The organism is Jeotgalibacillus marinus, assembly GCF_040801915.1.
Lineage (GTDB): Bacteria > Bacillota > Bacilli > Bacillales > Jeotgalibacillaceae > Jeotgalibacillus > Jeotgalibacillus marinus.
Window position 1 is genome coordinate 1 of record NZ_JBFMIA010000009.1, and the last position, 115343, is coordinate 115343.

Genomic DNA, 115343 nt, shown 5'->3' on the forward strand with positions numbered 1-115343 from the left:
AAAAGAAAAGCACCTCCAAATTCTAGACTGTGTCTAAAATTTGGGGTGCAGTTCAGCTCAGGCGGTTGTCTTATTTCTTCTTATCATAAAAAGCTCCACCTATCCCACGCTGCTGTCCATAAGGATCGCTGTAGCTTTGGTTGTGCTTTTTCTTTTTGTTGTTAATCTGGATGTCTTTTTTTACTTCGTCAAATGATTGTTTGATGAAGCGGGTGATGATGTCATTGAATTGGATGATTTGATTGACTACAGTACGCTCTTCATCCGTCTTTGGTGGTGACACTTGATCGATCAACGGCTTTCTTTCTTTATGAAAGTCATTAATACGTTCAATAATGACTTCGCGTTCAACCTTTTTTGCTTCGTTTCGGATAAAAAGGAGCATAGACCGATGTAATGCTAGTAGTTTGTCGAATCTAGACATTACGCTTGTCCACCTTGTGCAAATTGTTTTTGTCGATTCAGTTGCATGGCTTCCTTCCAAGTATCACGGAGCTCTGTCATCATCGTTTCAGCTTCTTCAAGTGCCGAATGATCATTTTTTATATTTGCATCAATGAGTTTACGATTCGTGTAATCGTAAAGTTGCATAAGATTTTTCGATACTTCCACGTTCATATCGAGTTTGACCATAAGTTCATGCACAATCGCTTGAGCACGACCGATTAGACGATTTCTCTCTTCTATATTCTTTTCTCCCATCGCAACTTTCGCTTGTTTCATAAATTTCAAGCTGCCATTATAGAGCATCATCGTTAGTTCAGCTGGGGTCGCGGTAGTTACTGAATTACTTTGATACTTTGCATACGGATTCGCTGCCATCGTGTGAATCGCTCCCTTTTTCATGTTCACGCACAAAAAGGGGACAGTCCCCCTCGGTGCTGATTTGTTACTTCATTGTCTCTTAATTATTGTTGTGGTGCCATACCAAATTGTGCAAGCAGGTAGTTTAGCTGGTCGTTTTGTTGTTGCATGGCTACTTCAAACCCGGTAAATTGCGCCCAATGACGATCTTCTGTCACTTGGAGCCTGCGTTCCCAATCACTAATTTGTTTATCTATGGCATCCAAATTACGTCCCATGGTAAAATCGTTATTTGATCCGAGACCGCTCCCAGCATGCCTTGTTAAAAGTTCCATCGTAGCTGAAACGGTATCATTCAGCTTTTTTTCTATTCCTGGTGCTGCTTCGTCATCACTTGTAAACAATTCATAAACAGATTCCGGATCGTCTTTTAAGGCTTCACGAAGTTTTTCTTCATTAATTTCAAGCTTTCCACCATCCAAGTAGTTTGCGGTAGTTGTTATTCCAATTTGTGCAAGTTGACTGAATGCGCCGTCTGAATTAACTGCGTTATAAAAATCAGTTCTCATCCCTTCAACGACACTACTTAAATATTGATCGTTACGAAGAATACCACTCCTTGCTTCCTCTTCCCACTTTTCAATTTCCTCTTGTGTCATCTCCGCACGTTGTTCATCAGTTAAAGGCTTATAGTCACGATTTACCCCTTCTTGTAACTGACCATTTAATCCAGCAATTAATGCATTATACTCATTCACGAATTGCACAATGGCGTCAAAAGCATCCTCTGTATTATTTGAAGCTTGTATTGTGACAGGGTCAGAAAAAGTGCTTTTTAGTGAAATATCCATCCCTTCAATGGTGAACTCATTTGAAGTCCTTGTTGTTTCCAAACCATTTATCGTAAACTCAGCATTCGTACCACCTTTTTCATTAAGAGAGTCTAATTTAAACGCTTCTGAGAAAAATCCACCAAATTCCATTTCACGGCCATCTTCGTTAAAACTACCTGTTTCAGTACGAGTAACAGAAATCTTCCCAGTCGCTTCATCAAAAAACATACTGACACCACTATCGGATTTATTCACTTCATTTATTACATCCTCCAAAGAAGTGCCTGCGTCAAATTTAAATGTCGTTTCGACCGGTCCTCCTTCTTGGTGTATGGTCATGTTTGCTTCAGCGTACTGATAGCTGTACTGCGCATTCACTTCCGTATTCTCAGGAAGTTCTTCATAGAATGTAATCTTGCCATCATCATCAACAAAGAATTTACCTTCTTCTAGATCGTTTATGTCGTCAACTCTCTTAAACTCTCTCTCATTTGAGTAAGTTCTTTCTCCATCCTCTGAAACCGTGTAATCACGAACAGTTAATGTTTCTAAGCTATCTTCTCCTTGCTGACGCAACTGCAACGTATCCGTTGGTGTACCGTCTGTTCGAAACGTATCATTTTGCATATAATCATAACTTGCATCAATCGTACTTCCTTCACTCAGTTCGTCACCGAAGGTCATTTCACCAGTCGTTGGGTTAATATACACTGCACCTTCCTCTAACTCATCGAGATCCGTCACGACTTCATACTCTGTTTCAGTCCCATTTTTATCCGTTACTACAATTGTCGGTTCTTGTCCCTCAAACTGAATCTCTCCACCTGAAGTCAATTTCTTCAGCTGTGCTGTGGATGTAGCGGATGTAACCTCTATCGTTTCAGAAACACCATCACCATTCCCACAAGAAGTTGATTTCCACGTGATACCTTCCAATGCATCCCGTTGAGAATACAAACTTTTTGTTAGATCGATTCCTGTTCCGATCGGTTCTGAGCTAGAATTAGTCGCTGAGGTCGCCAGCTGACTTACTTTATCAAGAACATACGAAATGTTTCCTACAGAGGCAAGGGCTGTTGCGGTCACTTTTGAAGAATCACTTGATGTAACCGTTTTACTTAGGAATGTACTTTCCATCCGCATAGTTAACAAACTATCACTACGAAAAGTAGAGAGCTGCGTATTTACTGCTCGGTAACTGTCCATTTTCCACTGTAAAACTTGTTTGTCTTGCTTTATTCGATCAAGAGGCATTCTTTCTACTCTCATTAAATTTTGTATAATCGCCTCCGTATCCAAACCAGAAGCTATCCCGCTAAATCGAATGGCATTCATCCATGATCATCCCTTTCTTTTCTACGAACGTTCGCGATGTACTTTATATCGGTTACATAATGTGAATTTTAACCCGCAATGAGCAATCCAATCATGACTATATATCAACTCTCTACTCCAACTATACTTGTTGAAAAAAACAGCCCACCAAAACGGCTGTTACGACCGTAATGGGGGACTGTTCGATTATATTTTTTGATCCACCATAAAACCCATATAATCAACCATTCTCGACACCATATCTAAAAACTCTTCAGAAGGAATTTCCCGAATAATTTCTTCTGTTTGAACGTCAACAACCCGAATCATTAGTCGCTCCGTATCTTCATGTACATTGAATTTTACCGACGTATAATTCACTTCAAAAAGCTTGTTCATGTGATCAACCTGGCGCTGGATTTTCTGTGCCGTTTTCAAATGACTGTCACTCTTCTTTGCTTTGTCAATCTCTTCATTTATTTCCTCTATCACATTTCGTGCTTCGTGTGGTTCTCTCTCCTGTATATTCTTATTTAACTGCTCTTGATTGATCGACACATTCGACGCCACTTGAATCTTCATACCCATCCCCCACTTCTAATCTATTTTCCTTTATATCGGCTTTTATGAGAGATTTTGAATAAATTGAAAAGATAAACTACTTATTATGTATTTAACAATTTCTTTTATATCGATTCAATTTTATCCAAACAAAAAAGAACAACCCCATGGCTGCTCTTAGCATTTACTATCAATTCTAACTCTTTCCATGTTAAAACTAATGTTTAACTTGTAATTTCGCTTGTTCCCACGGGACAACCGATGCCTGCAGCAAATTCACTTCCTCCTGCAACATGACCATCTGTTCATTTAAGCGCTCATTTTCAGGCGAAGACACTTCGTTATCGACTGCATATTGGGCAATCACTCGCATCTTACCCAAACGTACATCAATCTCATCCAAAATCCGTAGCTGTTCCTTACTCCAAGTTAACTGACGCTCTAGCTCTGCACGCTCATCACCCATTTTGACACCCTCTCCAACAAACACTTGCTATGTATAATCCCAACTGCATCTTTCAACTATGTATAAAGAGGCTCCAGTTTCCCAGAGCCTCTTTCATTTGTTTTATTTTAATTATTATCCAAGTAGTTGAAGAACGGATTGTGGTGCTTGGTTTGCTTGTGCAAGCATTGCTTGTGAAGCTTGAGAAAGGATGTTTGCACGCGTCATTTCCATTACTTCTTTCGCCATATCAACGTCACGAATACGAGATTCAGCAGCTGATAGGTTTTCAGACGAGTTGTTCAAGTTAGAGATTGTGTGCTCAAGACGGTTTTGAGTTGCACCTAATTTAGAGCGTTCACCAGAAACTGTGTCAATTGCATTTTGAATAGCAGTAATGGCTGCCGCCGCACCTTCATGAGTAGACACGTCAAGTGCTTGCTCAGTAATATCATTGTTCGTGCCGTCAGTTACTCCACGACCTGAATCTTCAGTTCCTGCTGTAGTAATTCCTAGTGCAGCTGCTCTCATATCGCTAATAAAAAGAGACATGCTTTGATTTTCGTTAGCACCGATTTGGAATTTCAAGCCTTCTGAAGCAGGTGTATTAACGCCTGCAGTAGTTTCATCAACAACTATAGTTTGACCTTGCACATCAAGACCTGTTGCCGATTCAAATCCTGAATTTTGTTCAAAAGTCAGCACATCATTATTATTTGTAATATTATATTTTTCGCTAAGTTCCTCATTAGCTAATATAGCAAGTGCTAAAGCAGCTTCGTCAGTAGTACCTCCAACTATCTCAAATTTTTGTCCATCAATTACAATCTCACCATTATCAGTGAAGTTGACATCACTCAAGTCAATTTTGTATTCCCCAGCAATAGTCTCCCCTGGTTTAACGCCTGCAGTTTCTACATTAGATACTTCTACACCATCTATTCTTACTTCAAGAGCTGCTGCAGATTCAAATCCTGCATTTTGAGTGATAATTAGATTACCATCTTTTACTGAAGCAGTAAATCCTTCAATACCTTCTTCATTTATCGCTGCTGCTAATTCTTTAGCACTAATATCAGTAAGATTAATGTCAATGTTAGTACCTGCAATAGTAAGGTTGTCACCAGCTTCAATACCTTGAGCGATAGCATCTGCGTCAACAGAGATCACGCCTGCAACAGCTGCAGCTTTCTCACCATTCAATAACTTCTGAGTATTAAACTCAGTTGTGTTACCAATACGGTTAATTTCTGATGTAAGGTCGTTAATTTCTTTTTGAATCTCGTTACGGTCAGATTCTGTGTTTGTACCGTTTGCTGCTTGTGTTGCTAGTTCACGCATACGTTGTAGAATGTTTTGTGTTTCGCCAAGTGAACCTTCAGCTGTTTGGATTAGTGAAATACCATCTTGTGAGTTACGTGATGCTTGGTCAAGACCGCGTACTTGCGCGCGCATTTTTTCAGAGATTGCAAGACCCGCTGCATCGTCACCAGCTTTGTTGATGCGCATACCTGAAGATAGTTTCTCCATTGCCTTTTGAGCTGCGCCTTGGTTGATACCCATTTGACGGTGAGTGTTTAATGCTGGAATATTATTATTGATAATCATGTTTGTTTCCTCCTTGAGTGTTGTTAGTCCCACATCCTTGTGGTCTAGGCAAGCAGAAAGGTTGGCGGCCGTCCTCGCTTTCTGTTGCTACACTAGTAATATCGGATCAATCCCTAAACCTTTAATACTATTTACAAAAAAAATAACGAATGTTGCACATTTTACAGTGCAACGTTCGTTATTTGTTAAAGAGTGTCGATAAATCAATCTCTTGGGTGGCAGCAAGGTTGTTTTCTTGTTGAATCGTTTTGTACAATTCTGACCGAAAAATGTCAATGTCAGTCGGTGCTTCGATCCCAAGTTTGATTTGGTCCCCATCCATTTCAAGAATTTTCACTTCGATGTTGTCACCGATCATGATCGATTCATTGAGCTTACGTCGTAGAACGAGCATTACTTTCCCTCCTGTTCGGAGAGTTTCTTTGTTTGAATAAATGATGTTTAGGTGTGTATGGTGAATCAGTTAAGATGAGTTGTTTTGCTTGTTGTTTTTCAATGTTTATCACAACGGGTGCTTGTAGATTCGCTGTTGTGTTTTCGAATGGTGATTGCACGGTCAAGATCGTGAAGATGGCTACTTCGTCTGGCTCAGTAATCGCTAGTTTTCCAACCACTTTATCTGGCAGGTTTACTTCATAGTCAGGTTTAAATTCAAATGGATTCACCAGTATGAACGCCAGTGTTGGTTCTTCTGTTGATTGAAGAACGGTGAAGGCTGCATCTTGTTGTAATGGCAACAGTACAAATGATTTAGCGTCTGGGAATCCAGGGATGCCTTCTTCAAATGTAATCATGCTTTTTTCCTCTAGTTCAATGGTTCCGTGGTATTTTGTTTGCATACTGTTCATCCTTTAAGCATTCAGATTTACATGTTCACCGATGTATTCAAAATCAATCGCTGGCATGACGGCCATATAGCTACTTGCAGACCATTGCGGGATGTCAATTTGTGGATTATGACTTTGTGAATGAATAATCGGGTCGTTTTTTTGGACATCAATGGTTAATTGAGATGGCTGATAGTCAATTTTCACATCAAAAGGTGTTTTCGGTAGGTAGCCAAGTGCAAGTTGTTTCATGGGCCGCCTGCTATTTTGTTTGGCAATGGCCGCAATGGCTCCACCACCATTTTCAATTTCCATCATTTGTCTGCCTTGTTGCGCTCTTTTTTTTACATTACTTGAAAATTGCGCTAGCGCATTTGCCACATAATCATCTGCTCTACGTAATGGACCTTTACGATCCATCGCCGCAAAGGCTTCTGTTTGATCGATCGAAAGTTGACCGGGCTGAACATCCATCGTGAGTTCAGCTTTCGGTTGTTGAATCGAAAGATCAGCTTTCGGCTGCTTCATCGACATTGTCGGTTGATCGTATTGAATGCCCATTTCAGCATTTGTCATGTGATAGCGCAGGGATGATGTGATCATTCGATTCACCTCTTTCTTCACCTACATTTTAACGAAGGTAATCAACCAACGATGTTTGTATGATATTTGAAGTAACAGCAAGCGTTGCGTTTAATACCGTTTCCTCAGAAAGCAAGTCCATAATGACGCGCTCTATATCTACATCTTCGTTATTAGACATCGCATTTATCGCGATCACTTCTTGTTCAACGAGACGTGCATCAATCATTTCTACACGATTGTATTTCGCACCGACTTCAGCTCGTTGTGAAAGGAAGGCATCCATGTGGTTATCTATTTTTTCAATGAATGGAGATATTTCTTCACCTGACTCTCCAGCATTTAATTTATTCGTAAGTGCGTATAGATCGCCAAATAATTCAGCAGTGAACACTTCACCAGCTGCGATATTTACTCCTATTTCAACCCCCTTCATCACTTCAATCGTAACTTCTTCACTGTTTGTTGGGAGGGCTGATTTCTCCATAACGACTACTTCATCTGCAGGTAACGGTTCGCTCGTGTCTGCGTCAACAAATTGATCATCAATCAACACGTAGTTAGAGGTACCATCAGTAAATACCCCCTCCTCTTCATTCCACTCAAACGTTTTGCTGTCGTATACAAATAAATATTCTTCGTTTGGAAGGTCCATGTCTGCTATCGCAATATTGATTTTTTCAAGATCAAATGGTGCATTACTCGTATCTGTCCCATTGAAGATGTACTGGCCATTGACTTGTGTATTGCCAATTGCTCCAACATGTTCGATCAACTGAGTTAGTTCTTTGGCAATCGCTTGAAGTTCATTATCACCAAGTGTTTCATTGGCTGCTTGTATCGTTAGTTCACTAATACGCGTCATCACTTTACCAACTTCATCAAGGGATGAATCTGTGTTGTCCATCCAGCTGTATACTTGCGGTATGTTGCGATCAAGGTATTGACGAATCTCTCCTACCTCTGTACGGTAATTAATCGATTGCATCGCCACAACAGGATCTTGCGAGGGTTTAGTAATTTTTTTACCGGTCGTCAGCTGATTTGTATATGTTTGCATGCGTTGGTAGCTTGAATTCAAGTTGTTTAGCGCGCTACTACTGAGCATAGATTGGGTGACTCTCATTTAATTCCCTCCTTTTTATCGGCCAACGAGGCCCATTCCGTTTATGATTGTATCGAGCATTTCATCAACTGCGGTCATATTCCGTGATGCAGCGTTAAATGCTTGTTGAAATTGGATCAAGTTGACCATTTCTTCATCGAGAGAGACGGAACTGACTGAGGATCTGTTTAGTTGAATGGATTCTAGTACCATAGCGCTGTTACTGCCAAGACGAACGGCTTCAGACGTTTGAACGCCCATCTTCCCGATCATGCCTTGGTAATAGTCCATCACACTTGATTCTTGAGAACCAAAAGTTAACTCCATATCCTTCACATCTGCTAATAAAAGAGCATTGTCTCCATTACCTGCGTAAGCGATACCGTCTTCACCAGGTAAAGCTGCTGCGATTCGATCTGCGTTTATGTCACTTGACAGTTTAATATTTTTTGCGGCATTCGTCGGATCTGAGATTGAATCCAAGTCAAAGAAGTTGATTTCTTCACCTTTTTCACCATTTTTTATATCTTCCAGGTTCCACCCTTGGCTATGCACCTCATTAAATGCATTAGCAAATTCGTATGCAAGCAAATTGAGCTCGCTAATCATCTCAGGGTAAGCCCCTTTCACTTCAACTTCTGTTGCTGTCGCATCTTCTGTGTAGCCAAAGTTATAAATATGACCAAGTAAAGATCCTTTTGATGTGAATTCCTCCATAGTGAATTGTTTTTCAGAAACAAATGTACCTTGTTCGTTCATTCTTCCAACTTCAATATTTGTCACGTAACTCTGTGTGTCATCCATATTCACTTTTATCTGATTTACACGATCCACGCTGCCATTGACCAGAAACGCCATTGATTTATTTTGGTCGTCGAGAAGTTCGATCGTTACTTTTCCTTGTGCTGATGCAGGTGAAAGTCCACCACTGCTCGTGTAGCTGACTTTAATGTTTACGTGTTCCGATAGATCATCAACTAACATGTCACGTTGATCGTACAAGTCATTTGGTAAGTAGCCACTTGCCTCCATTTTGGCAATTTGGCTGTTTAAGTCGTTAATTTGGTTAAGGAGCGAATTTACTTCAACTTCCGTGTTGTTGATTTGAGTACCTATGTTTTTTTTGTTAACGTTTAGTTGGTCATCGAGGTAGTTAAATGTATCTGCTACAGCTTGTCCACGTTCAAGAACAACTCTACGTGCGGCATTGTCATCAGGATTAGTGGCGAGATCTCCTAGTGACGACCAGAATTGGTTCAAAACATTTGACAGTCCATAGTCAGATGGTTCGTTCAGGACTTCTTCCATGCGATGAAGGCCTGTTGCTTGCGAACTCCAATAGCCAAGGTCCGTGCTTTGCTGACGGTATTGACTGTCGAGGAAGCTGTCGCGGTAACGTTGAATCGACCCCACTTCGACTCCTGTTCCTACTTGACCAGCAATGACCGGGCTATTCATAGAAGCAGTTGGAAATGCATTTGTTGCTTGAAAGTCAATCGTTTGGCGTGAATAGCCTAGTGTATTAGCGTTGGCAATGTTATGGCCTGTCGTATAAAGTGCACTTTGCTGTGTGGCAATCGCACGTTTGGCTGTTTCAAGTCCTGAAAAAGTACTCATTGTATTCCCTCCGTTTGTCCGTTACGTACGCGAGTCAAAAATTGATCGATTCGGTCGAGCTTGGTTTGGTGTACCTTGTTTATTGGAATAGTTCATCGTATTTTTTTTCGGCATGATCAGTTCCATTGTCATATTGACGAATTGCAGAGATTGATAGGTGAGCTGTTGATTAAGTTCATTTTTCTGTGAGAGTGCCTTAATCACGATAAGGAGCTCGTCCTTTTTTTGTTGTAGCTTGTCTTTTAGCGATGGGTCTGACACTGCGTCCATACACTGATCAAGTGTGGGTGTGTCGATCGATTGGCCGGCTTTTTGAAAAAGTTGGCACGCTTCTTTTTGACGCTGTTGTTCAACCGTATTGATCGCCGTAATATAGGTTTTTTCTTGTTTGAGAAGTTTCTGCAAGCTGTCTGTATCCCTTTCTTTCAGGGTAACAGCTTTACGTTCTGTAACTGTCAAGAGACCTTCATGTAATTTTACGAGCTTATCGAGTGTTTCGAGCAATTCGTTTGCCATATATCATTCTCCTTTAATGGAAGATTAAAGTCCGCGGAAATGTTTCAATAGATCATTAGCCGTTTGCTTTGGATCAGCTTTATATGTTCCGCTTTCAATATCAACTTTTAACTGATCGATCTTTTCTTGGCGCTCCGCCTGAATGCGGTCGCTACCTTGCATTTCTTTTGCTTGAGAAGAAATCTCTAGCTTATCAGCCATACCCGTTTTTTTCCCCTCGGCTTGATCGATCTTCGCTGATTGACGGTTGTATGGGTTGACATTTGCATTGCTTAATGGATTGATTTTCATACGGATTCACCTGCTTTCCTTTAGTTAAAGGTTGCTCATTGTCTTTTATATCGGCAATTGTCTAAAAAGTTAAAGGTACATGGGAAAATTAAAAAGAAAGTCCCATGCACCTCTATGTTTGTTGTTATTTTTGATTCTTGTCATCTTTGAATGATAAATACGTTTGCTTTTGATGAGCGGCAATCTCTTCTTTGAAGGCACGGTTATTGTTATCACGCTTTAAGTCAGACTTAATGCTTTCAGAACATGTACCGCATAGCTTTCCTTCGGTTACTAACGTTCCGCAGTTGTCACATGGATAACCGAGACCTGGAAATTGAGCAGGTTGCAGACGGCGCTTTCGAACCCATTTATGAAGAAGTGATTTTTTAGCACCTGTTACTTCCTCAATTCGATCGATCGTAGCCGCACGATTTTCACGCTTACGTAGAAACTGATAAACCTTATCAAACAGCTCTTCTTCCTTCATAAAGCAGCTTGGACATACATCTCGCAAACCATTAAAGTTAAAAATGGCATTACACGTTGGGCAATTTCGTACTTGAACCATGGTGTGAAGCCCCCAGTCGTTTTCTTTCATTATATAACAAAGGAATGATGGGTGGAGTGGAGAATTGGTGATTTTTAGGTGAACATTGGATCAGCTTGACCCCCACTATCTGCCTACCGTCACAGATGAAACCTTTGCTGCACCCGCTTGTTTTAATGTGTAAGCCGCGTGTCGGATCGTTGTGCCGGTTGTGTAGAGATCGTCTATGAGTAGAATGGATTTAGTTGCTAGATGGTGGGCTGTTTCGAAGGGGTTTTCTGTGGTATGGCGGTCTCTCTTAGATTTTTTTGCCTGTCTCGTGGTTGTGTCGTCGGTTCTTGTTAAAAGGAGTTCATAGGGGAGGTTTGCTTCGATCAAAAGGGCTTCTGATTGGTTGAAGGAACGATCGCGGAGACGTTGTTCATTTAGTGGAATGGGTGTGAGGATGTCGTAGCTTGGCATTATTTTGATGACTTCGTTCATTTTTTTTGAGAAGCAGCTAGCAATTGCGTAGTCACGGTCGTATTTAAAGCGTTTAATAAGAGCTTTGAGGCTGTCGTTGTAGGAATAGAGTGCGCGATTTTGGTCGAGTGTGGTGCTATAAGTTGGGTGCTTGGACCAAGTGATGCAGTCGTGACAGGCGTAAGATTTTTCAGCAAGTGGGCGCGAGCAAGTAGTGCAGATGCGGTTATGATCGATTGGTCGAAGTGTCGAAGCACATTTTTCGCAAATCGGTTCAGGGATACTTGGCGTGAATAGGTCACGCCAGCTTAATTGAGGAAACATAGGATCGTGGCAAATGATGCAATGACTCATTGGTTGTCCCCCTTTAGCCATCCACCCTTTTTCGCCTCACGATTCATGCGTTGGATGTGCTGCCTAGCTTTTATGATCGCTTTTGTGTGACCAAAATGGAAGAACGTTACGTCTCCTGTAGGGTGGTGTTGGTCTCGCCCCGCTCTCCCTGCGATTTGAACGAGAGCACTTTCTGTGAAGATCGTTTTTTCAGCTGCAAATACTGCCACTTCTACTTTTGAAAAGGTAACTCCTCTTTCTAAAATGGTTGTGGTGAGGAGAAGTTGGATTTCGCTGTTGCGCATTTGTTGGACTTTATGTGTGCGGTCTGGGTCTTGTGCGTGGACAGAAGCTAGTTTAGTAGTAGTGGATTTTGATTGTAAAATCGATTCGATCTTGTGCATGGACTCGATGTCTGGCATGAAGATGAGAATGGGACGTTGGTTTTTAATGCGGGGTTCGAGCCATTTTTGAAAGGAACAGGGTAGACGTTTTCGGTCGAGCGTTTTTTTCCAATTTCCGATCCATTTCGTAGTGGGTTCGGGGAGTGGATGACCGTGGTAGCGTGCGGTGATGTGGATATATTGAAGCTCCCCCTTTTTAACCGATTGCATCATGCCTTTGTTAGGCGTAGCTGTGACGAAAATACGTGTGGAGTCGGGAGTGCGTGCGTTTTCAGCGGCTTGCATTAGCGTGTCATCCGCAGAAAACGGAAAGGCATCTACTTCGTCAATGATCATCACGTCGAACGCATGGCGATATCGATAAAGCTGGTGTGTAGTGGCGATGGTCAGTTGTGCTTCGTCGTTGCGCTGGTCACTGCCACCGTATAGCGCTTCGATTTTGGTGGTGGCAAATGCTTGTTGGAGTCGAGGATAAAGTTCTTTGACGACGTCTCTACGCGGAGTGGCGATACAGATTCGTTGCTGGCTAGTGAGAGCGTAGGCGATTGCTTCGAAAAGCATTTCGGTTTTTCCCGCTCCGCATACAGCATGGACGAGTGTAGAGGTTTTTGTTTGGATCGCTTGAACAAGTTTTTGTGAGGCGTGTTGTTGAGGTTTGGAGAGTATCCCGGTCCAAATTAGAACGGGCTGTGTCGGTATGGAGTAACGTGGTTTTTGTGGTCCCATCCATTTGACGATGGATGAGCAGGACGAGGCTTTGCCCATATTGATACAGTTTCGGCAGTACGTACAAATTTTTTGGCAACGAGCACAGTGGTGTTTGGCGAAAAGTGAGTTTTGAGTGTTGTGACAGCGCATGCATCTAGTGGTGTGTTTTTCGATGATGATGGAGGGCTCATAGATTAGATAGCCATTTTGATGATGGGTGTCAATTACTTGTTGAGGAAATTTAGTGAGGACTTCATCTTGAAGTAGTTGTTTACCAGTTAGAAGAGTTCGGAGTTCGTTTGAGAAGGGTGGACAATTGAGTGATGTAACTACGGTTTGCATGAAGCGCCTCCTTTTAAAGTACATAGGGTATGTTTTGGGGATATAAAATGAGAACGGCTGGGCGCCGCTCTCTTATTATCCATCTAGCTTGTCGGGGCTGAACAAGCCGATTGCGCTACCGCTTCATCCAGTTCCATCGGCTAGCCCCTCGAGGTCATAAGTCTCACTGACTTGATGGCATAAAGCGCCATCCTGCCAGCGCGCCTTATGCTTGTCGGGGCTGAACAAGCCGATTGCGCTATCGCTTCATCCAGCCAAGACCCATGGCACCTTCGCCGAGATGCGTTCCGATGACGGGACCGAAGTGGCTAATGCTGAATGAGACGTTTGGCAATTGCTGCTCGATATCGTGTTTCCATTCGTGCGCATCATCTTCACGGTTGGCATGGATGATGACGGCTTGAAGATGATCATATTTCGCTGCGTCTTCTGTAAGCATGTCAACGATTCGTTTCATCGCTTTTTTACGCGTGCGAATTTTTTCGAAAGGCTCGATTTTTTTATCAACAAAATGCAGAAGTGGCTTAACCTGAAGCAAGCTTCCAATGATGACTTGTGCATTGGAAAGTCGTCCGCCTCGTTGAAGATGATTGAGACTATCCACCATAAAATAGGCGCGCGTTGTTTGCTTTAAGGTATGTAAATGTTCAATGATCGTTTCAGCTGAACAGCCTCGCTGTGCCATCTCAGCTGCTTCAAGCACGAACATTCCTTGAGGCATGCAGGAAATTTCCGAGTCAAATGGATGCACATGGATGGCATCTACCATGTCGCCTGCTTGTACTGCACCAGCAAAAGTGCCGCTAATCTCACTTGAAAGGTGAATCGATACGACGTCGTCATAGTCCGCTGAAAGCTCTTCGTAAAGTGCTGCAAACTGACCTACTGGGGGTTGAGAAGTGGTTGGAAGCTGTTTTTCTGTACGGACTGATTCGTAAAACTCATCCGTTGTAAGGTCCACTTCCTCCTGGTACATCTTCCCGCCCATAATCACACTCAGCGGAATCATTTTTATCGAAAGTTCATCACGTATCTTTTTTGGTATATACGCCGTACTATCCGTCACAATTGCTGTCTTCATCCTATCATTCCTATCTTCACATCTTAATGTCCACGTTTATATATGGATCTACACTCAATATGAAAGGGGGCCATTCCCTCTTAAACCCCTTTACACTATCCAACTTTATTTTAGACCATTGGGGGTGGGAAAGCGATAGTTTTTTGGCGTGTTGCATGCTTTAGATCGTTAAATCGATCAGAACTCTTTAACGCTCTAAAGCGTGATTCACCTCCGTCATAAATGGATTTTGGTGGTTTTATTGTTCGCTGCGTATTCACTGTGATGTCGTGTGTTCGAGTTGTTGTGAGATGCTTGTTATTGTGTATTGTTTCCATAAAAAATAGAGGCTAAGCGGGGAGCAGGGGATCCGCTTAGCTTTTTCAAGAAGAGCGCGATTAGTCATTTTTTCTGCTTATACTCTTTTTACTTCATTACGGTAAATACGATTCCAATATCGATAAAAGTAAACATGTATTTAACAATGTTGTTTTCATTCTTTGCTCTCCTTATGTTTTTTTTGATTTTCATTTGTTCCAACATTAGCGTCCTGTGCCAATCTTGAAGAATACCTTTCGAGCTTAGAAAAAACGGTGCCCAGCCAAGTCTTTGTCATGGATAAGTCTTCAAGCGCTTTTTGCCTTTGGCGCTCTATTTCTACAGGTGCGGGTCCCCCGAGAACGTCTCGAACGTTAACAAAATCGATAGGGTTAGTCGCTTGGTGATATTCTTGATCAGAAAAAGAGATAGAAAGATTATAATCGTCTTTGGCAAATTGATTGATCCTTTCAGCTGATCCTTGCGAGAGGTTTTTATCTTCTTGTAAAAGTTGTTTAACCAACTGGCTGACAATCGCATGTGAAGTCCGAAAAGGAACGTCATGGTTTCGTACTAACAAGTCAGCGATTTCAGTCACAGTGGAAAATCCATTTTTCGCTCGATCACAAAGCAACTCTTCATTAAATGTACAATCTTGAAGAATTTCTGTTAACAATGAAAGTATATCCTCTGTATGTTGTACACCATTATGCAATTTAGGTTGTATGTCATCGCCAATGTCTACGATGTCCCCTAAAGGAACACTGTGTGCTAGTAAGATTGTACTTTGTAATTCTGCCATCGCTTTGCTGATTGAAGCTCTAGTATGTTCTAAGGCTGAAGGGTTTCTTTTTTGTGGCATGATACTTGAGGTCTGAACATGTTTGTCATGAAGGCGGAGTGTATTCACTTCATTTGTCGACATAAACATTAAGTCATAAATGAAACGGGAGAGGGTGCTTAGTGATATGGATAAAACGCTTGCCATTTCGAGCATGAAATCAGAAGCAGAAATCGCGTCATAGGAGTTCGACATGGGTCCATCGAAACCCAATCTTTTACTTATGTCGTGACGATCAATGTTGAATCCAGTTGTAGTCAAAGCGGCCGCTCCCATAGGACAGAGGTTGGTCCGATTATAAAGAGATATTCCTCTTTGAACATCTCTTTGTAGATTGTTTTCTACAGCGAGAAAATAGTGCGCCAGTGTTGTCGGCTGTGCCTGTTGATTGTGAGTGTGGGCAGGTATGACTGTGTTTTTGTGTTCGTTTGCTAGGGTAAGTATAACGAAACGCAAATGATTAATGTTCTCGATCCATTTTGCAATTTTTTCTCTCCAGTACATTCGAAACATGGTTGTATCCATGTCATTTCTACTAAAAGCAATATGCATATTCCCAACAAGTTGATCACCAATATCGCTTGAGAGTTCGTCTTCAAGCATAAAGAATAAATCTTCAAAATTCGTATTGTATTTTTTATTATATCCTCTCTCTAATACCTTATAAGTCGCTTGAAGAATCGTATCTGCTTCTTCCCGTTTTATTATTTTTTGTTTCTTTAACATAAGAACATGAGCCAAATTTATTTCCATTATATATTTGAAAAAATAATCCTTTGTGAAATTATATGTAGGCTCGAGAACCGTATTTATGTATATCTCTGATCTTTTTCCGATCACTTGATGTCCTCCTCGTTTTTGTATTGTGGAGTCATGTTCGCAACTGCCCCTTTTAATATATTGAAAGTGAAATAGTCAAATAAGCTTTTGATATTCCTGCTTATCAATATCGTATTGATTCACTCTGGACCGGAGTTGGTTCAATGCCTATATATCGAAGTTCTTCATATACAGGTGGGGAATTGGTTATGGTGTGACGGAATTTGATGGATCAGAGTTGCAGATAAGTTTTGAGTTTCAAAACGATCCCGAATGGTTTAGGTTAATATATTCATAACCCCTTGGAATAGAATTGGTTGGTTGGTCGTTCGTTCGTAAAGCTTCCTTACTGTTGCAAGATTATTACTGAATAAAACGATCCTCGATTATTTTTCAGGATTTTATAAACATTTAATCGAAACGCTTTAAAACTCAATCGACTCATTTAATTCGTTTTACAAGTAAAGAGGACTCCCATAAAATCAGAGCTCCTCTTCAAAGGTTTTATTGATCATGTATCATCCCAGGATATAAAGTAGTTTTTTTAAAGGAAGTCTATTGTCTGTTCAGTTTCTACGCTTTGTGATGAGGTCTATTTTTAGGATTTGTTCCAGTCTTATGATAGAGACTAGAATGACTCTTCCTTGGTTGTCTTTGACGCTCTTCACTTTATCTACTAGAAAGTCGCTTACATGCGATTATTCAAATATAACATCCCCATGTTCATTCAGTTTTGCTACTAACAAGTGATAGTCATCTGTAAGAACGTGTTTCCTCTTTCCGAACTTTAAAACGGTTCCTTCCTTCGCTTTATTAATTTTGATTTTTTGATCGCTTGATACAGCGATGGTCGTTAACGTTCCACTAGAGGCACCCGTTTCATTAATATCAGCGTCAAGCCTCGCATACACTTCTCCACCTCTTAAAATCCCCCTGATTTTCAGGTAACCACCAGAGTGAATTTTCGAATTCACGCATCCCCGTCCTTCAATTAAGACATTTCCACTACAATTAATATGACTGTTCAATACGTTCAATACGTGTACGTAGGACTCGGACTCAACCGATGTACCACTAACTTCAAGCAGATCCTGCATTTGGTCTAACAAGTTTGAAATGGTTTGGATTGATGCGGTACCATTTGATGACGTCAAGAACAGCTTTGATATAGAATCCGCTGATTTCTGCCAGCGATCATCCTCTAAATGATGGGCATTCTTTTTTACTAGCTCGACATATTTTCTCGCTAAAGGAGTAAAGTCTTTAAACTTTTCCTCTAGCAAAATTCGGATAAGAGGTTGCAGCCCGCCTTGAGCAAAGTTGGTTGATTTATTGGTTAATTGCTTAATAGCACTGAACATTCTCTCTGTATTACTCTGCATCACGCCTAACAGCTGACCAAGCTCGGTTACTAGCATATTGTTCTTGCCAGCAGAGAGATCAGATTTATTGATATTTCCTCTTGATACAATGGCGCCAGATGCTGTGCAGGTAGACATGTTTATATTTTTGGCAGTGTGAATATCTCCTTGTGATTCAATTACCATACCGTTTTCAATTTCTCCAGTGATTTCAATGTCACCTGAAAAATGGATGTTCCCTGAAGCTAAATTCACATCCCCATCATGAAGTAATTTATCCATAATCGATATATTCACAAGCTTACCTTTTTGATCAATTTTCGGTCGACCGAATTCGGTTGCGATCACTTGGTCATCTACAACCTTAATCCCTCTACCTTCTCTTAGGATGAGTGGATAAACTTGTTTTGCAGGCAATTCTGCATAAGTAACAGTATAACCTGATGAACCTTGAACAGGAGGGTGAATAATGGCAATAATATCGTCAATTTCAACAGTTGGGATGGTTTTCGATTCTCTAAAGTTGATTCTTCCAAATTCGTTTTCTTTCAAACCATCTTCTATTTTTGTTTTAACCTTTAATTCAATCCAACCATTTTTCCCTTCTGTAGGAGGGATTCCTGTTACTATTTCAAAAGTCTGTGATTGTCTAGTTCGTAACGCCTTAATGAGTTCGATTTCATTAATATCGTGTTTGATCGATAATTCCTTTAATCGATTGATGACTTTTTCTTGTGATAGAGTGTTTACGATTTCTTTCGTTTCAGTTACGGCTAACTCAATATGTTCTGCCGCTTCCATATCTTTCACTTCACGGGTTATGTGATAACCTGGTTCTACCGTTAAATGAACCGTTAATTCGCGTTTATCTATTTTAAGAGACCATTGAGATTCTTGCACTTGCACTTCATTCTTTACTTTTAGTTGATACGTATCTTCTGGTGAAATAAAAATCTTCTTTTCTATCACGAGTTTTTGATTTCGATAAAGTTCAACTCCCTCTTTTACCGTAACCATTGGAAGTTGGGTAGTTCCTGGAGTGCAGTTTAATTGTCCCTTATTGACCCATACCTTCCCACTTGTATCATCTTTTTTCATATTTACCTCTGAGTGATTAAAGTATTTTTCTTCGTCTACAGTTGGATATTCCGAAGTAAGATTCATCACTTCCGCAAAATAACCATCTGAAGATTTTTCACCTGCTGGAACGGCTTTATCTTCTTTTTTCGTTACTTTAACAACCGCTTTTTTAGAACCTATACCAAAAAACCCTTCTTTTGGGGTTTGAAGCACTTCGATATGAACTTCTTTCTTCGAAGTTTTTAATTCCTCGATTCCAATGTTCATTGCTTCGGTAACATCTTTTCCTTTTGATACAATACTTCGCATCTTATATCACCCTCCTAGTTCGTCATTGGATCATTCAATCTTGAAATATGTTTTTTTTCGTTAATTTTAAAATCACATTGAAAGGTTCATCACTCAAAACTTATATCAAACGTGAAAATGATGGTGGATCCTTGAAGCGAATGTAGCTAAATATCTTTCTATTCACTCTTCATCATCCAAGTAAATCCTTGACCCATCGATTTCTGCATCTGCTTCCTTACCTTTCGAGAAGTTTGCCATTAACAAGATATAAGATATAAGATATTCAATTCCTTTTACTACAAATAATTAATATCAACAAAATTCATCAAAAAGATAAGAAATTACTAATTTGAATGTACCATCCAAAGCAGGGAAAAAGCAATGCCATACTAGTCAAATTTTGCTATAAAAACCTGATTTTTGTCGCATTTAATCGTGACCTCTTCACAAATATTTTTTTAAAAAATTACCATTTCTACAAATCGACAAAACCATTGACAACTTGTATATACAAGTTTATGATTAATAATGTAAATGTAAGCGCTGTCTTCCCCCTGCTGAACTATCTTTTAATCAGTGGGGAAAAGATGAATGAATAGATGAATAGTATTTTTTATCACAGAAAAAAAACGGTTACAGGAGGCTTAAAGATGAGTACTGTGAATAAAGAAGAAGTTCGCCAAATTGTTGAGGCGATTGGTGGGAAGGAAAATATTGATTCTGCCACGCACTGTGTGACGCGGCTACGTTTTGTGTTGCATGACGATAGTAAGATTGATAAGAAAAAGCTTGAATCAATTGATTTGGTTAAGGGTTCATTTGCCAATAGTGGTCAGTACCAAGTCGTTATTGGACAAGGTCTTGTGGATAAAGTGTATAAGGTTTTAGCTGAGGAAACCGGGATTCAAGAGGTTTCCAAAAATGATGTAAAAAATGCTGCTACAAAAAAGATGAACCCTTTACAACGCGCGATTAAGTTGTTAGCTGATATTTTCATCCCAATTTTACCAGCAATTGTTACGGCAGGTTTGTTGCTTGGGTTGAATAATGTGTTAACGGCACCTGGTTTGTTTAGCGATGATCCGCTCGTAGTCATGTTCCCTCAATGGGCTGATTTAGCCGAAGTCATCATTGTAATAGCCAGTGCCGCCTTCGCCTTCTTACCCGCATTGATCGGTTGGTCGGCGGTTAAGCGATTTGGCGGAAACCCACTTATGGGAATTGTGCTTGGGCTAGTACTTGTCCACCCTGCCCTTTTAAGCGCTTATGACTACCCTACTGCGCTTGAAGAAAATCGCGTTCCAACTTGGAGTTTATTGGGATTAAACGTTGAGTCAATTGGTTATCAAGGTCAAGTATTACCTGTACTTTTCGCAGCATATTTATATGCGTTGATTGAAAAATTCTTGAACAAGCGTGTACATGATTCGATTAAATTATTGATTGTTGCACCAGTTTCACTTTTAGTAACAGGTTTCGCCGCTTTTATGGTCATTGGACCGATCACATTTACGGTCGGGACAACGATTACAGACGGCGTCATCTGGATATTTAATAATTTCGGATGGCTCGGCGGCCTCATTTACGGTGGATTTTACGCAGTTCTCGTTATCACTGGTATGCATCACACGTTCTTACCCGTTGATTTACAACTTATTACAGATCAAGGTGGTACATTCTTATGGCCAATCCTTGCGCTATCGAATATTGCACAAGGATCTGCAGCATTTGGGATTTTCGCTTTAACATATCTCTTGAAAAAGAAAGACGACAAACTACGTGGACTTGCAAGTTCTTCTGGAATATCCGCATGGCTTGGCATTACAGAGCCTGCCTTATTCGGAGTTAACTTGCGCTATCGCTTCCCATTTATCTGTGCTCTTATCGGTTCAGCAATTGGCGGCGTGCTACTCGGATCCAATTTCGTCCTAGCAAACTCGATTGGAGTCGGTGGTGTCCCTGGAATCATCTCCATTCAAAGCTCATTCTGGACACTATTCGCCATCGGTATGGCCATCGTAATTGTCGTTCCATTTGTGCTGACATTGTTTTATGGATTGTTGATTAAAAAAGGGAACTTAGACGACTAAAATCAAAAGCGTTCGCTGACGGGGTCAGATCCCGTCAGCGAACGAAAGTATTTATTTTTCGATAAAATAGTAAGAGGTGTTTAGAGATGAGACAGGCTTGGTGGAAGAAGGCTGTTGTGTATCAGATTTATCCGAAGAGTTTTAATGATACGACGGGTAATGGTATTGGAGATTTGAATGGGATTACGCATAAATTGGATTATTTGAAGGAGCTTGGGGTGGATGTCATTTGGTTAACCCCCCCTTACAAGTCGCCTCAAAATGATAATGGCTATGATATTAGCGACTACTTATCAATCCATGAAGAATACGGATCGATGGCTGATTTAGAACGCATGTTGGCCGAGGCTCATACACGCGGCATCCGCATCATTATGGACATCGTCGTGAATCATACATCAACTGAGCATGAATGGTTTGTAGAGTCGCGAAAATCAGCTGACAATCCGTATCGAGACTTTTATATTTGGAAAGATGCAAAGTTAGATGATTCAGAACCGACGAATTGGCAATCTAAATTTGGTGGCAATGCGTGGCAATTGGACGAGTCAACTGGTCAGTACTACCTCCACCTTTTCGATGTCACTCAAGCTGATTTAAATTGGGAAAATGACACCGTTCGTCGCGAAATTTACAACATGATGAACTTTTGGGCAGAAAAAGGGATTGATGGCTTTCGTTTAGATGTGATAAATCTTGTTTCAAAAGATCAAGATTTCCTTGACGATGATGGTTCGGTTGACCCTGGTGACGGTCGCAAATTTTACACTGATGGTCCGAAAGTTCACGACTACATGCATGAAATGAACCGGGAAGTGTTCGCCAAACATGACTTGTTAACGGTTGGTGAAATGTCATCCACAACCATCGACCACTGCATTAAATACTCCAACCCTGCACGTGAGGAACTGAGCATGACATTCAATTTCCACCATTTAAAAGTGGATTATCCTAGCGGTGAAAAATGGTCTGTAGCTGACTTTGATTTTCTTAAATTAAAGGAAATTTTATCGACATGGCAAGTGGAAATGTACGAAGGTGGCGGTTGGAACGCGCTATTCTGGTGTAATCACGATCAGCCTCGAATCGTTTCACGTTATGGAGATGATGGCGAATACCGCATTGAATCAGCGAAAATGCTAGCAACAACCATTCACATGATGCAAGGAACACCGTATATTTACCAAGGTGAAGAAATCGGCATGACCAATCCGAAATTCGTAACAATTGCTGAATATCGTGATGTTGAGTCGCTGAACATTTACACTATTTTGATGGAAAAAGGTTACACAGAAGCTGAAGTGTTGGAGATTTTAAAACACAAATCGCGTGATAATTCGCGGACACCTATGCAGTGGAACTCTGAGAAGGACGCTGGATTCACAACGGGCACACCATGGATTCCTGTTTCCAAAAACTTTGATGAGATCAATGCAGAAGCAGTATTGAAAGATCATGATTCCGTATTTTATTTTTACCAAAAACTCATTGCATTGCGTAAAGAGTACGATGTGATCACAGATGGGAACTATGAATTGATGTTGGCTGATGATCCATCGATATTTGCTTATACGCGTAATACTGTGGACGAATCGTTGCTGGTTTTGAATAATTTTTATGGGAATATTGTGGAGTTTGAATTGCCTAAGGACGTTGTAGCACAATTTGAAGGCTTTTCAATGCGAAATGTGCTGATTCAGAACTATGAAGACGTGAACGGATCTGTTGTAAAGTACACATTGCGACCGTATGAATCGATTGTGTTTCATTTGAAAAACAAGTGAGGTTTTGCGTCCAATCCAAAGAGTGGGATTGGGCGTTTTTCTTGTAATTGTCGAGAAATATATGAGGGGATTGGCGCTAATTGTTGGTTGAGCGTTCCTTGCGACGTGGAGTCGGAGTTCATCGCCGTTACGTGCGGGTTTCATTTATTCACTATCCAGTTTCACCAACTTACTGTTCAAAACTACAATACTTTCCAGACCACATTTCACCTTCACTCAAAAAGACACCTCCTAAGAATCGGAAGGTGTCTACTCCTGAATAGTTAAGAAGGATTCACCATAAAGTGAATCGAAACAATTTTCCATTCACCATCAACTAAATTAAGCACGGTAATTTGTCGACCAGTTTTCGTTACTTCTGCGCCAGTCGCTGGATCAGTCGTGGTCAAAATGAGGTCAGAGTATACTTGTGCCTCTTCCCCCTCGAATTTATTGATTGTTTGGAGCTCTACTTCACGAACGACATCGAATGATTCAAACACTTGATCAAGTTGTTCTCGCTCTTCATCTAAATCAAAATTACCTGTTTTTTCGGAAAGTGTAGCCAAATATCCTTCTATGTCTTTTTCGTTAAACGTCTCGATGTAACTGTTGAATGTGTCAAGAATCGCTTCTTCCGCTTCAGCTGGAACATCTTTAGCTTCTGAAACATTGCCTTGATCATCTAGTTCAAAACCTATTCCCGATTCCCCGTTCTCATCCAACTCTAGACCGTCTGACGAATTGTGGCTGTCGATCCCTTGCCCATTTTGTCCATCTAGTGCGGAACCAGTATTTTCTGCTGAATCATCGTTGCTGCAACCTGCTACGACCAAAGCGAGTAAGCCGGTGCCTAACACAAAGATTATTGATTTTAAATTCATCTCGGACCGTCCTTTCTGCCTTGTTTTTTCAAAATGTGGATATAGTAAAAAATGCTCATGATGTCTGCGATCCCATCACCCATTATGATACAATAATATAGGGTGATCAACATGACAACAACCAACAAATATATGAACATTTTTCATGAACTATCAAACGACATCGAAAAGGGCATCTACGAACCGAACACGCTCCTTCCATCTGAACACGAATTGTGCGATCGCTTTGCCACATCGCGTGAAACAATCAGAAAGGCACTGACATTGTTATCACAAAATGGATTTATCCAAAAAATGCGAGGAAAAGGCTCATTAGTACTCGGTATTAATAAAATGGAGTTCCCGGTATCCGGCATTGTAAGTTTTAAAGAGCTACAAAAATCGCTCGGGCGTGACACCCATACAACGGTCCACAAACTCGAGTTAAACGAAACAAATGACTGGCTATCCTCTCAACTAGAATGTGATCCAGGTTCATTCGTATGGGAAATAGCTCGTGCTCGTACGATTCAAGGTGAACGCGTAATTTTAGATAAAGATTGGATTTTGCAATCACATGTCCCCTCCCTAACTGAGGAAATATGCGCAGACTCCATTTACGCTTACTTCGAAAATAAATTAGGACTCGCAATCTCGTATGCGAAAAAAGAGTTCACGGTTGAGCCAGTAACTGATGAAGATCGCGCGCTGCTTGATTTAGATGGGGATAGCCATATTGTTTTAGTGAAGAATTTCGTCCATTTAGAAGATACAATGTTGTTTCAATATACAGAGTCAAGACATAGACTTGATAAATTTAAGTTCGTGGATTTTGCACGTAGGAAGTGAGGGAACCCCTCAAGAATGCCGAGCGGTCCGTGCTTTCTGCAATTTCATTATTAGAGACTTAAGGATTCTTTGATCAACAACGGATAATGCGATATACTCACACAGTCTAAAATAGGACGTAACGCGTCAACGTCCCATTAATCCAAATCCCTACATTAAAGTGGCTGCCCGATTTGAATAGGTACAAAGGTAACTACCCCACATTCAAATACTGAGCGGAGGGTGGTTACTTCTTTTTTGAAGTGGACTAAACTGGTGATGGCGACCGCTGTATAGCTTGTCGCAATAAATACACCAAATTTTAAAAAGCATATTCATCACATCATACGTCACCATATTCTCTCTCCCCTATCTACTTAGTTTCTTGTTAATTATATCCATTACTACTACGATCAACAGTTCGCTTCTAAGACCTCTACTTCACCGACCACTCAATAAACAAAAAAACCGTCAATTTGACGGTTTTACAACTATTGTAACTCAACCCAACCATTCTTAATCGCTGTGACAACTGCTTGCGTACGATCGTTCACATTCATCTTCTGTAAAATATTGCTTACATGATTCTTTACCGTCTTCTCAGAGATATACAACCCTTCTCCAATTCCACGGTTACTTTTACCATCTGCTAGCATTTGAAGAACTTCACATTCCCGCTTTGTTAGTAAATGAAGGGGTCTGCGGACTTCGATTTGCTGGAAGTTGCCAGTGAATTCTGCTTCTGCTAGGCGACGAAACTCGTTTACTAGATTGACGGTTACTTTTGGATGGATGTACGATCCTCCTCCTGCAACGGTTTTAATTGCGGCAATCAAGGTATCTGCGTCCATTTCTTTTAGCATATAACCAAGAGCACCTGATTTTAGTGCGTGTGAGACGTAATTTTCATCATCATGAATCGACAGAATGATGATTTTTGCGTCCCTGTTTAATTCAATGAGTTTAGCTGTAGCTTCCACACCGTTAACTTCAGGCATGTTGATGTCCATAAGTACTACGTCTGGTTTGTGCTGTTCATATAAGTCAATCACTTGTGCGCCGTCGTTACCTTCAGCAACAACTTCGAATGTTTCTTCAAAATCTAATATGAGTTTAACGCCTTCACGAAATAGTTGATGATCATCAATAATTAAAATTTTTATCATAGTCATTTTCCTCCTTGGTCAATGAAATCCATTATAGCGGCACTTGAATCATAATGATGGTGCCAGATCCTGGTTTTGAATTAACTGACATTTCTGCAGCTAATAATTTTACTCGTTCCCTCATACCAATCAATCCAAAAGATCCCACTTTTTTCTGAGATGCGTCAAAGCCTTTACCGTTATCTTTAATAACAACGACTATTCGATCACGTCGAGATTCAATTTTAACTGTGATCTCCTTTGCATGTGCGTGTTTCAAGGCGTTTTGAACAGATTCTTGGATGAGTCGGAACAGTGATACTTCATATTTTGGGTTCAATCTAAATTCTTCCCCAATTTGAACAAATGATAACTTTGTCCCATTACTATATTCTTCGAATGAGTTTAAATATTTTCTGAGGGTTGGAATTAAACCAAGGTCATCAAGGGCCATTGGACGAAGGTCATAGATGATGCGTCGTACCTCTGAAAGTGTCGATCGGACCATTTTTTTAAGATTACCAATTTCTATACAAGCTTGCTCAGCACCTTTGTCCTTATAAACTCGTTCAATTAAATCGGAACGTATAAGAACATTCGCCATCATCTGAGCTGGTCCGTCATGTATTTCCCGGGAAAGTCTTTTGCGCTCTTCTTCTTGTGCCTCGATAATTTGAATACCAAATTCTTGTTTTTGTTTGGCATCTCGCAAGGCTGCCCCCATTTGTTTTAAATCGCTGTTTAAATATGTTAGGACGACCGATATTTGAGTGACTAAATTTTCTGCACGTTCAATGGTTTCAAGCATACTTTGTAATCGGCGTTCAAGGTCGTCTCTTCGGTCGCGTAGTTGTTTTTCTTCTTGTCGGTTAACAGAAAGCTTCATCTGGAGATCGTGAGCAGTTTCATAAGCTTGCCGGACCTGCTCCTCAGAAAAATCTTTGAAATGATGACTGACTTCAGCTAGTCTTGTGCGTGCAAAGCGAGATCTTCGTTCAAGGTCATCCACTATATAAATAACAGTAGTGATTTTCCCCCTGACCTGACCAAGCTCTTGTACTAGGCTTTCGTACTCTTTTCGTGTTTTCTCACCAATTTCAAAAACTTCCAATTTACTTTGGTCCACTGTCTCGATCATTTTACCCAAAATCATGTCTAGCATTCGGGCATCTAAACTATTTGCGGGCACACCCCAGACTCCTTCCTCTCAACAACATATGTTTACCAAAAATTATACTGTTAAATCTGTAAAAAAGAAAGCTTTGTACAGATTATATTCCTACCTATATATATGTCGATTTTTAAGGTGTATTTTTTTCTTTCTAAAATAGCAATTTTCAGGCCAACCTCACCTATTATATCATCGTCAACTGGCCGCAATATTTAAGTTGCATTACAATTGAATCATATGACATTTCACCTTTGTTTCATGATTGTAAACTTATGTCGAAATGGGCGATTTATTGTTATAATGGTGTAACGAGTACGAGGAACTGATAAGGAGCGTATTTTTTATGTTAAAAAAATACTTTACGGTCGCTGAATATGGCGAAAATGAAATCGTCATCCAAAAGTCGCGTTTTATTGCGTCCGTCAAGCGAGTTGAAACCGAAGAAGCGGCTCAGCAATTCATCCAAGACATCAAAAAACAACATCCATCAGCTAATCATAACTGTTCAGCCTACATGATCGGTGAGCACAATCTCATCCAAAAAGCTAACGATGATGGAGAACCAACAGGTACTGCAGGCCTCCCAATGCTTGAAGTGTTAAAAAAACGCGATTTAAAAGACACAGCCGTTGTAGTTACACGCTACTTTGGAGGAATTAAACTCGGCGGTGGTGGGCTCATTCGTGCTTATGGAAAATCAGCAACTGAAGGCATCAACGCAACAGGTGTTGTCGAACGCAAACTAAGCCGCCTCATGACCACCATCATCGACTACACCTGGCTCGGAAAAATCGAAAATGAAATTCGCACCTCCATTTACCCTTTAAAAGAAATTCACTACCTTACCAACGTCTCGATCGAAACCTACGCAGAAGAAGAACAAATCGACACATTTACCGAATGGATGACAGAGCTTACGAATGGCCAGGCAGTTATTAAAGCTGGAAACCAAGTCTATTTAGAAGAGAAAGTGTAGAATACTGTGTTTCCTTGCAATTTGTAATATTTTTATCATTTTACTGATGGATACTTTAATGTACAATTATAGTTAGACTTTTTAATAATTTAGCACGAAACACACAGCGATGTTTAAAGGAGCAAAAAAATGGAGCGTAAAAATTACCGTAAAATGATAGATCGAAAAAAATTAAAAAAGCGTGTTCTAATCTTTTTAGTCTTACCCCTATTTTTATTGGGAACTTCAACTGTAGTCTATGCCACTTATTTATATAAACAAGCTCAAAGTGCAGTAAATAAATCCTACGATGACCTCAATCGGAATCAATCTGACATCCGAGACCAAATGGTTGATCCCGCTACTGATGATGTATCAATATTGTTTCTTGGAGTCGATTCAAGTGATTCACGAGAATCACAAGGAATGACATCAGACAATAGCCGCACAGATGCAATGGTTTTAGCAACATTAAATAATGAAAAAAAATCTGTTAATTTAGTTAGCATTCCTCGTGACACGTTAACATATATACCTGAAGTGGGGTATGAAGATAAAATTGCCCACGCTCACGCATTTGGTGGCCCACAGGCTTCAATGGAAACGGTAGAAAGCTTATTGGATGTACCTGTAGATTATTATGTACGTATGAATTTTAATGCCTTTATTGATGTTGTTAATTCATTAGATGGGGTAAGCATTGATGTACCTTTTGAATTCTTTGAACAAGATTCTAGTGATAAAAAAGATGCTATTCACCTTCTTCCCGGAATGCAGACTCTAGATGGTGAAGAAGCTTTAGCCTTTGCTCGCACAAGATACTATGATAACGATATTGAACGTGGTAAAAGACAAGTTGAGCTAATTGAAGCTATAATGGATAAATCAACCTCTGCAACCTCTATCAATAAATATAGTAGCGTGATTCAAGCCGTCGGACAAAACCTTAAAACGAACCTTACGTTCGATGAAATGAAGTCATTTATCTCGTACGCGGTGAGTTCAGATCTTTCAGTAGAAAATTTATCTTTTCAAGGAGAAGATACTTCCATTGATGGAATATACTACTATCAACCGGATATAACTGAAATTTGGTCTTTACAAGAAACGTTAAAAAATCATTTAGGATTAAATGACACTGATTCAACAAGTCCATCTACGGATAATGAAAATGATGTGGGTATATCTCAATCGACTCAGAATGATTGGTAACCAATTTTACAACAAAAGAACAACCACTAATGGACAAGTATTGTTAGTCCATCAGTGGTTGTTCTTTTCATTTGATTCAAAGTGATTTCTATACTCGATCAGTTTTAAGGGATCGTATCTCTATGGCAATTATACGTCAAACACTAAGCTAAGCATGTTAGAAAGTGAATTGAATTGATTATCATTGATTAAATCACATTACAATTCATGGAACCCCGATCGATCAGCCCGATTAAATTACTACACCTTTATTTCTTCTCACGCACAAGGTTAAGGATCGGTCGATAGTTTTCACCAAGCAAACCAATACTTTCGACAATAATTTCTAAAGATAATAATACAACAGCAATAACTAATATTCCTCCCCATAATGTGGATTGAGAAAAAATAAATGCTGATAAGCTAAACCATGTAGCAATCCCATAAATAATAATTACCGTTTCACGATGTGTAAATCCAGAATTTAACAAACAATGATGCAAATGAGATTTATCTGGAGCTGATATCGGTTGTTTATTTAATAATCTCCTCACTATTGCAAAAAAAGTATCAGAAATCGGGACACCTAAAATTAAAATTGGAATGACAAAAGAGATAACTGTAATATTTTTAAATCCTAAAAGCGCTAATACCGATATCATAAATCCTAAAAATAAAGCACCAGTATCTCCCATGAAAATTTTAGCAGGGTGAAAATTATAAAACAGAAATCCTAATATACTGGCCACTAAAATAAAACCAAATATAGCAACATATGAATCACCCATAATAATCGCCATTCCTGATATTGTAAATATGGCGATTGTTGATACGCCAGCAGCTAACCCATCAAGCCCATCAATTAAATTGATGGCATTTGTTATTCCAATAATCCATATAAGTGTTAAAGGAAAACTAAAATAACCAAATTCAATTATCCCACCAAATGGTAAGTTAATATACTCAACTTGAACTCCTCCCCATTTAATTACGATAAAAGCAGCAATAAGCTGACCAAACAACTTTTTTGAAGGAGATAATTGAAATCGATCATCTAAAGCTCCAGTTAAGACAATAATCAATGCTCCAATCATGATTGGCCACGTATCGTCACCAGCAGGTTGCATAATTATTATCCCAATGGAAAAACTAATAAATATTGCTAATCCTCCTAAACGAGGCATAATTTTATTATGAATTTTACGAGAATTAGGTGCGTCTGTTGCTCCAACTGCGACCGCAAATTTTTTAGCTAAGGGTGTCAGTAGTAAAGAGCTAATAAAACATAATACAATTACAATTACAAATTCAGTTTTAAAATCCAACATCTAATGGGACCTCCTTAAAAACAGCTTACCCGTTAATCTGTAAAAACATGTATGTTAAATAAATTCTGTTATTTATTAACGATAAGTGGATACCACACTGTACAAGAATAAGCGCCTACCCACATTCTGTAAAAAGGGTTAAAAAAATTTAGCACCATTTCCACCATATATGCCGTATAATTTCCAAATATAAACTCAATCATTGAAAAACATGAGTACATCGATGTCTCACACCAAATGTGCCATCCGTGAACGGGGTTCAGGGAAGCAAAAAGGCAAGTGACATTCGGTATTGGATTTTTTAAGAGCGTGTTTCAGTTGATTGACAGTCGAAGCAATTAGTCGAAACAACGCATTAAGTGGTCAAGAATATACTATTATTATTCAATTCAAACTCCATAATGGCTGGACAAAGTGGATAGGATTAAACTTCATGTTTTATCCTTGTCCATCGAATCATTTTTCCAATAGAAAAAAAGCTATTTAACAACACCTTTATCCATTGAAGGTCTTTTGATATTCAATCGATTAATAAACAGGCGAATGTAAAACATTTATAAAGAATATTGTAGGTCAATTCAGCATATCTGTTTCAAAGTATAGCATACATTAGATTGTTTCCCTTAAAAAAACATGAAATATAGTATGTAGACTTAAATTATCATTACTTAACCTATTCTTATTTCACCAAAAGTTAACCCTTATAGTCTCTTAATATTTGACGTCGCTGGGGGGATTAAAGTTTCATCGGAGAATGAATCAATTACATTTTTAGCAGTTGTACTAGCAATTTTTTGTAGCGAAATAACCTCAGATTTTAACTTATTTACTTCTTGAGAATAATTTAAAAATATATTTTCAATAGAAGAAACAATGTCATTATAATCCCAATTTTTATCTTTAACATTCCCGACTACTTCCTGATTTACAATAGAAGCAAAAGAATCAACTTTTGGATCGTAAGAAATAGCAACAAAAGGTGTAAAGCCTACACTTGCAAAAATCAGAGCATGTAAGCGCATACCTAATAATACATCCGAAGCTTTAATAATTGCCATTTTTTCTTGAATCGAACTATTATGGGGGGCTATAAAAACCTCTTGCTTCATCATTTCTTTTACTCTATTAGAAGTTTTCTGATCACGTTCCCCATGCATTGGTACTAATATTATTATATATCCCTTACCTGATAATTCATCTAATGCTAAAGCAATTTCATCCAGATAAGACAAATCATCTGACCAATCTCTAATTGATACTGTAATCGTCCGCTGACTAAAGTTCTTAGACTCCATCCAATCGCTACGGAAATTCGATGTATCAATTCCAATCACTGGATCTGGAACAATTTGAATGGGCTTAGTTACTCCAATCTTTTCTAACAGTTGTTTAGATTGAGAATCTCTTACGGTTAAAATCTTTGTTGATTGCAGAGTGTTTTTTATAATAAGTTGGTTTATTTTACTTTTAAAAGGACCCATCCCTTGTGCATAGACAAACACAGGTTTATTCAACCATTGTGCGATTTTCATTACTCCAGCATAATAAGGAATGCTCTTCCGTCCTGTTTTATCTTGAAGAAGACTTCCGCCACCACTAATAAGACAATCAGCATTTTTTAAAGCTTTTGTTATCTCTTTTATACTCCACCTTTTTACAGAATCAACATGATAAATTTCTTCCGTTTCTTTAGGGTTTTGTGATAAAACAACAATCTCTACTTGAGGGTCATACTCTTTTAACGAATGGATAATGGCATATAGAATCGCGTCATCACCAACATTGTCAAATCCATAATATCCAGATAACACTATTCTCACTACTGCCACCTCGCTTTTAATCGTTCCACTAAGCCTCTCCCTACCCACTTATACAGATAGACAAGGAAAAGTCCTATTATAAAACCAAAAACAATACTATAGAAGCTCCTTAGCAAAGATATAGATAAAGGTATATGAAAATGGGTGAATGTATTAACCATAGATAAAAATCCTATGACTGCCGGTATAAGGATAAACAAACTAGCTTTAGCACTTGTTTTCGTCACGTAAAGTGCAATAACAAAAAGAGGGAAACCGATTAAAAACTCTTTTGTTCTTGGACGCACATATAGAAATTGTTCTAGTAACTGCCTTGATTGCAGTTCTAAAGAACTTACCGAATCAGTATTTCCTGTTCTAGTGATGTAATAAAAAGCAATGATCGCAACTGATCCAAAAAATAACAAATGCCAATATTTAACCTCTAATTTCAACAAAGCTTTTATATTACCCCATAATGCGTAAATAACAGCAAATGCTATAGGTAATATATACACCAGTTTTACACCTGAGAAAGAATCTATACCTAGAATAAATTGATTTCCATTAAGCAACACAATGATAAACCATATACCTAGAAATGTAATACCAATTGCTTTTAAATACGATGTAAACAAGTAGCCTTTCGAATTCGTGCTTTTATCAATCAAAATCGCAAAAATAGGTGCAATAATAGCAAGTGCAAGTGCGAAAATCTTTAAAATGATACTTTGTTCCAAAACTACATATCCCAATGCAAGTAAAGATGAAAATGAGATTGTTACGAGCGTAAACCAACGTCTGTTAATAATTGTAGATGTTGCTAATCCAAAATACGCTATCGAACCAAGTAGCCCAATTACAAGCTGCCACTTAGAAATTTCAATCTTATTAAAAGGAATCGATTCTCCCATTGTATAAGATGATGCTAACCCTCCATCAATGGTGGTAATTACATCACTTAATTCGGTAATCGCTTCTTTAGGATTATCATTACTCATAGTAATAAATATGGCTCTTATATTCCTTTCTTTAACCGCTCTTATGATGCGTTCGGAACTAATTGAAAGGTTTTCACTTAGTACAGTCAGACTATGTAACCTAATTACATTTAAATCCATTGTATAGGCAGTTTCAATAAACCCTGCCTGTTTTTCGAACTCAATACTTAATAAGGAGAAACCCGCATCATTTAATTTAGTAGCAACACTCTTTACTTTTTTGACTTCAGGATAACCTGGTAATTCTTGATCAGAGAACAATATCTTATTTACATGTTCACTCTTTAGAGATATCAGGTCTGTTATCATTTTATTCAAATGAATCTCTTCGGAAACATTTGATAATATCGGTATAACATTAAACCCTGCATTTAAAATTGATTCTATACCTTTTTCATCATACCCAATAGCTGTAGAAGAAAGTTGTTCTTGTTGACCTGGGATGAATAAATAGTCGACACCAATAATCTCTACAGCACGTATACCTTTAAAGAGTTCACTTACTGTTTCTTCAAGTGGATATTCGTTATTTGCACGAATAAACAATCCCTCTTTGTTAAAAAATTCATCTAAAGGTTCATGTTGATTAACCACAATGTACTCGCGCATACGTGAAGAGCTTATTACCGTAATCTCTCCCCTACGCTCCAATGTTCTCAAGGTATCTGGTTCGACGCTAATCGATTGTATACCTGCCTCCGATAAATCGTTATAAACTTGATCTTGAGTGATAGATGGATCATTTACCATCCATTCATCAATCACATAATTTGGTAGGATAAGCTCATATATTTTGTTAGCCTCTTCAACATGAATTCGTTGATATACAGAAGGCATGGTTAATATTAATGCTAAAAGGAGTATTCCGGTTAAAGCTTTTTTCACGTACTACACCCCCTTACTTATATTAGGACCTGCTATTTTGATAACAAATTAATAAAAGGAATTCGTTTTACTATATCCTTATCAATTACCTTACATAATAAAAGTAAACTGAAATAAATGATCACACCACCAATAATTAAAGCTCCCACATATATTAGTGCAACAGTACGAGACAACTCCTCGACATTAACTACCAAGCTAGGGAACCCAATTAACACTCCCATAATCATCGAAGATACTAAAACAGTTGCTATTTTTTTTGAAAAATAATTAAATTTCGAGTGTTTCCATATGAAATAGGTATTTATAATAAATAACAGTAGGTAAACAATCGCTGTTGAAATGGCTGCCCCTATTAGCCCATATACATTCACCAGGATGATATTTAGGAATAGTTTTGACAAGACTCCACCTATAATGATCCAAGCAGCTAACTTGGCTTTATTCATCCCTTGAAGTATGCCTGTTCCTAATACTGTAAGTGATGTGAATAAGGAACTAAAAGAAATAATCGCTAATACATTACTGCCTTCTAAGTTAGTAAAAAGAGCAAAGTTTATTGGATATGTCAGCGCTACTAAACCTATAGCTGCTGGCCAGGAAATAACATCTGTAAGAAAATAGGTGTTTTCAATTAATTTTATGGTCCCTTTGTGGTCATTTTGTGTCAATTTAGCAGAGATAGATGGAACTAGTGGTAATACAATCGAGGTTGCAAATACAGTTACAATTTGAACTAATGTTAATCCTCTCCCATATATACCATACAAATAGTTAATGTCATCTTGTGTATTTCCAAATGATTTTAAACTTGTAGGAATGGAAATTGAATCAACTAAATTTAATAAAGCCATAGTGATGGCACCTATACTGATTGGAATAGATATTCTGAGTATCAATTTGCTCGTGTTAGCAAATTGTTGTGCATTAAAGGAAGAAGCTGCTTTCACTCGAATATTCGAGCGCATATACAAGATCCTTAAATAGACCAATGAAGCAACAGCACCTAAGGAAGAACCGATCATTATTCCTCCAGCCACGTCTTCATTACTATACAAATGATTAACCATATAAAAAGCAATGACGAGGATGATCCCAACACGCACAAACTGTTCAATTACTTGTGATATCGCAGTAGGTGTCATGATTCCATACCCCTGAAAGAATCCCCTATAAACGGCCATATATGGAGCAATTAGCAACGTGCACGATACGACAACAAGTGCTAGGCGTGTAGATGGTCCGCCAAGAACTTCAGCGACCTGACCAGAAAATGAGTACAATAAAATAAAAAAAGACACACCAAATAGTGTGGCCAAAATCCCGGATGTTAAAAAAATATTCCTGATTTGCTCTGGGTCTTCTTTTGCCCTTGCTTCTGCTATCAGCTTTGAAATCGAGATAGGTATTCCCGCTACGGATAAGGTAAGAGCAACCATATACACAGGATAAACTAACGTAAAAATCCCGAGAACTTCATCGCCTGCTATATTTTGTAGAGGTATTCTAAACATGCTCCCCAATATCTTTGACACTAAAGCAGCCATAGATAGAATTAAGGTACTCATTATGAATTTGTTTTTCATGATTTTTTAAGTACCTTTCGTGAAAGTATAACCATTGCAAATTTCGGCAGAACTAACATCCTTCTCCACCTTGAAGGCTGTTTTACAAGTCGATAAAACCATTCTACATTTAATTTTCGCCAAATTTCAGGTGCTCTATTAACATTTCCTGAAAAAACATCAAAACTTCCACCCACTCCGATAAAAATGCCTTTATCAAAATGATCAAGATGATTACTTATCCATTGCTCCTGTCGCGGAAAGCCAAGTGCTACAAATACCAAATCTGGTTGAGTTTTTTTTATGTTCTGCACTACACTTGGATCCTTCCAATCGAAGAAACCATTTTGATGCCCGGCGACGTTGATTCCTGGATACTTTTTCTTTACCACCTCTACTGTATCTTGTAAAACTCGTTGAGATGCTCCTAGCAAGTATATGCTATAGTTTTTCTTATTGGATACATGAAATAAGTCAATCATAATATCGTATCCACAAACTCTTTCCGGTAGGGGATTACCTATTATTTTTGCTGCTTTCACAATCCCTATTCCATCTGCCGTTATATAATTGGCTTTATGTAAACACTTTTTATATTCATCGCTTTGGTGAGCGTGCATTACAATCTCTGGGTTTGCAGTTACAACAAACGATTTCTCTTGTTTGTCTATATGACTTTGAAGCATCTCAACGAATTGTTTCCTAGTAGTTTTTATAAAAGGAATTTCTAATATGGGAATAAACTTTAATGTCATCATTATTCTCCTCATTACATTAAGGGTAAAATATCTTTTTCATACTATACCATATAAAAAGGACACTGTGCCTCCCACCCTCTCACAGTCCCCCTCTTTTATAAGTGATATTACTTATTCTGCAATTGGAAGACCTTCGATGCTCGTTACAAGTAGACCTTCCCATACCCAAATGCTTCTGGTATTTCTTATGTTCCAGTTGTACTCAGAAGTGTTCATTTGTATTAAAAATCATGGAAATACAATAACTGATCTACTTTCTTCTCTATAGCTCTAATTATCTCGTCAACCAACCATTTTCCGGATAAACCTTCATTAGAGTGCCAATCATTCGTATACACATACACACAAACATCTGAAAGAAATGAAACAAAGGTCGCTCTCTCTAAATACTTCTTCTCAAGCCCTTTAATGCCCTGTTCAGTAGTAAGGTATTTCTCGAAATATTCATCATGATATTTATCTAAATAAGTATCTACTTGGTTTCCAATGTTATTCTTAACTGTTTTAATCGTATTCTCTAGTTCTTGAACATCCTTGAAGGATTCCCACTTTAATAAGCGATGGAGAATAAGTTTTAGTTGTGTGATTAACTCTCTTTGATAGATTACACTTAATAATAATTCTTCTCTATAAAGCTTATATGTATGATAAATAAATTTTTTTCGTTCTACTGAAGAAGTCAGTGATTTTATAACAGATTCATACGTATAATCGTTTGAAATGTAATCGAGCATTAATAATACTTCTTCTTTAGCTATTTCTTTCTTATTTTGAATGTCTCTACTTACATTTCGTCCTTCATTTGATTTTTTGTCTCTTGATAAGAAAAACATCTTCATCACCCACAAATAAAGATTTCATTACAATGATTATATAACATATAACGTCTAAAATAGGTTTTACTCAAAAAAAAATCGCTATATTACCTAAAAGGGTAATATAGCGACAAACCTACATTATATTGACTCATGTGAAAAGTTGCTTTGAAGTTCTGCGCCTTTTTCCCTAAAATCTTTTTGTTCCTTTTTAGACATTGCTTTATATTCTTTTAAAAAAGATTCATATTTAGGCATTACTTCTTCAATTTTACCATATTCCTTTACTTTTCCGAACTCAAGCCATAAAGCCTTTTCACAGAATTGTTTCATTTGACCCACTGAATGACTAATAAAGAATATCGTTTTTCCTTTCTCCTTAAATTCATTCATTTTGTCTAAGCATTTTTCAGCGAACGCTTTATCCCCCACTGATAGTGCCTCATCAATGACTAAAACATCTGGATTGATTGTCACTGATATGGCAAAACCGAGACGAGATTTCATGCCGCTGGAATAACTTTTTACAGGCTGATCAATAAATTTTCCCAAGTCTGCAAAATCAATGATTTCTGGCTCAAGTTCTTTAATTTGATTTCTCGTAAAGCCAAGCATCAAACATTTTAATTCTATATTTTCTCGTCCAGATAAATTATTATTTAAACCCGATTGGACGGCAATGAGTGCTGTCTGTCCCTGCACTTCTACTTCACCATATGTTGGTGGTACAATCCCTGCGATGATATTGGAAAGAGTCGATTTGCCCGATCCATTTACTCCAATAAAACCGATGACATCACCTTTTTCAGCTTCGAAACTTAATCCTCTAAGTGCATAAAATTCTTCACCAAAACTTTTTGGTAATACTAGATCAAGAATTTTTTCAGATTGTTTACTGTAGAGCTTATATCGTTTTGCAACATTTTTTACAATTACTGATTTCTCCATTTTTTCCACACCCTATTTTATAAGTAGTCGATTAAATGATCTCTAAATTTCAAATGCAAAATCGAACCTACCCATAAAAGAATAAAAATTAATGTCCAAAAATAAAGCGTATACTCCCACTGTTCAATAAAATACCAATTATGATTAAAAAATGCAGCCCTATAACCTTCAATTAGATAATATAATGGGTTAATTTTCATTATCGTTTGAACAAATACTGGTGAGTCGAAAGATATCCAAAGAATCGGTGATAAGTAAATAAGCATTTTTAAAATGGATTGAACGATCATTTGAACATCTCGAATAATTGTCGAGAGTGTTGAGGTAATTAAATTAATCGAAAAAACTAACATGACCGTTGCAAATAAAAAATAAGGAAGCTGTAGGTAATAAATAGATATTGGAGATCCAGTCAACTGAAAAATGCATATCGCTATTCCTAACAAGAAAAAATGTGGATATAGCTTAGAAAGTAAAACATAACTAGGTATAGCACTAGTCGGGAAGCTCATTTTAGCAATCATTCTTAGTCGAGTATAAATAGATTTTGACCCATGAAGAAGTGCCGGATTAACAAAAAACCAAAGGATCATACCCGCAAGCAACCAATGAAAAAAGGGCACACCATTAACATCGGCTCTCTTCATAATATAGCCAAAAACAAACCAATAAACAGCCAATTGAATTGCTGGAGTAATTAACTCCCAAGCTAATCCTAAATAACTGTTCTTATTCGTACTTTTTATGTCATATAGAGCAAGCCTTTGTATCAAATAAAAACTGTTCACTTGCTCTTTCATTACTTTTATTATTGCTTTCATTGGTCCCATCCTATCACTAACGTTTGGAAGGTGAACGAGTGAAAAAAACTTCATTTACTGCTCGTTCAGTAGCCTTTCCATTTTCCCAAGCGCAATATTTATCATAATAAAACACTTTCTTCTTACATCTATAGGCTTTTATATAAATCATGGCCATTTACAATCTACACTCTGTCATGAGTTCAGAAATACCTTAAACAAAGTATACAAATGGTTAATTGTAAAATCAAATGCAACACAATAAAATAGAATAGTCATAGGAAACCGTATATTATTACTGTTGTCAAAAGCCATTAATTACAGGTAAGGTTTTAACTAAGACTTAGGCTCATTCTACCACACCCGCACGCTCGTTTAAATCATTCTCTGATTTATCAAGAAAAGGACAACTGATTTACACTCACTCTGATGAGAATATTGTGCGAGTAGAAACCTGGATTCAGTCAGCTATCATGGAAAATTACAAACGATCAGACACCGAAAATTCTCACTTATCCCTAAAGCGGTGCGGTTTCACTAAGTACTGAATTTAATAGAGCAATTTACAAATGTATACAAATATCGAATGCAAATGTATCCCCATCACACACATGACATAATCATCAAAAAATAAGAATGCTTCAAAGAGATTCTTAAAGCATTCGATATCGTTTCTTATCTAATATTTCTTAAAAACCTTTTCCACTACCCGACGAGAAGATTCTCCTGATTCCAAGTAGCAAAACTTTTTGTGAAAATCAGTAAAAGAACTTGGCAGTTTGAAGTTATTCTCCTCCAAGATCTGTATCTCATCAAGAACCTGTTCAGTTGTTCTAACCAATGGTCCCGGTGCACTTTTCTCAAAATCAATATAAAACCCTCTCAGCTTATCACGATAGTTTTCAATATCGTAAACATAAAAAATCATAGGACGTTTTAAATTCGCATAATCAAAGAAAACAGATGAATAATCTGTGATTAATAAGTCCGAAGCAAGATATAATTCACGAATATCCTCGTGATTTGAGAAATCAAATGCGAACCCTTCATAAGCTGTCAGGTCAAGGTTCTCTGCAACTAAATAGTGCATTCTTAAAATAACCACATATGATTCGCCTAATTGTTGTTTCAACAGGTTCAGATCAAGGTCCAGGTCAAATTTATACTTCCCCACACCATAAAATTGATCATCTCTCCAAGTTGGGGCATAAAGGATAACCTTTTTATGTGAAGGAATCCTAAGTCGACTTTTCAGTTTTTCAACCGTTTCTTTGTCATTACAATTATAAAGGTAGTCATTTCTAGGATACCCTGATTCAATCATTTTTTTATCAAATTGAAAAGCACTGCTAAAAATTTCAGATGAGTATTTATTAGGTGACACAAGAAAATCCCAATTCCTAGATTCTTTATGGAACTCTCTTTTATACTCTTCCGTAGTTGTTCCCGGCATAAAAACCTCATCCATGTCAGCAGCTAGTTTCTTAAGTGGTGTACCATGCCATGTTTGTAAATAAATAGTATTTTTAGGTTTTGGTATCCACAGCGGCATACGGCTATTGGTTACCCAGTATTTTGCCCTAGCGGTTAAAAACAGCCATTTACCTGAGAACCTATTTACAACGTCAATATCCTCATCCTCAAAGTTGTGCGAATACTTCCTATCTACACTCCAATACATTTTATACTCGGGATTGTTTTCTTTTAAATATTCATAAATGGCCCTCGGATTACAGCTGTATTGTTTTCCTAAGAAGCTTTCAAACATAATTAGTTTTTTGTTTGATGGAAATAATCCTATTATACTAAAAGCATTTTTATAGAGCGCTTGAGTCACTTTATGACGCTTAAGTTTAAGAAGGAATTTCTTTAACTCACGTATAGATTGGACACCTAATATAGAATTTTTAAGGGATCTATTTAATATTGGTTTTAAATCCATGCTGCGGTCTCCCTCTATGGTTTTCCCCATATTAAAAATGCCCTTGTTTAATATGGCGGATAATCTCGCGTCACACACTACAGGAACAAGAAATATCTTGCTGAACTCCTCAAAAAAATCTCTAAGTTTAAACCGAATAAAAGAAACCTTTTAAAAAAGTTGAAGATAATCTAAAGGAAATAGATACACTTCAACAATTAGTTCTCTATCCATTTTATACTGTCAATAAATCTTTTTTAATTTGAGTTGTAGAAATTCCAATGGTACGGGGTAAATAAACTACTTCACAATAGTCTTTAAGAAAGTCAAACTCACCTTTCCAATCATCACCCATAACAAAAACATCTATATCATGCTTTTGAACATCCTGTATTTTTTGTTCCCATGTATTTTCAGGGATGACCTCATCAACATATCGAATAGCCTCCAAGATCATTTTTCTATTATCAAAGCTATGATAGGCTTTTTTATTTTTTATGGCATTAAATTCATCAGTTGAAATTGCAACTACAACGTAGTCTCCTAATTCTTTCGCTCGTTTTAAAAGATTAATATGTCCCCAATGTAATAGATCAAAGGTTCCGTAAGTTAATATTTTTTTCATATCAGATTCTCTCCTTTGCAGATAGATCTAGTGTTTAGATACTACCCAGTTTTGTTTATCCAAACTTTACAGGCTCTTCGCCATTAAGAATGAATTTTATAGAAAAAGGTGTTTTCTCTTTTTCTATAATCTTAACACCGGACAGGGAAATGAGTTCGGTAGCGAGCGAAGTATGGCTCCAAACGGTTACTCATTTCTTTTTATTTGAACGCAAAATCCAAGTTTCCAGAATTAATAATTCATGGCAACCATGGGTCCGCAATATGAAAGGTGTTTCGATATCTTCAATTGGTAATAACATACTGATCCCCCACCAATTCTACTAGTTTAGAAACAGTAGGGTCATCATTCTAGAGCACATTACAATCTGTTTAAGATACCTTTACTTTTGAATGGTACAGTTAAAGACTACTGTTTCTTGGTATTCTAAAAAATATACCCACTCATTATAATACTTTTAACATAAAATTTCAATTCAAACTTCACTTTGAACCTATTGGAAAATCAGGCAAGCACAGAAACTTCTACCATCATAACACCGTAAAAATAAGCTTTCATGGACATTTTTAAGAGAGCACAGTGCATTTTCAGACCAATACTAAGTATATTGTTATTTAGTATTTTTCTAAATTGTAGTTTTTGTAGTTACTTCGTTAATTACATGCTTGAACCTTTCAGATTTTTGAACTAGATATCCTCAACTACTATGAAAATACTATTATTTTATTATTTGTTATCAATTTTTTCGGACCGTCTGTTACTTCACAACTAACAGACGGAGTAGAGTTTTCCATACTTAGGTTAATATTGAGAACAGTCCTTTTTATTTACTTTTTCTCTTCATTACCATATTTGCCCGCTAATATCTCAATTTCTTCATCAAGTAATTAACAAAGTTTTCAGCAGATTTACCTTTGGAATATTTGTTCCAGGTCTCACTAAATTGATTGATACGATCTGAACTATAGGTATGTTCAATCTCTTTAATTTTTATAATTAGTGACTCTGTATCAACTACCACAGGACCAGGTACTAGTTCTTCATAATTTGTCCAAATACCGCGTTCCTTTTTATATTCATCTAGATCATACGCAAAGAAAATCATAGGTTTTTCCAATAGACAATACTCGAATGGTATAGAAGAATAATCAGTTATAAGCGTATCAGCAACCTGTAAAAGCTCATTAACATCATATGTTCCATCAATCACCAAAAATGAATTGTTTGACTGATCAGGTAAGATAACTGATTGTTTAGTTACAGGGTGACATTTAATAATAAAAAGATACTCATCCCCTAATTCTCTTTGTATAAAGGGAATATCTAAGTTAATTTTATGGTCACTATGATCTCTGAATGTTGGAGCATATAAAATGATTTTTTTATCTATAGATTGAGGATACTTTCGAAAAAAAGATGCACGAATTTCCTCTTTTTCAACTGCTGAATAAAACAAATCCGTTCTTGGTATCCCCGTTCTTAAGAAAACATCCTTCTTTAAACCAAACGCTCTTTTGAAGACGGATGCCATTTCATCAGACCCTACTAAAATCTTGTCAAACCGCCTATACACATGGTGAAATCTCTTAATTGAATTTTTTGAGCGAGTAAATGTGTTATTTGCTTCTAAGCCAAAGCTTTTAATCGCACCAGCAGCATGCCATATTTGTATGCATTCAGCCTTTTCGTTAAAATTTGTTACAGCTAAAAACGGAAAATAATTGTCCACAATGACAATTTTTGATGTAGCTAAGTGGTAGATTCTCTTGAAAAATTGACGCTTATCCTCCAATGAAATTAATTGGATTCTGTTATCTTTAAAGTGTTGTAACCTTTTAAAAGATGCCTTATTACATATTAAAATTACTTGCATGCTATCATTGCGTTTTTGCAATTCTTTTGTAATATAATACGCATTTTGTCTGAAGGTTACATACATAACAATCTTTCTTTGTAAGGGCAAGAAGTTATATACTGTGAATACAAACTTAAATACAAACAAATAAATCGTCTTTATGACATCGTTAATCATGCGTTTGTCCCAATCAGCAAATCTTTTTTAATCATAGTGGTTGAAACGCCATTCGTTCGATCTAAATACACAACTTCACAATATTCTTTAAGGAAATCAAATTCACCTTTCCAGTCATCACCCATTACAAAAATATCAACATCATTTTTTATAACATCTTCAACCTTTTGTTCCCACTTGTTTTCCGGTATTACTTTATCCACATATTGAATCGATTCAAGTATGAATTTACGATTTTCATATGAATGATAAGCTTCCTTATGCTTAAGCTGATTAAACTCATCCGTAGAAAGAGCGACAATTAGTTCATCACCTAAGTCTTTTGCTCTTTTAAGCAAATTGATATGTCCCCAATGTAGTAAATCATATGTGCCATATGTGAGGACAGTTGTAGTCTTCTTCATATTGTTCACCTCATTGACTTTTTTAATAGCTTCGCAACGTTGCCTTTGACTATTATTTACAAGAACTTATATTAAAGTTCATTAATAAAATAGACTGTAAACTTAATATGCCCGTATATACTTTAGACGTTCCAAGGTAGAAATAGTTACTATCCTATTTTTTCCTGGATCTACACAATATTAACCACTACAAATTTCACGTCTATTGATTAACCAAATAGACGATAAAAGATTTCAGATCGTTCATTTTCCCACGCTAACGGGTGGGTTTAATTCAAGAAATATCAACAAAAAAGACTGGAACGACAAGGAGCCAGCCACTTTTTTCTTCACTTGATCAACGTCCATTTCATCAAAGCCCAGGCGATTATTCCTGTAAATAGTTGAGAGCATACTGCGTTTTTTGAGTTTGAAAACAGTATTACAGTAAATTGAATAAGATTTGTCTAAGAGATTATTAATCTGAAAATGAAAAAGAGTCACGTAATTATTATACGTGACTCCGACTGTAAACAAAATAGCTTTTTTCTTCATTTGAATACTGTATCAGCAATTCTTTTTGAGGCAATTCCTTGTTCCCAATTACAGAAACGTTCATAAAATTCGTCATATTTCTCTTTATATTGTTCCTGCACTTTATTGATGTTTTTAATGGAATAAATAATTTCATCATTTGTAAAAACTAATGGCCCCGGAAGTTCTGATTCCATATCGATGTAGAAACCACGTAAAGTATCGCGATATTTTTCTAAATCATAAGTGAAGAACAAGATTGGACGTTTTAAGTTTGCAAAGTCAAAGAATACAGATGAGTAGTCGGTAATAAGCATATCCGAAATTAAATACAGTTCAGCAATATCATCATATTTAGAAACGTTAAAAACAAATCCTTCGTATCCTTCTGTATCAAGCTGATCTGCGATAAAGTAATGGGTACGAAGAAGCACCACATATTCATCGCCTAACTCTCTTTGTAGTCGTTCTAAATCAAAACGCAATGTAAACTTATATTGACCGGGTTTATAAAATTCATCATCTCTCCACGTTGGTGCATATAAGATAACCTTTTTGTCTAAAGGTATATTTAATTGTTTCTTATATTTCTCCATTAATAGCTGTTTGTTAGGGCTATGTAAAATATCGTTTCGGGGATAGCCATATTCAAACATATGCTTTTCAAATTTAAACGCTCGACTAAAAATCTCACTAGAATACGAATTAGCAGAAATTAAGTAGTCCCAGCGTCGAGACTGCATATAAAAATCTGATTTATAATTAGGATTTGCGGAATGAATTTCATTCATGTCAAATACTAATCGTTTTAATGGAGTTCCGTGCCAAGTTTGTAGATAGACGTTTCCTTCTCGCTTATTTAATACTTTGGGAATACGGGAGTTGGATACCCAATATTTTGCGCGAGCCATATAATAATAATAGGCAAATGAAAACCGTTTCACTTGTTTAGCGTCACCTGGAATATTTTTACCAGGCTGCCCGAAAATCCAGATGTATTTAAAATCTTTTTTTTCCTTTACAAGGTATTCGTATATATTTTTAGGACTATCTGAGTAATTTTTCCCTAAAAAACTTTCAAATACAATTGTTTTTTTCTGCATTGGTAACTTTGTTAAAACATGTTTGTATAACGTTTGATATGCTTTTTGACGGCCTTTTAGTGAATGTCTTGCAATCCTCAAAAATTTATGTAACTTAAGAAGTATACTTAACTGTTTTCCATTTTTATTCTTAATGGCTTTAAGTTCTTTTTTTATAAGGTAGTTTCCTCTTATAGAGACTGAATGAGTATCTATAAATTTTACAACGGTTGATAATTCGGCTATTACTTGTTCGCGAATATTTTCTTGTTCAAGAATGGAGAGAAGATAATTATCATAATAAGATGCGAATTGTTTGCAAATAAATTTTAATATTATAGGATTTTCTATAAAATTTACTGATAAATCGTTAAAGCGTACAACGTATTCTCTAACTTTAACAACATCATCACTTTGAGATAAAGACTTTGGAGAATCGGGATCTATTCGCCATTGTTTTTTATACATCCATCCAGTGATAGATGGAACAGATTTCAGGTGTTCTAGAAGAGGTAATAAAAAAGTTAAATCGCTATAAATTTGATATTTTTCATTAAATCTTAAGTTAAACTTTTCAATCAACTCACGTTTAAAAAGTTTATTTAAAACTGATTCATTTTGAAACATAAGGTCAGAGTCAGTATAATTTATACTATGTTCAACCGGTAATGTTAAATTAACCGTTTCTCTTTTTTGGTTAAAAACACCAAAAATAACATCATGATGTTCAATATTGCTGATAAGAAGTTTTAGGGCGCATTGGTCCAATGTATCATCGCTATCTAAGAAATAAATATAGTCTCCAGTAGCGGAATCTAACCCAATATTTCGAGCATATGCAACACCAAAATTTCCTTTTAGGTCAATGCATTTAATACGCTTATCTTGTTTTTCGTATTCTCTAATAATAGATAAACTGTCATCTGTTGATCCATCATTGATTACAACGGCTTCCCAGTTTGAATAAGTTTGATTAATTAAAGAATTGATACTATTTTTTAAATATATTTCTGTATTGTAGACAGGAATAATAACTGATATTTTTTTCACAATTCCACACCTTTTAATATTATATTGAGTCTATATTTTTGACATAAAGAAGTTAAGTTTTGTGCTATTAAATAATTTGAATTTAAACATCTTACAAAATGTTCGTTTGATATGGATCCTATGCTGGAATCACTTTCTAGTCAAGAAGCCAACTTTTATAAATATTCAGCTGTCACAAAGGATATCATACCCACTTTTCCATGTAAAACGATAAATATAGCGATAAACCACTCCATAATGATACGTATATTCACGATATCGTTATGAAAATTTTGTTTTTGTATCTGAAGTAATTCACGGCTTTTCATGTAAAGTATTCGTTTTCACCTACCGTAAACCCAAATGGCAATTTTTTAAATAAAAATACCCCCAAAGCTTGCAGGCTTGGGGGTATCTCATATAACTCAAAAAAATTTCACCTACTCAAAATCTTCGACCAAAACCCTTTTGGCTTAATCTCAATAGGTGGATTCAGGTTCAATGGTTTCCCATTTAAAAGGTTCGCAGCGTTTTCAATCACTTGCAAATCGTGATTGTAGGTAGAATTTAATACCTTTAATGCTCGTTTCATGGCAAAACCTCGATGGTTAATATCATGAGCGTCTGATGCAACAAAATGAGATAACTGGTGTTCTAATAGCTCTATCGAAAATTTTTGAACTTTCTTTCCAAAGTCACCCGCTACGCTAGCAGCAGTTACCTGTGAAAGTGCTCCTTGATTGATAAGGCGGAACAATTTGTCTGGATTCTCCATAATAGATGAATTTCGTTCTGGATGAGCAATGATCGGAACAAGCCCATCTACTAGCATTTCATACACAACGCGTTCAGTATAAGCAGGGACCTGACTTGATGGTAGTTCGACCAATACATAGTTAGTCGTTCCCGCTAGACAAAGTATTTCATCGTTTTGAAAGTCCTCCACAATTTCTCCATAGATGCGCACTTCTTGACCAGGATGAATCTTTATTGGTAATTCCCTTTCAAGAATGATGGAATTTAATTCACCTACATAAGAAAGAACATCTACTTTATCATTAATATACTTTCGATTTCGATGATGTGGAGTTGCAATGATATCTGTAATCCCATCCTCTATCGCTTTCTCGAGCATATCAAGTGTATCGGATTGTTGCTGTGGACCGTCATCAATACCCGCTAGTATATGGCAATGAATATCAATCATACAAGGTCAGCTCCGTTTTCAGCTATTTCCATAGTAATAATACTCATCGTTACTTTGCATTTTCTTATCATTTAAAATTACGCCTAAAATCTTTGCTTTCGCAGTAGTCATGAGATCTTTTGCTTTCAACACTTTGTCTTTATCAGCAATTCGTGAGCGGACGACTAAAATAGTACCATCACATTGATGAGATAAAACTTGTGCATCAGTAACGGCTAATACCGGTGGTGTATCAAAAATGATTAGATCGTATAAATTTTGTGCAGAATCGAAAAAACGCTTCATTACTCGAGATGATAATAACTCAGATGGATTTGGTGGGATAGGTCCCGATGATAGGACATCCAATTTTTCAATATCCGTTTTATTAACTGCTTGCTCTAAAGTGGATTGTCTTGTTAATACACTCGTTAATCCAGTTGTATTTAATATATTAAAGGTAAAGTGCATGGTTGGTTTTCTCATGTCTGCGTCAACCAAGAGAACTCTCTTCCCTTGTTGAGCAAAAACGATTGCCAAGTTTGCTGCAGTTGTGGACTTACCTTCACCTGGACTAGATGAAGTCACTGTGATCGTACGAATATCGTGTTCAATTGCAGAAAATTGTATGTTCGTTCGAATCGTTCTATATTGTTCAGCAGCAACTGATTTTGGGTTGTATTGTACAATTAGATTTCTTTTTTTTCCATCAATATTTTTTTTAGCTTTACCCGCCATATCGCTCGCTCCTTACTTTCATAGTACGTGAACCAGTTAGATTTTTATCAGGAAGATTTGTTATTTGACCAACTACTCCCAAGATAGGTAAATCTAGAACTTTTTCAACATCTTGTTCTGTCTTAATTGTATTGTCTAAGTATTCTAATAGGAAAGCAATCCCTACTCCAACCATTAAACCAACAACTAAAGCGATGGCTATGTTTAGCAGTGGTTGCGGGCTAACAGGTGATTGATCAGACGATATGACTGCAGGTGCTAATACACTCACATTATCTACACCATTCATCAATTCAACTATTTCCTCTTGAAAAACAGCTACTGTTTTATTTGCAATATCAGCAGCAACATAAGGATCGGGGTCTTGAACAGATAAGTTTACGACTTGAGAATCTCGTTCCGCTTGAACTGTGATTATTCCTTTTAACTGAGAGGTTGTATATGTTCCACCTAACTGTTCTGATACTTTATCAAGGATTACTGGACTCTTAATAATGTCGTTATAAGTACTTATTAATTGTAAATTTGCTTGTATATCTGAGACATTTAAGTTTGGCTGATCACTTTGTTCCTGATTTACTAGAAGCTGAGTAGAGGCTTGATACATTGGTGTGATAACATAATAGGAAATGATCGCACTGGCTGAAATCGCGATTAACGTAACTATGATGATCATCAGCATTCTTTTCTTTAATGTACCAAATAACTCTTTTAAGCTTATTGTTTCTTCCATACGGATAGTTCCTCCTGACATAGATGAAAATAACCATTGCATTATACCATAAAGTCTCTAAAGAAAACTTACCTTTTTCAAATTCCGGAATTCTTTTACATCACATCTACCATTTTTTAAAACTATCTTATATAATAAAAATATGCTATACCATGTAACTATTTATATCATTTATAAAGGGAGTTTTATCCTGCATGATTAAAAAATTTTTGATTGTATCATGTCTCATACTTACTGTGTTTATTGTTTTTTCAGGGCAGCGTGCTTGGGTCAACTCTCAAGAAGCGATTCATCAATCATCAACTACTAATGACCTGGACACAGTATCAGAGTCAGATGAAACAAATGATAGCAATCTAGACACAGAAAAAAATGACAGTTTTGTAACGCTTATCGCAAACCAACCAGAGAAAGCACAGAAAATGTGGTTGGAGAATCAACAAAATGATCAACCGGTCGATATAACTTTAGTAGCATCTGAATCCGCCTTATCCTCCAGTCAAAACTGGACAACAATTCTAGAGGAGGAACTAACATCCCTTTATAATGGAGTGAAGTTGAATTTCACTGTTATTCAACATCCAGATGAAGGAACTTCCCAAGATTGGTTTGAAGCCTTTGAAGAAGGAACGTATGATTTTGATGATCAAGAGATTGTGTTATACGAGCTTCCTACGCTAAGGGATAATGGAGTTCTCTCAACGGACGATCAAGTAGTTTACATGAATGGTTTCCTTGAAGAATTTCAATCACTTCTTCCTGAATCGAACCTATTTGTTCTTCCCTCTCAACCCATTTATCAAGCGACTGTTTACCCTGAGCAAGTTAAAGCAGTTAGGGATGCAGTAGAAGATTTTGGTTTTACTTATTTAGACCATTGGACAGAATGGCCTTCGTCAGATAATATGGAATTGGAAGACTATTTAACGGAAGATAAGGACCCTAACAGTCTAGGTCACACAACCTGGGGAACATATCTAGTAAACTATTTTTCAGCTAATTAACCATTTAGGAGAGTGAAAATTCACATGAAAAAAACGATGTTTGCAGTAGCTGCCACAGCTGCCCTTTCAGCATTTGGCTTTGTTTCTGAAGCAGAAGCAAGTTCAAGTTCACACAAAGTAAGTTCAGGTGATTCGTTATGGAAGATTGCGAATAAGTATAATACGACTGTCGATAATTTAAAGACTCTCAATAATCTTTCTTCAGATATGATTTTTCCAAATCAAGTACTTACAGTTTCAGGTAGTTCAACAACACCAACAGCTCCAAGTGAGGGTACATATACTGTAAAATCTGGTGACACGTTAGGTGCAATCGCTCAAAACAACAACATGACATTGTCTAAATTGATGGAATTAAATAATCTATCTGGTCATTTAATTTTTCCAGGACAAAAACTAAAATTAAGTGGAGAGGCTCAGGATACCACACCAGCTCCAAATCCTGCACCTCCAGCTTCTGAACCGAGTAATCCTTCAACAACATACACTGTTCAATCAGGCGATACACTTGGTAAGATTGCACTAAACAACAAAGTGACCGTGGCAAATTTAAAATCTTGGAATAATCTTTCATCAGATCTTATTTATGTTGGTCAATCACTCGTTATTAAGGGTGGAGAGAGTGGAAGTCCTTCTACACCACCTGATAGTCCGTCTACACCACCTGATAATGGTTCTCCAAGTACAAGTGATATTATCGACATCGCTAAAGGTCAACTAGGAGTTCCATATGAATGGGGCGGTTCAACACCCGCTGGATTTGATTGTAGTGGATTTATCTATTATGTATTGAAAGAAGCAGGAGTAGATATTTCGAGAACTAGTGCTTCAGGATACTATGATCGCTCTTTTAATGTAGATACCCCTAAAGTAGGAGATTTAGTATTCTTTGAAAATACGTATAAAGCTGGAATTTCACACGTAGGATTTTACATTGGAAACAACGAATTTATTCATGCGGGTGATAGTGGTGTCCAAATCACTAGTTTAGATAACCCGTATTGGAAATCACACTTTGAAAGCTTTAAGCGTTTATACTAAGTGAATAGTTTAAGAGAGGTTACCAAAATGGTACCTCTCTTTTTGATTATTATGGGGAAATACTCTTCTTCATACCCAATTTACTCTTCATCTTCAAAATCACTTCACTAATTTATTCCTATCTAAGGTATTTAAAAAAACACTTACTCCCCGTTAGAGGATTTTACTCTTCATCATCCTTTTGCAACTCAATTTAACCACTTCCCCATCCTTTGATAAGTGGTTAAATATTTTGGCATAGGAGGCATCAGTGGGCCGCCTCCTCTGTTTTAAATTGTTCAGTTAGTGACATGAACTGTTCACGATCTCCTTCTAAAAGAGCTTTGTCGATTAAACGGTGCAAGTTTTCTTTTTCAAAGTGTAAAACTTCTTGACTACTTTTTTCTGAATTATCACCCGATTTGACATCTTGAACGTGAAACGACGTAATCGACTGAAGGTGGTCCAGTAAATCAGAAATTTGAAGCAATTGAAACAATCGCACCCGAAAAATTTTTGTTCCTCGTTGGAATACAAAAATATCGGTTAGGTTTTCAATTTGCGTCGTTTGGATGTTGATCCTAATCTCGTTGGATTCTACAGGGATAAACTGATACACTTCATTTTCTTTTATGATGGAGAAATATTGATACGCAAATACGAGCTTAAGGTCATTTCCTTCTTGCAGTGTGTAAAAAGGCTTCATCATCTTAATATTCAGCAACACAATCCCCTCCTCCTGATTAAATTTCTAATTAAAAATTCAGTTATTTTAATCTGTTATCATACATTTTATGAAAAAGATAAAGAGAAAATACTTACCAGATTGTATATGGTGTGATTTGCAGCAGCAATCATATGGTATTTAGTTTAAAGTTAATACTTTGCTTTGGTGCCTGTCCCCTTTCTACCGTAAAGTCCATTCATTCTTTATAAAGAAAAAGCCACTTCCCATATGAGGAAAGTGGCTTTTTATGCTCACATATTATTTAGTTAAGAATTTTAACTTTAACTTCTTTGACGCCCCAGCTAAGTGCTGCGTCTTGAGAAGGAACGAATACATCTATTTTGTTGCCTTTGATTGCTCCACCAGTGTCTCCAGCAATTGCTTCTCCGTATCCTTCAACCCAGACGCGAGATCCAAGTGGAATGACGCTTGGGTCTACTGAGATTACTTTTTGGTTCGGGTTATCACGAAGGTCAATACCTGTTGCTGTTATACCTGAACATCCTGCACAGGATGCAGTGTATGCTGTTGCTGAAACCGTAAATTCTTGAGTTGCTTCAGATGATGGTTGTTCGCCACCAGTTCCTTCTACGCCTTCAAGAGATTGTGTAGTTCCTGCATCTTGCACTGGTGCTTCTTCTACTGGCTCAGCTGATGCTTCTTCTACTGACTCAACTGATGCTGAAGATTGTTCAGCTGTTGGTGCTTTTTCACCGCTTACTACTAGTTTATCACCTGGAAAGATAAGATCGCTTGATAAGCCATTATTGTCCATAAGCTCATCCAATGATATATCGTGAGCATGTGAGATTGAGCTTAGCGTATCTCCACTTACAACAGTGTATGTTTCTTCTTTATTGATAATTTTTAATTCTTGATCTGGATATATAATTGTAGATGATAGGTCATTCCAATCCGTAAGATCTTGAACTGTGACATTTGTGGTTTGAGAAATCCCCCACAACGTTTCTCCTTCATCTACTGTGTAAGAAGATGATGCTAATGCTACTTGACCTACCAATCCGGCAGTCAACGCTGCGATTCCAGTTAGTGCAACGATTTGTTTTTTCATAAAATGAAGCCCTCCTTTTCACTAACTAGACATAGCATATCATCTATAAATTTCAAAAGGATGTCATGACCATTAGAGAAGTTTAACAATTAGATTACATGATTACGTGTATCTCACTCGTTGACATATGTCCGTGTGAAAACTATACTTGAGACTACCTTTATAAAGAATGTTTCATAATTTCAGTAAATTACGATATAAATAGAGGAGTTGAATTGCAATGGGGCGAGTTATAAATTTTTCTGCAGGACCTTCTGCTCTGCCACTCGAAGTATTGAAGCGAGCGCAATCTGAACTACTTAACACTCATCAATCTGGAATGTCAATTATGGAAATGAGTCACAGATCAAAATCATTCGAACGAATTTTACATGAAGCAAAAAAACGACTACGCTCATTGATGAACATCCCCGATTCCTACAAAATTCTTTTTTTACAGGGTGGCGCATCGCTACAATTTTCTATGATACCATTAAATTTATTACAAAAAGATAACGAAGCAGCATATTTAATTACTGGTTCTTGGTCGAAAAAAGCATATGCTGAAGCAAAAAAAGTTGGCGATGCAACTATTTTTGCTTCTTCTGAGGATGATGCATTTCGATCAATCCCCGATTTTGCAGAGTCCACACTTTCTAAACGAACATCTTATCTCCATGTAACCAGTAACAATACAATAGAAGGAACTCGGATTTCCGTTTTTCCAAAAACCAATAACAACATCCCCATCGTTACAGATCTTTCGTCAAATATTCTTTCAGAAAAAATCAATGTTACAGATCATGGGGTCATTTATGCTGGAGCTCAGAAAAATTTAGGTCCCTCTGGCGTAACAGTGGTAATTATTCGAGAAGATTTAATTGGTAAGACGGAAGCAACAACATTGCCGACTATGCTTGATTACGCCATACATGCAAAAGCTGATTCCTTATATAATACTCCACCGACCTTTGCCATTTATATGATTAACCTTGTCCTTGAATGGGTTGAATCGATTGGTGGGATCGAGGACATGGAACGACGCAATCGAAAGAAAGCCCAGTTGTTATATGATGCAATCGACTGCTCAAAACTTTTCTCATCGTCCGTTAAAAAAGAAAATCGCTCATTGATGAACGTTCCATTTAAAACAAAAAATGAAGAACTCGATCAAGCGTTTCTTCATTTCGCAGCTTCTCAAAAACTTGTCGAGTTAAAAGGGCATCGATCAGTTGGAGGAATGCGTGCTAGCCTTTACAATGCGATGCCACTTGAAGGTGTTGAGCGACTCACTGACGCCATGACACAATTCGAAAAAAGATCAACCTAGGGGGAACATCTCCATGACATATCAAATTCAAACATACAACCAGATTGCTGAAGCAGGCCTTTCTCTACTTCAAGGTCCCTTTGCTCTCAATACAGCAGAACAACCTGATGCCATTTTACTAAGAAGTCACTCACTTCACGGCCAGCAACTCCCTCAATCCGTTCAAGCCATTGCTAGAGCAGGTGCAGGCACAAACAATATTCCACTGGAAACTTGTTCTCAAAATGGCGTGGTCGTCTTTAATGCCCCTGGCGCCAATGCAAATGCTGTCAAAGAGCTCGTACTTTCTTGTTTAATTGCAAGCGCGCGAAATTTATTTCAAGCGATTCATTGGACGAATTCATTGGCAGGGACAAAAGACGTGGCGGGGCAAGTTGAAGCCAATAAAAAAGCGTTTATTGGGCATGAAATTAGTGGGAAAAAACTTGGGGTAATCGGACTTGGAAACATCGGGTCCGTCGTAGCCAATGATGCACTTGCACTTGATATGGATGTGATAGCGTACGATCCATTTGTGTCAGTTGATGTGGCATGGACGATTTCACGAAATGTACAACGTGTTCATCACTTAGATGAATTGTTATCATCATGTGACTACATCACAATTCATGTTCCTTTATCTGAAAAAACCACTGGTATTATTGATGCTAAAGCGTTTTGTGCCATGAAAAAGGGCATTCAATTCATCAATTTTGCTCGAGGTGAACTTGTTGATGAACAAGCGTTAGCAGAAGCATTAGCGGATGGAACGGTTGGTAAATACATCACCGATTTTCCAAATAACCATGTGTTTGGACTGAAGAATGTTGTCGCGATCCCTCATTTAGGTGCGTCAACTTCTGAATCAGAAGAAAACTGTGCCGTGATGGCTGCTCGTCAGCTAAAAATATTTCTTGAAACAGGCAACATTCGTAATTCCGTCAATTTACCAAACGTCAGCCTACCACTCACATCACCAGGGCGACTTACGATCATGCATCAAAACGTTCCAAACATGGTCGGACAATTCTCAGGTCTCCTAGCCGACCGCAAATTTAACATCGCCGACATGCTCAATCGTAGTCGTAGTGACTGGGCCTATACGTTGATCGACATTGATAACAAGCTATCTAGCGAACAAAAGGACGACATTCTTGCTCGCTTGCATAGCATCCAAGGAGTCGTTAGAGCGCGTCATCTCACGAATGCTTAGTGTTGAGTTGGGGCTTTTTGGGACTAAAAATAAAACAAAAAAGTCATCGCCCTGAGCATGCAGGTGATGACTTTTTTCTGTCGACCTATTCCAATATAATTGCTGCTCCTATCAGTAAATAAAACATGATTCGCTTATTTTTCATTCTGTCCCCCCTCTTAATTTTCAACCTTAAAAAATAGAACTGAAAAAAACCCATAATAGTAATCTATGCAAAACCCTAACACATTATTCCATATACTTCCATGCCCGATGATGGATTTGTAATTAGCATGATGGAAACTTCAGTCTGGAGATTATTCGTACTGTCACCTCGCATAATAAGCAGTACTTTTACCATTTTCAGTTGACAGTGAAATTATTTAGAATTATAATTTCACTGAACGTACGGTGAACTTTTTGGAAGGTAGATGATAGGATGACAAAAAAGAAAATAACTAGCCGAGACCTTCAGGCAGAGGAACGCCGTAGACAACTTCTTCAAGCCTCCAAGGAATTATTCGCTGAACAAGGCTTTCACGCCACGCCAATTCGAAAAATCAACCGCAGCATCGGAATGGCGGACGGGCTGATCTATCATTATTTTCCGAAAGGGAAGCAGCAAATCTTGGAGACAATCGTGGAAGAGGCGTTTACAAGCCGGTTCGAAACCCTTCAACAGCTTTCGGATTCAATTACGAACGATATACCACTTAAACAAACATTAATCACTTTTCTAGAACGTATGTATGAAATGATTATGTCTGACCGCCAGTCAGCCCTCATTATGTTTAGGGAACGCGCGCATTTAAGCGATGATTTTGTTGAGAAGTTAAGCGCTATGATTATGAACCGCTTAGACTGGATGGCTAAGTTTCTCCGTGAGCGTCATGAAGATGGTGAGATAGCAGAATTGGACTTTCAAATTGCTGCAAAACAGATTGTATCCATCAACTTTATGCTTATTATTAGGGAGTTGGCAGGTATTAATATTATTACAGAATCACACGAAGAGTTTGTTGAGAAATCGGTGGATCAGCTTGTGAAATTTTGGTCTATGAAACCAGTTTAAAGCTCTGTAAAAATAAATCCTCCTTAATGGAGGATTTATATAGATCACTATTTTCACCGAACGTTCAATGAAAATTAGGAGGGATCAAATGAATAGCTTTAGATCGATGTTTCGTCAGCCCTTGTTTTACATTTCTATGGTGAGTGTACTTCTGGTAGTTATGGTATTGTCGTTCGCGATGCTTGGATCAACGATTGATCCGAAGGCATGGAGTTACCAACTGGGGAGAACGTGAACTTCGGAGAAAAAATGAAGGAAGCGTTCACTGCTGATACGTTACCTACTGGTGAGGATTCTCCTTTCTTATGGACGGAGGTACAATCTGAGCAACAGGCTAGAGATGCAATGAATAATCAGGAATACTACGCAACGCTAGTAGTGCCTTCCACCTTCAGTTCAAATGTAATGTCGCTTCTAAATACGGATTCAGCACAATCTTCGGTTACGGTTATTCTTAATCAAGGGAAAAATCTCACAGTAGCAACTACGGTAAACACGATCATGGACAAAATGATTGCAGGATTGAATGGACAGCTTCGTGAGCAATTAATCAATTCGGCAGAGGAGCGCGGCATGGAGGCGTTGCCAACAGCACAAGTAAACCTGCTAGCTGAGCCGGTAAACACTGTATTCGAAACTGTAAATGCAGTAGGCGAACGCAGTGCGAACGGCAATGCCCCGGTTGTTTTCACTCAGCTGCTATGGGTAGGAAGTATGGTTGGCGCCCTTACGATCTTCCTCACTGCCCGCAATGTAAAAGAAGGGCAGAAAAGTGGCTGGGGCACAGCTATTGGACAGCTTGTGCTTGGCGCGATAATTGCACTCATTGCCTCTGGCAGCTTGCTATTTACAGGAGTGGAGATTCTAAGTCTTCGTGTTCCTGATATGATGGAAATGTGGGGCTATACAGCGCTTATTAGTTATTGCTTCTTTTTGCTCATGACAGGGATATTAAATTGGACGGGACTTAAAGGTATGCCGCTTCTTGCACTTTTGTTCTTTTTCGGTCCGCCTGCACTTAGTTTACCGGTGGAGTTTTTACCTGATGTATCGAGGTACTGGCTGCTATCATGGGTTCCTCTTCGCTTCGGAGTTGAAATTCTTCGCGATTTATTCTATTTCGGTGAAGGGCTAAACCTAAGGGAACCTCTAAAGGTACTTTCTTTGACCGCTGCAGTTGGTGCAGCTCTTGTACTTTTGTCTGAGCTAAAGCCGGTGAAGGAACCACAAGGGAAAAAAGATAAGGCTACTACTTAACCTTATAAAACTCTAGTAAATAGGCTCACGCCATCGACAAGTTAAGCAGAACCCAAATCTATAAAAACGCTATTCTTTCTTTAATAGACTGAAAGGATAGCGTTTTTATATATAAGAATCCATTTCAAACGATCTTAAACTTTTTGTTCACCTTCCAAAATACGAATGGATTCATCGGGATAGACAAAGCTCTCGAAACGTCGTTCACTGTTCCTTGTGTGACAGTGCGGAGCTTAGTTAATAGGACTTTTGAGCAGGCCTGTGATGATTTCATTTAATGTCCTTCTCCCTGATACGACCGTGTCATACCCTTTTTCCCAACCCGTTTCAGCCAAACGAGTACATTGTCGGTTTCTTTCATCGTTATATAATCAAGAGGCTAGAATATTATCCATATGTTTTCTTTCTTCACCTGATGATAGATTTGCAATTAGCAACACTGTTTTCATAGAATTGTCTCCTTAAGGGTATAAAATAATCTGTTTACTCATTCGACTCTAAATGAATAAATTCCCTTCATTTCGATTCTCCAATGACGAAAACAAATTCTTCGAGTATAATGAGTACTAGTACTTGATCCTATAATCAATAAATTCACAAAAATGATTACGCATAAAAGGAGATACATATATGTTTGATTGGAGAAATATATTCCGCGGAATGGCTATGGGGACAAGCGATCTTATCCCAGGCGTCAGTGGAGGAACCATTGCCGTTCTATTAGGTATTTATGATCAATTTATTAATGCAATTAGCGGTATGACTACAAAAGAATGGAAAAAGCACGTCCCCTTTTTATTGACTATTGGTCTGGGAATGGCATCAGCTTTGCTACTATTTAGCCATGTGGTAGAGTGGTTACTTAATGAATATCCACAACCAACGAACTTCTTTTTTATCGGTTTAATCGCAGGGATTCTTCCTTATTTGTTGAAGGAAGCCAATGAAAAAGGCACATTTAAACCAAAACATTTTATCCTCTTTGTAGTCGGTGCCATTTTAGTAGCTATCATCGGTTTTTTCACACCGGAAGAAAGTGGCAAACTGATTGAAACGCTAACACTTCAGTCCAGCGGCGTTTTGTTTGTAGCAGGCGCTTTAGCAAGTATGGCCCTGTTACTGCCAGGTGTCAGCGGCTCACTTATTTTAATGATTTTTGGCGTGTACGACACTGCAATAAACTCACTCACAACATTGAACCTACCTATTATTCTGCTGATCGTAGCAGGTATTGGAACGGGCTTTATTTTAAGCAGTAAAGGAATCAAATATTTGCTAAACCAACATCCACTGGTGATGTACGCGCTCATCCTCGGATTAGTTTTCGGCTCACTCTTTGTTGTGTATCCAGGACTAACATTAGCCTTTAACAATGTTTTACTTAGTGTTATTGCCCTCTTATTCGGACTTTTTATAGCAACTTACCTAGGGAAAAAAGGGTAAAACAATACAGAAGCAATCACGTTCTGTTCCGACATTTAAAATACGAGCTGACCTCGAAGCTAGTAGCTGTAATTGGAAAAAAACAAGCACCTATTTCTTAATTGAAATAGGTGCTTTATCGTACTTGAGTGACATATTTCCTTTCTATTATTCGTAGTATTAGTAAAGGAGGCATCCCAATGCAACAATCGAACGCTGAAGAACGGTTATTTGCTAGTCTCATGTATTTTACGAGTTTTATCACTACGATTATTGGTCCAGCAATCTTATGGTTGTTGAAACGTGATTCTGCCTACGTACGACAACATGGCATCATGTATTTCAACTTTATTGTGAGTTATTTCTTGTATCAAGTCGCCGCAAGTTTTTTATATTTTATCGGAATCGGTTTTGTGATCAACGGCATTTTAGCCATGATGATGATCATCTTCACGATAATCGCTGGGATCTATGCTTATGAAGGCGCTGTTTATCGAATTCCATTAGTCATACGAATTTTCAGCTGACTTTGGTCAGCTTTTTTCATGCTGCAATGATATCCTTCATACTACGTTTAAATCACAAAAATACAGCCCTCTAAAACGTAGAGGGCTGCTCACACAATTACTTTGCTTGTCCGACTGTTTCAACTTCTTGCTTCGCACCGTTATTTTGTTTGATCTCATTTGTTAGTTGATCGATGCTTGGTCTAATATTATGCTTACCAGATAAGTTTTCAAGCATTTCTTTCACATCAATCCCAGAGGAAGCTTTTAGTGATTCCTGCATGGTTGTCATGAGGTTCATTGCATAGCCAGATACCTTGTTTGCACCACCATTTCCGCTGTCACTACCCGTATCAACAACTGTAATTTTATCGATATTACCAAGTGGAGCTGACACTTCTTTTGCGTATTGTGGAAGCATTTTAAGAACCATGTCAAGAGTTGCTGCACGACCATACTCCTCGAATGCCTCTGCAATTTTGCGTTTCGCTTCTGCTTCAGCAAGACCTTTAATACGAATGATCTCTGCTTCTGTTTCCCCTTGTGCACGTTCTGAATCGGCTTGTGCTTGTCCGTCTAGACGTATTTTTTCAGCTTCTGCTTTTGCCATCGCTTCAATTCGATATTTATTTGCATCCGCTTCTGCCATTTCTCTTGATTTACTTGCTGCTGCCGCTTGCTCAACTGAGTAGCGATCAGCATCGGCTTTCTTTTTAACCTCTGAATCATATTGACGTTCCCGACGCAAGATCTCTTTTTCTTCTAATTCAATTTGTTTTTCACGTTCGATGATTTGAATTTGCATTTCTTGTTTTGTTACTTCCTGCTTCGCGCGAGCTGTTTCCAAGTCATACGATTGGTCAGCACGAGCTCTTGCTACATCTTGTTCTCTTCGGTAATCAGCTGTTTTTAGTTGATTATCTTTTTCAGATTCTGCAATTTCAGTGGCACGTTCAAGCTCTGATCGTTTAGCATCTTTATCTGTCTCAGCACGTTTAATACGTGTTTCTTTGTCAGCCTCAGCTGTTGCAATATCAGCGTCTCTTTTTACTTGCGCAATACGCGGTTTACCGAGCGACTCTAGGTAACCGTTTTTATCTCGTACGTCTTTTATGGTAAATGAAACAATAATTAGACCCATTTTCGCTAAATCTTGAGAAGCGACACGTTGTACTTCTTGAGAAAATTTATCACGATTTTTATAAATTTCTTCTACAGTCATTGAGCCTAAAATGGAACGTAAATGACCTTCAAGTACTTCTTTCGCTTCGTTTTCACGATCTTCTTTTTTCTTTCCTAAAAATTGTTCTGCAGCGGTTGCAATTTCACTTATGGAGCCACCAATTTTAATAATGGCCGTTCCATCTGCCATAACGGGAACTCCTTGTTCTGTGTACACTTCCGGCGTTGTTACATCAAGCTTACTCGACAAGAGACTTAACGGATCTGCTTGTTGGAAGACGGGAAAAATGAAGGTACCGCCACCTCGTATAATCTTGATTCGGTTGCCCGATTCATCAGTATGTACATTTTTGGTTCCTAAATAACTGCCTGTTACAATTAGCGCTTCATCTGGACCAGCTGTTCGATATTTCGTGATATATATTCCGATCAGTGCGAATAAAATAACCCCAACTACTCCAATGACAATAAATAAACTCGACATTCTGTTTCCCCCTAGTTCCTACTCTTTATAGAAATCAATTGCTTGCTCATAGTCCGTTACTTGAAGAACACCACTGACCACATCAATGATCAGCACTCTTTCCCCTTCTTCAATAGGACTATTGTTATAGCTCGAAGCAGGTTTTGAAATCATTCCGCTATAACTTTCAATGACTACTTCCCCATAACCATCCGCTGGAATCGGGATAATGACCTTCCCTACTCGACCTTCAAGCGAATTTTCTGTATACGCTAATGACTCTTCTGCTGATTTTAAAGGTACTAAGATAAAAAAATGCAAAAGAAAACTTGCTATTAGTGAGATTACAATACTAATTAGTAATGCAATAAACGAAGAGATTGAAGAGATTGATTCAAACAAATATCCGCTGCCCGAAAAAATTGTAATGAATGCTAAAATCGTTGTAGGATTAAAAAGACCAAATGCTCCCCAAACCCCTTCGATTGCATCTCCAAAAAGCAAGTAGAGCAACATAATTGCACCTGACAAGAGTAATAACACTAAATAAATGTTCTCTAAACTGTACCCAAATAACTCCATGTCGTGCGAAATCCTCCCTTTCTTGGAATATCCTGTTTATATATAGACGATCCAAGGTACTAAAAGGTTTCATAATTTTTGAATTTTTATAGGAAATGCGCCAACTAACGTTGAAAAAAATCATCGTTAGTTGGCGCACTAGTTTACAATACCCATTATTCTACTGGGGCTATTTTGTTAGCAAGCTTCTTGGCTTCTTCTTTTGATTCTTCAAGGATCTTATCAGCCTTGTCAGGAAACTGACTCATACCTTCACAAATGACCGAATCATAGTCTTTAATTCCAAGAAAGCGCATAATTTCTTTTAAGTAATCCTCTGAAAAATTCAATCCCGTTCCTTTGTAAACACCACCCACTACTTCGATATGAATCGCACGTTTATCCTTAACCATTCCTTCTTGCCCGCCTGCAGTATAACGAAATGTCTTGCCTGGGATACACAAGGAATCAATGTACGTTTTTAATCTTGGTGGAAACAACAAATTCCAAAAAGGTGTGATAAACACATATACGTCAGCCGCTAGAAACTGATCCAAAACATGATCCATCACTTTTGTTTTATGTGCTTCTACTGCCGTTAGCGGTTCACCAGATCTTTTTTTCCCCCACGAAGCCAACACGTCTTCATCTATTTCTTGAAGTTCTGTTTCATATAAATGAACATATTCAACTTCTGCATCTTTTTCTAACTTTGTAAAATGCTCAATAAACACATCCGCAATTTCTTCACTTACAGATTTTTTGTTTCTCGGGTTAGCGTTGATGTATAAAATCTTCATACGGGCTTTTCCTCCCTTATCTAGAAAAATGGTTTACTTACCTTCTATGATATGCTTTTTATATATATTTTTGAAATAATCAATCTTTTTTATTTTTTTTAACGTAATACATTGAACTGCTATCAATTAATCCATACTATAAAAGAATATACAAAGTAAACATCCATTAAATCATAAGTAAGTCCCAACATTTTATGACAGTATAAAAAAGAAAAAAATAGACAACCCTTATCTGTACACTATCACGAAACAAATAACGTAAAATAAACAATAAAATCAATTTGTTATCTTAAGTAAAGGTGCTGGTGAAAATGGGCACAGTTCATGGAAATTATAAAGAAGGTTTTTCACTCGATAACCAAAATACTGGGGACTATAAAAAAGTTTCCATTACCCTTCATTACCGTCGGCATGATGGAGATTATAGTGGCTGGAATCTGTGGGTTTGGCTAGAAGGACAAAATGGACGTATGGTTGAGTTTGTTGAAAAGTCTTCATACGGACGCACAGCTACATTTACAATGGAGGACTCAACCGGAATCAATCGTGTTGGTTTTATCATACGGAAAAGCACGGAACAAAATGATTGGGCAAGCAAACGATTTGACGATCGGTTTATTACATCATTTGATGACAATGCACATGCAGAAGTTTGGCTCGTACAAGGGATAGAAAAAATTTATTATCATAAAAAGGAGGTTGACGTAACACCAAGTATAATAAGTGCTACGTTGGAAAAATGGCATGAAATTGAGGTTAAGACAAATCTGGCTTTTGATTGGGAACACGACAATATCACAGTTAATCTTGAAGGAGCATCGATTAAAGAAATCCATGTGTCAAAAGACCATGATTCTTCTCGTCTCGCTCACCAGTTAACGATAAAAACAAAAGAAAAATTGACCTTACAAGCAGACTACCGTGTTGCTATTTCGCATTTTGGAACCTGTGATGTTACCTATGGTTCAATCGTTCGCACCAAACAATTTAATGACGAATTTGCTTACAACGGCACACTGGGCGCAATTTATACAAATGAACGGACATTGTTTCGCGTATGGTCGCCCGATGCACAAAAAGCAACACTTGCGCTTTATTCAAACGCTGAAGTAAAAGAACTTTCTTTGTATCCGATGGAAAAAGGACCTAATGGCACATGGAGCTATGATTTCAATGGGGATACGCACGAAATGGTGTATATGTTCCGTGTTAAAATCGGTAAAGACTGGCATGAAGCGGTCGATCCCTATGCTAAAGCTGTAACTGTGAATGGAGAAAAAGGCGTTGTCGTTGACCTTTTAAAAACGAACCCAGCGAAGTGGACCCTTTCAAAGCCACCTTTTCAGTCAATTGAAGATGCAATCATTTATGAGCTTCATGTACGCGATGCTTCGATCGACCCAAACAGTGGGATTACACACAAGGGAAAATTTCTAGGTTTAACGGAGACAAATACAATGACGTCTGATGGTTTTAAAACAGGCATCGACCATATTGTAGACCTTGGTGTGACACATGTTCAACTACTCCCAATCAATGATTATTGGACTGTTGACGAAACGAAAAGCGAATCGTCTCAGTATAACTGGGGGTATGATCCACAACATTTTAACGCGCCAGAAGGTTCTTATTCAACAGATCCATTTCATCCAAGATCGAGAATCATTGAGTTAAAAAAACTGATACAAACACTACATGACCGTGGGATACGTGTCATTATGGATGTCGTATACAACCATGTATATAACGTTGCTCATTCAAATTTTCATCAGCTGGCTCCTGGTTACTATTTCCGCTATACAAAAGATGGGTTACTTTCAAATGGGACTGGAGTAGGGAGCGATACTGCTTCTGAGCGATACATGATGAGAAAATTCATTGTCGATTCACTCGTTTATTGGGCAACAGAATATAACATTGACGGCTTTCGGTTTGATTTGATGGGAATCCACGACATCGATACGATGAATACTGCTAGACAAGCACTTGATGAGGTCGATCCATCTATCATCATGCTCGGTGAAGGTTGGAATTTGTTAACTCCACTTGCTGAAGAAAAAAAGGCAAACCAATTAAATGCTGACAAAATGCCTCGAATCGCTCATTTTAATGATTCAATACGTGACCATTTAAAAGGAAATAACTTTTTTGATCAAGACAGAGGATTCATCAATGGACGCGACGGCTACAACGTTCAAATTAAACAAGGAATTTCTGCAGGAATGAAGGTCCACTATGATCGCCAACGTTTCATTACACCAAATCAAGTAGTGAACTACGTAGAAGCTCACGACAACCATACTCTTTGGGATAAGCTAACGTTAACAAATCCCGGAGCTTCAATTGAAGATGTAAAGTTGATGCACAAACTAGCCACGTCCATTGTGCTCCTGTCACAAGGTATTCCTTTTCTGCATGCTGGGCAAGAATTTATGCGTACGAAAAACGGAGATCATAATAGTTATCAATCTCCAGATTCGATCAACATGATGAATTGGGATCGCAAAGCTGAATTCGCACAAGAGGTTGAGTATGTAAAAGGTCTTATCGCATTAAGAAAGTTTAGTGAAGCCTTTCGGATGAAGTCTCGCCAAACAATCGAAGGTAGCATGCATTTCTTTCCTACCGATGAGTACCTCATTGCTTATCAATTACTCGTACACTCGGATGTTGAGGCATATTCAGAATATGTGGTTATTCACAATGCTCATCAACACCCAGTTTTATTTAATCTCAATTCTGTTGGACCATGGAATGTCTTAGTAAATGGCTATAAAGCAGGAATCGAACCACTGAGCATCATCAAACGTAACCGTGTGGAAGTGCCGCGATTGTCTACACTCGTCCTCACAAAAAAATAACATTCCCTTGTCCATTGTTTCGTGCTCCTTGATTAGGGAACAGACAAAAAGATGAAAGGTAGATGATAAAATGTTATATATACTAGCCATTTTCATTCCACCTTTAGCTGTGCTTTTTACAGGGAGGTTCGGATCATTCCTATTAAATATTTTATTGACGTTGTTAGCCTACATCCCTGGTCTAATTCACGCAGTTATTGTCATTCGCGATCAGAAGCATAAAAAAGATATAGAACGTATTCTGAGAAGAAGCAACAAAAGAAGCTGACCGATAGTCAGCTTCTTTTGCTTAGATGAAAAACGACAAAAGACAATTTCTAATCATTTTTCAACGATTGTGCATATCATGAAGTATCCCCAATTATACGTGAAAACTCAGACAGACAACTCGGACGAGTACAATCAATTTGAGAAAGGAGAAGAGTCATGGATCAATGGCTGCGTTATGTTTCGATTATTTCTATGCTTGTGTTTGGATCAATTGAACTTTATTTCGGACTAAGATACGGCGTATGGTCACTTGAGGTTCTTATTGGCTTCGGAGCAGCGCTAGCATTATTTCTACTTACTCTCAAGCCATCTCAAGATAAACAACATCGTACTCGAATGAAACACTAATCTTTTGCGTCCCCCTTATTCGTACTCATGTTATGATTATGAGTACGATAAGGGGTGATCATCATGAAAGATCCATTTACACTATCAGAAAAGGACAAGCAATCTATGGTTCAAGCACTACGAAGCTACTTTGAAGAAGAGCGCAATGAAGAAATTGGTGAATTAGCAGCCACACTTTTACTCGACTTTCTACTAAAAGAAATCGGTCCAACCATATATAATAAAGGGGTCGCTGACGCTCATTCATATTTAACAGAAAAGCTTGAAGATGTGTTTGAAATTCAGAAGTAAGTACAAACTGGAAGCAGATGCAGGAGCTTAACTCCGACAAACGTAAGACGATCAACACATGTAGCACTTTTTTTCTATTGAAATGAGGAGTGGCTATGATTCGAGGAGCTAGATGTACAAAAATAGGCGTAAGAGAACATTTCTTAATTAAGAGGTGCTCTCCTACGCCTATTTATTATGTATTAAACCTTCACTCGACTATTCGACACGAGCTCCTTCTTTAACGATCAGTTCTGTATCTGATGAGGAATTTGCTTGATCTATATTCATGGCATGCCATGTAAAAACCCACTCGTTATCCTTTAAATAAGGTAGTTCTTCAGAAATTAAGTATCGCTCTGTGTCCCTGTAGATTTCAAACCAGATCTTCGCTTTGTAAGATTGCATTGCGAGTTTTTTTGCTTCATTTACATTAACGAGCTGAGTGTTTTGTTGCTTAATGACAATCGGTATTTCAGCTGTGAATGCTGGTTGTGCTGTGGGATAAAACGTAATATTGATCGTATATTGATCAGAAGGTGCTAAGGTCGTCTCCTGTTCATTCAATGGAATTTCTAAATCGAATTGCGCTGATTTGGAAAGTTGTTCATTAGAGATCATACTTGCTGTTTTTGATTCGTCTTCTCCGCATGCAGCTGCAGGGTTTTTCTGAATCAATTCATTACCGATCATCTCCGCATTGACTGTAATAGTGATCGGTTCACCACAGCGCTCATCATAGGTCACTGGTGCGCTGAGTTCATTCTGTAAAGTGGTTTCGATGCTGATAACATCGCCCTCTAAAAACTCTTCTCCATTGGTCACAACATTCAACGTAAGACCATTCGATGAAAAATCGTATAATTCCTTGATGTCAGAATCGGAGCCGCTTCCTGGAAAGTATACAAAGGATAAAAAGGCAATACCCGCTACAAAAAACCCAATACCGATCCACGAACTTTTTCTCATTCTGCTCCTCTCCTTTCTAGACGTAGCTTATTACTATTATATCTATGATTTCTTGTGATAATACTTTTAAACAGCATAATACTTTTCTGTTTGATTGTTCTAACGACTGTCAGGATAATTAAGAAGCCAATTTGGTCTGCACTTGTTTTGAAACTTCTACAAATTTGTACTATTATATAGTTAGAGTACCATAATGTCGGATTTGACTCTTGAGATAGTTTTGTTTCCTTGAAAGATCTATGGGGTGAAAAAAGTAAGTTGTAGTTTGGTTCAATCCGTTAGCGAGAGGATCGTTTGCTTCCAATTTGTTCTGTTTACCCTTTGATTTGCGAATCTCCTATAAGATGGTTTATATTTAGGAGATACTATTGTAAAATTTTATTAACAAAAAAGATCATGATTATCCACTAAGGAATATGGGGTGTTAAGATGACAACGGCAAATGTAGGACAATTTGTACGATTCACACGACATGGTTTTGAAATTACAGGGGAAGTAACGAAGATTCTTGAACGTTCTGTAATTGTTAATATTTCTGGAGAAGACGCATTATTACTTGATTATGGTACTAATTTCACCGTGGTTTCACATGAAAATTATGAAGTGATAAAAAAATGATTTTTAAAACACACGCGCTATCCACTAAGTGGTAGCGCATTTTTCATGTATACAAATTGTCTATCTCGACCATGCTCAGTGCATCTTCATCATTGCCCTCATTTAGATCAACAGCTTCAAAATTACTAATTAATAAATAGATCACAATCAACATCACAATGACAAGTAAAACCATTCCTATAACGATTTTTTTGCCGTTCATTCTTTTCCAATCTCTTTAACTGCTTGATTACCTACATTCATCAACATATCCACGTGCGGGATCCCATCATCCAAATACTCTTCTGATGTTTCCTCAAAGCCAAATGATTGATAAAAATGTTTAAGATAGAACTGTGCCTGCAGTTTAATGTTTTCTACTTTCCATTCTTCGACCATGATCTCTATCGACTTCAACATCAATTCGCGTGCGATACCGCTTCCACGATGAGATTCATTCACGATGATTCTGCCAATAGAAGGAACATTATATTTGACTCCTCCTGGAAGAAGGCGTGCATAGGCCACCAATTCTCCTTTATGTTCAAGCGTCAGATGATGGCCTTTTGTATCATACCCATCAATTTCTTCATACGCACATTGTTGTTCTACAACAAAAATATTAGTTCTCTCCATCAAGATTCGATATAATTCATGCGTTGTTAATTCATCAAACGATTTTAATGTCCACTCCACTTTCCATCCTCCATTCTGTTCAGTCACCAATAGTTCCATTATAATAACTTTATAAACAAAAGCGCAAGCATGGTCATTCAGCCACAACAAGCATAAAGCGCGCTGACTTACCTCTTGAGCTAGATGGTACAAAAGCGCAAGAGGTAAGTCAGCCAAGACACGAAAAGAAAAAAATTCATCTCCCCAGCGAGAAAGGAAGAAAGAAACGTGGAAAAAGCAGCAACGTTGATTGTTGATACCCTAATTTGGCTAGGTATTCTATTTATTATATTTACCGTGTTTATCATTGGCTTTTTACTTAAGCTAAAAGACATTAATAAAGAAAAGAAGCGTCCTATAGACAAGCGTGAACGATAGGATGCTTTTAAATTACGTGAAGAAAAGCAGCAACATATGGGCAGAGCTTCCTTCTATTTTCAGAAATCTAAAAAGCTGCCGAGTTTTCTCTCGACAGCCTTTTTGTTTTCCGTATTATAATGGACGCATTTCGTCTTCATAGGTGATCTCTTCTGGCTGTTTTGGTTTACGTGCAAAGCACATAATGCCTGCGATCAAGAAGAGTAATGCTGGCAACCAACCAAATAAAAACGTACCAAGACCAACCACTACTGTACTCGCGATCAACAATCCACCTGCAAGATTTGGTTTGCGATTTCCACGCACAACTACGATGGCGATAATACTTAGAATCGTACTAATCATGACAGCAATGATGAATACAACCCCTAAACTATTCAGAGCATCGAAAATAACGGAAGGATCCAAACCTGCTTCAGCAAGTACTGGGTCATCTTGAAAGATCTCTTCGAATTCCATTCTTGACTGATCATCTGAGAAAACCGGTTTTAGAATAAATGCTCCCGCAATCATTAAAACGTTAATAACAACACCAATTACTGTTAAGATGATTTCCGCTGTTCTTTTCATTTTGAATTACCTCCTAATATGTAAGATATACAAATTACCTCCCCTATTATACGGAAACATTCATCTTAAAGTTCCCATATCAAAAAAAAAATCAATTATTCTTCTTGAATGACTTGAATCAATTCTTTTAATCTTTTTATGGTATGATCCGGTTTTCCATCAAATCGGCTAACCTCTGTAGCTTCTTCATGTTGAATCCAGATACTTTTCATCCCTATCCGATTCGCGCCAAGTATGTCGGTTCTTTTGTTGTCTCCAACCATCCACACATCTTCTGTTCTTAAATCTACAAGACGCAAGGCATGTTCAAAGACAACGGGCGATGGCTTGCCAATTCCAATATTCCCTGAAATGATTATATGTTCAAAATACGGGACAATGTTTGGTGTGATCGCTAGTTTTTCAAGTTGAAGTGATGGTGCACCGTTTGTTAGTATAAGCAGTTGAATTCCTTGTTTTTTAATGAAATCAAGTACTTCAAATGTTTCTTCATACAACACCGGTTGTTCTCTTCTATGAGCAATAAAGTATTCACTTAACCTCTCACCTTCCCTTTCGCCAGTGAAACCGCATTGTCGAAGTGCTTCCGTCCACACCCTTTTACGATAATCTGGCATAAGCCTTCCCATCTCTCTAAATTGATGGTTAACTACATCACCAAACCCCCCCCATAGCCCTTCAAATGGGTTTATTCCAATGGTTTGTGTAAAGGCATATGTCGGATATTCTGAATAGATCTTCGGTGCAATGCGGCGCACAGCATCAACTAGTTTTAAAGAATCAACTCCATACGCTTTTTCAGCATCTTGAGCTGTATAATGTAACGCTCGCTCAATACTTTTTTTATCCCAAAGTAATGTATCATCCAAATCAAAAATAATTGCTTTTGGCATCAATTATTCCACTCCCTATACAAGTGATCTTTTTATTGTCGCAAAATTCAGTTCTAATTACACGAAGAAAAAGCATTTTCCCATAAGTTATTAGAGAAAATGCTTTTGTATGTCCTATTAAGAAGGATTTAACATGCGATCTAAAAATTGCATGGTACGCGCTTCTTTCGGATTTTTTAAAATTTCTGATGGGGGTCCTTGTTCAACAATATGACCGCCATCGATAAATAGCACATGATCGGCTACTTCTTCAGCAAACTTTAACTCGTGAGTGACAATCGCCATCGTCCAGCCCTCGTTGGCAAGTTCTTTAATTACGCGAAGCACTTCCCCTACAAGTTCAGGATCAAGCGCAGATGTTGGCTCATCAAACAGCATAAGCTCTGGTTCGATAGCTAGTGCTCGAGCGATTCCCACACGTTGCTGCTGTCCACCTGAAAGCTGGTGAGGATAGAGATGCATTTTTTCACCTAAACCAACTTTTTGCAGCAATGATTCGGCCAACTCACGAACTTGACCTTTTTCTTTTTTTTGAACAATAACTGGTCCTTCCATCACATTTTCCAATGCCGTTTTATGAGGAAACAGGTTGTAGGATTGAAATACCATACCTGATTTTCGACGAAGCCTTAAAATGTCATTTTTAGAAGGATTTTTATTAAATGATACGTCAAAGCCATCATGGAAGTGAAAAGAACCTCGATTAGGCATTTCAAGCGCATTTAAGCAACGAAGTAGAGTCGTCTTGCCAGATCCTGAGGGACCAATAATGGCAATAACGTTCCCTTTTTCAATCTCGATATCCATGCCTTTCAACACTTCTAACTCACCAAATGATTTGTGTAAATCTTTCACCGATATTAACATGGTTCCCCTCCTTACTTAGCCACATAGCGCTCCAATCGGTTTTCAATGCGCCCTTGAATCAGTGACAGCAGAAAACTAATAATCCAATAAATGATTGCAGCTGTAATATACAACTGAAGAAAAGCAAATTCTCTTGCCGCCATCTCTTGTGCTTTACGAAATAACTCTGTCACAAGAATCAATGAAGCAAGTGATGTATCTTTTACCAGGCTTATAAATGTATTTGATAGCGGAGGAATGGAAACACGTGTTGCTTGCGGTAATATAATTCGGCTTAATGCCTGTCTTTGTGTCATTCCAATTGCAAACCCTGCCTCCCACTGTCCTTTTGGTACAGAAAGAATCGAGGCACGAATTATTTCAGATGCATAAGCCCCAACGTTTAATGAAAACGCAATAATAGCACTAGGAAAAGGATCGATGACTATCCCTAAATCGGGTAAACCATAGAAAATAATAAATAGTTGTACAAGCAGAGGCGTTCCACGAACAGCGGAGACATAAACCCTTGCTATTCCAGCGAGAATTTTACTCGTTGAAAGTCGTGCTAACGCAGTCAATAGTGCGATTACCATCCCAATAGCAAATGAAAATAAGGTAAGTGGAATCGTATATTGAATTGCCCCTAAGATCATCGGCATAAGAGAGGATTGGAAAAGTTCCCAATTAAACTCTCTGCCAGCTGATGATAACAATATATTATTGTGAAACATCTTCACCAAACCATTCTTCAGATATTTCGGCTAATGTGCCGTCTTCTTTCATTTCTGCAAGATATTTATTAAATTCTTCTACAAGCTCTTCATTGCCTTGTCGGAACATAAATGCACTTTCAGAAACATCGCTTTCTTCAGCTGCGATTTTCACACCTGAATTAGGTTGTTCTTTCAAGTATTCTAAAATGGCTAGTTTGTCATTAACTGTGACTTCTGCACGACCTGATCGAATGAGCTCAATTGTTTGAACAAGACCTTCGACTGGAACGATCTCCGCACCGTTCTCTGTTGCAATATCAGCAAAGTTACTAGTCAACGATTGAGCTGACTGTATGCCTTCTAAATCTTCAAAAGATGTAATGCTAGAATCAGCTTCAAGTGTGACAATAACTGCTCCAGAAACAGTATAGGCATCCGAAAAATCATACTTTTCGAGACGTTCTTCATTTACACCCACTTGGTTTGCAATCACATCAAAACGAGAGGAGTTCAATCCTTCAAACATAGAATCCCACTGTGTTTCCATGTATTTAACTTCAACACCCATGCGCTCTGCTAGTTCGTTCATCACTTCTACATCATAACCTGTCAATGTGTCAGAGTCATCGTGGAATGTAAAAGGAGAATAAGTACCTTCTGTTCCAACAATAATCGTACCCTCTTCTTGAATTTGTTCAAGTAAATTTTTTGAGCCTTCTGCACTTTCTTCGTCATCAGACGCGCCACAAGCCCCTAATAAACCAACGAGTGCAACAGCCGTTAAACCAAACATTTTTTTCATTTTAATAACCACCTATTCTTATCGGAATTATAAATACCTTATGTGATTTTACGACGAATTGTTTAAAAAGTAAACTAAATTGATTTGGCGTCTGATCACATTTTATTCTAACGATCGATCGATCAATCTGGTTGAAAAACTTCTTTTCCTATCTATGCCCTAACAAAAAGCCGATTAAGCAACCTAAGTAATACTTAAATCGACATTTATTATTTGCTTCTGCTCTATCTATTATTTTCCATAAGGTCCCCCTAAAATTATCTGTATAAGGATCAGGAAAAGGTATTTCACTTGACGCTAATAATCGATCGCACCACCTCTATTATTCAGATTCTTTAAACTAATATGAATATCCTTCTTTTATTCTATAAATTAAAATAATCGTTCCTCTACAGTCGTCGTACATACTTGCCCCCTTTAAGTTTATTCAATACGAAAAAACAAAAAAGTTTTATACGTTCTTCTTTGAAAAGCAAAACAGCCAGCTGTCCATACGTGGACAGCTGGCTTTGAAATTTAAGAATAACCTGACCAATAATAATGATCAATGACCCAGTTACTTCTGGTTATTCCTCTTTATTATTTACGGAATTTCTTCATTTGCTGACTTATTTGCTTCCACTTCTTTTTCTCTAACAGTTGCTCATGTTTATTTGATTTACGTTCAATATAGGCAAGTTCTTTTTGCAGTTTACGGTAGCTTGCAAAACGTTCTCGTGCTAATCGTCCTTCTTCAATCGCTGCAATGATAGCACAATTAGGCTCATTTTCGTGCTGGCAATCTCTATACTGACATTCATCTGCTAGCACCTCAACATCTTGAAACCCTTGGTGTAGTCCTTCTTCTGATTCCCATAATTGCAACTCTCTCATGCCTGGCGTGTCGATTATGACTCCGCCTTTTGGTAGTAAAAGAAGTTCTCGATGCGTGGTCGTATGCTTGCCTTTTCCATCGTCTTCACGAATGTCATGTGTGAGCATCCGCTCTTCTCCTAGTAATGAGTTGATAATAGATGATTTCCCCACGCCAGATGAACCCATTACTGCCACGGTGATCCCGTCTTTGATGTGATGGTGTAATTCATCTAATCCAACTTCGTCTTTTACACTACATGCGATGATTGGTACACCCATTGCAACCGACTCTGCTTGTTGTCGCTTTGCCTCCAGATCTTCACAAAGATCTGATTTTGACAAAACGATCACAGGATTCGCTCCGCTCTCCCAAGAAGACAATAAATAGCGCTCAAGTCTGCGCAGATTGAAATCTTGATTTAAAGCCATTACAAGAAAAACAACATCTACATTTACCGCTACAATTTGTTCATTGGCTGTTTCTCCAGCTGTCTTACGAGAAAATTTTGAAATTCGCGGAAGGATGTGATGGATAATCGCTTTTCCTTCGTATACATACGAATGTACCATGACCCAATCACCGACTGCGGGATAATCTTCTCGGGTGGATGCCTCGTGACGAAACTTTCCAGATATTTCACCTAAAAGAATTCCATGATCTGTCTGAATTTGATACAGCCCTTTATGCTCAATAAGTATTCTACCTGGTGTTCCTGTCAGTACTTGGTCTGCTTTTTGTTGCCAGTCTTCATTCCATCCTATCGGGTATAATTTTTCATTTTTTACTTTGTTCAATTCATATTCCTCCAATTTTTCATTTCTTTTTGCATAAAAAAATCCACGGATATGTGCATTGTGTACACAAACCCGTGGATTCTCTGCGCAAATAGTAAAAATCAGCAGGAATACTCCTTCATGGATGGCGCAATGGCCAGGCGGGTTGTGTACACGAACAAACAATGAACCATTCTAGTTGTTTTTTCATCACACATCACCCTTTCCATTTATTTATTTTCTATTATACCATAATTTAATTTTTTCACGAATAATCTTTATATTAAAATTTCTTACAAATCCGGACTCACTTTGACTAGCCGAACATCATTCCTTTATACACATTATTCTCCTATTTTAGTACACTATAATTACATATTTTAGAAGAGGAGGATTGGATTTTGAAAAAAGTCATGATTATTGGTTCACCAGGAGCAGGAAAATCGACACTAGCTAATCAACTAGAATCAAAACTCTTGTTACCAGTTATACATCTTGATGCTATCTTTTGGAAGCCTGGTTGGAAAGCGACTCCTAAGCTTGAATTTCGTCAGCAACTATCGAACATCATGAAAGAGGACGCTTGGATCATAGATGGTACTTTTGGTTCAACCATTGATCAACGTTTAAAAGTAGCGGACACGGTTATCTTTCTTCAGTATTCTCGATATCTTTGTGTTAGTAGAGCTTTAAAAAGAAGAATGATGTACCATAAGAAAACAAGGCCTGATATGGTTGATGGATGTGAAGAAAAAATGGATTTAGACTTTCTCAAATGGATTTGGCACTTTTCCAGGGATCAAGCCCCCGATATTCTACATAAATTAAATAAACTTCAAACGAGCAAAAATATTATTATTCTGTCATCACCTAAAGAAACAAAAAGATGGCTAGACAACATTGAACCCTCTTAATTGTTTGCCTTAACAAAATACTTAGTACCGCTATCCTATGATATGTTCTTGAAATCAGTCAGTAGAAAGGATGCTTAACATGATCAGTCACGGCATTCACATTTATGGACCAGCTATCGACAGTGAAACACGATGCACACACTATCATTCCGAAAAAGATATTATTGCAATAAAATTCTTTTGCTGTAAACGTTATTTCCCATGCGTTTCCTGTCATGAGGAAGATGGTGGCTGCAATCATGCTGTCTGGCCAAAAAATCAATTTGATGAAAAAGCGGTTTTATGTGGATCATGTGGCAATGAACATTCAATCTCAACTTACTTAGAATGCAAATCTTCCTGCCCAAACTGTCACGCTTCCTTTAACCCTGGCTGCAGTCTCCATGCTTATTTGTACTTCGATATAAGTTAATCTGTTATTTTCCTGCTCAAGAGTTCGACATATTTCAACATTTTTTCCCCTATCTCCCTTGTGTTCTATCTATGATCCGTGGTTAGATTAGAAGATGATAATCTAATAAAGGGGTTCATAGAATTGCTACACTATCGCTCATATATTTCCGATAACTCATTGCCTTGGGTGACGCTCGTCCATGGTATTGGGGGGAGCTCAAGCATCTGGTTTAGACAAATAAAAGAATTTAGAAAACATTTTAATGTGCTTGTTATCGATCTAAGAGGTCATGGTCAATCACCTAGAGGTATATGGAAAAAAGGGGACACCTTCAAAGAAGTTTCAATTGAAGTGATTGATGTGCTTGATCATTTATCGATCAGGCAAACACATTTTGTAGGTATTTCTCTTGGAACAATTGTTAGCCAAACCATTGCCAAGCACTATCCTAGCTACGTGAGTTCTCTCGTGCTATGTGGTGCCATTCTTCAATTCGATATTCGTACAAAATCCCTACTAGGGTTTGGACGAGCGACAAAACAATTCATTCCATATATGTGGTTATACAAACTTTTCGCGTGGATCATCATGCCAAACCGTTCTCATAAAGAATCTCGTTTAACTTTTGTGGAATCGGCGAAAAAAATGTGCCAAAAAGAATTTATTAAGTGGTTTTCACTTACGAAAGTCCTCAATCCTTATTTAGATCGATTGCAAATCGAAACGAATGGCTTACCAACCATGTTCATAATGGGTGAAGAGGATTACATGTTCCGTTCACCGGTTGAAGAGCTCGCTCGTCGTGATGCTTCACTTGGTTTAATCACCATTAAAAACGCTGGTCACGTCTGTAACATCGATCAACCACAAACCTACAACGAACAAACAATTACCTATATACACAGTATTGAACGTTCAAAAAAATCCATTCAGACCGTCTGATCTTTCTTCAGGCAGTATGTGACGTAAGTTTATTCACGGTCTAAAACGCAACGATAGTGACATAAGAAAATTCCACCGGGTCTCGTAACCACGGTGGATTTTTTGAATTATGTTTTCATTTTTGGATCAAGCGCATCTCTTAATCCATCTCCCAAGAGGTTAAAGCCTAATACAACGAGCATGATGGCGAGACCTGGGAAGAACATGGTCCACGGTGCTTGAATCAAGTATTCTCGAGAGGAAGAAAGCATTGCACCCCATTCGGGTTGTGGTGGTTGTGCACCCAGCCCTAAAAACCCTAGTGCAGCCGCTTCGATAATCGCCGTCGCAACCGCAAGTGAACCTTGAACAATAATCGGCGTCATTGAATTGGGTAACACATGTGAGAATAAGATTCGAAAATCACTCATGCCAATGGCTCTCGCCGCCATTATGTACTCTTCTTCTTTGACACTGAGAACTTTTGAGCGAATCAATCGTCCGAAGTTTGGAACATTAATAATCGCAATGGCAATCAATGCATTTTGTAGTGATGGTCCTAAGATGGATACAACTGCTATCGCAAGTAAAATACTTGGAAACGCCAGCATAATATCAAACAAACGAGAGATAATCGTATCGACCCATCTCCCATAATAACCCGCAACAATGCCGAGTGTGCTTCCAACGATTGCAGAGCCCACAACAGCTAAAAAACCTACCCAAAGAGAAATTCTTGCACCGTGAATGACACGAGAAAAAATATCACGACCAAAATCATCTGTGCCAAACCAATATTCAGCTGAAGGTGATTGCAATCGTTCGGGTAGCTTTTGATCATTTATCCCTTCTGGTGCAATCCAAGGGGCGAAGATCGCCACCAAGATAAAGAAAGAAACGATACTTAAACCGACAATGGCGATTTTATTTTTCTTGAAGTTCCTCCATGCCTCTTTCCATGGGGGAAGCGTCTCATCGTGAATTTCTTGCTTAATTTCGTCTGAAATTTTACTTGGTTCTGCCATATTCTCACTCCTCTCTCACATGTACTCCTTAGTTGTATCGAATTCTCGGATCGACAATCGAATACAACACATCGACAATTAAATTAATCATGACAAATATAAATGCAACGACAAGGATACCTGACTGGATGACCGGATAATCACGAGAAGAAATCGCTTCATATATGTATCGACCAATGCCTGGTAATCCGAAAATCGTCTCTGTCAAGATGGCTCCACCTAACAATAATCCAGTTTGGAGACCAATAACCGTCAATACAGGAATGACAGCATTTTTCAAGGAATGCTTATAGACAATCCAAAACATTTTTTCACCCTTAGCACGAGCTGTTCGAATATAATCAGATTTCATTACTTCCAACATACTGGAACGTGTCATACGAGCAATGATCGCCATTGGAATGGTCGCTAACGCAACACCTGGCATAACTAAATGTCGTAATACATTTAGTGTCTGATCAAATCGCCCTTGAATAATGGTGTCAAGAATATACAAGTTGGTAATCGCATTGACAGGATCTCGCACATTTTCTCGCCCTGTTGTTGGAAACCAATCCCATTGTAGTGAGAATTGATATTGCATCATTAGACCAAGCCAGAAAATGGGTACAGAAACACCGATCAATGCAAAAATCATCGCTCCATAATCAAACCACGAGTTTCGAAACCATGCTGAAATGATTCCAGCATTCACTCCGATAAATACAGCAATCACCATGGCAAAAATCGACAATTCAAATGTTGCTGCTAAATAAGGCCATATTTCTTCGTTTACTGCTGTCCTCGTACGAATGGATTCACCTAAGTCACCAGTCATTAAATTTTTAAGGTACTCAAAATATTGCACGTACCAAGGATTATTTAGACCAAGTGTTTCACGTAATGCGGCTACAGCTTCCTCTGTAGCTTGTTGACCCAAAATTACGATAGCGGGATCACCTGGTATGGCACGTATAATTAGGAAAACGATAAACGTCATCCCCAATAAAACTGGGATCAATTGCAATAAGCGTCTTATAATATACTGGAGCATCATCTTCCCTCCAAAGATCATTCTTTTTATGTAAAAAAAAGAGGGAAAGGCGAACGTACACCTCTCCCCCACAAAGGTTAACTGATTATTTGAAGTATACGTCCATTAAGAGATCAGATCCTGTTGGATGAGCAACAAAGTCCATCAAATTCGCATCTCCAGCTAACAACGGTGTTGAGTGAGCTAGAGGAACCCAAGGAGCATCCTCAAGGATAATCTCTTGTGCTTCCATGTAAAGTTGATTCCGTGTATCTTCATTCACTTCAGATTGCGCTTCAATTAATAGATCATGAAGTTCTTGGTTCTCATAATACGTATAGTTGTTGCTTCCAATGTTGTCTTGGTCAAGAAGAACGTATAGGAAATTATCCGCATCTCCGTTATCACCCGTCCACCCTAGAAGGAAGGCATCTGCTTCACCGGCACTAGCCTTTTCAAGATAGGTTGCCCACTCGTACGTAACAATTTCAGCATTGATCCCTACAGCAGAAAGGTTATTTTGGATTGCTTCAGCAACTTTTTGTCCATCTGGCATGTACGGGCGTGGTACAGGCATTGCCCATAGTTCCATATCAAAGCCATCGCCTAAACCAGCTTCTTCAAGAAGTTCTTTTGCTTTCTCAGGGTCATAGTCATATCCTTCAATGTCATCATTGTATCCAGAAATAACTGAAGGCATTGGGTTTTTCGCAACTTCTGCACTACCTTCGAAGAAAGCATCAACAATCGCTTGTCGATCAATTGCATAGTTCATCGCTTGACGTACTTTAGGATCGTCAAATGGTTCACGTGTAGTCGTTAATCCTAAGTATCCAACGTTCATCGATGGACGTTCAAACAATTGAAGATCTGCATTGGCTTCAACTTGAGATGAATCACTTGGGTTAATACCATCAGCAAGATCAATATCCCCACTCATTAACGCATTTAGACGCGCTGAGTTTTCTGGGATTGAACTAAAAATAACTTGGTCAAGCTTAGGTAATCCCTCTTGCCAGTAATCATCGTACTTTTCTATGACAATACGATCGTTACGTTTCCATTCAACAAACTTAAATGGACCTGTACCAACTGGATTTTCGCCAAATTCATCGTCGCTCATCTCTTCAAGCGCTTTTGGACTTGCGATACCAAATGGGCTCATCGCCAGATTTTTTAGGAATGGCGCTTGTGGGCGCTTAAGCTTGAATTCAACCGTCATTTCATCAGTCGCTGTTACTGACTCGATTACGTGACCTTCATCATCGCTAAATCCCCCAAACATTGATTGGTAGTAGTAGAATTTATCTTCTGTCCCGTTAGCCCAACGCTCAAAGTTGTAAACAACTGCTGCTGCGTTAAATGGCTCTCCATCATGGAATGTTACACCCTCTTGAAGATTAAACGTATACGTTAATCCATCTTCGGAAACAGCGTGTTCAGCTGCTAGACCAGGATTGATTGTTGTGTCGTCACGACCAAACTCTACAAGTGTTTCAAAAAGGTTTCTCGTTACTTTAAGTGACTCACCATCCGTAACCATAATTGGATCTAGAGCAACTGAGTCACCACCGCGACCAAATACTAACGTATCTTCTGCATCACTTCCGCCTTCTTCAGCAGTACCTTCTCCACCACCTTCTTCGCTCGATTCCTCATCATCACTTGAGCAAGCAATTAAAGCGATTGATACAGTTAATAAAAGAACAAAAAACAACCAAGATTTCTTACTCATACTGTCATTTCCTCCTTATGTATCTCTTTATTTTGACTCGCTGCCTGCCCTTCCTCAGAATAAAGATGACAAGCAACGTAATGCCCTTCTTCATGTTCCATCAATTGCGGAACAGCCTTTTCACAAATGTCCATTTTTAATGGACATCTTGTATGGAATATACAACCAGAAGGAGGATTCGACGGGCTCGGAATATCTCCCTGAAGAACAATGGACTCCTTTTCATACAATGGATCAGGAATGGGTACAGCAGATAACAAGGCCTGTGTATATGGATGCAGCGGCTTATCATACAACTTTTCACTCGTTGTTAGCTCTGCCATTTTCCCTAAATACATCACGCCAACACGATCGCTTATGTGACGAACGACACCGAGATCATGCGCGATCACGATATACGTCAGCTGAAATTCTTTTTGTAAATCCTGCATCAAATTTAATACTTGTGATTGGATGGATACATCAAGCGCTGACACTGGCTCGTCGGCAATAATTAACTTTGGTCGCGTCATCAAGGCTCGAGCAATTCCGATACGTTGTCTCTGCCCACCACTAAATTGGTGTGGATAACGTTTTGCATGGTAACTGCTCAATCCGACAATTTCCAGCAACTCTTTTACACGCTTTTTGCGTTCTGCAGCCGTACCAATCCCATGAACCTTCAACGGCTCCTCTAAAATTTTCTCAACTGTGTGCCTAGGGTTTAAAGAAGCAAATGGATCTTGAAAGACCATCTGCATGTCACGTCTCATTTTTCTTAACTCATTTTTCGAAAGACTTGTCACATCTTTCCCCTCAAAAAACACCTTTCCCTCAGTAGGTTCAATGAGTCGAAGAAGCATTCGTCCAGTTGTAGATTTTCCACAACCTGATTCTCCAACAATCCCAAGTGTTTCACCTTTTTGTACAGTGAAAGAAACTCCCTCTACAGCTTTTACCTGACCTACTTCTTTCCCCAGTAATCCGCCGCGAATGGGAAAATGCTTTTTTAACCCTTTAACTCGTAACAGTGGCTCTCTCGTCATTCACCGTGTCCTCCTTGCTATCAAATAAGAAGCATCGCGTTGAACGCTCCTCCGCTGTGTTATACAACGGTGGATCCTCCTGCAAGCATCGATCAAATGCAAATTCACAACGGGCTGCAAATCGACAGCCCTGTTTGATCGATCCTGGTCGTGGAACGTTTCCTGGAATGGAATACAAACGTTGCTTTTTGTGGCGCATATCTGGTATGGACTGTATGAGTCCACGTGTGTATGGATGCTGTGGATCTTTAAAGATATCAACCGCTAAACCATTTTCCACCACTTTTCCTGCGTACATTACTACTACTCGTTCACAAGTCTCGGCAACAACGCCAAGATCATGGGTGATCATCATAATGGCTGTATTTAATTCAACGTTTAATTGTTTCATCAATTTTAAAATTTGAGCTTGAATGGTGACATCTAATGCCGTTGTTGGTTCGTCAGCAATTAGAAGTTTCGGATCGCACACCATTGCCATGGCGATCATGACACGCTGTCTCATACCACCAGAAAGTTGATGTGGATACTCTTTCATCATTTCTTCTGCTCGAGGCAAGCCAACAAGTTTTAGCATGTCAATTGCACGTTTTTCGGCTTGTTTTTTGTTTCCTTTTTTATGTATAAGCGTCGCATCCATTAACTGGTTACCTATGGTGAATAATGGATTTAGTGATGTCATCGGCTCTTGGAAAATCATGGCCACATCGTTTCCACGAATTTGTCTCATTCTTTTTTCAGAAGCTGTCGTAAGTTCTTCACCGTTAAGCTTAATTTCTCCACCTATAATTTTTCCAGGCGGACTCGGGATCAATCCCATCACTGATAATGAGGTTACACTCTTACCACAACCGGATTCTCCAACGACGCCAAGAACTTCTCCTTTCCTTACATAAAAGTCTATTTCATCAACAGCAGGAACTTCACCGTCGTCAGTAAAAAATGAAACTCTAAGTCCCTTAACCTCTAAAACTGGTTCTTCACTGCTCATATGCCCCCACCTTTTAATTTAACGAATATTTTTTATTTTTCTAATATAAATTATTTTCTGTTTTTATTAAATCTTATTATACGAGGTTACAAGATTATTTCAATACTTTCTGTTCATTTTTGTCGAAATTATTAAATAATTCTGTTTACTGATGATGTTATTTCTTAAAATCAGATAATTTTTTTCCCTATATCAATGAATTGACTTGATTAGAAACCCTATTAAATTAGTAATCTCTCTCTCATCAATAATTATTTCATTATAATAAAAGCGAAAAACAGCCAATTGGCTGCTTTTTTAATAATGAATTCACTTTTCGCCTTTACTGTCCCTCGTTTTCTTCAATAACAACGAAATAAGTTTACTTCCTATTGATCAGACGCAATGAGTTGAATACAACGATCAATGTTGCACCCATATCGGCAAATATGGCTAACCATAACGTCAACCAACCTGGAATAATTAACAGCAAGGCTAACACTTTTAACCCTAAAGCAAAAGCTACATTTTGTTTAATGATTTTCAATGTTTTACGACTAAGTCGAATGGTTGCAGGTAGCTGATGGAGATCATCTGACATGAGTGCAATATCCGCTGTTTCTAGCGCAGTATCTGTTCCAGCACCACCCATAGCGATTCCTACGTCCGCAGTTGCTAAAGCAGGTGCATCGTTTACTCCATCCCCAATCATCGCGACTTTCCCATGTGATTGTTGCAGATTACGAATTTTATCAAGCTTCTCCTCTGGTAAAAGATTGGCTTCAACCGTCTTAATACCAAGTTTTTTACCAATTGCTGAAGCGGACAGCGTGTGATCACCAGTCAACATTACCGTGTTGGTAACCCCTTCTTTATGAAGCGCTTGAACAATTGATTCACTTTCAGATCGTACGGAATCCGCTGCAGCTAGACACCCAAGTATGGTATCTCCTTGCCCAAAGAGCATCACCGTTTGACCATCTTCTCTTAGCGTTTGAATTGCTTCATTTACTTCCAATGGTAGTTCTTTGAAGTCATTTGACCGTCCAACCCAATATTCTTTCCCATCAATGGTCGCTTGAACGCCTTTACCAGTGATCGATTGAAAGTCTTCTGCTTGTAACACGGGTAACCCTTTTGCTCTATCTATGACAGCAAGAGCCAATGGATGCTGTGAAAACCGTTCGATTGCAGCAGCATAGGATACTATTTCTTCTTCGTTCATGGTTGAGAAAGCTTCAACATGAGTGATTTTTGGACGACCTTCTGTTAACGTCCCTGTTTTATCAAAAGCTACAGTCGTAATTCGACCGGCCTGTTCTAGGTGAACACCACCTTTTATTAAGACACCCTGCTTAGCTGCGTGACCAATCGCCGTTACAATGGCAACTGGGGTTGAAATAACTAAAGCGCATGGACAACCCACAACAAGAATGGCTAAACCTCTATAAATCCACTCTGACCAATCACCCGCAAATAGCAACGGTGGCATCGTGGCTACTAAGAGAGCAATCATCATAATCGCAGGTGTATAATATTTTGCAAATCGATCAACAAAAGCTTGAGATGGAGCTTTTTCAGCCTGGGCCTCTTCTACTAAGTGAATAATTTTTGCAAGTGTTGTGTCGTTCACCCATTTCGTAACTCTAACCTCAAGGGCACCTTCTTCATTTAACGTGCCGGCAAACACTTCATCACTAGTTGATTTGTGTACCGAAACAGATTCCCCCGTAATCGCTGCTTGATTTACATAGGAAGAACCTTTCACAACTTCACCATCTAAAGGGATCTTTTGTCCTGGTTTAATCAACATCATATCACCAATTAATGCCTTTTCAACTGGAACAAGTTGTTCATGACCGCCTTTAAGAATGGTCACTTGCTGAGGTGCGATTTCCATAAGGGACCGTATTGAATTTCTCGCTCGGTCCATTGAATATCGTTCTAATACTTCACTTATTGCAAATAGGAATACAACAACAGCCCCTTCCCCCCATTCACCAATAATAGCGGCACCAATCACGGCAATAGTCATTAACGTTTTCATATCAAATTCAAATCGAGTTAAATTAAGCAAACCCGTTTTTAATAAGCGATGACCGCCAATGATGATTGATAAGCTAAACAGCAGAATGGCTGTGATGTTGTCTTCTCCTTGTTGTAATAATACAACCCACCCTCCGATTAAAAAGGGAAGAGAAGCCAGCATTGTTTGGATCTCTTTATTTTTCCAAAAGGATAGTGGTTCTGGCGGTTTTTCATTTTCATGTCTTACTTTAATTCCATCAAATGCACCCGCTTGCTCGAGTTCTGGGATTGATGTTTCTCCTACAACCATTAACTTGGATGCACCAAAATTCACTTGAACTTCTTGTACTTTTGGCAACTCTCGTACATTTTTCTCGAATTTTGCAGCACAACTGGCACAAGTTAGTCCTTCTAACCGATAATGCTCGCGCATCGATTTCACTCCTCTTTCGCATGAATAAGTGCAATGGATACAAGTTGATGTACATGTTCATCTGCTAGCGAATAAAAGACCTTTTTTCCTTCTTTTCGGTATTTTGCCAATCCCATCGTACGCAATAATCGTAAATGGTGTGAAGCAGTCGCCGTTGTTGCACCAATAATGTTTGCGACATCACAAACACACAGCTCTTTCTCAATGGTTAAAGCAAAAGCAATTTTGAGTCGAGTTGCGTCAGCTAGCGCTTTGAATAGCAATTCAACCCCCGCCACCTCTCCTACACGTAGCCTCACAGCATTTACTTTATCTTCATCAAATACACATTGTTCGCACGAATCTTCTACGCCTTTCTTTAACTGTTTTGTCAAAATGGTCACCTCATTCAAACGATCATTTGATTATAGTGTATGCTCGGAGGGTAAAACGGTTAACAGTTAATGTCAATATTTGTGTTTATTAGGCGGTAGGATGAGGCTCAGTTGTCTGACAGTCGTGTTCACTCAGCAAACTAACCAATCAAGTGCAAATTTTTTTTCGCGATTATTTCCCTTACAAACGTCTATTTTCTTGTCGAAAAAACAATCATTTCCCCGATACACAATTAACATTTCTATTGTCAAATAACCCTTTGTGCTTTATACTAAACACTACATTTAGTATTAAATATAAATATAAACACTACATATAGTGCATTCCACTTGAATAGGTGCCGAATATCGGCTTAAAGGGAATCTGGTCAAAACCAGAACTGTCCCCGCAACTGTAAGTGCTTAGATCACGTCAATCCACTGTGAAACCATCATGGGAAGGGACGTTGATTGGCTGAAGCATGAGTCAGGAAACCTGCCCATTCAGTAACGTACTATCTTCTTCGGGAGTTGAGAAGGTAGGATGAGGAAGCAACTGGATTCTTCATGACTCCTGTTCTTTTAACCATCCTACTTCCATTCTCTCTTATGGATTTTTTTGGTAAAAATGAATGAACGGAGGATATATTATGACAACTACACTTTCCCCACACTATCACGGGCTTCAAACGTGGTCGACAGATCAATTAGTTGAGTACTTTCAAGAAAAGTTAGGGCGTTATCCTACTTTAAACGCGCAACTCGTTTGCGAAAAAATTAGACAACAACTCACCCATAGACAAGATTATTCTCTCCATCAAGCAACACAGCTAATGATCTTATCAGCACTTGAGCGCATTTCAATTGAAGAGCCTGATTGGACGTTTGTTGCAGCTGATCTTTATCGTGACGTACTTTATAACCAGGCAGCTCAATCAAGAGGACATGAACCGACTCTTGCCTACGGATCATTTTACGAACTCATTCAAACTTTAACAGATCAAGACTTATATTCTGCTAAACTGCTTCAATCCTATTCAAAAGAAGAAATTGAAGAGATTGGCACAGCCATTGACCCTGCAAAAGATCAACTATTTACTTACATTGGACTTATCACGTTAGCTGATCGCTACTTGACAAAATCACGTCAGAAGGAAGTGTTTGAACTTCCACAAGAACGTTTTATGATCATTGCGATGACATTAATGCTGAGTGAGCCTAAGGATAAACGATTATCTCTCGTAAAAGAATCCTACTGGGCACTTTCAAATCTCTACATGACCGTTGCAACACCAACTTTATCAAACGCAGGTAAAAGCTATGGACAACTATCTAGTTGCTTCATTGATACGGTGGAAGACGATTTACGTAGCATATTTGATTCCAATACAGATGTTGCAACATTAAGTAAAAACGGTGGCGGTATCGGAGTTTATTTAGGGAAGATACGATCTCGAGGAAGTGACATTAAAGGGTTTAAAGGAACTTCATCTGGGGTAATTCCTTGGATGAAACAACTAAATAATACAGCAGTCAGCGTAGATCAGCTTGGTCAGCGAAAAGGCGCTGTTGCCGTGTATTTGGATGTTTGGCATAAAGATATATTGTCCTTTTTGGACGTCCGGTTAAATAACGGAGATGAACGATTGCGTACGCATGATTTATTTACAGGTGTGACTATTCCCGATTTGTTTATGGAAGCTGTTGAAGCCCGTGCGGAATGGCATCTTTTTGATCCTCATGAAGTGAGACAGGTCATGGGATATTCACTTGAAGATTTTTTTGATGAAGTAGCAGGCAGCGGAAGTTTTCGCCAAAAATATCTAGAGTGTGTACAGCACCCAACTCTTTCTCGTCGCACTATCCCGGCTATCGATATTATGAAATCCATTATGATTTCCCAGCTTGAAACGGGAACACCTTATATGTTTTATCGAGATACGGTCAATCGCATGAATCCAAATCCACATAAAGGCATGATTTACTGCAGCAACCTTTGTACAGAAATTATGCAGAATATGAGTGCAACAACGATGTCAGAGGAGTTTGTCAAAGACGGATCAATTATTACGGTAAAAACACCCGGTGACTTTGTCGTATGTAACTTGTCATCCATTTCCTTAGCACGAGCCGTGTTGTCGGATGTACTTCCTCGACTCATCCCAATACAAGTAAGAATGCTTGATAATGTAATCGATCAAAACACATTACCTGTCCCTCAAGCACGGATCACAAATCAAAAATACCGTAGCATCGGGCTTGGTACATTTGGTTGGCATCATCTTCTTGCTCGTAAAGGGATCCGCTGGGAATCCAATGAAGCCGTTGAGTATTGCGATACTTTATATGAAGAGATTAATTATTTAACCGTTAAGGCAAGTTTGGCGTTGTCAAAAGAAAAAGGATCCTATCCTGTATTTAAAGGATCCGAATGGCACAATGGCAACTATTTCAAGAAACGCCACTACTCGTCTGAACGCTGGACACATTTAAAAGAAGAAATTGCTGAGCATGGCGTCAGAAACGCTTACATGATGGCCGTCGCCCCAAATTCATCAACCTCTATTATTGCGGGATCTACTGCGAGCATTGACCCGATTTTCCGTAAACAGTATTCAGAGGAGAAAAAAGATTATCGCATTCCAGTCACTGCACCGGATTTAGGACCTGAGACAATCTGGTATTACCAGTCTGTTTATACACTTGATCAGCACTGGAGCATTCGTCAAAATGCTAAACGCCAGCGACATATTGATCAATCCATTTCATTTAATTTATATGTACGCAATGATATTAAAGCGAAAGAACTATTAAACTTGCATTTACACGCGTGGGAATCCGGATTAAAGACAACCTACTATGTACGTTCTACGTCAGATATAGATTCAATCGAAGACTGTGAAAGCTGTTCAAGTTAAGGAGGAAAATAACATGACTGTGAATCAACTTCAGAAACGAAAAATCATGGATTCCGAAGCACCGAACCGGTCGACAGGAATTGTAAATGGACAAAGTTCAAATATTTTAAACTGGGACGATGTCCGCTATTCTTGGGCTTATCCAAAATACAAAACGATGCTTTCTAACTTTTGGACACCATTTGAAATCAACATGGGAAATGACATCAAGCAATTCCCTCAACTTACAGAAGCAGAACAAGAAGCTTTCTTAAAGATTATTGGACTACTTGCCTTGCTTGATAGTATTCAATCAGACTATGCTGGCAAAGTTGCTGACTATCTAACAGACTCATCTCTCAATGCGTTAATGATTATGCTCGCTCAACAAGAAGTCATTCACAATCACTCTTACTCTTATGTTTTGTCTAGTATCGTGTCAAAAACACAACAAGATGAAGTGTTTGAATACTGGCGCACTGAGCCTACTTTACGACAACGAAACGACTTTGTCACGAATGGTTACGAGGCTTTTGCGGAAGATCCGACTGTTGAGCATCTTGCACAGTCCATCGTTTACGATGTTATTTTAGAAGGTCTTTTCTTTTACTCAGGATTCGCATTTTTCTACAATCTCGCTCGCAACCAAAAAATGGTCTCAACCTCAACCATGATCAATTACATCAACCGTGATGAACAAATTCATGTGGGGTTATTTGAAAAAATTTATAAAGAGCTGTTGAAAGAACACCCAAACATCCAAACAGAGGCGCACGATCAATTTGTGCAGGATACGTTCCGTAAAGCAGCAGAGCTTGAAATTGCATGGGGACATGAAGTGATTGGCAATCGTTTCGACGGCATCACAATGGATGACCTTGAGCAGTACATTCAATTCATGGCGAATAAACGATGTCATCAGCTCGGTCACGGAAGAAACGTCTTCCCCGATGCTCCGACGAAAAATCCTTTACGTTGGATTATTGCCTATCAAGAAGTTGACCAAGGAAAGACCGACTTCTTTGAACAAAAATCACGGCAGTATACGAAAACATCAGATGCGAATGGGTTTGATGATTTGTAAATTGGTGGGTTCGTATGACTAGTGTCGAGAAGGGTTTGTGGTCGATCGTGGGTAGGTTTGCTCACTAAATGACAATAGAACTTATTCTATTTAAAAAGCGATCAGCCAACACGGCTCGATCGCTTTTTAAACTATTTATTGTTCTGCTCACGATGTTTTTTTAGCACCAATTCACTCCTACTAGCGAGTTCCAAATAAAAATTGACCTTCCATAATAGTTACAGCCTTCCCATGTATCAGGCTCCTTTCCTCTTTTAACTCTACAACTAACCTCCCACTCCTTTTTGAAGCTTGAAGGGCTAAAAATTTATCTTTATTTGTTTTTTTATGCCAATAAGGTGCTAATACGCAATGGGCAGATCCAGTTACAGGATCTTCATTTTTTTTGCTGTTTGTATAAAAACAACGCGACACAAAATCAATATCTTTTTGATTGCTTTGACATGTTACAATCACTCTTCGTCCATCAATCTCTCTTAGAAGTAACAGTTAGGACTTAAAGGGGTTGGCTCGATTACAATAGGATAGACTCCCTAATTGCCAGCAAGCTCAAGAGGGCTATTTTAGAGGAATGTTGCTTTACTTAGGGAATATAAATCAAATCACTCGGTAAAGATTCTTCCCCATCATAGGTACCTGATGTCACAAAATACGAATAACCACGCATTACCGTATAACCATCCCATCTAGAAGGGGGGAAAGTCAGTGAGAAAACCGGTATTATTTCCCCAGTTTCTTCATTAACTTGATATACATATAATACCTCTTCACTACTATCGTCACTGTAATTCATACTAATATCTAAATACGCAATTTCGTCAGGACGAAACGGGTTGGGCTTATACCCTTTAATAGTGGGGGTTAGTATGTTCACTTTAACAGTATTTTCCGCTGGAACATCGTACGTATTACTTACAAATTGCTCACCCTCACTATTTGTTGCAATCACATAGTATGAATGTCCCCGTTCTGCGTCGAAAGAAATTTCCTTTCCCTCGTCACACTCATTAAGCCCAATGATCCCAAAAAGTTCATCCTCTGCGTCTTTATTAACTTGATATAGTTCTAGAGTAGAATCAAATCCAAAGGACCGTATCGTGTCCACGGAAAAATGAGAGGTTACTCTAAAACGAGTAATTTCCTCATAAGAGCCTTTCATGGTACGATCTTTTGATTGAGCTCCTATTGGAGAACTCCCCACCACAAAAAGAGAGTTTCCTACTAAAAAAACACAACTTACTAATCTTTTCTTTAATGCCATACTGTATTTACTCCTTTGATTTTATTACAATCAATCTTATGAAAATTTACGTGGGTGTAGTTTGTGCTTCGTTTTTAACTAAAAGGTCACCATGGCTCTATATCTTTGCCAGATCTACCTTGCACCAGAACGCTTTGTTTCATTTATTTAGTCTGATTTGTAATCATATTATGGGCTTTTTGGATTTCTCCTTCACTAACATGCTGATAATAAATGCCGTCAATAATCAATTCTTCACCTTGAATTTGGTGACTTTCTATATTTTTACCTGCGGAATAGTAATTTTTTGCAATATACTGCATGTCACTAAAAGATAGATTGGTCTCCACATTATTCTTAACTGCATCTAAAATATCTTGATATCGTTAAAAGAAGAAAGGCTTCCTGTTTTATTAATAATTTCAGTAAGGACCTGACGTTGTCTGTCTGCTCTACCGTAATCTCCACGTGGGTCTAGTTTACGCATACGTACATATCCAAGAGCTTGATCACCATCTAAATGAAGTTCCCCTTCTTGATAATGGAACCCCTTTTCATAAAGACCTTGTGTATCGGTCCATTCAAAGTCGTTATAAACGTCAACTCCGTCAACAGCATTGACCAAATCTACAAAACCTTCCATTTGTAAATTGATATAAAAATCGATGTCTATATTTAAGAACTGTTCGACTGTATCAATGGCCATTTGAGCACCACCAAAAGAATAGGCGGCATTAATCTTATCAACACTATCATGTCCGACAATCTCGGTTCTTGCGTCTCTAGGAATAGAAAACATTTTTACAGATTCATCTTCAGGGTTGATAGTAGCAAGGATAATCGAATCAGTTCGTCCTCTTAAATCGTCATCGTTTCCCATAAGCAGAATCGTAATCGGTTCTTTATTCTCTAACTTTTCATTTGTTGTTATGATAGCCTCTTCGTCTCTGGTTGGTAGAGGTGCATATATATCATCCGCAGTCCCTTTAACTGAGTTATAAATAGAATGTACGCTCATACCTATCATTACAATGGCTAATCCTGAGAAAATACATAGTGTCCAATATATCTTCTTTTTCATTTGTTCTATTTCCTCATCTCTATTTTTTGGTGAAAGTTTCAACGAATTTAATTGAGTCTCTTACAAACAAATTCAAATGAAGAATCTCTTGAGGATTGTTTCTTCAAGTCATTTGTAAACTCTCACGATTTATTTGTTGCTCCTTCTTAGCTGTATTGCAGCACCAATGATCAACGTTACTATTAAAAATATAGATTTTTTCATATTGTTCATGTTCACCTCGTTAACTGTAATCTGTATAAAATTCTCTGTCTTCCTACATGCTTAATTCTATAGACGTTTTCACCTCCATTTTTAAATCCTTCGCAAAGAAATTAAAGATTCCATATCAAGTGGACGAAAGATTATCTACCTATGACAAATACCACTACAAATTGGGGATCTTTTTAGCTTATAAATTCACATACATACCTTTAAAATTGAAAAGGTTGCATTGTCCCATCTAGCTTTTCTAAATCGAAATTATTTTCAGTCAAATAGTCTAATAATTTACGTAAATATTGTACTGTTGTACTTTGCTCATGTAATAAGATCACCACGTCTTGGTTCCATTCTTCAATCTGATTAATCGTGTAAGGTACATAATCTGATCCCTTGAATTTCCAATCTTCACTATCCACATGCCAATCCCACATTTTAAATCCATTATTTTTGACGGTTTCTCGATATTCTTCTGTCATACATGGAAAACTACCGTATGGAGTTCTAATTAGCACTGTATCTATACCAGTAATTTCCTTTAATGTTTGATTCCCCTTATTAATTTCATTAAGAATAGACTGACTAGATTTGTAGAATTCCGTCTGATCATGTGTTACCCCATGTAGGCCTACACCATGGCCATCATCGACCATTCTTTGGACTTCATTTGGATGATCTTTCATTCTTGGCTCTATCATAAAAAAGGTTGCCTTCGCATCATATTCGTTGAGTAAATCGAGCAATTCGCCAGAAATATTATCAGGACCGTCATCAAAAGTAAGATATGCAACTTTTTTATCTTCGTTTTTTGCTTGGCTATCATCAGTGACTACATCGTCATTATCTTCTTGGTCGTCATCAGTAACTACATCGTTCTTATCTACTGTGTCATCAAACGACTCCTTGTTTTTGGCAACTGCATTCTGTATTGAACTTGAAGAATCTTGATTTACATCATTGATACTAATTGCTATTATTAGCAACCCGATTGAGATGCATATTAGTAAACCTCTGAAAATGAAAGTCTTTCTGTTCTGTCTCATAATGTTATCCTCCACTAGATCTTAAGATATTATTTTTATCGTTTGTTTAAATAAGACATGATCCCATTAAAAATAGCAGTTGATACGTCTTGTTTAAATTCTTCTGAATGTATCAACGACTCTTCTTGTGGATTGCTAATATAACCTAGTTCAAGTAGAACCCCTGGTATATCAATTTCACGTATAACTTTTAAATCTCCAGACTTTAACCCTCGATCTCTTAAGGTTAGGGATTGATTCAGACTATTGTTTATGCTTTTCCCTAAACCCTTTTGAAATTTATGTTGGTAAAATGTTGTAAAACCACCTACGGATCTATCATCTGGAAAACTATCAAAATGTATACTAATCAAAGCATCTGCATTGTATGTCTCAACTAAATCCACTCTCTCGTCTAATGAAACATAACGATCGTCCTCTCGGGTAAGCTTTACATCTACTCCAGCTTCTTTTAGCTTTTCAAATAATATTTTTGATGTTTCTAATGTTAAGTCTTTTTCTAAAATCTCGCTAAATCCAATTGATCCAGGATCTTCTCCTCCATGCCCAGGGTCTATTAAAATCGTTGGAGATGCTTCTTGATTGTCAGATTTCAGTCGTTCTTGTGTTTCACTTTCTGATCCTGTATAAGACTGGGAACTAACAAAGTCCTTAAATACTATACTTCCTCCTAATAATACAAATATTAGCAAAATTATAAATTTTAATTTTAGTTTTTGTCTTTTTCTTTTAATTAATTCCATTTTTTCTCCTCCAAAGGATGTTATTCGTTTTTATATACTAAATTAATAGAATATTTACTCTTAACGAAAACGGTAAATCTATCGTTATAATTTCATTTTCATTCCCTTGTTCTGTTTGATTTACATTTAAACACTCTCACGACTTGTTGCTCCTACTTAGCTGCTTTGCAGCATCAATGATCTTAGTTACTATTAAAAATATAGATGTTTTCACCTTCATTTTTTAATTCTCATCAATTGATTCAATCTATCAGATTGTTAGTTGTTGCTTAATTACATTGTAACGACTGAATCTGTAGTTCTTCTGAAGGTCAACTGGAGAGTGTCTGGATTTTAATAGAAATAATTGGCAGCATATTGGGTCTTGTATTGAACTAAGACCTTTGGGCTGAAAGAACGAACGAGAACAAAAGAAGTTTGAGGCAATCATGGACATGATTTATCCGAGGCCTAGCGATATGGTCTTGCAGAATTGAAGCAAGAATTAATCTAATCGAAGAAGCGATACAACGAATTGATCAAGGTGATGCAATCGCGGTGGTTGAAATGGCATAACAGAATGTAAGAAAGCGAAGAAAAAAGAAGTTGAAGAGGAAAAAACCATTAAGAAGATGGACAAAAAACTCCAAAAAAAGCCATTTTAATAGAAACTTAGATGCATATTGACTGTTTATACTGCGATTCCAAACAACTGGTGACTGGATCCAACTTTATTTTGGCAGACTCCATCTTTGGACGAAGTTGTCCAATGCGCCTATTTCTCCAAATAAAGAGCTTACCACTTTCAGCTATCTCTCATAGACGTCGTCCTCTGTTCTTGCATATAATTGAGTACGTCTAGTTTGTCGCTTGCGGAATAGGTTGTATAGGATTTTCCGCTTCCCCTCTGTATTCAAATCGTTTCAGCCAAGTACGAAAACTACCTGGGTCTACATCTATAAAATCTGCGATCCCTCGAAGGGAACCTTCACCTACTAAATATCTTTTGACTGTCACTAGTTTTTCTTCTTTTGAAAATTTAGCCATAAAAAACTGCACCTCCAACTGTTAGTGGTGTCTAACAATTGGGGTGCAGTTCAGTCAACTAAATGGTAGAGGGGCGTTGCTTTACTTAGGGAATATAAATCAAATCACTTGGTAAAGATTCTTCCCCATCATAAGTGCCTGATGTAACATAATACGAATAACCACGCATTACACTATAACCATCTTAGCTAGAAGGAGGGGAAGTCAATGTGAAATCTAGTTTTATTTCCCCAGTTTCTTCATTAACTTGATAGATATATAAAACTTCTTCACTACTATCGTCACTGTAATTCATTGTAATATCTAAAAGAGCAACTTCGTCAGGACGAAACGGGTGTAGCTCATACCCTTCAATAGTGGGTGCTAATAAGTTCTCATTAACAGTGTTTTCCGCTGGAATATCGACTGTATCACTTACAAATTGCTCATCCTCACTATTTGTTGCAATCACATAGTATGAATGTCCCCGATCTACGGAGAAGAAGAAAATATCTTCCACCTCTACATACTCACCAAAAAAAGCACCTGCAAAAACTTCATCATCTCCGTCTTCATTAACTTGAAATACTTCTATTTCAGAAGCTCCAAAGGACAGTGAGATGTCAACGGAGCCAAAACCACTTACTCTAAAACCATTAATTTCAGCATAAGGGGCTGGGTCGTTCAGGGTACGATCTTTTGATTGAGCTCCTACTGGAGAACCTCCCCCCATAAGAAAAGAGTTTCCTACTAAAAAAACAATCAAACAACCAACTAACCATTTTTTAAATGCCATTTTGTATTTCCTCCTTTGGTTAAATTTTCTTACAAGCATTATTATAATCTTATTAAAGTTTACGTAGGTGGAGTTCGTGCGGAGTTTATGTGGAGTTCGTGTGGAGTTTTTAATTAGTAGATTTCTTTAAACTTCACAATCTTCACCCGTACTAGCAGCCATATAAATATACGATTCACGACTCGTATCAATTGTGAGCACAGAGGTTGATCCACTGTTTTTCAACACCTGTCTTACATAAGCAGTATTCGGATCAGGTAGATTGTTCAGTACTATAAGGCTATCCACAGTCGTATTAAACCAATCAACTTCCATTCTAGTTTTTTAATAGATAACCGCTGTTTTGAGTCATTAACCGCTTCTGTCGTTGAGTCAGCGATAATACCACTTGTCAAACAACACGACTAATAACAACTCAACAAATATTTTATAACCTCCTATATCCCACAGTTCAAACTGTCCTAACAAAAATCCAACAACACAAAAACAGCACTCAGAATAATAGCTGCGTAGACGTACGTTCCAGTTATTGTTTTGATAAGACTCTCCAGGTCTCTAAGTCCAGACGCTTCGACCATTCTTCTCTGATCTCATCTATATGATGCACGGCTCTAACCACTCGAATGAACTTATGTCGCAATCAATAAGTAACTCTCCTTTCAAAAGACATCCACAAAGTGAGTGCCCTACTAACTACAGATAAACTACACTTAAACTCTACTTAAACTACACCACAAATGTTTAACCCTTTGATAAAATCTATTAAACGACGTACAAATCGTCGTTGTAACTATCCCCTCAGATCAAAAATAGACTTTCTAGGCGAGGGGCCCCCTTGCCCCTCGCCTAGAAAAACGCCAAACCTTTAAAAAGGTTTGGCGTTTTTTTGTTATATATATCCACCACCTAGATAGGAGGTTCTTATTCCCTAATCGGATAGCTCAATTTGTTTAACTGGAAGGACTAGTAGTTCTTCCGCTCCAATAGAAGCATTGAAAAAGCGAAACATAATAATAGGTATAGTTTCATAGATCACATCCCCTCTCAAGTTGTTCTTGTATAACATATCAACCACTGCTCTTTTCGCCTAACCTTTTTCAATTCTTAGGCAACCCGTACAGTCAATCTCCACGTTCCATATATTGGTCTTTAGACTCTCAAAAATATGCGCCGGCATCCATCGCTACACCTTTTTTCCCAATCTAATTTCTTTTTGACCATCTTTTATGTATCTGAAAGCCTTATTATATCGGTACTTTTTTGGGTTTTCACGGAAGCTATAGATGTGAGGTACGTACATTATATATGCGTTCGATACGTATTTTTTCATGGAAGAGAAGTAAAGAGCGTTCGTTTTAACATATAGAAAACCCGAATAATGCACGAACAAGAATAGTTATCTAACATAAATACAAATAAGACAGCCGATATACTGAATGGTAGTTGGCGGTCTTATCTGTATTTATTACAGGGGATTATTACCAGTCTGTGTGTTTTTCCTTGTAGTCCTTGAGTCCGAACGGATTTTCGTCGATTATATCTCCATTTTCGTCGATTTGATTTCCATTTTCGTCGAATTCAGACTGTGTAGATCCTCCATTTTCGTCCAACATAAACGTCATTTCCTGACTTGCTTTCAGAAATTCTTCAAATGTCATATCACCATAAAATTCTTTCGTGAAGGGATCAATTTCCTTCCTAAATTCAAAAAATTCCTCGTTCGCAAAATTCATAGGTATTAGATTCCATTTTTCTTCAACATCATCCATCACTTGATTCTCTTTAATATTCTTTAGCCCTTCATTTAGCATATCAAGCAATTCTGTGTTTCCTTTTTTGACAGCCATTGCAGTTTGAGAATTCACTCCACTAATTGCTCCATTAACTTCCTTCCCTCCATCCTGAAAGGCCTCGTTAGTAAGATCCCAAAAATAATCACTCGTCTGATCTAAAATCTGTATGCCGTAATTTCTATCTTTCCACAATACCTCATAAAAAATAAATGTTGACTCCAACGCCACATCGGATTGACCGTTTATCACGTCTTGCAAAACTTTATCGGTTGTATCAAAACGACGTACGATCGCACCGAGGTCTTCAGCGAATAGCTCGGCGATAGTTTCAGCCACTGAACCTGTTTTAACCGCAAGAACGTCTCCTTTTTTAATATCGGTTACGTCCTTAATGTTACTTCCTTTTTTAGATGCTAAGGATCCATCGTACATCATTATCTCCTCAGAAAAATCAACTTGTTCTGAACGCTCAGATGTAATTGCTAACGATGTCGAAGAAATGGCGGCATCAATTTGTTCTGTTTGAAGTGAAGGAACAATAGAACCAAAATTCATCGGTTTGAAATCAACTTTAAGTCCTTGGTCTTCTGCAATGGCTTTGATGAGATCCGCATCAAAGCCTGTTACAGATCCATTTTCATCGATGTAAGAAAAAGGAGCATTCGCATTTTCAACACCAACTACAATAGTATCTTTCTTATAGCTAACACTATTTCCTTTTTGACTGTTATTATCGTTTCCCGCATTACTTTCAGGGGTTGAACTACATGCAGAGACGACTACCATTAAAGAGATTAAAATGCTGATTAAACTATTTTTTTTCATCGATTATACTCCTTTTTTCTTTTTGATATTTGACTTAAAGTAATTCAGAAACAGCTCACACTACTTGTTTAGTTCATCTAAAAAGGCGTTTCTATTTTCTTTCAAGGACTTTTTCAGTGCCCTCCTAATCATTCGCCTGGGGGTTTGTGCTATACTTTATCACGTAAATCCATATTGATTTAAAGCGAAATACAGTACAAAGATGAAAAAATATCATTTGCAATGTGAAACCGAAACTTAAATGAAAATCACAAGGGGAGAGTGAAGTGACTGCACCAAATATTCTTAACCAAGATTTCCGATCCCTTTGATAATCGATACATTTAGAGAAGGCTTTAAGTAAACGGAATCACCCAGAGGGTGTGGTCATTCTAGTCGCTCACCGCCCCAACTTTCCATATCTTCCTTGTACGCAGAAAATGAACCATCACCGACACTGAACAGTTCTTTCATGTGGGGGTCAATTTCCATAACAAAGTCCCAATTTTCCTCGGTAAAATGCTTCGATATTGCTAGATTCCATTTTTTTTCGATATCAGACATCACTTGATTCTCATTAATGGTCTTTAGCCCTTCATTTATCATACGGAGCAATTCTGTGTTTCCTTTTTTGACAGCCATTGCAGTGCTATTAGTAGCGGTACTAGTAGGACCGTCACCTTCTCCATAGGAGGCCTTCAATAGATAACTTAATGCATCACCATTTAAAAGCTGTATACCGTAATCTCTATCCTTCCACAATACATCATACAAAACATATTTTGACTCAATCGCCACATCGGATTGACCGTTTATCACGTCTTGCAAAACTTTATCTGTTGTATCAAAACGACGTATGGTCGCACCTGTTTCTTCAGCGAGTAGCTCGGCCATATTTTCAGCCGTTGAACCTGTTTTAACGGAAAGAACGTCCCCTTTTTTAATATCGTTTATCTTCTCAATGTTACTTCCTTTTTTAGATGCTAGTCCTGCATTGTCCGCCATTATCCACTCAGAAAAATCAACTTGTTCTGAACGCTCAGACGTCATTGCTAACGATGTCGAAGAAATGGCAGCATCAATTTGTTCTGTTTGAAGTGAAGGAACAATAGAACTAAAATTCATCGGTCTGAAATCCACTTCAAGTCCTTGGGCTTCTGCAATGGATTTGATGATATCCACATCAACTCCTGTTACATCTCCCTTTTCATCGATATAAGAAAATGGAGCATTCCCATTTTCAACACCAACTACAACTGTATCTTTCTTACTACCACTATTTGCTTTTTGACTGTTGTTATCGTTTCCCGCATTACTTTCCGGGGTTGAACTACATGCAGAGACGACGATCATTAAAGAGATTAAAATGCTGATTAAACTATTTTTTTTCATCGATTATACTCCTCTTTTCTTTTTTATATTGACATAAAGTGCATCTGAGACAGCTCACACTACTTGTATTAGTTCATCTAAAAAGGCGTTTATATTTTCATAGGCGCTCAAACAAATTTCAAAGTACTTTACTCAAGAATTGTTTTGTCCGTTCATTTTGAGGGTTTTTAAACAAAAGAGTCGGGTTATTTACTTCTACTATAGATCCCTCGTCCATAAACACGACTCTGTCACTTACTTCTTTCGCAAATCCCATTTCATGCGTCACAACGACCATCGTCATTCCTTCGTCTGCTAGCACCTTTATGACATCAAGAACTTCACCAATTGTTTCTGGATCGAGAGCAGATGTAGGCTCATCAAATAATAGAATTTTAGGTGCCATGGCAAGTGCCCTAGCAATGGCAATTCGTTGTTTCTGTCCACCAGATAGTTCACTAGGATAGGCGTTTACTTTATCCTCTAGACCGACTTTTTTTAGTAGATCCATCGCTTTTTCATTTGCCTCTTTCTTGTTCACATCCTTCACTTTTTCCATCGCTAGCGTAATATTGTTTCGTACGGTTAAGTGGGGGAAAAGGTGAAAATGCTGGAAAACCATTCCGATCTCTTGGCGAATCTTATTGATATTATGGTGCTTATCTTTTAAGTCTTGACCATTGACCATGACGGTCCCACTTGACACCGTTTCTAATTTATTTAAACAACGTAGAAGTGTACTTTTGCCAGAACCAGAAGGACCGATAATACTCACCACTTCACCTTCTTCTACGGTCAAACTGACAGATTTCAGAACATCTAGCTCACCAAATGATTTTTCTACATCAGACATTGCTATTACATTCATCTCAATTTCAACTTCCTTTCCATAAGATTAGAGATTTGAGTCAAGCTGTATACCATCACAAAATAAACCAATCCAATAATTGTCCAAACTTCAAAACTTGCGAACGTCCTACCAACAATGATGAATCCTTGTTGTGCTAATTCTGCAATTCCAATTGTATAGAGAAGAGAGGTGTCTTTTAATGTAATCGTCACTTGATTCATGAAGGCAGGGATCATTCTTCTGAAAGCTTGCGGTAAGATGATATACCGCATGGCCTTTATTTTTGATAATCCAAGCGTTCGAGCTGCTTCTGTTTGACCTTTATCAATGGATTCAATTCCTGATCGAATAATTTCCGCAAAGTAAACCGCTGCATTCACAGTAATTCCGATCATACCAGCCGTAAGTGGCTCCATCTTGATAAAGCTGAATGAGTTTAAGCCAAAATAAATAAAAAAGAGCTGAATAAGGACGGGTATCCCTCTAACCAGATTAATAATGGATAGTGCCATCCACTTAATTGGCTTAAATCGAAAAGAGCGAAGCCAAGCTAAAACTAACCCTAAAATAAATCCGAAAAATAATGTCACGAATGTAACAAAAATCGTGAGTTTTATGCCATCCCATAAAAAGGGTAGATTATCAATTAAAATAACTTTAACAGCATCCCATGTCATGTTGATTTAATTCTCCTTACTGGTTTTTTTGTTGCTCAATGAATAGTATAAAGATTAAATCTGTAGTTGATGTGACGTTAGTGCGGAGTTCATGCGGAGTTTTGTGGTAATATGTGTTAATTAAAAAGAATAAGGAGTGAACAAGAAAAAATCCCTCCACCACTGAATGGTAAAGGGATGTTGCTTTACTTAGGGAATAGGAGTATACATCGAATCACTTGGTAAATATTATTTAATATCAGAATTTTCTGATATTAAATAATACGAATAACCACGTATTACCGTAAACCATCATCGCGAGAAAGGGGAATTAAATGATATCAGCAAGCTTATTTCCCCGGTTTCTTCATTGATTTGATAGATATGTAATGCTTCTACATTACTATCGTCACTATAATTCATTCTAATATCTAAAAGTGCCAATTCGTTAGTGCAAAACGTGTGTGGCTTATACCCTTCGATAGTGGAGGCTGGTAAGTTCTCATTAACAGGTTGTTCTGGAATATAGAAAGCTGGTATACCCGAAAAAGAATCCATAAATGGTTGTAATAATTGATTTAACAAGATCTTTTCCCTTACTAACTTTTACACCTAATCTTATTGTAGCTTCTTTTATTTACACTTTGTTCGGTCAATATTTCCTTTAGGAATAAGAATAGTAAACAATACACCGTTTTGTTCATTTTTCAGATCATACGTAATACTTAACGCATCAAAAATTCGTTTCACTATATATAAACCTAGCCCGCTTCCACCCGTATGACGATTTATTGAATTTTCTGTTCGGTTGAAAGGTCGTTCAAAAATTGTATTCAAGTGTTCACTTTCCATCGTTATACCTAAATTGAATACTGTTACCTTTACATGTGAGGATTCGTCTTTAATTTCCACTTCTACCTGTGCTTGCTCAGGTGAATACATCATGGCGTTATGAATAATATTATGGAGGGCTTTGTTAAGCAATTGTTTGTCCGTATACACCTTAATTTCATCATCAATACGTGTAACTACGGATAAGCGCTTTTGCTTAGCAAAATAGTCTAAACTTTTAAGATTTCTTTTCACTTCTTGAGAAAGATTAATTTCAACTACTTCAGGATTAAATCCTACTTGATCTAACTTTGACAATTGAAGGATTTCACGCAATAAAATCTCCATGCCTTCCATTACTTGTAAAGATTCACTAATATACTTTTCGCGGTTTTTATAAGAACCTACTTTGTGTAACATTCCTTCTAATTGTCCTTTTACAATGGTAACCGGTGTTTTTAATTCATGAGATACTGCGCCAAATAAATCTTTCCTATCCTTCTCTACTCTCTCTATATATTCGATATCCTCTTGTAGCTTTTCATTTTTGATATACAATTCTTTCAATGAGTTTTGTAAATTATTAGACAGTTTATTTAAGCTCTTTGATAATTCACCAATCTCATCTTGGGATTGATACTCACTTTTTTTTGAAAAGTCTAGATTCGCCATTTTTTTTGCAACTTTGTTCATGTCCAATAATGGTTTAGATAATTTATGAGAAAATAAGGAAGCAGTAAGGATTGACATAACTAAGATCAATACACCTAAATAAGGGAAAAAAACTAAGAGAGCCTGTGTAGCTTCTTCAACGGCCTGTCTTGATATATAAACATCTGTGTTTTCATATCCATTCTCCCCATGGGACTCAACTAATCTGAGTTGGGTATGTTCCAAAAAATTATCTTCAGTTGTATACACATTTTTTGCATTACCAAGATTTATATCTGTATAGTAATCTTTAGGAGGCGCATGGATGATGAAAACATTATATTTTTCTGAATATTCATCAATGACCTCCCTATGGAACGCTTCTGATTTTGAATATTGAATGAGATCAAACATCTCCTCCATACCTTCAGCAATTTGCTTAGATTTGTAATTGACATAAAAATTAGGTAAAAATGTAATAATGAATAAATAAAGAAAAATTGCGAAAAAAATGAGAGCGATTGTTGTTATAAAGAAAATCTTAAACGTAATCCCTTTTTTTAAGATAGATTTTTTCCAATCACTTTTCAAGTATGTATCCAACTCCTTTCACAGTTTTTATATAAGGTCTATCTATTTTTTTTCGAATATTTTTTATATGAGTATCAATTACTCTTGTATCTCCATGATAATCATACTCCCATAACTGTTGCAAAATATCCCTTCTTGTAACAACCTTGTCTTGATTTTTTACTAACAAAATAATTAATTCAAATTCCTTTGTAGTTAACTCAATTTCTACGTTATCTATATATATTTTATGAGCATCTACATCAATATTGAGATCTTCAAATACCATTTTTTTAGTATCTTCTTGATACGTTCGTCTAAGAACCGCTTTTACTCGATTCACAAGTATGTTAAAAGAGAACGGTTTTGTAATATAATCATCGATTCCTAGTTCAAAACCTCTCAATTGATCAAATTCATCTCCTAGCGCTGTAAGTAATATGATAGGAATACTTGATTTCTTCCGAATCATTTGACATATTTGAAATCCGTCCATTTTCGGTAACATGATATCCAATATGATAAGATCAAAATTATTGTTTTGATATTTCTTTAAACACTCTTCTCCATCATTTGCTACTTCAACATGATAATGTTGAGATTCTAAAAATTCCATCACTAAATTCTGGATATATAAATTGTCTTCTACGACCAAAATTTTATACATTTTCTTCATTCCCCTGTTGTTGAAATTTGCTGACTGTGAAACACTCTCTTCTTATGACCAGTATTCCACATATTCAAAATTGTATAATTATTGATTTTCAAAAAAATGCTTCTGTTACGTAGTTGGATGATTATTTGCCACCTGTGTCTTCAACATTCTCTTAAAATTAAGTACACTTGATTTTTCTACTTTAGTGTTCCTCCAAAAAGACTGAACATAGATAGAGATTAAAAATCTGTTCCTCTTTTCTCATAGAAAGTTAAAACTTCTTGTTCAGCTTCTCCTGCTCTTCTTCTTCAGCTTCTTGTTTGTCTTCTTACATCTTCACCTTCTGTTATTTCATCAAATTGTTCTCTGTTAATTTTTATCGAAAATCCTCAACTTGTCCTTTGGCACAGCCACGATTCTTTCTTTGAAATTACGGGTACATTATTACGTAGCCCATGTTCCTTAATTCTTCCAAGACCCCTGGCATACTGTCTACATAATTTGCATATACAACAACAGATTCATACAAAGTGTTTTCCGTGTCCATTTCACAGAAGTCTTGAGAATTAACTAGTTCGTCGTTTAGTGTGCCAGTAAATGATTCAATTTCTGCGAACAGGTCATCCGTTATATAGACAGAATTAGTCCCACTATCCAATACACCAACAACTGTTACAGGGAAGTTTCTGACTTCTTCCTCATTTACCATAAATAAGTTCAGGCTGAATGTGTGACCAAGTACCTCTTCATCAAACCATTCTTCACCTTTAACTGCTTCAATCTCATTCATATCTTCAACGTTGTGGTCAGGAGATCTAGGAGATCTAAGGCTAGAAGGGAATCGGTCCCCGACGATTACTTCGTATTTTGATTCTGGCAGGCGGCCTTCAGCCAACTCGATACCTGCTTCTAATACAGAAGGGAAATGAGGTGAATAAGTGGACACAATCCCTTCATAGCCTTCAGTTGTATACTTGATACCAAGACAAAATTGACGAACTCCCTTTTTGCGAGTAACAGCTCGAACGCCTTCAATGTCTTCCATTCGAGTAATATCTTCATCATTTAGGTTCTCCGTAGAAACTTCAATCCCTACTACTTTTGTACTCTGTGGTATTTCTACCTCAATTTTTGGTGTATACAGTCCATAGGCAATCAAAAGTACGATTAAAAACGTACAGCCCGTTGCGATCATAAAGACCTTGTTTTTCTTCGTGTTTTGACGAATAAATCGGAATTGATCTTTTAATTTCATGCAAATTCACCGCTTTTTACAAGTTTTCCATCCGTAATCGTGATTGTGCGTCACTTGATCGTCATTCACGGTTGGTAGAACAGCAATGGTGTTTAAGTTTTCTGGAATCGTAAGCCCATCGGCATAACCGTTTTCTTTATTGATCATGCCACATAGTACTAGCAAGCATACGTTCAAGTTGGTCAAATGTTAAAGGTGAGTGGATCAGCCTCCACAACAACGCCAACACCGAAGAAAGAATACGTCCAACTACCTTTGTCTGCTGCTACATAGAGAACATACAAACTTGTGACGATTGATACGTGTCGTGGCAAGCGTAATATTTATGTGGCGGTTAGTACTGGTGCTAAGATTAGCAGAAAATAAAAAAATATGTACCTACTAATTAAAAACTCCACACGAACTCCACATAAACTCCGCACGAACTCCACCTACGTAAACTTTAATACGGTTATAATTAGAATTGTAAGAAAATTTAACTAAGAGGCGGAAATGCAGTATGGCATTTAAAAAATGGTTAGTTGGTTGTTTGATTGTTTTTTAGTAGGAAACTCTTTTCTTATGGGGGAAGTTCTCCAGTAGGAGCTCAATCAAAAGATCGTACCATGAACGACCCAGCCCCTTATGCGGAAATTACTGACTTTAGAGTAAATGATTTTGACTCCGTTGACATATTACTGTCCTTTGGAGCTGCTGAAGTAGTAGTATTTCAAGTTAATGAAGACGGAGATGATGAAGCTTTTGCGGTGGTGGTGAGTATGTAGAGGTGGAAGATGTTTTCTTCTTCTCCGTAGATCGGGGACATTCATACTATATTTTTGCAATAAATAGTGAGGGTGAGCAATTTGTAAGTAATACATTCGATGTTCCAGCGGAAAAATAATGAGAACTTACTAGCCCTCCCTTTTAAACGTATTCCCCGGTGCTCCGACGAAAAATCCTTTACGTTGGATTATTGCCTATCAAGAAGTCGATCAAGGAAAGATGGACTTCTTTGAACAAAAATCACGACAGTATACAAAAACATCCGATGCGAATGGGTTAGATGATTTGTAAATGCTCCCACAGGAGCCGCTATGACAATAGAACTTAGCCTATTCCACAGCCTTTAAAATAAAAAAGCGATCGGCCAACACGGCTCGATCGCTTTTTAAACCAATTTATTTTCTTGCTCACGCTGCTTTTTCAGCACGAGTTCACTCATACTGGCGAGATCCAAATAAAAATTGACCTTCCATAATGGTTACAGCCTTCCCATGTATCAGGCATCTTTCCTCTTTTAATTCTACAACTAACTTCCCACTCCTTTTTGAAGCTTGAAGGGCTAGAAATTTATCTTTATTTGTTTTTTTATGCCAATAAGGTGCTAATACACAATGGGCAGAACCAGTTACAGGATCTTCTTGTTTTTTATTTTTTGTATAGAAACAACGTGACACAAAATCAATATCTTTTTGATTGCTTTGACATGTTACGATCACTCTTCGTCCATCAATCTCTCTTAGAAGCGAAAAGTTAGGACTTACTTTATAAACATCTTCCTCTGATTCTGTTTCAACAATATAATCTAACCTGTTTTTCTCCACTGCTAAAATTGGGATATTCAACGCGTGCTTCAATTGGCTAGGAAGTATACATGGCTCAGGACGTTCGATAGGAAAATCAAGCTGGATCCAATCTGTATTTCTTTGCGCAAGTAAAGTACCACTCTTGCTATTAAACTTAATTAACTTCTCATTTACTCCAATGTGTTCCCATAGAATGTGAGCCGCCGCTAATGTAGCATGTCCACATAAATCTACCTCCCCTTCATCAGGAGCAAACCATCTTATGTTGTAAAAGTCTTCGCTTTCTCTCTTATATAAAAACGCTGTTTCTGATAGATTCATTTCTTGAGCTATATTTCGCATTAGTTCTTCTTCTATTTTTTCTTTCAAAATACATACACCAGCTGGATTACCTGTGAAAGGTCGTTCAGCAAAAGAATCTACCGTAAAAATTTTCATGATATTCACTCCTTTTTTTAATGCAATTTTTTTCTCTCCCGTGGTATCTAAACCTTTAGATAAAAAAGCGATCGACCAACACGGCTCGATCGCTTTTTAAACTATTTATTTTCCTTCTCACGCTGCTCTTTCAGCATACTCTCGATTCGATCTAACTGTTTTTTTCGTCCAAATACACTACGAACAATAAGAACGACTCCAACGATTAGTCCTGCTAAAAAAAGAAGCATCACCAATTGAAAAATAGCGTCCACTGCGTTAAATCCGCCCATAACGTTCATCTACCCTTTCGAATAATTATGTATTAATACTATTATATTGATATTTTACCTCCCTCACTTTCACAAGTCAAAAGCTCAACAAACACTCCATTACCTGTCAATTCAAATAAAAAAGGACAACTTCGCTCACAGGTGGAGTCTGCCCAAAATGAAGATGAATTTATCCATCAGTTGTTCGATATTGCTTTCATTTTTCATTTTGCGTAAAAAAGCCTAGAAACCATTGGAATAAAAGGTTTCTAGGCTCAATAACAAGATTATATGTGAATATTGAATTGTACATGCTTATTGTTTGAAATGCTTATTCAATATATCTAAAGTAATATCTTTTGCATTTAATCCTGTATCATCAATATTGGTAACAAAAACATAGGAATCGTCTCCATTTTCTACAAATCCAACGTACCATCCTACTTGACCATCTGGTCCATCCGGTGACGATCCTGTTTTCCCGTAAAGGACATAAGGAGTGTCATCTTCTTGAGCCATCATACGCTTCACTGTTCTCATTATATTATTATCAAAAGGAAGGTCTTCCTTATAGAGTTTTTCTAAAAACTCCACTTGTTCCATAGGAGAGATGGCTAATGAGCTGCCTAACCAAAACTGATCTATTCCCCCACTAATGTCTTCATTTCCATATGAAATTTTTGAAAGCCACTCTTGCATCTGCTCTTCACCAATGTCACGAGCCATATCTTGATAGTACCATACTACTGAATATCTCATAGCTGAACCAAGGGTATTGTCTTCATTCCATTTTTCGATTTCTCCTCTGTCAATGCCATCCCAGTATTTTATTTCGTATTCATTTTCTACTGCTCCAACTTGTAATCCAATTAATGAATTAGCAATTTTAAATGAAGATGCAGGTGTGTATCGCTCATTTGCTATCTCTTCATTATATACAAAAGTTTCTTCTCTTTTTATATCACGTAAAATAAACGTTCCGTTGTAATCGTTAAAGGATTCTTCAACTTCAACTTCTATTTTATTTATATCTTGTGTCTCTTTAACATCTTCTGTGGTACGGACTTGAATGGTATACGCAAAGGTAATAACTAATAATAAAAATAAAATAGAAAAGAAATAAAACTGTTTTTTCACTACTATCATCATCCTCATTAAGTAATATTAAGCAAATTTAGTCAAAGAAATATATGTTCTGTCAAAGATACCCGTTTTGCCGTGAAAAATACGTGATTTATAAGCTGTAAACGTTGGTATGTAAATGATAAATCACCATACGTTCATGAATGGTTTATCCTCTTGGCACATCCCTGTCCGGTCTGTGTATACATATTGTTTAGATCTATATAAATATCGTTTAGGTTTGTGTGTAGCGTTGTTTAATAGGATCTATCGGTAATGTGTGGAACAAGTAAAAGAACACCTTGCGTCAATCATTCCGATCTCTGCTTGGTGTTCTTCGGATTTAATTATTGACCTGTATCATTAGCAAGCGGTTTTGTCGCTTCTATGGCTTCTGTTGCTACCCCTAGGGCTTTACCTGTTGCTTCTTCGATCGCTTCTGCTAGGATGCTAGGTTCTGGTTCTTCGTTTTTTGTATCTAACCAATAAAATACATACGATAATGCAAAAAGAAGAGAGGAATAAAAGAACACGGCTGATAAAGCGGGATAGACTAGCAATAAAAATAACAGGGTAAAAAGATAAATCAGTATCATTGTTAAACATCACCTTTTTTCTTCTCTTGTATGGTGCGGGTTGGCTTTAAGTCCACCCCACAACGTGTTCAGTCATCATCTATTACTCTATATGTTCGATAGATTCCATATGCGATGAAAATCAGATACACCAGCACTGTTATGGAAATCATGTACAATGTGTCAGGCTTTAAAAGGATCGCAATGATGGTATAGAAGGCCATCAGTCGAATGTGGTGTAAGACTGTAAAAATTTACGCATATTAGTCCCTTTCCTGTTCATCGTGACCCGATCCCTTTGAATTTCAGGTAGCTTTTTTGTCTGTTCAATTAGTTCGTGGATTCATCCTCTGTTCCGTCACCAAATAGACCAGAAATCGCATCTACAAGGCCTTGGAAAAAGTCTTTTACTCCTTGCCAGAAGCCTTCATTATTTACGACTTCTCCAAGTTTGTCCTGAATTTTATTTGAAAGTTCCCCTAGCTGATCCTTAACATTATCGAAATTGATATTTAAACTTCTCATTTGTTCAAATAGATCGATTAGTCTTTGGCGATCTTCTGCGCTTAAATTGATTCCAAGTTTGGCAAGCTGTTCTTCAACGATCGCTTCAATATCTTCACGTGTTGCAGGGTTTTGATCTGCTATGGCTTGTTTGATATCAGCCAATAATTCACTTACTTTTTCTTCCTCAATACCTTCTTCATTCGCTAAGTCTGTTGCTAAGTTTAATTCATCATTAGCTACTTCTAGTCGTTCGGTATCGAGCTCCTCACCACTTACTTCGTATGCTTTATAAATACCTGTTAACGCAGAGTGTCCACTAACCTTGACTGGAGAAGCAACTTGAACGGTTGCATTTTCAATTCCAGCAGTCAGCAATGCATTTGCATACATCGTGTCTGTCACTTCTGTGATATTTTCAGGGGTCACTTGCTCAATGACGAGGCCTTTTCCATCTTCTTCGCGCGTAATTTTTGCAGATGAAAACATGCGAGCATTTCGATCTTCACCGTCAATAAAGCGAACAAGATCTTCTCCTGTAACCGTTATTTCTTCGACCATTTCTGGATTAGTAACACCGAGCATGTCACGAACTTCCTTTTTTTGAGCATCTGTTAACGAGCCACCAAGTACTAAAATTGGCAAGCCAAATTTTTCATTAATACTATCTTCGTTATTGTTTTCTGATGCAAACGTGCCATTTATCCCCAAATTTAGTGAGACGATAAAAGCTAGTGCTACCATTGTTAATCGCTTTATCATATTATCAATCTCCTTTTCTTTTAATTAATAAATTTTATTTCCCATTTAACACAAAACCACTAATGTCCTCACAAATAAGACGTTTACAAGGCAATGAAGGTTTCACTACATTCACATAAATAAATGCGGAGATTCTCTGCGTTTTAGGTTGTCTTTTGTAGATCTGTCGTTAAATGGATCGCTTGCCCTTTGACTTCTTGAGCAAATCCATCTATTTCGTTTATCGCTTGTTGAAGTGCCTGGACAGATGTCACAATTCCTTCAATGCTTTCATCATTTTGTTTTGCGTGTAATTGCAATACTCTCATTTCTGCTCCGACATTTTCACCCCCAGTTGCTGATTCACGAGAGGCCAAAACGACCATATCAAGCTGTTGTTTTAAGCTTTCTTGTAAATGAACAAGTTGGTCAAATACAATAGAAGCTTCATGAATGGATGACATACTCTTGTCCACTTGCTGATCCGTATGTTTTAGTGACGTCGTTACTTCCTCTTTGGCTTTTAAAATGTCTACTACAATGTCTCGAATGTGCGTTGATGCATCAGCTGATTGTTCTGCTAGTTTGCGAACTTCACCTGCTACGATCGCAAAGCCTTTACCATGCTCACCTGCTCTTGCCGCTTCAATGGATGCATTTAAAGCTAAAAGATTCGTCTGGTCCGCGATTTGTGTAATGGCATCGAGCGCTTGACCGATTTCATTCGTTTTTTGCTCAAGATGACTAACAACTTGCACAGAAAGCCTTGAGGAAGCCTGTACATCAGTCATTTGTTGAATTGTTTCTGCTAAGTTTTCTTTATTTGTTGTCGCTACTTGAATGACTTCATCTGTCAGTTCAAACATGTCATCTGAACGACTAGAAACACCTTGGACTTCTCCAACAATACGGTGCATATTCGCCTCTGTTTGACTTGTTGACTCACGATAACGCTCAGCAACGGCCTCCATTTTCTCAACCTGCTCACCCACTTGGCTGACTGCTTGAGTCGATCCTGACAAATGGGAAGATAATTCATTTACCTTTTCTTCAAGACGGTGCGCTGACTTTTCTACCTTTTGCAACACACCGCTAAGTGCTACCTGCAATTGTTCACTATCCTCCACTTTCATACGTGAGCGTTGAGCAGCAATTAGTAAAACAAGCCCAATTAACACGTACTGAGCAACGTAGTATACCCCTGTTAAAATAGAATTCTGCATACTTGTTTCAACAATCATTGGATCAGCAAACACAAGGTGAGTAAATTGAGCTACGACAAGTAAAATCGATGAGGCAATCAGTGACCCTTTCATCCATTTCGCATCGGCATATAGTGCCGCAATACCGAGTGGCACAAACCATAAAAACGGGACATTCACCCAACCTTTTGTATAAAAGAAAAATGCTAAAATAATTGTTGATAGGATGGACACTTGTTTAAAGTATATTGGAGACGAAGAAATTTTATAATAGCATGCTGGCACGAGCAATAATAAAAACTGAACGTTGTAAATGATATTTATGACGGTCCACTCTGGTATGCCATACATGACCACTTGCACCACCATGTTGATGATCATTAATACCGAAGCAAAAATAAAAATTTTACATAGCAAAGTCGATAAGCGCTCTTCAGAAAATCGATTTTCATTAACTGTTTGACTGTTCAATACTTTCCCCAACTTTCTCTTTATCGATGATAAATAAATTATACTTTATCCCCACCTTTAAAATAAACGTATTTTACCTTTATATTCTTTGAATTTCACATTTTCAAAAATTTACAAATGGATTGTCCTATTAATAACTTTTCTTAGAATTATTGAACCCTATCGCTTATGATTAACTTATTAAATAGAATTGGGGGATGAACGATGAGAATACTAATTGTTGGTGCAGGAGCGATCGGCGGTTATTTTGGTGGTCGCTTGGTTGAAAAAGGGGAGGATGTTACGTTTCTTGTCCGTAAAAAAAGAAAGCAGCAACTAGAACAATCAGGCCTAAAAATTACAAGTGTACACGGAGATATGGAAGCAACACCTACATTACTTTTGTCCGGTGAGGATTGCACACCATTTGATGTGGTCCTACTATCCATTAAATCGTACCAGCTTGAGGGAGCGATTAATGATCTTAAACCGTATGTTAGTACAGACACGATGATTGTTCCTCTATTAAACGGAATCTCCCATATAAAAAAATTGGTGGAGGCATTTGGAGAGGATTCCGTGCTTGGAGGTTTATGCTTTATCGAAACAACATTAGATTCAGATGGCACCATCGTTCAATCCAGCCCAATCCATGATCTTATATTCGGTGAACGGGACGGTCAAGTTACAGAAAGAATTCGCAAACTTGAAGCATTATTTAGCGATACGAGGGCAACGTTTCAATTAAGTAAAAACATCAATCAAGATATGTGGCATAAATATTCATTTATTACAGCTCTATCTGGCGTAACGAGCTTATTTCGAGCACCCATTGGACCCATTCGTGAACAAGAATCTGGTTTCAGAATGACTGCAGATTTATTGAATGAAATCTCTACTGTGATGAAAAAAGTGAATGCACCGATTAAAAGCAATCTACCAGAGCTTCAACTTGAAAAAATGCTCCAAATGGGGCATTCGATGAAGTCTTCTATGCAACGAGATATGGAAAAATCATTCCCAACTGAAGCCGATCACTTGCAAGGATTTCTATTAGAAAAAGCGTTAGAGCATCAAGTCGAAACACCGATTTTACATGCTGTCTATGCGAATTTAAAAATATACGAGGCTCTATTGGATTAAGTCTTCGGAACCCGTTCATTTTCAGAAGAAACAGGCATCCTATGGTGAGGCTTGGCTATTTTTGCGACTTTCTTGTATAATGGATTTAAAGTAACTTTTTGTAACTTTGTATCTTGAAATTTCAGTCTAATATATATAAGGAGGGGGCCACATTGCCCACACCACTTTGCCCCAAATATGAACAAGCCTTTCAACTGCTTGGTAAGCGCTGGAATGGTGTCATCATTCGTGTGCTTTCGAATAGCCCTAAACGCTTTTCAGAAATAGCAGAGCCGATCCCACAGATCAGCAATAAAATCTTGACCGAACGTTTAAAAGAACTAGAAGCACACGGCATTATTGTGCGAGAAGTATACCCAGAGATGCCTGTACGAATCGAATATCGATTAACAGACAAAGGGCATTCACTCACCCCTATTTTAGATGAAGTACAAAAATGGGCGGACGAATGGCTAAGTCAAAAAGAATCATGTGGAAAGTCAGCCAAATGATGGCTGACTTTTTTATTATGTGTATTTTCACTACCATTGTTCTTTCACACTTTAACTCAACTGCTTCTCCATTCGTTTAATTTTCACTTGGTGATTTTTCGAAAATGATACTCGTCTTTACACGATTCTTGTTTCGGAACTTTTTGCACCCAGTGGTACTTAATCTGAAAAAACAGAACTTAGTATCAAATACTTGTTCATTTCTCCATAGAGACATGAAAACCACTAAGAGATCGTATACATACACGAACACGATCGATCTATTACCTTCATACACTATAAAGAAGAATTTCTTATCGAGTAGAGGTTATTGAATTTAAAAATATATGAAAGGTGAGTTAAATGAAACAGAAAACAAAATTAACTGGAACTGTAATTTTCCCAAATGATCCTGCATATCAGCAAGCGCGTATGAACTGGAATCCGTTCACCAATGCGTTTCCCATAGTTTTTGTTTTTGCACAACAAAAAGAAGACGTAGCAAATGCTGTTAAGTGGGCACGTGAAAATAATGTATCCATTCGGATGCGTAGTGGACGACATTCATTGGCAAAAGATTTTTCACAGGTAGATGGTGGAATAGTCATAGATGTCAGTCAAATGAGAAATGTTATGTTAGATAAAGAAAATGGAACTGCCACTGTAGAAGCTGGGATACGTGTAGGGCCTCTTGTAAAGATGCTTGCTCAGAAAGGCGTTTTAGCTCCTTTTGGAGATAGCCCGACCGTTGGCATAGGTGGAATCAGTACAGGTGGAGGAATTACAGTTGTTCAGCGTACAACCGGGCTAATCTCTGATAATATTTTATCTGCCACTATCGTTGATGCCAACGGGAAGATACTCTCTGTCAGTGAAAATAACAATCCAGACCTCTTGTGGGCTATCCGAGGAGGTGGAGGAGGTAATTTCGGCATTATCACTTCCTATACATTTAAAGTTCGAACTGCACCTTTTCAAGTTGGAATATATGAAATCATTTGGCCGTGGGAACAATTGGAAGAAGTGATTGGTGTATGGCAGAAATGGTCTCCATCTGTTGATGAAAGATTAGGTTCAATATTAGAGGTGTTTTCAAAAACGAATGGCTTACTCAAATCGCAGGGAATTTTCCTCGGTTCTAAAACGGAACTGGAAAAGTTACTAGAACCTTTGACAGGTGTTGGAACTCCGATCAAGGTAATTATTGAAGAAGTTTCACTACCGGAAGCTATAGAATTTTGGATACCTAATAAACCACTATTTGACACAGATAATTCTACATGGTCATCTGCCTGGGCCGAGCAAATCTTGCCTCAAGAAGGACTCAAAGAGATTAGAGATTTTCTAGAAAAAGCAACTGGAAGCTCTAATTTCTTTTTCCTTAACTCAGGGGGCGCTATGAACCGTGTACCTTCCGAGGAGACAGCTTTCTTTTGGCGAAATACAAAATATTATATGGAATGGAATGCTAAATGGACGAAAGATTCTGAAGCCCAAAAGAATATCGAATTGGTTCAAAGCACACGTACAGATCTAACTCCCTATGTAATCGGCTCATATGTCAACGTACCTGACTTAAGCATTAAAAATTACGGTCAAGAATACTATGGTGATAATTTTGCCCGACTTCAACAAGTCAAAGCAAAACATGACCCTGAAAATATTTTCAACTTTGCACAGAGTATTCCTCCTGCTTCTACTTGCTAATCACAGATGAAAATGATAAAAAGGGCTTCCTTAACTGATAGCCCTTTTATTTTGGATGAAGTACAGAGCCTCGAGTTTATTTGCTTCTTACCTGGTAATGGTTACAGCCTACCCACAGTATTAGTTGGTAAAAAAGTGTCTAAGTTACAATTTGTATACATACAATGAAAATCGAGAAACTCACCTTGATCGGCCCAAAGATATTTAGGGATTATTTTCATAAAACA

The 115343-nt window shown here is 37.9% G+C and carries 110 protein-coding genes, 3 pseudogenes and 1 riboswitch; of the genes and pseudogenes, 30 read left to right on the forward strand and 83 right to left on the reverse strand.

Annotated elements, in window-relative coordinates:
• Positions 1-70: 70 nt before the first annotated feature.
• From fliT to AB1471_RS10710, 19 genes are all read right to left on the reverse strand, one after another.
• The gene (fliT, locus tag AB1471_RS10620) at positions 71-424 is read right to left on the reverse strand and encodes a flagellar protein FliT (RefSeq protein ID WP_367779743.1); all 354 of its coding nucleotides are present in this window, start codon (positions 422-424) and stop codon (positions 71-73) included.
• On the reverse strand, positions 424-822 hold the full coding sequence (fliS, locus tag AB1471_RS10625; RefSeq protein ID WP_367779744.1) for a flagellar export chaperone FliS: 399 nt from the start codon (positions 820-822) through the stop codon (positions 424-426). The genes fliT and fliS overlap by 1 nt, the downstream gene beginning before the upstream one ends.
• Before the next feature lie 86 nt (positions 823-908).
• On the reverse strand, positions 909-2972 hold the full coding sequence (fliD, locus tag AB1471_RS10630) for a flagellar filament capping protein FliD (RefSeq protein WP_367779745.1): 2064 nt from the start codon (positions 2970-2972) through the stop codon (positions 909-911).
• Between the two features lie 186 nt (positions 2973-3158).
• A complete protein-coding gene (locus AB1471_RS10635; RefSeq protein WP_367779746.1) occupies positions 3159-3533 on the reverse strand; it encodes a flagellar protein FlaG in 375 nt (124 codons plus the stop codon).
• 196 nt (positions 3534-3729) lie between these two features.
• Entirely contained in the window at positions 3730-4002 is a 273-nt protein-coding gene (locus AB1471_RS10640; protein WP_367779747.1) for a hypothetical protein, read from the reverse strand.
• A gap of 90 nt (positions 4003-4092) precedes the next feature.
• Complete coding sequence (locus AB1471_RS10645; RefSeq protein WP_367779748.1) at positions 4093-5565, reverse strand: flagellin N-terminal helical domain-containing protein; 1473 nt, start codon at positions 5563-5565, stop codon at positions 4093-4095.
• A 178-nt stretch (positions 5566-5743) separates the two neighbouring features.
• The gene (csrA, locus tag AB1471_RS10650) at positions 5744-5959 is read right to left on the reverse strand and encodes a carbon storage regulator CsrA (protein ID WP_367779749.1); all 216 of its coding nucleotides are present in this window, start codon (positions 5957-5959) and stop codon (positions 5744-5746) included.
• Positions 5940-6404, reverse strand: coding sequence for a flagellar assembly protein FliW (gene fliW / locus AB1471_RS10655; protein WP_437342359.1), 465 nt, complete (start codon positions 6402-6404; stop codon positions 5940-5942). Before fliW ends, csrA begins: the two co-directional genes overlap by 20 nt.
• Positions 6405-6416: 12 nt before the next feature.
• Positions 6417-6995 (reverse strand): DUF6470 family protein, encoded by a 579-nt coding sequence (locus tag AB1471_RS10660; protein ID WP_367779751.1) that lies wholly within the window; start codon positions 6993-6995, stop codon positions 6417-6419.
• Between the two features lie 28 nt (positions 6996-7023).
• Positions 7024-8100: a flagellar hook-associated protein FlgL gene (gene flgL / locus AB1471_RS10665; protein WP_367779752.1), complete on the reverse strand. Its 1077-nt coding sequence runs from the start codon at positions 8098-8100 to the stop codon at positions 7024-7026.
• A gap of 15 nt (positions 8101-8115) precedes the next feature.
• The gene (flgK, locus tag AB1471_RS10670; protein ID WP_367779753.1) at positions 8116-9696 is read right to left on the reverse strand and encodes a flagellar hook-associated protein FlgK; all 1581 of its coding nucleotides are present in this window, start codon (positions 9694-9696) and stop codon (positions 8116-8118) included.
• Between the two features lie 21 nt (positions 9697-9717).
• Positions 9718-10212: a flagellar protein FlgN gene (locus AB1471_RS10675; protein WP_367779754.1), complete on the reverse strand. Its 495-nt coding sequence runs from the start codon at positions 10210-10212 to the stop codon at positions 9718-9720.
• Positions 10213-10236: 24 nt separating this feature from the next.
• Positions 10237-10503, reverse strand: a complete 267-nt coding sequence (flgM, locus tag AB1471_RS10680; protein WP_367779755.1) for a flagellar biosynthesis anti-sigma factor FlgM — start codon at positions 10501-10503, stop codon at positions 10237-10239.
• Between the two features lie 124 nt (positions 10504-10627).
• A complete protein-coding gene (locus tag AB1471_RS10685) occupies positions 10628-11053 on the reverse strand; it encodes a TIGR03826 family flagellar region protein (protein ID WP_367779756.1) in 426 nt (141 codons plus the stop codon).
• Positions 11054-11158: 105 nt separating this feature from the next.
• A complete protein-coding gene (locus AB1471_RS10690; protein WP_367779757.1) occupies positions 11159-11848 on the reverse strand; it encodes a ComF family protein in 690 nt (229 codons plus the stop codon).
• Positions 11845-13281, reverse strand: coding sequence for an ATP-dependent helicase ComFA (locus tag AB1471_RS10695; protein WP_367779758.1), 1437 nt, complete (start codon positions 13279-13281; stop codon positions 11845-11847). Before AB1471_RS10695 ends, AB1471_RS10690 begins: the two co-directional genes overlap by 4 nt.
• 238 nt (positions 13282-13519) lie before the next feature.
• Positions 13520-14362, reverse strand: coding sequence for a DegV family protein (locus AB1471_RS10700; RefSeq protein WP_367779759.1), 843 nt, complete (start codon positions 14360-14362; stop codon positions 13520-13522).
• 472 nt (positions 14363-14834) lie between these two features.
• Positions 14835-16340, reverse strand: a complete 1506-nt coding sequence (argH, locus tag AB1471_RS10705) for an argininosuccinate lyase (protein ID WP_367779760.1) — start codon at positions 16338-16340, stop codon at positions 14835-14837.
• A gap of 677 nt (positions 16341-17017) precedes the next feature.
• Positions 17018-19069 carry a flagellar assembly protein A gene (locus AB1471_RS10710; protein WP_367779761.1) on the reverse strand — a complete coding sequence of 684 codons (2052 nt, stop codon included), beginning with the start codon at positions 19067-19069 and terminating at the stop codon, positions 17018-17020.
• Between the two features lie 632 nt (positions 19070-19701).
• On the opposite strand from AB1471_RS10710, the gene treP reads away from it, so the two are divergent.
• Positions 19702-21141, forward strand: a complete 1440-nt coding sequence (treP, locus tag AB1471_RS10715) for a PTS system trehalose-specific EIIBC component (RefSeq protein WP_367779762.1) — start codon at positions 19702-19704, stop codon at positions 21139-21141.
• A gap of 86 nt (positions 21142-21227) precedes the next feature.
• Positions 21228-22925 carry an alpha,alpha-phosphotrehalase gene (gene treC, locus AB1471_RS10720; protein WP_367779763.1) on the forward strand — a complete coding sequence of 566 codons (1698 nt, stop codon included), beginning with the start codon at positions 21228-21230 and terminating at the stop codon, positions 22923-22925.
• Between the two features lie 263 nt (positions 22926-23188).
• Here the strand turns inward: treC and AB1471_RS10725 are convergent, their stop codons facing one another.
• Positions 23189-23788, reverse strand: coding sequence for a YybH family protein (locus AB1471_RS10725; protein ID WP_367779764.1), 600 nt, complete (start codon positions 23786-23788; stop codon positions 23189-23191).
• 111 nt (positions 23789-23899) lie between these two features.
• Between AB1471_RS10725 and treR the strand changes: the two genes are divergently transcribed.
• Positions 23900-24616, forward strand: a complete 717-nt coding sequence (gene treR, locus AB1471_RS10730; RefSeq protein WP_367779765.1) for a trehalose operon repressor — start codon at positions 23900-23902, stop codon at positions 24614-24616.
• Between the two features lie 470 nt (positions 24617-25086).
• On the opposite strand, the gene AB1471_RS10735 is transcribed toward treR, so the two are convergent.
• Positions 25087-25761 carry a response regulator gene (locus tag AB1471_RS10735; RefSeq protein ID WP_437342360.1) on the reverse strand — a complete coding sequence of 225 codons (675 nt, stop codon included), beginning with the start codon at positions 25759-25761 and terminating at the stop codon, positions 25087-25089.
• Positions 25762-25792: 31 nt separating this feature from the next.
• Positions 25793-26929, reverse strand: a complete 1137-nt coding sequence (locus AB1471_RS10740; RefSeq protein ID WP_437342361.1) for a sensor histidine kinase — start codon at positions 26927-26929, stop codon at positions 25793-25795.
• Between the two features lie 325 nt (positions 26930-27254).
• Between AB1471_RS10740 and AB1471_RS10745 the strand changes: the two genes are divergently transcribed.
• Positions 27255-27887 carry a YigZ family protein gene (locus tag AB1471_RS10745; protein WP_367779767.1) on the forward strand — a complete coding sequence of 211 codons (633 nt, stop codon included), beginning with the start codon at positions 27255-27257 and terminating at the stop codon, positions 27885-27887.
• A gap of 129 nt (positions 27888-28016) precedes the next feature.
• On the forward strand, positions 28017-29078 hold the full coding sequence (locus tag AB1471_RS10750; protein WP_367779768.1) for an LCP family protein: 1062 nt from the start codon (positions 28017-28019) through the stop codon (positions 29076-29078).
• A gap of 248 nt (positions 29079-29326) precedes the next feature.
• On the opposite strand, the gene AB1471_RS10755 is transcribed toward AB1471_RS10750, so the two are convergent.
• The 16 genes and pseudogenes from AB1471_RS10755 to AB1471_RS10830 form a co-directional block, all read right to left on the reverse strand.
• The gene (locus tag AB1471_RS10755; RefSeq protein ID WP_367779769.1) at positions 29327-30385 is read right to left on the reverse strand and encodes a glycosyltransferase family 4 protein; all 1059 of its coding nucleotides are present in this window, start codon (positions 30383-30385) and stop codon (positions 29327-29329) included.
• A gap of 701 nt (positions 30386-31086) precedes the next feature.
• Positions 31087-32205, reverse strand: coding sequence for a polysaccharide pyruvyl transferase CsaB (csaB, locus tag AB1471_RS10760; protein ID WP_367779770.1), 1119 nt, complete (start codon positions 32203-32205; stop codon positions 31087-31089).
• Positions 32205-34070 carry a DUF5693 family protein gene (locus AB1471_RS10765; RefSeq protein ID WP_367779771.1) on the reverse strand — a complete coding sequence of 622 codons (1866 nt, stop codon included), beginning with the start codon at positions 34068-34070 and terminating at the stop codon, positions 32205-32207. Before AB1471_RS10765 ends, csaB begins: the two co-directional genes overlap by 1 nt.
• A gap of 32 nt (positions 34071-34102) precedes the next feature.
• Positions 34103-35656 carry a putative polysaccharide biosynthesis protein gene (locus tag AB1471_RS10770; protein WP_367779772.1) on the reverse strand — a complete coding sequence of 518 codons (1554 nt, stop codon included), beginning with the start codon at positions 35654-35656 and terminating at the stop codon, positions 34103-34105.
• Positions 35653-36390: a WecB/TagA/CpsF family glycosyltransferase gene (locus tag AB1471_RS10775; protein ID WP_367779773.1), complete on the reverse strand. Its 738-nt coding sequence runs from the start codon at positions 36388-36390 to the stop codon at positions 35653-35655. Before AB1471_RS10775 ends, AB1471_RS10770 begins: the two co-directional genes overlap by 4 nt.
• Positions 36391-36614: 224 nt before the next feature.
• A complete protein-coding gene (locus AB1471_RS10780; RefSeq protein WP_367779774.1) occupies positions 36615-37241 on the reverse strand; it encodes a hypothetical protein in 627 nt (208 codons plus the stop codon).
• 132 nt (positions 37242-37373) lie between these two features.
• Positions 37374-38156 (reverse strand): annotated as a pseudogene (gene tagH, locus AB1471_RS10785) (teichoic acids export ABC transporter ATP-binding subunit TagH); the annotation flags it as partial.
• Between the two features lie 17 nt (positions 38157-38173).
• Positions 38174-38977, reverse strand: coding sequence for an ABC transporter permease (locus tag AB1471_RS10790; RefSeq protein ID WP_367779775.1), 804 nt, complete (start codon positions 38975-38977; stop codon positions 38174-38176).
• A gap of 658 nt (positions 38978-39635) precedes the next feature.
• A pseudogene (locus AB1471_RS10795) lies at positions 39636-40826 on the reverse strand (CDP-glycerol glycerophosphotransferase family protein); the annotation flags it as partial.
• 286 nt (positions 40827-41112) lie between these two features.
• The gene (gene tagD / locus AB1471_RS10800; RefSeq protein WP_367779776.1) at positions 41113-41502 is read right to left on the reverse strand and encodes a glycerol-3-phosphate cytidylyltransferase; all 390 of its coding nucleotides are present in this window, start codon (positions 41500-41502) and stop codon (positions 41113-41115) included.
• Positions 41503-42361: 859 nt separating this feature from the next.
• Positions 42362-43534, reverse strand: coding sequence for a CDP-glycerol glycerophosphotransferase family protein (locus tag AB1471_RS10805; protein WP_367779777.1), 1173 nt, complete (start codon positions 43532-43534; stop codon positions 42362-42364).
• Positions 43531-43938: a glycerol-3-phosphate cytidylyltransferase gene (gene tagD, locus AB1471_RS10810; protein ID WP_367779778.1), complete on the reverse strand. Its 408-nt coding sequence runs from the start codon at positions 43936-43938 to the stop codon at positions 43531-43533. The genes AB1471_RS10805 and tagD (AB1471_RS10810) overlap by 4 nt, the downstream gene beginning before the upstream one ends.
• Positions 43939-44468: 530 nt before the next feature.
• A complete protein-coding gene (locus AB1471_RS10815) occupies positions 44469-46583 on the reverse strand; it encodes a bifunctional glycosyltransferase/CDP-glycerol:glycerophosphate glycerophosphotransferase (RefSeq protein WP_367779779.1) in 2115 nt (704 codons plus the stop codon).
• A 415-nt stretch (positions 46584-46998) separates the two neighbouring features.
• Entirely contained in the window at positions 46999-47769 is a 771-nt protein-coding gene (locus tag AB1471_RS10820) for a tyrosine-protein phosphatase (protein WP_367779780.1), read from the reverse strand.
• An 18-nt stretch (positions 47770-47787) separates the two neighbouring features.
• Positions 47788-48486: a CpsD/CapB family tyrosine-protein kinase gene (locus AB1471_RS10825; protein WP_367779781.1), complete on the reverse strand. Its 699-nt coding sequence runs from the start codon at positions 48484-48486 to the stop codon at positions 47788-47790.
• A complete protein-coding gene (locus tag AB1471_RS10830) occupies positions 48476-49219 on the reverse strand; it encodes a YveK family protein (RefSeq protein ID WP_367779782.1) in 744 nt (247 codons plus the stop codon). The genes AB1471_RS10825 and AB1471_RS10830 overlap by 11 nt, the downstream gene beginning before the upstream one ends.
• 194 nt (positions 49220-49413) lie before the next feature.
• Between AB1471_RS10830 and AB1471_RS10835 the strand changes: the two genes are divergently transcribed.
• Positions 49414-50223, forward strand: a complete 810-nt coding sequence (locus tag AB1471_RS10835) for a hypothetical protein (protein WP_367779783.1) — start codon at positions 49414-49416, stop codon at positions 50221-50223.
• Between the two features lie 24 nt (positions 50224-50247).
• A complete protein-coding gene (locus AB1471_RS10840) occupies positions 50248-51264 on the forward strand; it encodes a C40 family peptidase (protein ID WP_367779784.1) in 1017 nt (338 codons plus the stop codon).
• A gap of 247 nt (positions 51265-51511) precedes the next feature.
• On the opposite strand, the gene AB1471_RS10845 is transcribed toward AB1471_RS10840, so the two are convergent.
• Both AB1471_RS10845 and AB1471_RS10850 read right to left on the reverse strand, forming a co-directional pair.
• On the reverse strand, positions 51512-51967 hold the full coding sequence (locus tag AB1471_RS10845) for an IDEAL domain-containing protein (protein WP_367779785.1): 456 nt from the start codon (positions 51965-51967) through the stop codon (positions 51512-51514).
• 265 nt (positions 51968-52232) lie between these two features.
• On the reverse strand, positions 52233-53042 hold the full coding sequence (locus tag AB1471_RS10850; RefSeq protein WP_367779786.1) for a LysM peptidoglycan-binding domain-containing protein: 810 nt from the start codon (positions 53040-53042) through the stop codon (positions 52233-52235).
• A gap of 220 nt (positions 53043-53262) precedes the next feature.
• Between AB1471_RS10850 and serC the strand changes: the two genes are divergently transcribed.
• The 7 genes from serC to AB1471_RS10885 all read left to right on the forward strand — a co-directional run bounded on the left by serC (position 53263) and on the right by AB1471_RS10885 (position 59800).
• Complete coding sequence (gene serC, locus AB1471_RS10855; protein ID WP_367779787.1) at positions 53263-54351, forward strand: 3-phosphoserine/phosphohydroxythreonine transaminase; 1089 nt, start codon at positions 53263-53265, stop codon at positions 54349-54351.
• 13 nt (positions 54352-54364) lie between these two features.
• Positions 54365-55543: a phosphoglycerate dehydrogenase gene (locus tag AB1471_RS10860; protein WP_367779788.1), complete on the forward strand. Its 1179-nt coding sequence runs from the start codon at positions 54365-54367 to the stop codon at positions 55541-55543.
• A 418-nt stretch (positions 55544-55961) separates the two neighbouring features.
• A complete protein-coding gene (locus tag AB1471_RS10865) occupies positions 55962-56594 on the forward strand; it encodes a TetR/AcrR family transcriptional regulator (protein ID WP_367779789.1) in 633 nt (210 codons plus the stop codon).
• An 88-nt stretch (positions 56595-56682) separates the two neighbouring features.
• Positions 56683-56829 (forward strand): hypothetical protein, encoded by a 147-nt coding sequence (locus tag AB1471_RS10870; protein ID WP_367779790.1) that lies wholly within the window; start codon positions 56683-56685, stop codon positions 56827-56829.
• Entirely contained in the window at positions 56826-57851 is a 1026-nt protein-coding gene (locus AB1471_RS10875; RefSeq protein ID WP_367779791.1) for a YhgE/Pip domain-containing protein, read from the forward strand. The genes AB1471_RS10870 and AB1471_RS10875 overlap by 4 nt, the downstream gene beginning before the upstream one ends.
• Positions 57852-58481: 630 nt before the next feature.
• Positions 58482-59294, forward strand: a complete 813-nt coding sequence (locus AB1471_RS10880) for a DUF368 domain-containing protein (RefSeq protein ID WP_367779792.1) — start codon at positions 58482-58484, stop codon at positions 59292-59294.
• A 179-nt stretch (positions 59295-59473) separates the two neighbouring features.
• Positions 59474-59800 carry a DUF4870 domain-containing protein gene (locus AB1471_RS10885; protein ID WP_367779793.1) on the forward strand — a complete coding sequence of 109 codons (327 nt, stop codon included), beginning with the start codon at positions 59474-59476 and terminating at the stop codon, positions 59798-59800.
• A 97-nt stretch (positions 59801-59897) separates the two neighbouring features.
• Here the strand turns inward: AB1471_RS10885 and floT are convergent, their stop codons facing one another.
• From floT to AB1471_RS10900, 3 genes are all read right to left on the reverse strand, one after another.
• Positions 59898-61445 (reverse strand): flotillin lipid rafts scaffold protein FloT, encoded by a 1548-nt coding sequence (gene floT, locus AB1471_RS10890; RefSeq protein WP_367779794.1) that lies wholly within the window; start codon positions 61443-61445, stop codon positions 59898-59900.
• An 18-nt stretch (positions 61446-61463) separates the two neighbouring features.
• On the reverse strand, positions 61464-62006 hold the full coding sequence (locus tag AB1471_RS10895) for an NfeD family membrane protein (RefSeq protein ID WP_367779795.1): 543 nt from the start codon (positions 62004-62006) through the stop codon (positions 61464-61466).
• A 155-nt stretch (positions 62007-62161) separates the two neighbouring features.
• Positions 62162-62785, reverse strand: coding sequence for an FMN-dependent NADH-azoreductase (locus AB1471_RS10900; RefSeq protein ID WP_367779796.1), 624 nt, complete (start codon positions 62783-62785; stop codon positions 62162-62164).
• 311 nt (positions 62786-63096) lie between these two features.
• Between AB1471_RS10900 and pulA the strand changes: the two genes are divergently transcribed.
• The 4 genes from pulA to AB1471_RS10920 all read left to right on the forward strand — a co-directional run bounded on the left by pulA (position 63097) and on the right by AB1471_RS10920 (position 66555).
• Positions 63097-65646, forward strand: coding sequence for a type I pullulanase (gene pulA / locus AB1471_RS10905; protein ID WP_367779797.1), 2550 nt, complete (start codon positions 63097-63099; stop codon positions 65644-65646).
• A 70-nt stretch (positions 65647-65716) separates the two neighbouring features.
• Positions 65717-65914 carry a YqaE/Pmp3 family membrane protein gene (locus AB1471_RS10910; protein WP_367779798.1) on the forward strand — a complete coding sequence of 66 codons (198 nt, stop codon included), beginning with the start codon at positions 65717-65719 and terminating at the stop codon, positions 65912-65914.
• A 158-nt stretch (positions 65915-66072) separates the two neighbouring features.
• Complete coding sequence (locus AB1471_RS10915) at positions 66073-66264, forward strand: hypothetical protein (RefSeq protein ID WP_367779799.1); 192 nt, start codon at positions 66073-66075, stop codon at positions 66262-66264.
• Between the two features lie 63 nt (positions 66265-66327).
• A complete protein-coding gene (locus tag AB1471_RS10920) occupies positions 66328-66555 on the forward strand; it encodes a DUF2164 family protein (protein WP_367779800.1) in 228 nt (75 codons plus the stop codon).
• Between the two features lie 198 nt (positions 66556-66753).
• Here AB1471_RS10920 and AB1471_RS10925 read toward each other — a convergent pair whose 3' ends face one another.
• Positions 66754-67503: a hypothetical protein gene (locus tag AB1471_RS10925; RefSeq protein ID WP_367779801.1), complete on the reverse strand. Its 750-nt coding sequence runs from the start codon at positions 67501-67503 to the stop codon at positions 66754-66756.
• A gap of 429 nt (positions 67504-67932) precedes the next feature.
• Here AB1471_RS10925 and AB1471_RS10930 point away from each other — a divergent pair, with 429 nt between their 5' ends.
• The gene (locus AB1471_RS10930) at positions 67933-68121 is read left to right on the forward strand and encodes a DUF2187 family protein (RefSeq protein ID WP_367779802.1); all 189 of its coding nucleotides are present in this window, start codon (positions 67933-67935) and stop codon (positions 68119-68121) included.
• A gap of 43 nt (positions 68122-68164) precedes the next feature.
• Here the strand turns inward: AB1471_RS10930 and AB1471_RS10935 are convergent, their stop codons facing one another.
• Together AB1471_RS10935 and AB1471_RS10940 are read right to left on the reverse strand one after the other, a co-directional pair.
• Positions 68165-68323 carry a hypothetical protein gene (locus AB1471_RS10935; RefSeq protein WP_367779803.1) on the reverse strand — a complete coding sequence of 53 codons (159 nt, stop codon included), beginning with the start codon at positions 68321-68323 and terminating at the stop codon, positions 68165-68167.
• Positions 68320-68796, reverse strand: coding sequence for a GNAT family N-acetyltransferase (locus AB1471_RS10940; protein WP_367779804.1), 477 nt, complete (start codon positions 68794-68796; stop codon positions 68320-68322). Before AB1471_RS10940 ends, AB1471_RS10935 begins: the two co-directional genes overlap by 4 nt.
• 207 nt (positions 68797-69003) lie before the next feature.
• Between AB1471_RS10940 and AB1471_RS10945 the strand changes: the two genes are divergently transcribed.
• Complete coding sequence (locus AB1471_RS10945) at positions 69004-69153, forward strand: hypothetical protein (RefSeq protein WP_367779805.1); 150 nt, start codon at positions 69004-69006, stop codon at positions 69151-69153.
• A gap of 114 nt (positions 69154-69267) precedes the next feature.
• On the opposite strand, the gene AB1471_RS10950 is transcribed toward AB1471_RS10945, so the two are convergent.
• The 6 genes from AB1471_RS10950 to rsgA all read right to left on the reverse strand — a co-directional run bounded on the left by AB1471_RS10950 (position 69268) and on the right by rsgA (position 74630).
• Positions 69268-69723 (reverse strand): DUF4064 domain-containing protein, encoded by a 456-nt coding sequence (locus AB1471_RS10950; protein WP_367779806.1) that lies wholly within the window; start codon positions 69721-69723, stop codon positions 69268-69270.
• A gap of 95 nt (positions 69724-69818) precedes the next feature.
• Positions 69819-70616 (reverse strand): HAD family hydrolase, encoded by a 798-nt coding sequence (locus AB1471_RS10955; RefSeq protein WP_367779807.1) that lies wholly within the window; start codon positions 70614-70616, stop codon positions 69819-69821.
• A 117-nt stretch (positions 70617-70733) separates the two neighbouring features.
• A complete protein-coding gene (locus AB1471_RS10960) occupies positions 70734-71483 on the reverse strand; it encodes an amino acid ABC transporter ATP-binding protein (RefSeq protein WP_367779808.1) in 750 nt (249 codons plus the stop codon).
• A gap of 11 nt (positions 71484-71494) precedes the next feature.
• Positions 71495-72196: an amino acid ABC transporter permease gene (locus AB1471_RS10965; RefSeq protein ID WP_367779809.1), complete on the reverse strand. Its 702-nt coding sequence runs from the start codon at positions 72194-72196 to the stop codon at positions 71495-71497.
• On the reverse strand, positions 72183-72980 hold the full coding sequence (locus tag AB1471_RS10970) for an amino acid ABC transporter substrate-binding protein (protein WP_367779810.1): 798 nt from the start codon (positions 72978-72980) through the stop codon (positions 72183-72185). Before AB1471_RS10970 ends, AB1471_RS10965 begins: the two co-directional genes overlap by 14 nt.
• A gap of 579 nt (positions 72981-73559) precedes the next feature.
• Positions 73560-74630, reverse strand: coding sequence for a ribosome small subunit-dependent GTPase A (gene rsgA / locus AB1471_RS10975; RefSeq protein ID WP_367779811.1), 1071 nt, complete (start codon positions 74628-74630; stop codon positions 73560-73562).
• Positions 74631-75010: 380 nt separating this feature from the next.
• Between rsgA and AB1471_RS10980 the strand changes: the two genes are divergently transcribed.
• From AB1471_RS10980 to AB1471_RS10990, 3 genes are all read left to right on the forward strand, one after another.
• Positions 75011-75523, forward strand: coding sequence for a DNA topology modulation protein (locus AB1471_RS10980; protein WP_367779812.1), 513 nt, complete (start codon positions 75011-75013; stop codon positions 75521-75523).
• A gap of 79 nt (positions 75524-75602) precedes the next feature.
• Positions 75603-75935, forward strand: coding sequence for a CHY zinc finger protein (locus AB1471_RS10985; protein WP_367779813.1), 333 nt, complete (start codon positions 75603-75605; stop codon positions 75933-75935).
• Between the two features lie 123 nt (positions 75936-76058).
• The gene (locus tag AB1471_RS10990; protein WP_367779814.1) at positions 76059-76859 is read left to right on the forward strand and encodes an alpha/beta fold hydrolase; all 801 of its coding nucleotides are present in this window, start codon (positions 76059-76061) and stop codon (positions 76857-76859) included.
• Positions 76860-76966: 107 nt separating this feature from the next.
• Here AB1471_RS10990 and nikC read toward each other — a convergent pair whose 3' ends face one another.
• The 7 genes from nikC to AB1471_RS11025 form a co-directional block, all read right to left on the reverse strand.
• A complete protein-coding gene (gene nikC, locus AB1471_RS10995) occupies positions 76967-77863 on the reverse strand; it encodes a nickel transporter permease (protein ID WP_367779815.1) in 897 nt (298 codons plus the stop codon).
• Positions 77864-77891: 28 nt separating this feature from the next.
• Entirely contained in the window at positions 77892-78896 is a 1005-nt protein-coding gene (locus AB1471_RS11000) for an ABC transporter permease (protein ID WP_367779816.1), read from the reverse strand.
• A gap of 85 nt (positions 78897-78981) precedes the next feature.
• A complete protein-coding gene (locus tag AB1471_RS11005) occupies positions 78982-80610 on the reverse strand; it encodes an ABC transporter substrate-binding protein (RefSeq protein WP_367779817.1) in 1629 nt (542 codons plus the stop codon).
• Positions 80607-81635 (reverse strand): ABC transporter ATP-binding protein, encoded by a 1029-nt coding sequence (locus AB1471_RS11010; RefSeq protein ID WP_367779818.1) that lies wholly within the window; start codon positions 81633-81635, stop codon positions 80607-80609. The genes AB1471_RS11005 and AB1471_RS11010 overlap by 4 nt, the downstream gene beginning before the upstream one ends.
• Complete coding sequence (locus AB1471_RS11015; protein WP_367779819.1) at positions 81607-82626, reverse strand: ABC transporter ATP-binding protein; 1020 nt, start codon at positions 82624-82626, stop codon at positions 81607-81609. The genes AB1471_RS11010 and AB1471_RS11015 overlap by 29 nt, the downstream gene beginning before the upstream one ends.
• 361 nt (positions 82627-82987) lie before the next feature.
• Entirely contained in the window at positions 82988-85066 is a 2079-nt protein-coding gene (locus AB1471_RS11020; protein WP_367779820.1) for a heavy metal translocating P-type ATPase, read from the reverse strand.
• Positions 85067-85071: 5 nt separating this feature from the next.
• Entirely contained in the window at positions 85072-85440 is a 369-nt protein-coding gene (locus AB1471_RS11025) for an ArsR/SmtB family transcription factor (protein ID WP_367779821.1), read from the reverse strand.
• Between the two features lie 319 nt (positions 85441-85759).
• Positions 85760-85937: riboswitch (cobalamin riboswitch) on the forward strand.
• A 132-nt stretch (positions 85938-86069) separates the two neighbouring features.
• Between AB1471_RS11025 and AB1471_RS11030 the strand changes: the two genes are divergently transcribed.
• Together AB1471_RS11030 and AB1471_RS11035 are read left to right on the forward strand one after the other, a co-directional pair.
• Positions 86070-88337, forward strand: a complete 2268-nt coding sequence (locus tag AB1471_RS11030) for a ribonucleoside-diphosphate reductase subunit alpha (protein ID WP_367779822.1) — start codon at positions 86070-86072, stop codon at positions 88335-88337.
• A gap of 13 nt (positions 88338-88350) precedes the next feature.
• Positions 88351-89400, forward strand: a complete 1050-nt coding sequence (locus tag AB1471_RS11035; protein ID WP_367779823.1) for a ribonucleotide-diphosphate reductase subunit beta — start codon at positions 88351-88353, stop codon at positions 89398-89400.
• A gap of 180 nt (positions 89401-89580) precedes the next feature.
• Here the strand turns inward: AB1471_RS11035 and AB1471_RS11040 are convergent, their stop codons facing one another.
• The 18 genes from AB1471_RS11040 to AB1471_RS11120 form a co-directional block, all read right to left on the reverse strand.
• Positions 89581-89856, reverse strand: a complete 276-nt coding sequence (locus AB1471_RS11040) for a PhzF family phenazine biosynthesis protein (protein WP_367779824.1) — start codon at positions 89854-89856, stop codon at positions 89581-89583.
• A gap of 127 nt (positions 89857-89983) precedes the next feature.
• Positions 89984-90661, reverse strand: coding sequence for a hypothetical protein (locus AB1471_RS11045; RefSeq protein WP_367779825.1), 678 nt, complete (start codon positions 90659-90661; stop codon positions 89984-89986).
• Between the two features lie 143 nt (positions 90662-90804).
• A complete protein-coding gene (locus AB1471_RS18580; protein ID WP_496350331.1) occupies positions 90805-90963 on the reverse strand; it encodes a hypothetical protein in 159 nt (52 codons plus the stop codon).
• Positions 90964-91007: 44 nt separating this feature from the next.
• Complete coding sequence (locus AB1471_RS11050; protein WP_367779826.1) at positions 91008-91721, reverse strand: LCP family glycopolymer transferase; 714 nt, start codon at positions 91719-91721, stop codon at positions 91008-91010.
• A gap of 413 nt (positions 91722-92134) precedes the next feature.
• Positions 92135-92965 carry a polysaccharide deacetylase family protein gene (locus tag AB1471_RS11055; RefSeq protein ID WP_367779827.1) on the reverse strand — a complete coding sequence of 277 codons (831 nt, stop codon included), beginning with the start codon at positions 92963-92965 and terminating at the stop codon, positions 92135-92137.
• A 35-nt stretch (positions 92966-93000) separates the two neighbouring features.
• On the reverse strand, positions 93001-93708 hold the full coding sequence (locus tag AB1471_RS11060) for an N-acetylmuramoyl-L-alanine amidase family protein (protein WP_367779828.1): 708 nt from the start codon (positions 93706-93708) through the stop codon (positions 93001-93003).
• A gap of 837 nt (positions 93709-94545) precedes the next feature.
• Entirely contained in the window at positions 94546-94734 is a 189-nt protein-coding gene (locus tag AB1471_RS11065) for a transposase (protein ID WP_367779829.1), read from the reverse strand.
• A 184-nt stretch (positions 94735-94918) separates the two neighbouring features.
• The gene (locus AB1471_RS11070) at positions 94919-95509 is read right to left on the reverse strand and encodes a hypothetical protein (RefSeq protein WP_367779830.1); all 591 of its coding nucleotides are present in this window, start codon (positions 95507-95509) and stop codon (positions 94919-94921) included.
• Between the two features lie 126 nt (positions 95510-95635).
• Entirely contained in the window at positions 95636-95797 is a 162-nt protein-coding gene (locus tag AB1471_RS11075; protein WP_367779831.1) for a hypothetical protein, read from the reverse strand.
• A 640-nt stretch (positions 95798-96437) separates the two neighbouring features.
• Positions 96438-96584 carry a hypothetical protein gene (locus tag AB1471_RS11080; RefSeq protein WP_367779832.1) on the reverse strand — a complete coding sequence of 49 codons (147 nt, stop codon included), beginning with the start codon at positions 96582-96584 and terminating at the stop codon, positions 96438-96440.
• A gap of 403 nt (positions 96585-96987) precedes the next feature.
• Positions 96988-98127, reverse strand: coding sequence for an ABC transporter substrate-binding protein (locus AB1471_RS11085; protein WP_367779833.1), 1140 nt, complete (start codon positions 98125-98127; stop codon positions 96988-96990).
• 366 nt (positions 98128-98493) lie between these two features.
• The gene (locus tag AB1471_RS11090) at positions 98494-99498 is read right to left on the reverse strand and encodes an ABC transporter substrate-binding protein (RefSeq protein ID WP_367779834.1); all 1005 of its coding nucleotides are present in this window, start codon (positions 99496-99498) and stop codon (positions 98494-98496) included.
• Positions 99499-99616: 118 nt separating this feature from the next.
• Positions 99617-100345: an amino acid ABC transporter ATP-binding protein gene (locus AB1471_RS11095; RefSeq protein WP_367779835.1), complete on the reverse strand. Its 729-nt coding sequence runs from the start codon at positions 100343-100345 to the stop codon at positions 99617-99619.
• The gene (locus AB1471_RS11100) at positions 100342-101004 is read right to left on the reverse strand and encodes an amino acid ABC transporter permease (RefSeq protein WP_367779836.1); all 663 of its coding nucleotides are present in this window, start codon (positions 101002-101004) and stop codon (positions 100342-100344) included. The genes AB1471_RS11095 and AB1471_RS11100 overlap by 4 nt, the downstream gene beginning before the upstream one ends.
• Positions 101005-101295: 291 nt before the next feature.
• Positions 101296-101568: a hypothetical protein gene (locus AB1471_RS11105; protein WP_367779837.1), complete on the reverse strand. Its 273-nt coding sequence runs from the start codon at positions 101566-101568 to the stop codon at positions 101296-101298.
• 48 nt (positions 101569-101616) lie between these two features.
• Complete coding sequence (locus AB1471_RS11110; RefSeq protein ID WP_367779838.1) at positions 101617-103056, reverse strand: sensor histidine kinase; 1440 nt, start codon at positions 103054-103056, stop codon at positions 101617-101619.
• Positions 103046-103711, reverse strand: coding sequence for a response regulator transcription factor (locus tag AB1471_RS11115; RefSeq protein ID WP_367779839.1), 666 nt, complete (start codon positions 103709-103711; stop codon positions 103046-103048). Before AB1471_RS11115 ends, AB1471_RS11110 begins: the two co-directional genes overlap by 11 nt.
• 409 nt (positions 103712-104120) lie before the next feature.
• On the reverse strand, positions 104121-104945 hold the full coding sequence (locus tag AB1471_RS11120) for a hypothetical protein (RefSeq protein WP_367779840.1): 825 nt from the start codon (positions 104943-104945) through the stop codon (positions 104121-104123).
• Between the two features lie 533 nt (positions 104946-105478).
• Here AB1471_RS11120 and AB1471_RS11125 point away from each other — a divergent pair.
• Complete coding sequence (locus AB1471_RS11125; RefSeq protein ID WP_367779841.1) at positions 105479-105709, forward strand: hypothetical protein; 231 nt, start codon at positions 105479-105481, stop codon at positions 105707-105709.
• A gap of 169 nt (positions 105710-105878) precedes the next feature.
• Positions 105879-106001, forward strand: a pseudogene (locus AB1471_RS11130) (ribonucleotide-diphosphate reductase subunit beta); the annotation flags it as partial.
• Between the two features lie 140 nt (positions 106002-106141).
• On the opposite strand, the gene AB1471_RS11135 reads toward AB1471_RS11130, so the two are convergent.
• The 6 genes from AB1471_RS11135 to AB1471_RS11160 all read right to left on the reverse strand — a co-directional run bounded on the left by AB1471_RS11135 (position 106142) and on the right by AB1471_RS11160 (position 111817).
• On the reverse strand, positions 106142-106951 hold the full coding sequence (locus AB1471_RS11135; RefSeq protein ID WP_367779842.1) for a PhzF family phenazine biosynthesis protein: 810 nt from the start codon (positions 106949-106951) through the stop codon (positions 106142-106144).
• A gap of 101 nt (positions 106952-107052) precedes the next feature.
• The gene (locus tag AB1471_RS11140) at positions 107053-107223 is read right to left on the reverse strand and encodes a DUF4083 domain-containing protein (protein ID WP_367779843.1); all 171 of its coding nucleotides are present in this window, start codon (positions 107221-107223) and stop codon (positions 107053-107055) included.
• Positions 107224-107517: 294 nt separating this feature from the next.
• Positions 107518-108339 carry a class D beta-lactamase gene (gene blaOXA, locus AB1471_RS11145; RefSeq protein ID WP_437342362.1) on the reverse strand — a complete coding sequence of 274 codons (822 nt, stop codon included), beginning with the start codon at positions 108337-108339 and terminating at the stop codon, positions 107518-107520.
• A gap of 332 nt (positions 108340-108671) precedes the next feature.
• Entirely contained in the window at positions 108672-108920 is a 249-nt protein-coding gene (locus AB1471_RS11150; protein ID WP_367779844.1) for a hypothetical protein, read from the reverse strand.
• A 309-nt stretch (positions 108921-109229) separates the two neighbouring features.
• Complete coding sequence (locus AB1471_RS11155; RefSeq protein ID WP_367779845.1) at positions 109230-110165, reverse strand: DUF1002 domain-containing protein; 936 nt, start codon at positions 110163-110165, stop codon at positions 109230-109232.
• 143 nt (positions 110166-110308) lie between these two features.
• The gene (locus AB1471_RS11160) at positions 110309-111817 is read right to left on the reverse strand and encodes a methyl-accepting chemotaxis protein (RefSeq protein ID WP_367779846.1); all 1509 of its coding nucleotides are present in this window, start codon (positions 111815-111817) and stop codon (positions 110309-110311) included.
• A gap of 204 nt (positions 111818-112021) precedes the next feature.
• On the opposite strand from AB1471_RS11160, the gene AB1471_RS11165 reads away from it, so the two are divergent.
• The 3 genes from AB1471_RS11165 (at position 112022) to AB1471_RS11175 (ending at position 115116) form a co-directional block, all read left to right on the forward strand.
• Complete coding sequence (locus tag AB1471_RS11165; RefSeq protein ID WP_367779847.1) at positions 112022-112939, forward strand: ketopantoate reductase family protein; 918 nt, start codon at positions 112022-112024, stop codon at positions 112937-112939.
• A 152-nt stretch (positions 112940-113091) separates the two neighbouring features.
• A complete protein-coding gene (locus AB1471_RS11170; RefSeq protein ID WP_367779848.1) occupies positions 113092-113430 on the forward strand; it encodes a winged helix-turn-helix transcriptional regulator in 339 nt (112 codons plus the stop codon).
• Between the two features lie 342 nt (positions 113431-113772).
• Entirely contained in the window at positions 113773-115116 is a 1344-nt protein-coding gene (locus AB1471_RS11175; protein WP_367779849.1) for an FAD-binding oxidoreductase, read from the forward strand.
• Positions 115117-115343: the final 227 nt, after the last annotated feature.

Bases quoted from the DNA above. Each gene is read 5' to 3' on its own strand.
- fliT (WP_367779743.1), bottom strand. From the start codon at position 424: ATGTCTAGATTCGACAAACTACTAGCATTACATCGGTCTATGCTCCTT.
- fliS (WP_367779744.1), bottom strand. From the start codon at position 822: ATGGCAGCGAATCCGTATGCAAAGTATCAAAGTAATTCAGTAACTACC.
- fliD (WP_367779745.1), bottom strand. From the start codon at position 2,972: ATGAATGCCATTCGATTTAGCGGGATAGCTTCTGGTTTGGATACGGAG.
- AB1471_RS10635 (WP_367779746.1), bottom strand. From the start codon at position 3,533: ATGAAGATTCAAGTGGCGTCGAATGTGTCGATCAATCAAGAGCAGTTA.
- AB1471_RS10645 (WP_367779748.1), bottom strand. From the start codon at position 5,565: ATGATTATCAATAATAATATTCCAGCATTAAACACTCACCGTCAAATG.
- csrA (WP_367779749.1), bottom strand. From the start codon at position 5,959: ATGCTCGTTCTACGACGTAAGCTCAATGAATCGATCATGATCGGTGAC.
- fliW (WP_437342359.1), bottom strand. From the start codon at position 6,404: ATGCAAACAAAATACCACGGAACCATTGAACTAGAGGAAAAAAGCATG.
- AB1471_RS10660 (WP_367779751.1), bottom strand. From the start codon at position 6,995: ATGATCACATCATCCCTGCGCTATCACATGACAAATGCTGAAATGGGC.
- flgL (WP_367779752.1), bottom strand. From the start codon at position 8,100: ATGAGAGTCACCCAATCTATGCTCAGTAGTAGCGCGCTAAACAACTTG.
- flgK (WP_367779753.1), bottom strand. From the start codon at position 9,696: ATGAGTACTTTTTCAGGACTTGAAACAGCCAAACGTGCGATTGCCACA.
- AB1471_RS10675 (WP_367779754.1), bottom strand. From the start codon at position 10,212: ATGGCAAACGAATTGCTCGAAACACTCGATAAGCTCGTAAAATTACAT.
- flgM (WP_367779755.1), bottom strand. From the start codon at position 10,503: ATGAAAATCAATCCATTAAGCAATGCAAATGTCAACCCATACAACCGT.
- AB1471_RS10685 (WP_367779756.1), bottom strand. From the start codon at position 11,053: ATGGTTCAAGTACGAAATTGCCCAACGTGTAATGCCATTTTTAACTTT.
- AB1471_RS10690 (WP_367779757.1), bottom strand. From the start codon at position 11,848: ATGAGTCATTGCATCATTTGCCACGATCCTATGTTTCCTCAATTAAGC.
- AB1471_RS10695 (WP_367779758.1), bottom strand. From the start codon at position 13,281: ATGCAAACCGTAGTTACATCACTCAATTGTCCACCCTTCTCAAACGAA.
- AB1471_RS10700 (WP_367779759.1), bottom strand. From the start codon at position 14,362: ATGAAGACAGCAATTGTGACGGATAGTACGGCGTATATACCAAAAAAG.
- AB1471_RS10710 (WP_367779761.1), bottom strand. From the start codon at position 19,069: ATGCGAAGTATTGTATCAAAAGGAAAAGATGTTACCGAAGCAATGAAC.
- treP (WP_367779762.1), top strand. From the start codon at position 19,702: ATGAGTACTGTGAATAAAGAAGAAGTTCGCCAAATTGTTGAGGCGATT.
- treC (WP_367779763.1), top strand. From the start codon at position 21,228: ATGAGACAGGCTTGGTGGAAGAAGGCTGTTGTGTATCAGATTTATCCG.
- AB1471_RS10725 (WP_367779764.1), bottom strand. From the start codon at position 23,788: ATGAATTTAAAATCAATAATCTTTGTGTTAGGCACCGGCTTACTCGCT.
- treR (WP_367779765.1), top strand. From the start codon at position 23,900: ATGACAACAACCAACAAATATATGAACATTTTTCATGAACTATCAAAC.
- AB1471_RS10735 (WP_437342360.1), bottom strand. From the start codon at position 25,761: ATGATAAAAATTTTAATTATTGATGATCATCAACTATTTCGTGAAGGC.
- AB1471_RS10745 (WP_367779767.1), top strand. From the start codon at position 27,255: ATGTTAAAAAAATACTTTACGGTCGCTGAATATGGCGAAAATGAAATC.
- AB1471_RS10750 (WP_367779768.1), top strand. From the start codon at position 28,017: ATGGAGCGTAAAAATTACCGTAAAATGATAGATCGAAAAAAATTAAAA.
- AB1471_RS10755 (WP_367779769.1), bottom strand. From the start codon at position 30,385: ATGTTGGATTTTAAAACTGAATTTGTAATTGTAATTGTATTATGTTTT.
- AB1471_RS10770 (WP_367779772.1), bottom strand. From the start codon at position 35,656: ATGAAAAACAAATTCATAATGAGTACCTTAATTCTATCTATGGCTGCT.
- AB1471_RS10775 (WP_367779773.1), bottom strand. From the start codon at position 36,390: ATGACATTAAAGTTTATTCCCATATTAGAAATTCCTTTTATAAAAACT.
- AB1471_RS10790 (WP_367779775.1), bottom strand. From the start codon at position 38,977: ATGAAAGCAATAATAAAAGTAATGAAAGAGCAAGTGAACAGTTTTTAT.
- tagD (WP_367779776.1), bottom strand. From the start codon at position 41,502: ATGAAAAAAATATTAACTTACGGAACCTTTGATCTATTACATTGGGGA.
- AB1471_RS10805 (WP_367779777.1), bottom strand. From the start codon at position 43,534: ATGATTAACGATGTCATAAAGACGATTTATTTGTTTGTATTTAAGTTT.
- tagD (WP_367779778.1), bottom strand. From the start codon at position 43,938: ATGAAGAAGACTACAACTGTCCTCACATATGGCACATATGATTTACTA.
- AB1471_RS10820 (WP_367779780.1), bottom strand. From the start codon at position 47,769: ATGATTGATATTCATTGCCATATACTAGCGGGTATTGATGACGGTCCA.
- AB1471_RS10825 (WP_367779781.1), bottom strand. From the start codon at position 48,486: ATGGCGGGTAAAGCTAAAAAAAATATTGATGGAAAAAAAAGAAATCTA.
- AB1471_RS10830 (WP_367779782.1), bottom strand. From the start codon at position 49,219: ATGGAAGAAACAATAAGCTTAAAAGAGTTATTTGGTACATTAAAGAAA.
- AB1471_RS10835 (WP_367779783.1), top strand. From the start codon at position 49,414: ATGATTAAAAAATTTTTGATTGTATCATGTCTCATACTTACTGTGTTT.
- AB1471_RS10840 (WP_367779784.1), top strand. From the start codon at position 50,248: ATGAAAAAAACGATGTTTGCAGTAGCTGCCACAGCTGCCCTTTCAGCA.
- AB1471_RS10850 (WP_367779786.1), bottom strand. From the start codon at position 53,042: ATGAAAAAACAAATCGTTGCACTAACTGGAATCGCAGCGTTGACTGCC.
- serC (WP_367779787.1), top strand. From the start codon at position 53,263: ATGGGGCGAGTTATAAATTTTTCTGCAGGACCTTCTGCTCTGCCACTC.
- AB1471_RS10860 (WP_367779788.1), top strand. From the start codon at position 54,365: ATGACATATCAAATTCAAACATACAACCAGATTGCTGAAGCAGGCCTT.
- AB1471_RS10865 (WP_367779789.1), top strand. From the start codon at position 55,962: ATGACAAAAAAGAAAATAACTAGCCGAGACCTTCAGGCAGAGGAACGC.
- AB1471_RS10870 (WP_367779790.1), top strand. From the start codon at position 56,683: ATGAATAGCTTTAGATCGATGTTTCGTCAGCCCTTGTTTTACATTTCT.
- AB1471_RS10880 (WP_367779792.1), top strand. From the start codon at position 58,482: ATGTTTGATTGGAGAAATATATTCCGCGGAATGGCTATGGGGACAAGC.
- AB1471_RS10885 (WP_367779793.1), top strand. From the start codon at position 59,474: ATGCAACAATCGAACGCTGAAGAACGGTTATTTGCTAGTCTCATGTAT.
- floT (WP_367779794.1), bottom strand. From the start codon at position 61,445: ATGTCGAGTTTATTTATTGTCATTGGAGTAGTTGGGGTTATTTTATTC.
- AB1471_RS10895 (WP_367779795.1), bottom strand. From the start codon at position 62,006: ATGGAGTTATTTGGGTACAGTTTAGAGAACATTTATTTAGTGTTATTA.
- AB1471_RS10900 (WP_367779796.1), bottom strand. From the start codon at position 62,785: ATGAAGATTTTATACATCAACGCTAACCCGAGAAACAAAAAATCTGTA.
- pulA (WP_367779797.1), top strand. From the start codon at position 63,097: ATGGGCACAGTTCATGGAAATTATAAAGAAGGTTTTTCACTCGATAAC.
- AB1471_RS10910 (WP_367779798.1), top strand. From the start codon at position 65,717: ATGTTATATATACTAGCCATTTTCATTCCACCTTTAGCTGTGCTTTTT.
- AB1471_RS10915 (WP_367779799.1), top strand. From the start codon at position 66,073: ATGGATCAATGGCTGCGTTATGTTTCGATTATTTCTATGCTTGTGTTT.
- AB1471_RS10920 (WP_367779800.1), top strand. From the start codon at position 66,328: ATGAAAGATCCATTTACACTATCAGAAAAGGACAAGCAATCTATGGTT.
- AB1471_RS10925 (WP_367779801.1), bottom strand. From the start codon at position 67,503: ATGAGAAAAAGTTCGTGGATCGGTATTGGGTTTTTTGTAGCGGGTATT.
- AB1471_RS10930 (WP_367779802.1), top strand. From the start codon at position 67,933: ATGACAACGGCAAATGTAGGACAATTTGTACGATTCACACGACATGGT.
- AB1471_RS10935 (WP_367779803.1), bottom strand. From the start codon at position 68,323: ATGAACGGCAAAAAAATCGTTATAGGAATGGTTTTACTTGTCATTGTG.
- AB1471_RS10950 (WP_367779806.1), bottom strand. From the start codon at position 69,723: ATGAAAAGAACAGCGGAAATCATCTTAACAGTAATTGGTGTTGTTATT.
- AB1471_RS10955 (WP_367779807.1), bottom strand. From the start codon at position 70,616: ATGCCAAAAGCAATTATTTTTGATTTGGATGATACATTACTTTGGGAT.
- AB1471_RS10960 (WP_367779808.1), bottom strand. From the start codon at position 71,483: ATGTTAATATCGGTGAAAGATTTACACAAATCATTTGGTGAGTTAGAA.
- AB1471_RS10965 (WP_367779809.1), bottom strand. From the start codon at position 72,196: ATGTTTCACAATAATATATTGTTATCATCAGCTGGCAGAGAGTTTAAT.
- AB1471_RS10970 (WP_367779810.1), bottom strand. From the start codon at position 72,980: ATGAAAAAAATGTTTGGTTTAACGGCTGTTGCACTCGTTGGTTTATTA.
- AB1471_RS10985 (WP_367779813.1), top strand. From the start codon at position 75,603: ATGATCAGTCACGGCATTCACATTTATGGACCAGCTATCGACAGTGAA.
- nikC (WP_367779815.1), bottom strand. From the start codon at position 77,863: ATGGCAGAACCAAGTAAAATTTCAGACGAAATTAAGCAAGAAATTCAC.
- AB1471_RS11000 (WP_367779816.1), bottom strand. From the start codon at position 78,896: ATGCTCCAGTATATTATAAGACGCTTATTGCAATTGATCCCAGTTTTA.
- AB1471_RS11005 (WP_367779817.1), bottom strand. From the start codon at position 80,610: ATGAGTAAGAAATCTTGGTTGTTTTTTGTTCTTTTATTAACTGTATCA.
- AB1471_RS11010 (WP_367779818.1), bottom strand. From the start codon at position 81,635: ATGACGAGAGAGCCACTGTTACGAGTTAAAGGGTTAAAAAAGCATTTT.
- AB1471_RS11015 (WP_367779819.1), bottom strand. From the start codon at position 82,626: ATGAGCAGTGAAGAACCAGTTTTAGAGGTTAAGGGACTTAGAGTTTCA.
- AB1471_RS11020 (WP_367779820.1), bottom strand. From the start codon at position 85,066: ATGCGCGAGCATTATCGGTTAGAAGGACTAACTTGTGCCAGTTGTGCT.
- AB1471_RS11030 (WP_367779822.1), top strand. From the start codon at position 86,070: ATGACAACTACACTTTCCCCACACTATCACGGGCTTCAAACGTGGTCG.
- AB1471_RS11035 (WP_367779823.1), top strand. From the start codon at position 88,351: ATGACTGTGAATCAACTTCAGAAACGAAAAATCATGGATTCCGAAGCA.
- AB1471_RS11045 (WP_367779825.1), bottom strand. From the start codon at position 90,661: ATGGCATTAAAGAAAAGATTAGTAAGTTGTGTTTTTTTAGTAGGAAAC.
- AB1471_RS18580 (WP_496350331.1), bottom strand. From the start codon at position 90,963: ATGCAGTATATTGCAAAAAATTACTATTCCGCAGGTAAAAATATAGAA.
- AB1471_RS11050 (WP_367779826.1), bottom strand. From the start codon at position 91,721: ATGAAAAAGAAGATATATTGGACACTATGTATTTTCTCAGGATTAGCC.
- AB1471_RS11055 (WP_367779827.1), bottom strand. From the start codon at position 92,965: ATGAGACAGAACAGAAAGACTTTCATTTTCAGAGGTTTACTAATATGC.
- AB1471_RS11060 (WP_367779828.1), bottom strand. From the start codon at position 93,708: ATGGAATTAATTAAAAGAAAAAGACAAAAACTAAAATTAAAATTTATA.
- AB1471_RS11065 (WP_367779829.1), bottom strand. From the start codon at position 94,734: ATGGCTAAATTTTCAAAAGAAGAAAAACTAGTGACAGTCAAAAGATAT.
- AB1471_RS11070 (WP_367779830.1), bottom strand. From the start codon at position 95,509: ATGGCATTTAAAAAATGGTTAGTTGGTTGTTTGATTGTTTTTTTAGTA.
- AB1471_RS11085 (WP_367779833.1), bottom strand. From the start codon at position 98,127: ATGAAAAAAAATAGTTTAATCAGCATTTTAATCTCTTTAATGGTAGTC.
- AB1471_RS11090 (WP_367779834.1), bottom strand. From the start codon at position 99,498: ATGAAAAAAAATAGTTTAATCAGCATTTTAATCTCTTTAATGATCGTC.
- AB1471_RS11095 (WP_367779835.1), bottom strand. From the start codon at position 100,345: ATGAATGTAATAGCAATGTCTGATGTAGAAAAATCATTTGGTGAGCTA.
- AB1471_RS11100 (WP_367779836.1), bottom strand. From the start codon at position 101,004: ATGACATGGGATGCTGTTAAAGTTATTTTAATTGATAATCTACCCTTT.
- AB1471_RS11115 (WP_367779839.1), bottom strand. From the start codon at position 103,711: ATGAAGAAAATGTATAAAATTTTGGTCGTAGAAGACAATTTATATATC.
- AB1471_RS11120 (WP_367779840.1), bottom strand. From the start codon at position 104,945: ATGAAATTAAAAGATCAATTCCGATTTATTCGTCAAAACACGAAGAAA.
- AB1471_RS11135 (WP_367779842.1), bottom strand. From the start codon at position 106,951: ATGAAAATTTTTACGGTAGATTCTTTTGCTGAACGACCTTTCACAGGT.
- AB1471_RS11140 (WP_367779843.1), bottom strand. From the start codon at position 107,223: ATGGGCGGATTTAACGCAGTGGACGCTATTTTTCAATTGGTGATGCTT.
- AB1471_RS11150 (WP_367779844.1), bottom strand. From the start codon at position 108,920: ATGATACTGATTTATCTTTTTACCCTGTTATTTTTATTGCTAGTCTAT.
- AB1471_RS11155 (WP_367779845.1), bottom strand. From the start codon at position 110,165: ATGATAAAGCGATTAACAATGGTAGCACTAGCTTTTATCGTCTCACTA.
- AB1471_RS11165 (WP_367779847.1), top strand. From the start codon at position 112,022: ATGAGAATACTAATTGTTGGTGCAGGAGCGATCGGCGGTTATTTTGGT.
- AB1471_RS11175 (WP_367779849.1), top strand. From the start codon at position 113,773: ATGAAACAGAAAACAAAATTAACTGGAACTGTAATTTTCCCAAATGAT.